A 111107-nucleotide genomic window follows, 5' to 3' on the forward strand; every position below is an offset into this window, starting at 1 on the left:
GGCCGCATCCTGCACCGACCCGACATTCGCGAACACCGAGACCGTCCGCCCGTCGAGCGTCACAGCCGGCCGCTCGGCCTCCACCAACGCCGTCTCCCGCTCAGCCGACCGCTCCCGTACGACGGCCCGCAACCGCTCACCACCGTCGGCCGGCTCGACGACGAACTCACCCGCCCGAACATCGAACCCCACGAGCACTCCGCCCGGCACCTCCACGTCGCCGATCCCCGTGATCACGGGAATCCCACGCGACCGCGCGACGATCACCCCATGCCCGGTCGTCCCAGCAGCCCGCACGGCAATCCCGACGACCCGCTCGGCATCAACCCCAGCCGCGGTCGCCGCATCAAGTTCCCGTACTACGAGCAGCCCACTAGCGGCCTGTGTCGTCTCACTCTGACCCGTGAGAACCCGCAGTACCCGATCGCGAACGCTCCGCACGTCCTGCGCACGCTCCCGCTGATACGCGTCGTCCAGCTCCTCGAAGCGCGCGGCAACGGCATCCATCGCCACCTTCCACGCCTCCGGCGCACTCTCACCGTCCGCGATCGCCGAGAACACCGCATCAAGCGTCGTCAGATCATCAAGCATCGCCAACTGGGCATCAAAAATCTCAGCCTCCGCCGCCCCCACAGCCTCAGCCGTCTTTCCCTGAAGCACGGTCAGCTGATCCCCAACACTCCTCAGCGCATCCTTCAACCGCCGCCGCTCAACCTCACCATCCCCAGCCCGATATCCCCCGAGCTCAACCTCACCCCCAGTAACAATCGCCACCCCAACAGCCACGTCAAGCCCAGACCCGCTGCCGCCCCCCAACGCCCGACCAGCCCCAACGACCACCGCCCCGCCCACAACCGCCGGCCCATCATCAAACCCACGCTCAGCCAGCGCCCTCACCGCAGCCAGCGCCTCGCCCGCCTCAGCCCCACTCGCACCAACCCTCAACCGATGCCCCCGCTGAGCATTCAGCGTCGCCACCAAACTCAAACTCCCCGCATCAACCGGCCCCTTCCCGGTCGTCACGTTCATCACCGTCACCCGAGCATCGAACCCCTGCACCAACCGCACCAGCCTCGCCGCCGGCCGCGCATGCAACCCATGCTCGTTGCCAACAGCAACCTCTACGAACTCGCCACCCTCAACAGCAACCGGCGCACTCTCACCCGCAGACCCATCACCCAGATGATCCTGCTTCCCCGCCAACCCCCGCGAAGCCTCCGCCACCACCACATCCAGCGAAGCACCAGTAGAAGCCGTCACCACAGCCGCCACAAGCCCTTCCACCAAAGGAGCACTGGACAACCGCACCCGCCCAGCAACCTCAGGATCCACAAACTCCAGCGCCAACTCGGCACTCAACACCGCACTACCAAGATCAAGCAAAACCAGAACCCCATCAGGACTGTCAGCAACCCCGATCGCCTCAGCAACCGCCGCCGCATCAGTCCCGACCGTCGTTTCATCCAGCCCGGCAGCAACAGCGATCACCGGCCGGTCGCCCTCGGCAACCATCTCCGACGCCAGCCCCACCACCGCATCAGCCAATGCCCGGCTGTGCGAGACCACCACGATCCCGATCAAAGGATCACGCCAACGTACGAGCGGCCGACTCCAGCAGCAACGTCGCACTGGTAGCCCCAGGATCCTGATGCCCAGCGCTCCGCTCACCGAGGTAACTGGCGCGCCCCTTCCGCGCAACCAACGGCGTCGTCGCGTCCCGCCCCTTCGCCGCAGCCTCAGCCGCCGCGGTCAACGCAGCACCCAACTCAGCTCCATCAGCAACAGCAGCGTCGTACGCATCCAAAGCCGGAGCCCAAGCGTCGTACATCGTCTTGTCGCCAAGCTCAGCCTTGCCGCGCTGCAAGACGCCGCCGACACCAGCCTTCAATGCCTCGCCAACAGTCGCAGGCGTGACCTCAACCCCGGCCAACGCAGTACCGAAGCGCAGGAAGAACGTCCCGTACAACGGCCCGCTCGCCCCACCGACCTTGCTGACCAGCGTCATCCCGGCCTTCTTCAGCAACTCGTCGACCGACCCGAAGCTGCTCTCGTCCAGGACAGCAACCACCGCCGCGAACCCACGATCCATGTTGCTGCCGTGGTCCGCGTCCCCGATCGCCGAGTCGAGCTCGGTCAGGTATACCGCGTTCTCGTGAAAGGTCTTCGCGGCGTCGCGCAACCAGTTGCCGAAGTCATCTACTCCCATGCTCACGCGCCCCAGCGTAGGCCGGGGGTGTTCACCGGTGCGTCCCAGAGGCGTACCAGTTCGTCGTCCACCTTCAGCAGGGTGACCGAGCAGCCGGCCATCTCCAGGGAGGTGATGTAGTTGCCGACCAGTGACCGGGCCACCGTGATGCCCGCGCGGTCCAGCAGTTGCTGCACCTCGTTGTACATCAGGTAGAGCTCGAGCAACGGCGTCCCGCCCATGCCGTTGACGAAGGCAATCACCGAATCGCCTTGCTGATAAGGCAGATCGCCGAGTACCGGATCGACGAGCAGGGCGGCGACTTCGCGCGCCGATGCCAGTGGCAACCGCTTCCGGCCGGGCTCGCCGTGGATGCCGATGCCGACCTCCATCTCGTTCTCGGCCAGTTCGAAGGTCGGCTTGCCGGCGGCCGGCACGGTGCACGAGGTCAGCGCCATCCCCATGCTGCGGCCGTTGTCGTTCACCCGCTTCGCCAGGTCGGCGACCTCCTGCAGCGGCCGGCCTTCCTCGGCGGCGGCGCCGACGATCTTCTCCAGCAACACGGTCACGCCGACCCCGCGGCGGCCGGCGGTGTAGAGGCTGTCCTGGACGGCGACGTCGTCGTCGGTGACGACGGAGAGTACTTCGACGCCCGCGTCGGCGGCGGCCAGTTCGGCGGCCATCTCGAAGTTCATCACGTCGCCGGTGTAGTTCTTCACGATGTGCAGCACCCCGGCGCCCGCGTCGACGGCCTTGGTCGCGGCCATCATCTGGTCGGGCACCGGCGAGGTGAACACCTCACCCGCGCAGGCGGCGTCCAGCATCCCGAGCCCGACGAACCCACCGTGCAGCGGCTCGTGCCCGGAGCCGCCGCCGGAGATCAGTCCGACCTTCCCGGATCTGGGCGCGTCCTTGCGGTAGACGATCCGGTTCTCCAGATCCACCCGGAGGCGATCGGGGTGCGCCGCGGCCATTCCTTGCAGCGCTTCACTCACAACATCGGCAGGGTCGTTGATGAGCTTCTTCATGGAACCCATCTGAGCACACCGGACGCCCGGTGGGGAGACCCTCAGACGGTTTGCTCCGCCGCGACGTCCGACAGCAACGGAATCGTCCGCACCGAACGACTGAGGGTGAGCATCAGCGCCACCAGCCCGAGCGCCCCGCCGAAGACGAGCAACGCCGTCCGCGCTCCCGCCGTGGCCAGCAGTACTCCGCCGAGCGCCGGCGCCAACGGTCCGACCGCCGTCGCCAGGAACATCAGCGCACTCTGCGCCCGCCCCTGCATGCCGTCCGGGGTGATCATCACCAGATAGCCGAACAACCCGGCGTTGACGGCCGGAACCAGCAGGAAGGCCGCGCCGAGCAACGCCACCAGTACTACGGTCCGCGTGCTGAACGCAGTCAATGAGAAGGCAATGGCGATCGCCCAGCTCGCAACGATCGCGATGGCGCCTGTCCTGAACCGGCGCAGCAGCCGCGGCGCCGCGAACGAGCCGAGCAACCCACCAACGCCGAGCCCGGTGTTCAGCAGGCCGATCGCCGACGCGTGCACGCCGAGTTGCTGGAGGTTCAGCACCAACACCAGGAGCGTGCCGCCGGCCGCGAAGTTGAGCAGCGTGGCGGACAGGGTGATCACCCGGAGCGCGGGCTGCCGGACCAGCCAGCTCAGCCCGGCCCGGATCGCCCGCAGGATCGGCTCGTGCTTGTCCCCGTCCGGCTTGGGCGCCGGCAGCGGTTGCCTGATCGTCGCGAGCAGGACGGTCATCACCAGATAGGAGATGGCGTCGACGGCGATCGGGAGGAGCCGGCTGATCGAGTAGAGGATTCCACCGAGCGGTGCGCCGAGCAGCCCGGCGGCGTGCTCGCGCCCTTCGTTGGCCGCCATCGCCGTCCCGAGTTGCTCCGGCGCCACGATCTGCCGCAGCGCGGCGGTCTGGGCGGGCTGGAAGAACGCGTACCCGACTCCGCCGGCGAAGCTGACCACGATCAGGTGCCCGATCGTCAGCCGGTCGAGCCAGCCCGCGACCGAGACCGAGCCGAGCAGGATCGTGCCGGCGGCTCCGCAGGCGATCAGTACCTTGCGACGGTTGAGCCGGTCGACCAGCGCGCCGGCCGGCAACGAGGCGAGGGTGCCGCCGAGTGCTCCCGCAGTACCGACGAGGCCGGCCTGGATCGGCGATCCGGTGATCGACATCGCGAGCAGGGTGAAGACGAACGAGCTCATCGCCGTACCGAGTGAGCTGATGCTCTGCCCGGTCATCAGGCGCAGGTAGTCGCCGTTCTTGAGCAGGGAATCAGACATGGCCCGAGATCGAGTTCACCCTCGGGCCATCGGCTTCAGTCCTTCGGGCGCAGCAGCGGGCGGACGACCTCGCGGGCGTCGTGGATGCGGGACTTGATGGTGCCCAGCGGCGCTCCGACCTCGGCGGCGATCTCCTCGTAGGAGAGCCCGTAGACGTCCCGGAGGACCAGCGGGGTCACCATCTGCGGGCGATCCCGTTCGAGCGTCTCCAGGGCCTCCAGCAGGTCCAGGCGGGTGCCGGCGATCACGCTGGTGGTGCGCGGGTCGGGGCGGTCCATCTGCTCGGGGTTGTGCGCCGCCTGCGCGGTGCGCTTCAGCTTGCGGTACGTCGAGCGGGCCGAGTTGGCCGCGACCGAGTGCACCCAGGTGGAGAAGCTGCTCCGGCCGGAGTACGTGTGGATCTTGGTGGCGATGTTGAGCAGCGCCTCCTGGGCCGCGTCCTCGGCGTCCGCGGAGTACGGCAGGACACTGCGGCAGATCCGCAGGACGCGCGGGTGGACCAGCCGGAGCAGGTCGTCCATCGCGTTTTTGTCACCACCGGCGGCGCGCTCGGCCAGGACCGCCAGGTCGTCGGTCGGACTGCTGCTTTCGCTCATCTGCGCCTTCGTTGTCATCGGCCCACGGGGCATGGGACTCCGCATGCTCCATAATGCCTCCTATGGGGGTCCCATCCAGACTTGGCAGGTACGTCGTGCGCCGCCGCCTGGGCTCAGGCGGTTTCGCTACGGTATGGCTCGCTCACGATGAGCAACTGGACGCCGAGGTGGCGGTCAAGGTGCTGGCCGACAACTGGGCGCACGACGACTCGGTCCGGCGGCGCTTCCTCGAGGAGGGCCGGTTCCTGCGCCGGGTCGAGTCCGAGCACGTCGTCCAGGTCCACGACGTGGGTGAACTGGAGGACGGCCGGCCGTTCCTGGTGCTCACCTACGCCGACCGCGGCACGCTCGCGGACCGGTTGAAGAAGGACCCGCTGGCGCTCGAGCCGGCCATCGGCGTGATCGTCCAGGTCGGGCGCGGCCTGCAGGCGCTGCACCGGCGCGGGCTGCTGCACCGCGACGTGAAGCCGGCCAACGTGCTCTTCCGCAGTACCGATGACGACGGCGAGCGGGCAGTGCTGTCCGACCTCGGCCTGGGCAAGTCCCTCGACGAGGTGTCGAGAATCACTATGCCCGGCGGTACTCCGTCGTACGTCGCGCCCGAGCAGGCGCTCGGCGAGCGGCTCGACCAGCGCGCCGACCAGTACTCGCTGGGCGCCGTCGCCTACGCGGCACTGACCGGACGCTCGCCGCATCAGGTGGATGGTCTGGGTGCTGCCGGCCGGGTCAAGGCGGCCCCGCCGCCGAGTTCGCTGGGCTTCGACGTACCGGAGCGGGTCGACGCGGCGATCGTCCGCGCGCTCGACCCGGATCGGACGAAGCGCTGGCCGGATATCGAGTCCTTCACCCGCGAACTGGTCGGCGGCCTCGACGAGACCACCCAGATCTTCGTCCCGGGCACCCCTGCCGGCGCCGCGATGGCCGCGCTGATGGCGACCCCGGCGACCGACAACGCCACCGCCGTGCTGCCTGCCCACGTTGTGGCCGACCGGATCGGGGCCGACGAGGTACCGGGCGACGAGACCGAGGACGGTGAGAAGACCGCGCTGAGCGAGTCGAACGCGCCGACCATCATCAAGACCGGCACCACCACAGTCCCCGCCGACGAAGCCGGTCGACCTCTTGATGAGATCGAGCCTGTCGGTTCTGTGGCGGTCACTGATGTGGCCACCGCATCTGTCGGCAAACAACCTCGCCGTCGCGGGCGCTGGGTCACCGCCGCGGTGCTCGCGCTGGTGCTCGGCGCGGGCGGCGGGTTCGGCGTCCAGCGCTACCTCGAGACCGTCCAGACGATCAAGGTGACCAGGAACCACTTCTCCGTCCAGTTGCCGCGTGACTGGGCGAGCGTGGTCACCGCCTCCGCGTGGCGTCCGCCGGGTGCCACGGCGGACCGGCCGGCCCTGCGGATCAGCAAGGACGACGACTGGAACCTGCCCGGCAACGACACCCCCGGCGTCTTCGTCGGGGCGATCAGCCATTCGGCCGATCCGAAGAAGGCTTTCCCGGACCCGAAGAGCTACGGCTGCAGCTCGATCGGCGTGATCAGCCCGGACCAGACCGACCCGGGGACAACCGTTCTGGACCAGATTTCGGATAATTGCTCCAACGGCACTACTCTGCTGCAGCGAGTAGTCGATACGGGGACCGACGACTCCATGCTGATCCAGGTCCAAGTGCCTGGATCCGAGCGTGCCAAAGCCGTCGAGGTGGCCGACACCGTCACCTTCTCCAGCTGAAGGATCCCCGTGAGAGTTGTCGCCGAGCGACTGCGTCCGTCCCCTGCTCTGGTCCAGTCGAGCCGCCGCCGGTTCTACCGGCTGCGCACGGTCATCTTCCGCACCATCTGGCCGATCGACACCGGCGTCTGAGCCGGCAACGACCCGGCGATCGGATCAGGCGGCGGGGGAGTCCAGCCGGGTCGCCGACTCCGAGGCCTCGTCGAGAATCGCGGCCAGCGCCGCCTTGTCCTGCGGGAACCCGGTGACGGCGATCTCGAGATGGCACAGACCTTCGTCGTTGGCCACCCACCGGATGATCGCGTACTTCAGGTAGCCCCGGTCGGCGTAGGTGTAGACCAGCGTCGCGTTGCCGGTCACCGTGTCGACCTCATGCGACTTGACCGTGATCACCTTGTCCGGCGCGAGCGCCGCGAGCTGATCCATCCTGGTCTCCAGTGAGGCAGCGGGCGGGCGGTTGATGGTGAAGCCGCCCTGGATCCGGACCGCGCGCCGTCGTTCCGGCTCGTTGAACCGCATGTCCTTCGGCGGGTCCTGGAGGACCATCTCCCACTTCGACGGCACCCGCAGGCTGACCTTGGACCGGACGACACTGGTCACGGTGAAGGTCCGCGGCTTGTACTCGATGTCGTCCGCCTGCAGCGGCTCGCTGTCGTCCAGCAGCAGCTTCGGCACGGTCGGCGAGGGCGTCGTCGTGGGGGTCGGCGTCGTGCTCGGCGCCGACGTGGCCGGCTCCAGCGGCATCGCCGCGGCGCTCCCGGCGTCCTGATTGGTGGTCAGCCAGCCCGTCGCGTAGCCCCCTGCTCCCCCCAGCAGGGTCACCGCGAGCAACCCGGAACCGAGCAGTGCGCGCCCGACAGCTCTACTGGTCACGCCAACTCCTCCTCTCGGTTCGCTCCCACACCGTCTTGGACACCGTAAACCGCCTAAAGGTTGGCGCTGAGTAACACCCGTCCGGAATCCCGCGCTCTCAGTCCCGGATCTGCACCGAGGAGGTGGCCTCGGCCAGGATCCGCTCCAGCACCTTCTTCTCCTTCGGCAGCCCGGTGACGCTCATCGAGATGGTGGCCAGACTGCCGTCGCCGGTCGCGACGAACCGGACGATCACGTACCGCGAGGTGGCGCCGGGGATGTAGGTGTAGACCAGGGTCGCCACCTGCCGCGGGTTGCCGTCGTCGTCCTTGACCGTGCCGGTGCCCTGGAACAGCGGCTGGACGAAGTTCTGGTACGGCTGGCTGGACTGGACGTTCGTCAGGACGTCCTGCAACGCCTGCTTGACCGACTTGTCCGGGGTCAGCGCGGACTCGATCCGGACCGCGCGCTCACCGCTGGAGTCGACGAACCGGACCTCGCTCGCCTTGTCCTTCGACGGCGTGAACTGCCAGCCGGCCGGGATTCTGAGCGACAGCTTGACCTCACCGGCCAGCTCGCTGCTGACGGTGAAATTGCGCAGGTCGAAGTCCATGTGCTCGCTCAGCGCCTCGAGCGGGTTCGGCTGCGGCGTCTTGCGGATCAACGGGACCGACGGGGTCTGCGACGGGGTGGCCGGCGGCGACGGAGTACTGGCGGTGCCGCCCGCGAGTGGCGAGGCAGCACCTGGTTCGTCGACGTGCTGGTCCAGCAGCGGTCCGGCCAGGTAGCCGCCACCGGCGCCGAGGAGCGCGAGCACGACGATGCCACTGACCAGGATGGGCGTCTTCATGCGTCGACCGAAGACCCGTGCACCAGGTCCCAGAAGGCGATCTCGAAGCGGAGTACCCGGTCGAAGGCCAGCGTCATCGCGGGCGTCAGCGGCTCGCGGTCGACCAAGGCGCCCAGTTGCTCGACGTACGCCGCGAACTCCGGCGACGACCAGTTCGCGATGAATCCGGCGTACTGCGTAGTCGGGCCGGTCGTGTCGCGCACCGACGCCCAGGCGTCGTAGTACGCCTTCTCGACCGCGTACAGCACCGTGATGCCGACCGGCCAGCCCTCCTCGACCGAGGTGAACAGGTACGACGAGTAGCCCAGGTTGAGCAGGGACGGCTCGCCGGTGAGGTCGACACCTCGCTCGGCGGCCGCCTCCTCGAACAAGGCGAGCTCAGGGATCAGCGCGGCCAGACCACCCGCCAGCACCTTCCGGGCCTCGTCGTCGGGGGCCACCGCGGACAACGCTTCGAGGTAGCGCTGGAAGGACCGGACGAAGAAATGGTCCTCGGCGATCCAGCGGTCGAAGGTAGCCTTGGGCAACGAACCGGCGGAGGTCCGGGCGACGAACGGGTGGTCCAGGATCCGCTGCCGGACGGCTGCCTGGGCGGTCAGCAGGGCACGGGTGGTCTCGGGCACCCGACCATCTTCTCAGGCAACGACCAGGCACCCTTACTGAAACCTTTCAGGAATAGGTCTCGATTCGGTCGAGACTGATCACCGAGCTGGTCGACGAGGGATTCTTGTCGCCGGTCACCCTGACTCTCAGGGTGTGCGGACCGGCCGCCAGCGTCGGGCTGACGTAGACGAGCTGCTCGCCGACCCGCAGCGAGCTGTAGTAGTCGACGCGCTGCTCCGGGCCGCCGTCGATCGAGATCCCGGCGATGCCGTTGCCGGTGTCCACCACGCTCAGCAGGGCGATCCTGGTCCCGGTGAACCGGATCGTGGCCGAGGCGTTGACCTGGCCGCTCCAGTGGTCGTTGCCCCAAAAGCACTGGTTCCCGCAGCCGGAGCCGGACGACCAGGCGCCGGCGTACTGGACCTGGTTCTGGCCGGTGCCGACGTCGGTGTCGTTGATCCACCCGGTGGCGGCGCCGGGATCGCCCGACGGCAGGTTCTGGGTGGCGCCGGCGGCCAGCGGACTGCCGAGGTTCGGGGTGCCGTCGGCGTTCCAGCTGATCTTCTGGACCCGCGCGGTCCGGAAGGCGTAGGTGTAGGCGCTGGTGTTCTTGCCGTGGTACGCGATCCAGTCCTCGGTGCCGTCGGGGGACTGGAAGAACGAGTGGTGACCCGGCCCCCAGACGCCGGTGCTGTCGTTGCGGGAGAAGATCGGGCCGGGGTGCTGGACCCAGTTCGCGGCCACCATCGGGTCGGCGCCGTTCGCGATGCTCTTCATCCACAGCTGGTAGTCCGGCTTGCCGGTGTCGCAGCTGGAGTACGTGAGGAACGTCCGCCCGTTGCGGTACAACGGCGTCGGACCCTCCCGTACTTCGCTGCAACCCCCGTCGGCGGGGATCGCGACCCGGGCGCCGGTCGCCGTCCAGGGATTGCTCATCCGGGTGATGTAGAGCTGCGCCGGTCCACCCTGGCCGCGGCCGGGGCCGGTCCAGACGAAGTACTGCTGGCCGTTGTGGGTGATCGGTTCGCCGTCGATCGCGTACTCGCCGAAGTCCGCGATCTTCGCCTTGAAGCTGTAGGGCCCGGTCGGGTCGTCGCCGGCCGACTCGAGCACGTACATCCGGTGGTTGGCGTCCACGCCGTCGGAGGCGGTGTAGTAGATGTACCAACGGCTGCCGACGTGCCGGAAGGCCGGCGCCCACATCTGGGTGTTCCGGCTCGTGTTGGTGTCGCGCCAGACCACTTTCTCGGGCGCGACCAGCAGGGTGGCGAGGCTGGGGGACGACCAGATGCCGATGTGATCGCCGGTCGTGGTCGCCACGTGGTACCGGCCGCCGTAGTAGAACAGCGACGGGTCGGCACCCGGGTTGACGGGGTTGCGGAAGGTTTGGGCGAGGGCCGCGTTGTCCACGGTTTTCTCCAGTACCGGCGCGGAGGTGGCCGGCAGTCCAGTCAGCAGTACGGCCGCGGCGAGGGCGGCCGTGAGCACAGCGGGGCGGATGAGGCTCATGTGCCGTTTTACAACGTTGGAAGCCTGTTGGTAAAGAGCTCGCGCCGTGCTCGAAAGCTTGCTCCCGGTTACCCGGCCTGCTGCAGGGCGGCCGGCCGCAAGGCGTGCAATCTGTTGCTCAGGGCAACCAGCGTCTCGGTCAGCAGGGCGATCCGCGGCGCGACCAGGTCGTGTTCGAGCAGTTGGGTGTCCCCGGTCAGCTCGTACTCGCGGGCGCTGTCGGCCACCAGGTTGAGCAACTCCGTGTTGCTTCGCAGCGTCAGTCGCTGCAATGCGATCCGGTGTGCGGCGACACCACTGAGCCGTCCCGGTCGCCGCTCGCTGACGACGATCTCGGTCCAGGCGTCCTTGAGCCGGCCGGACAGTCCTGCCAGCCAGGGTTGAACCGCGACGCCGACCCGTTCCCGGTACGCCGCGAGCCAGGGCGAGCACTCACCCACGCGGGGGCTGACGGTGAAGGTGGCCGGCGTGGTGCCATCGGCCACGATCGCGCGCAGCAGCGCCACGTTGTCCCGGACGGTCGCGAAGCGCGGCGCCGTGGCGAACAGATCCAGCTCGTACTCGACCAGGATCCCGGTCCGCCGCAAGGTCTGGACGGCGACCTCCACCTCGCGCAGACGCGCGTGATCGCCGGCCATCCCCGTCAGGTCCAGCTGGACGAGGTACAGCCCGCGCTTGCTCAATCCCTGGAAGTCCTGGGCCGCGATCTCCCCCGGCGTACAGGACATGCTCCACAGATCAGACTCCATGGTCCCCCCACGATGCCGATCGACTGAGTTCAAGGTCCGCCAGTGGGGCAGCGATGTCAAGGGCAGTGGCCGTCGGCAACCGTTGTTCCGCAGGGATTTGGTGGCCCTGTGTAACTAGTTGCTCACTGCCCGCAGGAGTAGCCAGAACGGGGGTCGAGCAAATAATCTTTACCAAGATTTAGGCGTGACGTTCGATCGAGCCGGTCGTTGACCTGTCAGACAGTTTCCCCTGGGGAAGGCCCGCCTGTGCATCGATTCAACTCACCACCCAGCTGGCCTGAGCCGCCGACCGCCACCTGGCGGCCGCCGCTCGGCTGGGAGCCCGACCCCGAGTGGCCTGACGCCCCGGCCGGCTGGGGTTTCTGGCTCAACCGGCACGGCCGTAAGACCAGTGGCCCGATCGGCGCGTACGGCGCGGTCGACGGTGGCCGCCTCGACCTGGCGACCGCGGATCGCGCGCTGCTGCTGATGCAGAACTGACCCATCGCGTCGCGGTACGACCGCTCGCATCTCGGTGTGCGGTTTTGTTCTTACATGATCGAGGAATGTGTGATTGCCTTGGTTCATGAGTATCAGCATCGGTGTGGTCGGAGCCGGCCAGTTCGCCCCCTCGTTCCTGCGACTGTGGTCCGCGCATCCCGACGTCGACGACGTCCGGCTGACCGACGTGCTGCCGGAGCGGGTCCAGGAGTTGGCCGAGAAGCAGGGTGTCTCGGTCACCTACCAGTCGTTCGAGGAGATGCTCGCGTCCGACGTCGACGCGGTCGCGATCTTCACCCAGCGCTGGCTGCACGGCGAGATGGCGATCCAGGCGCTGGAGGCCGGTAAACACGTCTACTCGACGGTGCCGATGGCGATCGAGGCTGACCAGATCGCGCGCATCATCGAGCTGGTCAAGCAGACCGGCCTGACCTACATGATGGGCGAGACGAGCTTCTACTACCCGTCCTCGGTCTACTGCCGGCAACGGCTGGCCGCCGGTGACTTCGGCCGCGTCTTCTACACCGAGGGCGACTACGTCCACGACATGGATCTCGGCTTCTACTCGGCGTACCAGTACAGCGGCGGCGAGGACTGGAAGAAGACCGCCTCCTTCCCGCCCATGCTCTACCCGACCCACGCGGTCGGCAACGTGCTGTCGGTGACCGGCCAGCACGCCACCCACGTCTCCTGTATCGGCGTCAAGGACGACCGCGGCGACGGCGTCTTCGACCAGGAGATCAGCCAGTTCGACAACGACTTCAGCAACGCGACCGCGCTGTTCAAGCTCGCCGACGGCGGCATCATGCGCACCAACGAGATGCGCCGGGTCGGCTACCCGTCGCACATCCGGGAGTCGCGGCTTCGCGTCTTCGGCACCGAGGGCAGCTTCGAGCAGTTGGCGACGACGACGCTGTGGCAGAACAAGGAGGGTGTGGAGGACATCAGCAATCTGATGGAGACCAGCCCGAGTGGATCGCTGGAGGACGAGGATCTGGCGAACGTCGACCCGGCGCTGCGCGACGCGTTCCGGTCCGGGCTGTCGCCGGTGCACGACCGCAGCCGGCTGCCGGCCGAGTTCGACGGGCTGCACAACGGGCATGAGGGTTCGCATCACTTCCTCGCCGACGACTTCGTTCGAGCGGTCGCCGACCAGACGGTGCCGCCGGTCAACGCCTGGGTCGCGGCCCGCTACACGCTGCCCGGCATCTACGCCCATCAGTCCGCGCTGCAGGGCGGCGTACAGCTGGAGATTCCGGATCACGGCGACGCCCCTGCCTAGATGTATGACCCTTGGTCATCACACGGGGAACTTCACTCCGGTGAGATCCTCGGAGACGGCCCACAGCCGCTGCTGGACGGCGACCTGGTAGGACTCCGGGCTCGAGGTGACCAGCCGCGGGTGGCCCTTGACCTCGTTGCGTCCGCCGGGACCGTAGTACTGGCCGCCCAGCGCGGCAGGGTCGGTGGCGGCCCGCAAGCTCGGTAGCGCGCCCATCGCCGGGGTCTGGGTGATCAGCGGCGCGAGCCAGGTGAGCGGGAGCCGGAAGGCCGCGGGGACGTTGCGGGCAAGCTCGGTGCTGGACACGCCTGGGTGTGCGGCGAGCGCGACGGTGGTGCCGTGCGAGGCGAGCCGGCGCTGCAGCTCGTACGTGAACATCAGGTTGGCCAGCTTGGACTGACCGTAGGCGGCGACCCGGCTGTACGAGCGCTGCCACTGGAGGTCGTCGAAGTGGATCGCGGCCCGGATCCGGTGGCCGACGCTGCTCACCGTCATCACGCGCGAGTCGGGCACCGGGAGCATCAGGTCCAGCAACAGCCCGGTGAGCGCGAAGTGGCCGAGATGGTTGGTGCCGAACTGCATCTCGAAGCCGTCCTGGGTGGTCTGCTTCGGGGTGTACATCACGCCGGCGTTGTTGATCAGCAGGTCGATCCGATCGTGCCGGGACCGCAGCTCCGCCGCCGCGGTCTGGACCGAGTCGAGCGAGGTCAGGTCCAGCGCCTGGACGGACACGTCGCCGGTGATCCGGGCCGCGGCCTGCTTGCCCTTCTCAACGTTGCGCACGGCAAGTACTACGGAGGCGCCGCGCTCGGCGAGCGCCTTGGCGGTCTCGAACCCCAGTCCCGTGTTGGCCCCGGTCACCACCGCCACCCGGCCGCGCTGGTCCGGAATGCTCCCTGTTGTCCACTGCTCGCTCATCTCAGTCTCCCGACCGTTAACGTACCGAAGGTATCTTGTGTCGATCAGCCTAAGATACTCCCGGTACGTTGTCAACGTACCGAAGGTACTTAAGCTAGGCTGGGCGTTGTGACTTTCCAGCGGGCACGCACCGAGGAGCAGCGGGAGATCCGCCGGCGGGCGATCCTCGCGATGGCGTCGGCGATGCTCGACGAGATGCCGGTGGCCGCGGTGACCCTGAACGAGCTCAGTCGCCGGGTGGGCCTGGCGAAGCCGAACGTGCTGCGGTACTTCGAGTCGCGCGAGGCGGTACTGCTCGAACTACTGGACCAGTTCCTGCAGGAGTGGCTGGCGGAGCTGGCCGACGAGTTGGCCGCCGGCGTCGATGTAGACCTGCCCATGGTCGAGCGCGCGACAGCGGTGGCCGAGATCATCGGGCGCTCGCTATCCGGCCGCGTGGTGCTGTGCGACCTCTTCGGCGCGCAGGGCAGCGTCCTGGAGCACAACGTTTCCGTCGAGGTCGTCACGCGCTACAAGCGCGCGTCCCTGGCTCGCCTGGCGACTGTGACCGAGCTGATCAAGAAGTACCTGCCGGAGCTGGGCGAGAACGCGACGCTGTTCAGCCTGCAAGCCATGGTGATGGCCGGCGCGCTGTCGGCGTACAGCACTCCGCCGCCCAGTCTGCGCGCGGCGTACGAGGCTGAGCCTGAGCTGGCCCGCTTCCATCTGGAGCTCAAGGACTCCTTGGAGCTGGCGTTGACGGCTGCTCTCCTGGGCGTGCTGCCGCGTCAGTGACTACTGTTCGTAGATCCTGCGCAGGCGCAGGGACATCGAGTTGTCGAGGTGCCTGGTCATCGCGGCCTCGGCGGCGACGGGGTCGCCGGAGGTGATCGCCTCGACGATCTGGCGGTGCTCGACCAGTACTTCGGGGCCGGTGTCGCGGTCGTAGTGCAGCCGGAAGATGTGCAGGTGGCAGTGGGTGCGCTGGAAGGCCAAGCGGACCTGCTCGCTGCCTGACAGGGCGGCGATGAGCGAGTGGAAGCGGTTGTCGTGGGCCGTGAGGGACTTGTAGCCGGCGTAGTCGACGGCGGTCGGCTCGACGGCGGTGGAGAGCTCGGCGTGGAGGAGCTCGCGGCCGGCGTCGTCGAGGAGTTCGGCGGCGCGTCTGGCTGCCCATGGCTCCAGGAGTAGGCGGAAGCGGTACAGGTCGTCGAACTCCGGCAAGGTCAGCAGTGGGGTGGCTCGGTAGCCCTTCAGCGGTTCCTTGTCGGCGAGGCCCTCGGACTCCAGGCGTGCCAGTGCTTCGCGGACGGGGGTGGAGGAGACCTGGAAGTCGCGGGCGAGGCCGTCGATCGAGATCCGGGCGCCGGGGCGGATGGCGTGGTCCATCAGCAGTGTCTTGATCGCCTCGTAGACGTCGTCGGCGAGCATCTGGCGGCGCAGCAGGCGGCGGTCCTGGGGCTCGGCCGCCGAGTTCGCCGGCGGAAGTGCAGCTGAGGTGCCTGCCGAGTTCCCTGGCGGGGGCGCTGCCGGGGTCCCCGTCGGGCTCGCTGCGGGGTTCGCTGTCGGGTTCATCGGGGCCCATTCTCCAGGGACTGGCCGTGCCCTTGACCCAGCCCGCGCAGTTCGGCAGGGTGGCACTGGTAATCATGCATCATGCACGATTCCACGCGTGTCAGCCACCCGGAGGCGGAAACGATGCTCAGCTTCGACGAGATCGGCGTACTGCCCGAGCCGGGGGACAACGTCGCCATCTCGTCCCGGCGGCTCGAGGCCGGGACGGTGATCGACCTCGCGGGTACTCCGGTGACGCTGCCGCACACCGTGCTCGAAGGCCACCGGTTCGTCGCCCGTCCGGTCGCGACCGGCGAGCCGCTGCTGTCGTGGAACACCCCGTTCGCCCGCGCCCTGCGTGATCTCGAGATCGGCGACTACGTCTGTACGCCGAGCAGCCTCGCCGCCGTGGCCGCGAGAGGCGTCGAGGGTCTCCCGGCCGAGCCGAGCGCCGAGAACGAGCCACTCGACCCGTACGAACTGGACGAGTCGGCCCTCAACCTCGGGCAGCAGGTCACGTCGGTCGAGCAGCCCGGGACGTTCCTCGGGTATCCGCGGGAGCAGGGGCCGGCCGGGACGCGCAATCACGTCGTACTTCTCGCGACGAGTTCACGCAGCAGCGGGTTTGTGACGGAGTTGGCCAAGCGTTTCGAGCGGCCGGACGGGCTCGTCGTACCGGTGGCGCACACCGAGGGTGGCGAGGACGGTACGCCGAACAACCTGCATTTCCTGCTCGCCACGTTGGCCGGCTTCGCGCTGAACCCGAATGTCGGAGCCGTGCTGATCGTCGACACCGAGGGTGAGTTGGTGTCCGGGCAGGCCATCCAGGACTTCATGGCCGAGCAGGGGTATCCGGCGATTCTGGTGCCGCACGCGTACTTCACCCGGAAAGCTGGCTTCGAGTCGGATCTGACCGCGGCTGGTCGGTTGGTCGAGCCGTGGTTGCCGGTGGTTTCTGCGGTGGAGCGGGTGGAGGTTCCGCTCGCGGATCTCTGGATCGGCTTGCAGTGTGGGGGATCGGACGCTTTTTCGGGGGTGAGTGCCAACCCGCTGTCCGGGGCGGTTGCGCGGGAGGTGATCAGGCACGGCGGGATCGCAGTACTGGCGGAGACCGATGAGCTGATCGGTGCCGAGGGCTACGTTCTCAAGAACGTCCGGGACCTGCCGACGGCGCGGCGCTTCCTCCGGACGATCCAGTCCTTCAAGGATCGCGTCGGCTGGCACGGGCACACGGCGGAGGGCAATCCGTCCGGCGGCAACGTGTACCGCGGGCTCTACAACATCGTGCTCAAGTCGGTCGGGGCGGCGCGCAAGCTGGATCGCGACGTCCGGCTGGACCACGTGATCGACTACGGCGAACGGATGCCCGGCCACGGTTTCGTCTTCATGGACAGCCCGGGCAACGACCTGGAATCGGTCGCCGGTCAGGTCGCGAGCGGCTGCAACCTGATCTTCTTCACCACCGGCAACGGGTCGATCACCAACTTCCCGTTCGTCCCGACGATCAAGTTCGTCACCACCTCGACCCGCTACGACCTGTTGCACGCCGAGATGGACGTCGACGCCGGCCGCTACCTCACCGGCACCCCGATGGACACGCTGACTGCCGAGACCTTCGACCTGACTGTCGACATCGCCTCCGGTACGCCGAGCGCCGGCGAACGCGCCGGCCACAGCCAGGTCTCCATCTGGCGCAACTGGCGCCAGAGCGGGCCGCGCGAAGGCATCTCGATCACGACGGACGGCCGCACCACCCGCAACCTGCTCGACCTCCCAGTCGAAGACCGAGACGCACCGTTAGCCGGTACGCCGCTGCAGCTCGCCGGCTTCGCCGGCTCGCTGGAAGGGGGAGTGGAGGGAGCCGCCGCCCCCGAAGCGCCAGCCTCCGGCGGCGCCCGCGGAGCGCCAGCCTTCGGCGGCGCCGCATTCGAGGCGCCGGCCTCCGGCGGCGCTGCCGCTGCCCGTCCGCCATTCGCTGCCGGAGGTCTTCGGCTCTTGCGGGTCGACGATCGCGTTGTGCCTGAGGCTGTTGGGCTGATCCTGCCGACCAGCTTGTGTTCTGGGCAGATTGCTCTGCGGCTTGCTGCCCAGGGCGAGCTGGAGCGCTGGGCCGGCGACGCCGTCACCCGAATGGTCGCCCTCCCGCACACCGAAGGGTGTGGATCGAGCGGCGGGGCGTCCGAGGAGACCTTCGCACGCACCATGCTCGGCTACCTCCTGCACCCGAACACCCGTCTGGCGCTGCTGCTCGAGCACGGCTGCGAGAAGACGCACAACGACTACTTCCGCTCGCGTCTGGTGGAAGCCGGCGCGGACCCCTCGCGTTTCGGCTGGGCGAGCATCCAGGCCGATGGCGGCCTCGACGCCGTCACCACCCGCGTCCGCGACTGGTTCGGCACCTTCGACCTGACAGCACCAGCCGAAGTCCAGAGCACCATCGGCGAGCTCACCATCGCCCTCGAAGCGCGCGGCCCGCTGACCAGCCAAACGGCCGAGGCGCTGGCGATCACCGGTCGCGAGATCGTCGCGGCCGGCGGTACGGTCGTCCTCTCCTCCCGTGGCGCCCTCATCGCCAACGACGACTTCCGGTACGCCGCCTTCGGCTCTCCCGCCGCGGTCGGGCCGACCATCGCCCACGGCCAGCGGTTCGCCGCGAGCGGCTGGCACGTGATGCGGATGCCCGGCACCGACTGGATGGAGACCGTCACCGGCTTCGGCGCCGGCGGTGTCCAGCAGGTTCTCGCGCATGTTGCCAGCGGCACCTTGTCAGCGCAGCGCTTCGTCCCGGTGGTCGAGTTCAGCAGCGACCCGGAGACGGTCGCGCAGTACGGCGACGACCTGGATGCAGTTGCCTCAGGCAACGCACACGAGCAGGCAACAGTCGCTCTGGAAGTGGTCGCCGGAGTAGCGAGCCGGCAACGAGTACCGAAGGCGGTTGCCTCCGGCAATGTCGGCTTCCAGATCACCCGCGGTCTGCTCGGCACCTCGATGTGACCTCGACCAACTCGAAAGGTGGATCCAATGCACTTGGTCCGGTACCTGCCCCCTGGACAACGACCCCAGGTCGGCGTCCGAACCGGTGACACGGTGGCGCCGGTGCAGGGGTTCGCCACGATGGCCGAGCTCCTGCGCCTGACCGCGGACGACCTCCGCGAAGCGACCAGCCGGCTCGGGGACGGCGTACCGGTGGCCGACGTGCAACTGCTCCCGCCGCTCGACGGCCGCGGCGAGGTCTGGTGCGCGGGCGTCACCTACGAGCGGTCCCGTGGCGCCCGGATGGAGGAGAGTACCGAGCAGTCCGTCTACGACCGCGTGTACTCCGCGCCGCGCCCCGAACTGTTCCCCAAGTCACCGGCCTGGCGCCTCGTCACCGACGGGGAACAGATCGGTATTCGCACCGACTCCGGCCACGACGTCCCGGAGCCCGAGCTGGCGATCGTCGCCAGCAGCCGCGGCGAGATCGTCGGCTTCACGATCTGCAACGACGTCAGCTCCCGGTCGATCGAGGGCGAGAACCCGCTCTACATCCCGCAGGCGAAGGTCTTCGCCGGCGGCTGCGCGCTGGCCACCGGGATCCGCCCGGCCTGGGAGGTCGCCGACCCCAAGAACCTGACCATCGACCTCGCGATCAGCCGCGACGGCGCCGAGGTGTTCACCGGTACGACGTCCACCAAGCAGCTCGTCCGGGAACTGCAGGACCTGATCGACACCCTGTTCGTGGCCAACGAGTTTCCGGACGGCGTGATTCTCGCGACCGGCACCGGAATCGTGCCCGAACTCGACTTCACGCTGCGCGCCGGTGACCAGGTGGCGATCTCGATCAGCGAGGTCGGCACGCTGACGAATACGGTGGCAGTCGGCCGGGAACCATTCGCCTTCCTGGCAGCGCAGACTCTGGAGGAGAACCGATGACGTCCGACACCACCACCGCCGAGCTCGAGCAGGTACTGAGCGACGCCGCGGCAGCTGCCAAGCCACTGGCGGCGTCGGCGCCCGCAGTACGGGCTGAGTGGATCCGTGCGGTGGCCGATGCGCTGGATGCCGCTGCCGACGAGCTGGTGCCGATCGCGATCCGCGAGTCGTCGCTGCCTGAGCCCCGGTTGCGGGGAGAGGTTGCCCGCAGCAGCGGTCAGTTGCGGATGTTCGCCGACGCGCTGGCCGAGGGGTCGTTGCTCGAGATCATCATCGACACGGCCGACCCGCAGGCCAAGCCTGTACCGCGCCCTGACCTGCGGCGGGTGCTGGTGCCGCTCGGGCCGGTGCTCGTGTTTGCTGCCAGCAACTTCCCGTTCGCGTTCAGTGTCTGCGGTGGCGACACCGCCTCGGCGCTCGCCGCGGGCTGCCCGGTCGTCGTCAAGGCGCATCCGGGTCACCCGGAGCTGTCGGTACGGACTGCCGCGGTCATGATCGACGCGTTGCTGGCCGCTGGTGCGCCGGCTGGAACACTCGGCCTGATCCAGGGGTACGACGTCGGCGTGACCGCGCTGAAGGACCCGCGGATCACGGCCGCTGGGTTCACCGGGTCGGTGCCTGCAGGCAAGGCGCTGCACGAGATCGCGGTGACCCGGCCGGAGCCGATCCCGTTCTACGGCGAGCTCGGCAGCCTCAACCCGGTCTTCGTCACCCAGGCGGCAATTGATGCCCGAGGCAACGAGATCGCGGCCGGGTATGTCGGGTCGTTCACCCTCGGTGTCGGCCAGTTCTGCACCAAGCCCGGGCTGCTGTTCCTGCCCGCCGGTCACGGGCTGGAAGACCAGCTGATCGAGGCCGCCGGCGGAGTCGCCGCGGCCCCGATGCTGAACGACCGGATAGCCTCGGGCTTCTCCTCCGGTCTCGACCGGCTGCGCAAGGTCGACGGCCTCCGGGTGCTCAGCGACGGCCCCGCAACCCTGCTCGGTACGACGGTCGCCGAGCTGCTCGAGCGTCGCGAGGAGATCCTGGAAGAGTGCTTCGGCCCGGTGTCGATCGTCGTCGAGTACTCCTCGATCGAGGAACTGACCGCCGCCGTCGAAGCCTTCGAGGGCAACCTCACGGCGACCTTGCACGCTGAGTCCGATGATGCCGACCTGGCCCGCGACCTGCTCCCACTGCTGACCGCCCGCGCCGGCCGCGTGCTGTGGAACGGCTGGCCGACCGGCGTCGCCGTCTCCTGGGCGCAACACCACGGCGGCCCGTTCCCGTCCACCGTCGGCTCCATCCACACCAGCGTCGGCGCCACCGCCGCCCGCCGCTTCCAGCGCCCGGTCGCCTACCAGGACATCCCCGACGCAGTACTCCCCGAGGTACTGCGCAACACCAACCCCGCCGGCATCCCTCGCCGCATCAACGGAGTCGTCACGACCGCGGAGGTCCCTCAATGAGCGACGAAACAGGCGAACCGACCCCCGAGAAGACCGGCCGCTTGGAGGACACCCCTTCCAGTACTTCTGGTCCTTCCACCGGCCGCCGGAGCTTCGACCACTGGTTCGGTGAGAAGGACCGCAACGGGTTCATCCACCGATCCTGGATGCGGGCGCAGGGCTTCTCCGACGAGGTGTTCGACGGCCGTCCAGTCATCGGCATCTGCAACACCTGGTCCGAGCTCACCCCTTGCAACGCCCACCTGCGACGCCTCGCCGAGTCGGTCAAGCGAGGCGTCTGGCAAGCCGGCGGCTTCCCGCTCGAATTCCCGGTGATGTCCCTCGGCGAGACCATGCTCCGCCCGACCGCCATGCTCTTCCGCAACCTGCTCAGCATGGACGTCGAGGAGTCGCTCCGCGGCAACCCGATCGACGGCGCGGTCCTGCTGACTGGCTGCGACAAGACCACCCCGGGCTCGATCATGGGCGCTGCGTCGGTCGATCTCCCGACCCTCGTCGTGACCGGCGGCCCGATGCTGAACGGCAAGTTCCGCGGCTGCGACATCGGCTCCGGTACTGCGGTCTGGCGGTTCACCCAGGACGTCAACGCCGGCCGGATGACGCAGGAGGACTACGCCGCCGCCGAGTCGGGCATGTCCCGCAGCAACGGCCACTGCATGACGATGGGCACGGCATCCACGATGGCCTGCATGGCCGAAGCGCTCGGTCTGCAGCTCACCGGCTCAGCCGCGATCCCCGCCGTCGACTCGCGCCGCTACGCGACCGCCCAACTGGCCGGCCAGCGAATCGTGAAGATGGTCGAGGAGGACCTCAAGCCGAGCGACATCCTGACCCGCGACGCGTTCGCGAACGCAGTACGGGCGAATGCTGCGATCGGCGGTTCGACCAACGCGGTGATCCACCTGCTCGCGATCGCCGGCCGGGTCGGCGTCGACCTGACGCTGGACGACATGGACGAGTGGGCCCGCGGCGTACCGTGGCTGGTCGACCTGCAGCCGTCCGGCAAGTACCTGATGGAGGACTTCTACTACGCCGGCGGGCTGCCCGCGGTGATGCGCGAGATCCTCCCGCTGTTGAAGGCGGACGCGATCACGGTCACCGGCAAGACGATCGGCGAGAACGTCGCGAACACCGAGCGCACCGTCGACACCGACGTGATCCGTGCCGTCGGCAACCCGCTCGGCAGCGGCGCCGGAACCGCTGTGCTGAAAGGGAATCTGGCCCCGGACGGTGCCGTCATCAAGCAATCCGCGGCGGCGGAGAGATTCATGCAGCATCGCGGCAAGGCGCTGGTGTTCAGCAGTATCGAGGAGTACGACCTGGCCGTCGACGACATGGAGCTCGACGTCGACGAGGACACCGTGCTGGTGCTCCAGAACGCCGGCCCGCGCGGCTATCCGGGGATGCCCGAGGTCGGCAACATGACGATCCCGCGCAAGCTCGCCGAACAAGGCGTGGACGACATGGTTCGGATCTCGGACGCGCGGATGAGCGGTACGGCGTACGGGACGGTGGTGCTGCACGTCGCGCCTGAGGCAGCCGTCGGCGGCCCGCTCGCGCTGGTCCGCACCGGCGACTGGATCGAACTGGACGTCCCAGCGCGCACGCTGCACCTGGACGTCTCCGACGAGGAACTCGCCAAGCGCCGCGCCGACTGGCAAGCCCCGGCCGCGCCGACCGACCGCGGCTGGGCTCGCCTGTACGTCGACCACGTCACCCAGGCCAACCTCGGCTGCGACCTCGACTTCCTGGTCGGCCGCACCGGCTCAGCCGTAGCCCGCCAGAGCCACTGATGTCCGGCGGTGTGTGGGGGCCGTTCGAGGCGATCCGTGGGCTGCGGCCAGCGGGCGTCCTCCCGCAGGTGACTCCGATCCGCCGGCTGCTCAACGACGTATCGACCGAGCCCGACCCGTACTCCGCCGCGCAAGCAGCGCTCGCACCACTGGCTGCCGCGATCCGACCTGGTGATCGGATCGCGGTGACCGCCGGCAGCCGGGGCATCCACGACCTCGTCCCCGTCGTCCGCGCCGCCATCGACTGGCTGCGAGCGGCAGGAGCGGACCCGTTCGTCGTACCAGCGATGGGATCCCACGGCGGCGCCACCGCCGACGGCCAGCGCGAAATGCTCGCCGGGCTCGGCGTCACCCCGGACTCCATCGGCTGCCCGATCGAGGCAACCATGGAAACAGTTGTCCTCGGCAACCTCTCGGACGGTACTCCGGTCCACCACGACGCCGTGGCCGCCAAGGCCGACGGCGTCCTGCTCGTCAACCGCGTCAAGCCCCACACGGATTTCCACGGCCCGGTCGAGAGCGGCCTCGGCAAGATCCTCGCGATCGGCCTCGGCAACCACCAAGGAGCCGCCGCGTTACATGCCGGCGGCATCCCTGCGCTCGGCGGCGCGATCGAAGCCGCCGCCAAGCTCGTGGTTGCATCCGGCAAGATCCTCGGCGGCCTCGCGATCCTCGAGAACGCCCACGAGCAGACCGCCGCCGTCGAGCTGGTGCTTGCCGACGGCATCGCCTCGACCGCCGAGAACGCCTTGTTGTTAAGGGCTGCCGGACTGATGGCGCGCCTGCCGTTCGACGACCTGGATGTGCTGGTGGTCGACGAGATGGGCAAGGACAAGTCCGGCACCGGGATGGACACGAACGTGCTCGGGCGCTGCTGGGTCCACGGCATCCCCGAGTTCGAGTCGCCGTCGATCGCGGCGGTGACCGTGCACCGGTTGTCGAACGCCTCGCACGGCAATGCATCCGGCCTCGGGCTGGCGGACGTGATCCCGGCAAGCCTGCTGGAGCAGATCGACCTGCAGGCCAGCTATGTGAACGCACTGACCTCCGGCGCCGGCGGTGCAAGACGCTCCCGGTTGCCGATGGTGCTGGAGGACGACGCCGCCGCGATCCTCGGCGCCGTCACGATGAGCGGGCGACGCGACTGGTCGGAGCTCAGGCTGGCCAGGATCCGTGACACGCTGTCGCCGAACGAGTTGCTGGTCTCGCCGGCGCTGCTGGACGAGGCCGCGGAGCGGTTCGATCTGGAGATCACCGGGAGCGCGCGCGAGCTGACCGACGCGACCGGGACGTTGACTGGCTGGGGAGACTGATGAACCTGCGGGAAGCGCACGGACTGCTGGCCGACCGGGGACTGATCAGCCCGGCGCCGGGCTTCGCCTCGACGCGGCGGTTCGCCGACGGAGCGCAGTACCGGGTGGAGATCCCGAGCTGCGAGGGGCCCGCCGTGATGCGGACCGTGCTCGACGAGGCGATGGCGCGTGGGGTGACCGTGCATCGGGTCTCGCAGGGCAGCGGCGTGATGATGCTGACCGACGGCGAGATCGACGAGATGCTCACGCTCGGCGCGAGCCATGACGTCGAGGTGTGTCTGTTCCTCGGACCGCGCGGCGCCTGGGACACCGGTGGTCAGGCGAAGGTCTCGGCCGTCGTCGGAGGAGTTGCTCGTGGCAACGACATGGTTGCCGCGTCGCTGTGTGACGCCTACCGCGCGGTCGAGTTGGGGGTCCGTAGCCTGCTGGTCGGAGATCTCGGCGTACTGGAACTGCTCGGCCTGCTGAAGAAGGAAGGCGAGTTGCCGGCCGACCTGGTGCTGAAGACCTCGGTGTTGATGCCGCTCGCCAATGCGTCGACCGCGGCGCTGTACGAGCGGTTGGGCGCCACGAGTCTGAACGTGTCGACGGATCTGCCGATCAACGTGCTGGCCGAGATCCGCGCGGCGACGACCGTTGCCATCGACATGTACATCGAGGTGCCGGACGACCAGGGCGGGCACGTGCGCTTCTACGACGTACCGGATGTGGTGCGAGTGGCGGCGCCGGTCTACCTGAAGATGGGACTGCGGAACGCGCCGAACATCTACCCGGCCGGCGCCCACCTGGCCGCCACGGCCGAGGCGCTCGGGCGGGAACGGGTCAGGCGGGCCGACCTGATCTTGCGACTACTGGCCGAACAGGACGAGGAATGAGCTCTGACTTGCTGATCGCGCGACTGCGAGCCTCGCTGGGGGAGAAGGCGGTCGTCACCGACCCCGACGTACTGGACAGCCATCGCAACGATCACGCGACCTTCTGCAAGGCCGGGGTGCCGCTCGTGCTGGTGCGGCCGGGGTCCACCGCCGAGGTGCAGGAGGTGCTGCGGGCGGCAGGGGAGTACGGCGTACCGGTGGTGACGCAGGGCGCGCGGACCGGGTTGTCAGGCGCTGCGAATGCGCTCGACGGGTCTCTGCTGCTGTCGACTTCACGGCTCAATCAGATCCTTGAAGTATCGGTGGAAGACCAGGTGGCCGTCGTGCAGCCGGGGGTCGTCAACTCGGAGCTCTCCCGTGCGGTCTTGGCTCAAGGCTTGTTCTACCCTCCGGACCCGTCGTCCTGGGAGATGTCCACGATCGGCGGGAACATCGCGACGAACGCCGGCGGGTTGTGCTGTGTGAAGTACGGCGTGACCGCTGACTTCGTGCGCGGCCTGGAGGTGGTGCTCGCCTCCGGCGAGGTGGTGCGCACCGGCCGGCGTACGGCGAAAGGCGTCGCGGGCTACGACCTCACGCGCCTGATGGTCGGCTCCGAGGGAACGCTAGGCGTCGTCACCGAGGCAACGCTGGCGCTACGCCCGGAACCCGAAGCAGCGTTGACCGCGGCTGCGACCTTTCTGTCGATCGAGGCCGGCATCGCCGCGGCCGCCGCCATCATGACGTCAGGCCTGCGGCCTTCGCTGCTTGAGTTTCTGGATGGGCCAACGGCGCGAGCGATCCAGGACTATCGCGACATGGGCCTGCCGGCGGACGTCGGCTCACTGCTGATCGCCCAGTCGGACCGCGGCCCCCGGGCAGCCGAAGACGTGGCTGAGATCGCCCGGATCTGCACCTCGTTCGGCGCCGTCGAGGTGGCCGAGGCCTCCGACGCGGAAGAATCCAAGATGCTCCTGGAGGCCCGCCGCCTGGTGAACCCAGCCCTGGAGCCACTCGGCGTGACGCTGGTGGACGACGTGGCAGTACCCCGCAGCAAGCTGGTCGCGTTGCTGCAGGGAATCGCGGAGATCAGTACGAAGTACGACGTACTGATTTGTTGCCCTGGGCACGTAGGCGACGGCAACATGCACCCGACCGTGGTCTTCCCCCGCGACGACCCAGCCGCCGAGGCCCGAGCCCTGGAAGCCTTCGGCGCGGTAATGGAGCTGGGCCTCGCGCTGGGCGGCACGATCACCGGCGAACACGGCATCGGCATGCTCAAGGCCCGCTGGCTGGAGCAGGAGCTTGGTCCGGTCAGCCTCGACCTCCACCGCCGCATCAAACAGGTCTTCGACCCCCAAAACCTGCTCAACCCAGGCAAAGTCCTGCTGTGAAGCTCCCGGGTACGCCGGCGGACCGGCGTACCCGGGGCTGCTACTCGTCGACCGAGACGACGCGGACCCAGTCGGAGCAATCACCTTCACACCACACGTGATCTCCCGGGTGCGCGATCCGATCGCGCTGGATGTGCCCACAGGCAAGACTCACCCGTCGCAGGGCGTGCCCCTGCTGAACCGGAGCACCGGTCCTACCGCCGGGAATCTTCCTCCGCTTGTTCCTGAGGTCGGCCATGGCCGGTCCTCCTTTCTGACTGATTGATTGGTTGACGCGGTGAGAGTGAGATTCGAACTCACGGACCAGCCGAAACCGGCCGACGGTTTAGCAAACCGCTGCCCCTGCCAACAGGCGGACCTCACCTCGGCAGTTCGCCGATCACGCTGATGTTCTTGCTCGACTTCGGGCACTGCCAGCGCGGCCCCGACGAGGTCAGTACTGCACTGAGCGGATGAGACGCCGGGTGCTCCGGACACTCCGGCCAGGTCGCCGGCAGCCCCAGCCGTCCGAGCTCCTCAAGCACGAAGTCCTGCACCTGATCGGCAACCTGCACCAGCCGCTCGTCGGCTGACATAGCTGTCGGTGCCAGCACCCCCGTCGTCGAGCGCCGACCGGACAAGAGCAGTACAGACTCATAGCCGGGATCCGAAGTCGCCGGCTCCTCTGAGATCCGTAGCTTGATCCCGCCCGTACTTCGAAGATCCCGCCGGACCGCCTCCAATGCGTTTTCAAGACTCATCCTTCAGCTCCTCTCCCCAGCCGCCGGGTTCCGGCCGCCGTGTCCCCTGATCACGGCGGCCGGTCCCGACCATCAGCCCTTGACGCAGATGACCTGCTTGAGGTGGGCAACGACCTCGACCAGGTCCGACTGGGCAGCAATCACCGAATCGATGTCCTTGTACGCCGCCGGCAGCTCGTCCAGCACCCCGGCGTCCTTGCGGGACTCCACCCCGGCGGTCTGGGCGATCAGGTCGTCGACCGTGTAGCGGCGCTTCGCCTCGTTGCGGCTCATCCGCCGGCCTGCCCCGTGCGAGGCCGAGTTGAACGACTGCTCGGAGCCGAGCCCGCGGACGACGTACGAACCGGTCCCCATCGACCCCGGGATCAGCCCCAGGTCGCCGAGACCCGCCCGGATCGCGCCCTTGCGGGTGACCAGCAGCTCGAGGTCGTCGATCGTCTCCTCCGCCACGTAGTTGTGGTGGCACGAGATCGGCTTCTGGAAGACGATCTCCTGCTCGAACGAGTCCCGTACCGCCTGCATCACCAGGGCGAGCATCACCGCGCGGTTCCGCGACGCGTACTCCTGCGCCCAGGTGAGGTCCTGGCGATACGCGTCCATCTCCGGCGTACCGGCCAGGAAGACCGCCAGATCGCGATCCGGCAGATCGGCGTTGTGCGGCATCGCCTTCGCGATCCGCATGTGCCGCTCGGCCAGCTCCTTGCCGATGTTCCGCGACCCCGAGTGCAGCATCAGCCAGACCCGGTCGTCGTCATCGAGGCAGACCTCGATGAAGTGGTTGCCACCACCCAGCGATCCCATCTGCTGGTGCGCCTTCTTCTCCCGGTCCTGCACCCCGTCGTGCAAGCTCGAGAACGAACCCCAGAAGCGATCCCAGCCACGATCCAGCCCAAGCTTCCGCACACTCACCGGATGCTGGTGCCTTCCGAACCCAACCGGTACAGCGGCCTCGATCCGCGACCGAATCCCCGCCAGATCGTCAGGCAGGTCCGAAGCAGTCAGCGAAGTGAGCACGCCCTCCATGCCACACCCGATGTCGACCCCGACCGCAGCCGGCGACACCGCCTGGTACATCGCGATGACCGACCCCACGGTCGCCCCCTTGCCCAGGTGCACATCCGGCATCACCCGTACGCCGTGCACCCACGGCAGCGCCGCGATGTTCCGCAACTGCTGCAGCGCAGCAGCCCCCACCTCATGCTCCTGAGCCCACATCAGAGTGGAGCTCTTGGCCCCACTCAGGGCGACCGGATACTGAACGTTCATCTCCCCACTCCTCTGGTTGATTGCGGTGAACCTGGGATTCGAACCCAGACATCCTGTGAAGGATCGGCCGTTTTCGAGACGGCTGCCGGTAGGCCTACGCTCGGCTTAGCTCACCTGGCGTGGAGATCCCGGGTGTCGAACCCGGTGAAGTGACCTTGCAAAGGTCGCTCGCGTGCCGACGCGATCCCCGCGGACGGCGTACGGGCCGGGTCGGCTCGTACGGCGTCAGCAGCTGCCAGGGCAGGGCTCGAACCTGCGGGGCCTCGGGTCAGAACCGAGGGTGGGATTCCGGCACCCACCTGGCATCGCTCTGACGCGGCACCGGTGGGTACTACGTCAGAGTGCTAACTCGGCCCGCGAAGGGATCCACGGCTGCCACAGCAGTGGCATGCCGGCTTCGTCGGGCGTGCGGCAGCCCTTCTTCTCGTTGCAGCGTGCGTGGGCGGCGACGGCGTTCAGCCACTCGCCGCGGCCACCACGCGAGCGCGGTACGACGTGATCCATCGTGGTGGCGCCCGTTTGGCCGCAGTACGCACAGCGGTGCTTGTCGCGCTTCAGTACGCCGACGCGCGTGTACTGCAGCCGGCCGGAGGCGTAGCGCCACTTGGTGACGACATAGCGGACCAGGCGCAGGACGCGGGGAAAGGGGAACGGCCCGATACTGGCGCCGTCGTGCGCTTCCTCGACGACCGCGACCTCCCGGACGAGCATCCGGATGGCGTGCTGAAGTGACACGACGTGAAGCTGCTCATATGAGGCGTTGAGCACTATGACACCGCTCATGGTGGTTCCTCCTCTCTCCAGTGTGCCCGACAGATAGTTGCCGGGTCAGCTTTCTCGGTGCGGCTCCAGGGACTCGAACCCCGAACCTCCTGGTCCTAAGCCAGGCGCCTCTGCCAATTGGGCTAGAGCCGCGTGAACGGGTAGTGACATCGTGACGAACTGTGACCTGCAGCACGCCCGGCAGGACTCGAACCTGCAACCACCTGCTTCGTAGACAGGCACTCTCTCCAGTTGAGCTACGGGCGTTCACCGCCCCTGCGCCGGACTTTGGTATGTCCGGCGCAGGGCGCGGGCGTGGCCGGCGTCGGCAGGGCCGGACCCTCGCCCGACCGCTGACGCAGACCTTGGTTTGGCGCTCGCTCGGCCGGTAGCTGAGCTTGCTGCGGGCGCCTGGTCGAGCTGGGGAGACTCGAACTCCCGATCCCCTCATCCCAAATGAGGTGGCCTGGCCGCTGGCCTACAGCTCGTGTATTGCAAATGGCATATCCAGTTGTCAATTGTTCGAATTGCCGCCCGTGGGCAGCACAAAGGTATTTGTGGCGTAAAAACAAAGAAGCCGCCCGATCCGGACATCCCGGTTCTGGCGGCTCCTGACGATCTGGATGATCAGTCAGGCGGACCGCCGTACCTCGGGCTCAGACTCCCTGCGAGCAGGTGGATACCGGCGTACTGGCGCACGGATCGCAGGCAAGCAGGCATCGCGTCGCGCTTCTCGCGCCACGCCGCCTCGAACTCTCGCTTGCCGGTCACTGTGCTTCTCCTGGTCTCGTTCGGTCCTTGCGGGGATTAGTTTCACCCAGGTCGTCAACTGAAGTCAATGCATTTCTTACAACTTCTATTCCCACCATTTCACACCCCCCTTTGACGGCATCGCGCCCGCACCGGTTCCGCCGCAACCCACCCCCGGGTACTCCGCCTCGCGCGCACCCGCCCCACCGCCGCCCAACCACCGTCCCCGGTATCCGATTCGGAATCAGCCCGCCACCCCGCTACACTCTTGCACGGCCCTCCGGGGCCACGCCGCCTTAGCTCAGTCGGCAGAGCGTCTCACTCGTAATGAGAAGGTCATCGGTTCGATTCCGATAGGCGGCTCCACCAGAACCCCCAGGTCAGAGGCCAGTTTCCTCGCCCGGGGGTTTCTTGTTTCCAGCCTCAAGCTCCCGCCGTGCCCCCGTGGTGCCCCCGATCTTCCGGGCGGCATCCCAGAGGTTCTGGTCGATCAGGTGCCCGTAGAGGTCCATCGTCATGGCCGCCGAGGCGTGCCCCAGGATCCGCTGAACGACCTTGGGGTCAGCACCCGACCCCAGCCAGACTGATGCAGCGGTGTGGCGCAGGTCATGGACCCGCAGGTTCGGAACGCCAATGGCCTTGATCGCAGCCGACCAACGGACAGACCGCTTCCAGTTGCCCTCGCTAAGTGGCCCACCTTGGGGAGCGTGGAACAGCCATGCGCCGTTCACCTTCTGACCTGCCCAGCGGTCGACCAGCGGGATCAGCTCATCGACCAGGGGGACGGTCCGTGCGCGCTTGTTCTTCAAGGTGTCCACGAACAGCTCGCCGGTTCCTCCGCTAGCCAGCACAGCTCGTTGAAGCCGGAGACCACGACCCGGCACCCACACACGGTCACCCGCCTGCAGACCAGCCATCTCACCCCAGCGGAGACCACCCAGACCGAGGACGAGCACGAGTTCGGCGTACCGGCCGTGGCATGCGTCGGCGAGTTCGTAGAGCTGCTCCTCCGTCAGGTGCACACCTTCACGCCTCGACTGCCCTCCACTCGGGGCCTTGGCAAATGCTGCGACGTTGACCGTCATCCGTCCGTCAGCGATGGCGTAGCTCAGGATCGAGCGAAGCGTGGCCAGGTACCGAGTGACGCTGGACGGACGGCGACCGGCAGCGATCTGCGCACCGACCCAGCTCGACACCTCAGCCGCCGTGATCGACACCAGCGGGAAGTTGCCGAAACGAGGCGCGATGTGGAGACGCCAGTCAGATTCGTCGGCCTCACGGGTGCGGCGCTTGGCCGAACTACGGGACTCCAGCCAGTCCTCGGCAACTGCCGAAAGAGGTACGCGACCGCGCTTGGGATCCGTCCACTCGCCCAGGCGGAGCTTGCGAGTCTGGTCCTGCTCCCAGGCAACGGCGTCGGTCTTGCGGTCGAAGACGCGAGTAGCGACCTCTCGACCATGCGACTTGATCCGCGCTCGATATCTGACCTGCCCACCCTTGGTGTACCGCTGGACGCTCATCAGGCGGCCTGGGCTTCGCGCTGGGAGTCGAGCCAGGCGGTGATGTCGCGCGCATCCCACACGAGCCGTCGGCCGACCTTGATCGCCGGAGCAAACCGACCTTCTTGCCGGAGCCAACGCACAGTCAGTACGGGTACCCGGAGGTACTGGACAACCTCATCGATGTTCCACAGCGTTGTGTCGTTCACAGTGCATCCCCTCGTGTTCAAGCCGCCGTGGAGGCGGGGTCGTGGTTGGTTGCCGAGCTGGTGTCGCCGGGGGTGGGCCCAGCCCGTTTGGCTTGCTCGTAGTCGGTTCGCCAGCGGATGCGTTCGTTGATGCCTCGTGTCATGAGGCCGTGCCAGGTGGGTAGGTCGGTGTCGTTTCGGCGGTCGATGGGTTCCCAGATGAAGCGGGGTTGGCCGGTGCCGTCGTCGGTGGTGGCTGAGTAGCGGTCGGTGTCGGGCATCTCGACCCCGGCCGAGGCGAGGGTTTGGCGGACGACTTCGGCGCGGTCGGCGCGGTGCTCTGTGAGGGTTTTGCCGGTCCACTGACGCGACACCAGGACCCGGCGGCCACCAAGCCCCAGGTGATGCCTGTCGTGGGCTTTGGAGCCGCACCAGCCGGGACGGATGCCAGCTTCAGCGCCTTGGGGTTGGACGCCGTACCGGAGCCAGTTCGAGCAGCTCGGTGAGCAGGGTAGCCAGCGGACCTCGCGGTGCAGCCGGTCGAGGTGGATCGCTTGTGGGGCAGTGATCTCGTCGTCGTCGCCGTAGGTGTCAGCGATGGACTTGGCGAGGTACTTGGTCAGGTACCCGATCGCTTTGCCCACCTTGTCCTCTGCCGTGCCGAGGATGCCTTGGTAGTCGACCTGGCTACCGAGCTTGACCACGTGAGCCGGGGTCGCGGCCGGGTCCTCGCCGATCGCGTCCAGAGCCTGATCCCACGTTGGTAGCGGGGCACCGTCGAAGGGGTCTACAAATCGGCCGGCCAAATGGTCCCAGCGGGGCAGGTCGTCGCCGACGTAGACGGGCTTGTCGCAGCGGGGCCACCACAGTTGGGCGTAGGTGGCTGCGGCAACGTCCTTGACGGTCTGGCGGGGGATGACGCCCCGGACAGCGGCATGCAGGTGCGGGGCGAGGCGGCGTTGGGCCTCGACGGTCGCGAAGTACTGGACCTTGTACCCGGCACACCTGCGGAGGTTCTGCCAGAACCGGTCCACGACCTTGGCGAAGTGCAGGGCATCCATCGCGGCCCGGTGGTAGTCGTACGACTCGGGGTCGGCGGGTGTGCCGTCGGGGCGGACCTTGCCGTAGGACGGGAGGGTGAGGGTGAGGAACATCGACGGCCGGAACGTCTTGCCGTCCGGGGTGGTGAAGGCGGTGCCGATGGTGCGGTTGTCCATCGGTACTCGAGGCAGATCCGGAGCGTCCTGGCGGCGACGGGTCGAGCGGACACGGCGGGCGGATTCGTCCTCGTCCGCCTGGTCCAACTCGTCGGATTCGGCGTCGTCGGATGAAGCCGCGGTGACCTCCTCGGCCTGGTCGTCAGCGTCGTCGGCGGTGGGGATCTCGTCGGTACGGTGCCAGCCCTCGCGGCACTGCTGCATGCGGAGTTTGCGGGCGCGGTTGGCGCACGGAGGGCACTGGCGGTGCTGGGTGGAGCCGCAGGGGATCGGTACGACGGACTGCTCACCGGTCGCGGTGTCGGTCATCCGCGAGAGCACCGGGCGGACGCAGACGCCGTTGCGGACGGCAAGCTCGTGCAGCACGTCGGGTGCGACTTGGCCGAGGGAGGAGATCATCGGGGACCATCTCCCCGGCGTGGTCGATCGGGGTCACCGGCCCACGGGATCCGCGCCGTGAGGTAGACGCGGACTCCGGGGCGGCCGAAGTTTGGGAAGACCTGTCCGGTGCCGGTGAAGTCGAACACCACGCCAAGGACCTTGATCATGATGTCGATCTCTTCGGGGTCGCCGGAAACCCGGAGCTCCACGGTCATGACGCCTGCCTCCACAACAGCTCAGGCAGCAACGTCGACCCGTCCAGGGCATCAGCGATCGGGACACCAGCGGCGATGTCCTCGCGGATCACGTCACGCTGTACCTCGGTGGTCCCACCCCAGACGCCGAACTCCTCATCGTTGGCCAGCGCCGAGGCGAGGCAGGACCGGCGGACCGGGCAAAACGAGCAGCGATCGAGCGCGGCAGCGGTGGCCTGTCCGGGGTCGGGGAAACAGGAGTCGTCAGCGACCGAGCGGCATTCGCCCATCGAGGCCCAGCCAGGGACGGCGTAGGCGGCGACCTCGGCGCGCTGGTCGGCGGTGAGTGCGGGGACCTCGAAGACGAGTTCGAGCTGTCCGGGGATTGCGTGGAACTTCATGCTGCCTCTCCTGTCTCGGGGGTCGGGTCGGTGTGGTTGCTGGGGGCATCGATCGAGTGCAGGACACGGCGCGGCCGGTAGTCGTGGGCCATGGCGCGGATCTCGTCATCGGTGACGTAGGAGGCTCGGACGCGTTGGGCGTGGGCTTGGCCTTCCATCCGGACGTAGCCGATGCCAGGCAGTGAGCGGGGGATGGAGTCGCAGAGAGCGCCGTTGTCCCAGGCGTCGTCACCGAGGACCATGTCGACCTCGGAGGCCTTGCCGAGCCGAAGCGCGATCTTGTCCGGGAACAGGTCGCGCCACTCACAGACCCGCTTGGTGACGTCTTGGACAGCGGCCATCACGTGGAAGCCGGGAGCGCGGCCCTTGGTCAGCAGGAGACCGAGTGCGTTCTCTGCCCTGGCCTGCAACTTGCGGTCCGGCTGCAGTGCGGTCAGCGTGGCCAGCTCGTCCACTAGGACCATCACGAGCGGGGTCAGCGGAGTCGGGTTGAACGTCCGGGTCGTGCCCCGCAGATGCTTGCACCGGATGTCCATGTCGTCGGCGGCGTCTTCGAGCAGCTCGACCATCGCGTCGTAGTCGTCGCGCTCGTACCGGCTGAACATCGCGGCACCGAACTCCAGCTCCATGCCGCCCTTGGGATCGACGGCCCAGATCTGCACCAGACCGGCCCGGATGAACGGAGCCAGTGCCCGCAGCGTCGACCAGATGATGGAGCCCTTGCCGGAGCCGGTAGCGCCAGCGATGAAGACGTGGGAGCCACGGACCCGCAGCCGCCAAGGGGTGCCGTCGTCGGCAAACCCGATCACCAGGCCGTCCAGGCGTGCCGGGTCGAGGGACTCGTCTATCGGGATCGCGGGAACCGTTGCCTGCAAGGGATTGCGCATCTCAAGGTCGAGCCAGACCCGGCCAGGCTTGTCCTTGCGGATCCGGGCATCGATCGCCCGCATGGCCTCGGCCAGGTGGGTCCGCTTGCCGTCCAGTTCCTTGCTCGTGAGCCCGATCGGGAGTTGGACCAGGAGCCGGTCGACGCTCGGGGTGTAGCGGAGCTTGATGACGCGGGGACGCATCACCCGGCCGGTGGTCTCGTCGGTGATGCCGAGGGCGCAGCGGCCCATCCAGAACCGCCACATGAGCCCGTAGCGGATCCATCGGCGGTACCACTGCACGGCCGGGATCCAGACCAGCCGGTTGAACGACGATCGGTGCTTGAGCCACCAGACGAATCCGCCGGCCAAAACCACCACCAGGACCAGGACCCGGGCGACCCAGCCCCACCGGGCCACCTGCACAGCCACCACTACGGCGACCAGCAGAGGACCGACGAGACCAGGACGCCGCAGCAGCGAGAACGCCACGAAGGCGAAGAATCTAACCAGCCGCCATGCCACTTGAGCCAGAACGGTAAGCATCCGGCCATCACCCCTGACCCCGGCTGTGACGCTTGAATTCCTTGCAGACCCGCTCGATCGACTCGGCCAGCCAGTCGAACGCGATTACCGCCCGCGTCGCGCTGGTGGAGGCGTCATCATCGGGTGCTGAGTGAGTAGCGCGGACCAAGGCAACGCAGTCGTTGCGTGCATGGACGGTCATCGCGAGGGTCTTGGTCAGCAGGCGCAAAGCGTCGGTGTCGTTGGTGGCACCGAGGGCGGTTGCCCACTGGTCAAGGTTCTGTCCACGATTCCTAGCCATCAGTGCATCCCTCTCTCGTGCCGCTCGAATCCCGGCGTCGCGAGGGACAAGGCGTCGATCAGGTCATCGGTGTGGCGAACCGCGTTCTTCGCGCGGTCGGCGTCCGGGAGGTCGGCCAGCATCCGGCTGAGCAACCGGGCCGCGTCGTTGGCGAACTTCGCGCGCTTGGTCAAGTGCGCGAGCAGGGCCTGTGCGTCGTCGTCGTTGTCAACGTCGAGTGCGTCGGCCCAGTCATCCAGGTCCCGCGACGAGGCACCCATTAGGCGGCAGGCTTGTTCGAGGCGGCGTTGCGCGGGGCACGGACCTCAGTCGCTCGGAACGACCAGGCCAGCCGAGCCCGACCGTTGCCGTTCTCCGACACGTACGGCGTCGCGGTCATCCCCTCGAACACCACCTGAGTGAACGGGCTGCCGGGAGTCGCGGACGGAAGTACTGGCTGCACCTTCGCGAGGATCTTGATCGACAGCGTCTTGTCCGCCTTGCGGGCCTCGCGGTCGCCGTCCACAACATCGACCGACCAGATCAGGAGGCCGGTCTCTTCGTCAGTCGCATAGACCGGGTGGTCCTTGCTCGACTTGTCAAAGTCCCTCACCTGCGTCACCTCCGACACGGCGTAAGCGCCGTACGGGAACGCGTCATCGAAGGTCACCTTGATCTTGCGGGGCATCGCCATGTGTCTGTCCTCCGGTTGGATCGGCCTAGCCTGACTAGCCAGGTCGCGATATGGCTAAGTTACCTAACCTGGCTAGTCAGGTCGAGGATTTGGACAGAGTGATTCCTAGGCTGGCTAGCCAGGTACTACTCTGGGAGGCATGGAGCTAGACCCGAACGACCCGCGACCGCCCTACAAGCAGGTGGCCAACTCCCTGCGCGCCGGGATCCTCACGCAGAAGTTCACGGCGGGGGAGAAGCTGCCCTCTCAGCAGGAGCTTGCGACGCAGTACGGCGTAGCGCGGATGACCGTGCAGCAGGCGTTGAAGTTGCTCCGCGATGAGGGCCTGATCGTGTCCCGGGTCGGCAGCGGTGTCTACGTGCGCGACCGTGCGGACCAGGCGGTCGGCCTCCGACCCCACATCGAGCAGGCCTTCGAGAAGACCCGAGTAACCATCGACTTCGCAGGCCTGACCGGTGAGACCTTGCTCTGTGCCCTTGAGGAGCCGATCGAGCGAATCCGGCGCGGGCGACTCACCCCGGAGTCAGTCACCATCCGGCTGTTGCTGCCCGACATGTCCCAGCCGATCGCCGTACCGTCCCGGGCGGGCTCCAAACCCGGTGACGACCCGGCGGTACGCGGCCGGATCGCTGACATCGCCCGCCGGTCGGCCGGGGAGATCATGGAAGCGGTGCGCGAGCTCGGAGAGCTTGGACTCGTGCAGAAGGTCGCCGTCGAAGCGCGCGTAATCCCGCTCCCGATGATGTTCAAGATGTACCTCCTGAACGAGGAGGAAGTGTTCTTCGGCTTCTATCCCGTCGTGGAGCGTGAGGTCGAGATCAAGGGCAAGCCGGTCGAGATCTTCGATGCCGTCGGCAAGGACACCGTCCTGTTCCATCACTCGGTCAGCGATGACGACCGCGCCACCGGCTCGCAGTACGTCGACCAGGCCCGCCGCTGGTTCGACAGCCTCTGGGGAACACTCGCCCGGACCTACGAGCCGTGACCGCCGAAGCGCTGGCCGCCATCCTGCGCCGAAGCCCGGTCATCCTCCTCGACTTCGACGGCCCCGTCTGCTCCGTGTTCGCCGGGTACCCGGCCCCACAGATCGCCGAGGAACTGCGTTCGCTGGTCATCGACCTGGTCGACGAGCTGCCCGCCGGTCTGGGAGGAGTGTCGAGTCCGCATGAGTTCCTTGCCGCCTCCGCCGAGATCTCTCCCGAGCTGGCCCGCCATGTCGAGGACGCTCTCCAGACCGCCGAGATCAAGGCGGTCGAGAGTGCCACACCGACGCCGGGAGTCGAAGAGTTCCTAGCAGCCTGCAAGGACGCCGGACGGCAACTCGCGATCGTCAGCAACAACACCGGCGCATCGATCAGCGCCTACCTCGCCCGGACTGGGCTGACTAGGTACGTGCAACACATCGAGGCGCGCGACCCATCAGATCCCGGCCTCATGAAGCCGCACCCGTACCTGATCGAGCAGGCTGCCCAGGCGCTGCGCACCACCCCGGTTCGCTGCGCTCTGATTGGCGATCAGACAACGGACGTCCGAGCGGCTAAGGCCATTGGAGCGAGCAGCGTCGGATACGCCAACAAGCCCGGCAAAGCCGACGGCCTCAGCGAAGCCGGAGCAGATGCGGTCATCACCCACATCTCCGAACTCACTGAGGTAGTCCGCGCCAGCTAGTTGGCCCTCTGCCGAATTTGGCTCTTATGGATCAAGGCGCGCCTTCGGCGCGCGGCGCGGACGTGCGCATGCGGCCTCCGGCCGTTCACCGCCCGCGCCCGCCCTCGGGTGTCTTCACGAGAGCCAACGACATTGCCTCCGGCGGGGGCCTCACGACTCTGGGATGACGGGTCCGAATCGGCCGGCCTACTGGGTGGCTGGTCGGGGTGCGTCTTCCCGCCTGCCGCTCAGCCCAGTCAGGACCTATCAGGAGACGCCAGAGGGGCCAAGATCGTTCGTCCAGTGGGGCGCTCCATCTTGGCCCCTCTGGCGTCTCCTGATCGCGCTACGCGTGGGCTGAACGGCAGACGGGAAGACGCGAGTAGGTCGAGGTATCGGGGGCCAAAGGCCGCGCCGATTTTCACTTGTAACCTTCGTGGGCAATTTCACGATAGGCAGGTAGGAGCGAGTTGTTGCTGGTGTTTGACCCAGGCAACTACTACGGTCCGGACAAGCGGAGGCCCGCACAGTTCAGGGTGTCGTTACCACTCTGAAAGGTGCGGGCTCCGTCTTGCGTTGACCTACATGCCGCTTAGCTCAGACTGCGGCAGTGCTGGCAGAGCGGCTTGTTGCCGGTGCCGTCCCGCTTATTGCGGGTCTCGATGTTGTTGCCCTCGGTGCAGCGGTTGTTGTTGTGGTGCACGCTGGCGAGGATCGAGTGAAAGGCCCGAACGATCATGTTCACCTCCTTAGCTCGGGGCACGCACCTCCTCGTCGTACCCATCAGAAGAGCCCGCCGGTTGGTGGGCCAACGTAGAGACTGCCACAACTCGTGGCACGTTCGTGACACGACACGCCCGGGCCTTGTGCGTGACAAGCGTTTGTGTTTGTGAAACTATTCTCGATTTGTTTCAGTTTCGCCCTGTGTAGTCAGAGCAACACATCCGGTATTAATGGGGGCCTGGTCGCCCCAGATTTACAGGCCTAAGCCGTGCCCCCGAGGTGCCCCCGAAGGGCCTTGAACAGCCGTCAACGACCCTCGGGTGCTGAGCACGATCACTGCTCAAGGTCGGGGGTCGGCGGGTGGCTCGGGCTCAGGTGAACGGACTCGTAATGAGAAGGTCGTCGGTTCGATTCCGACAGGCGGCTCCACCCGGACCCCAGGTCAGAGGATAGTTCCTCTGCCCGGGGGTTTTGTTTTTGTGGCCCGCGTGGTGAGGGTTCAGCGGGGGCGTCGAGGGTTCAGCCGGTGGCTGGCGCTGATGGTCGCGATGGCGCTCAGTGCGACGACGCCGATGATGGCCAGGGTGACGGGGAGCACGGGGATGTCGACGACGGCGAAGTTGGCGCTGGCGACGACAACGCCGAGAACGCCGGCTGTGAGGCCGACCAGCACCCCGACGAGCACGAGTGTCGCGGACTGCCGCAGGAGCAGCGATCTGATCCATCGGGGCGTCACTCCGAGGGCGACGAGTCGAGTGCTGTAGCTGCGCAGGCGGTCGGCTTGATGTCGGACCACGGTCAGTTGCAGGACCACCACGGCGGTGATCAGACAGGCCAGGAACACGTATCCCGAGGTGGGCAGGTCTGGTGGCGGTGGCGTCACGGCGTACAGGACGAACTCGCTGTCGTAGCCGCCGGCGACGACGGCATCGACCGCCGCGGAGATCGATCCGCTGGACACGTCGGCGTACAGGTACTTCGTGGGTCCGCTCGTGATGGGCAGGTCGAGTCGCTCGGCGGTGGATCGCAGGATCACGCCGCCGAAGGAGGTCGTGTACTGGCGGTTGACGGGAACCTTCATGGTGGTGATGGTCGGCGTCAGTCGTTGAGAGCCGTCGGCGCCGACGACGACGAATTGCTGGGCACCGCCCGCGCCGGTGAAGTCGAGTACACCTCCGCCGTCGAGGACTGCCTCGGCCTCGTCGGGCAGCTGGCCCGGCAGGAGCCGGTCGAGATCGCCGGGGGACTGGATCACCATGATCGTGCCGTTGGTGAACTCGCCCTGGTCGGGCTCGTTGGTGAAGAACGCGTTGCTCGACCGGTCGGCCGGACCTGATCGCAGCTCCCACATCGGCATCGGCGCCGGGACTCCGGGCGCGCGCGAGACGATGGCCGCCACAGCGGCGACGTCGCCAGGTCCGCCGTTGTTCTCCACCCACATCTGCCCTGGCGGGACGTAGCCGTAGGTGAACGAGGCGTCGCTGGCGATCTTGCTGGACAGCTGGGTGCCGATGCAGATCGGGATGGCCACGCAGGCTGCGGTCATCACGGCCGAGACGGCGAGGCGGGGGAGGTCGGACCGCATCAGACGGGCCGTGACGAATGCCAGTGGTGACCGTTGGCCCCAGATCCGGATGGCCAGGCGCAGGACGTCGGGTGCGATCAGGACCGCTGCCGCACCGACAAGGTAGGCGGTCTGGACCTTCTTCTGGTCGGCGACGAGCAGTGCCCACACCACCACGGCGACGATCACTGCTCTACGTGGCCAGGCGCGCGCCGGCCGATTGCGGGGGTGCTGCGATCCCGGGGTGGCTCGGGACAGGGCGAGGGCCGTTGTGCCGGCGAGGACCAGCAACTCGCACAGCACGAACAGCCCGGCGATGGTTCCCCACGGCACCGACAGCGGCGACAGTTGCTGGTCCGCCACCTCCGGAAGGACGGTCGAGCGTAGTCCGATCGCGCCGACCAGACCGACGCCGACTCCGATTGCCGCGGAGACGGCGGCAACCGTTGCGGCGGCCACCGCCTGTGTCCTGATCACCAGCCGCCGGCGTACTCCGATGCGAGTCAAAGTGTTCGCGACGGCGCGCTGCTGCCAGCGTGGCAGCGCCACGGACACGGCCGACGCCAAAACGATCACCATCACCAGCGGCAGGTAGGACGCGACGAGGTCACCGGTGCCGAACGGCCCGCGGCGACCGTCGGGGGTTACCTCGGCACGGGTGGTCGTGTTGTCCCGCAGGTAGTCCAGGCGGTTGCCGAGCGAGCGCGGGAGCGGCGGCATCACGGCGTTCACGGCGTTCACGACCTCGGCGTCGCTCGGGTCGGTCCACCAGACCTGCACCGATGCGCTGACCGGCTCGTACACGCGCCGCGGATCGGGCGCCTGGATCGACTCCCAGGTCCCGGGAGCGGCCACGATCAGGTCCCCGCGCTTGTCGTAGGCGTCCTCGACGACGCCGACGACCCGGAACGTCGCACGACCCGACATCACCGTGAATCGGCTCGGATCAGGCAACTTGTCCCGCAGCTGAGCCGAGACGACCACGTCGAACGGGCGCGAAGGCCACCGGCCGCCACCGCCATCGATCGAGTACCGATCCGGAAACGCCTTGCTCAGTTCGCCGTCCTGCACGAACCGGACCGGAGCGATCGGGCCCTGGATGAACGACTTCTCGAACGAGTCGGGCCGAAGGAGCGTGGACTGGATCGCCAGGTGGACCTCTCCGCCCACCCGCTCGGAGACCTGGCGCTGCACCTGGGTCAAGAACCCCGGGTCCACGTCCCCGACCTGTACTTCGGAGAACGTCGTCCGGGTGAAGGCTCCGAACTCCATCTCGCGCTGCTGATCCGGCGTCACCGCGAGCGAGGCCACCGCGACCATCGTGAGGGTGGCCGCAGCAAACGCTGCGGCGAGCAGCACCGCGGACCGCCGCAGGACGGCAGTACGCATCCACCGCCGCGTCAGGAACACTGCCGAGGAATCACCGACCCGCTTCACTGTTGATCCACGGCACCGTCGACCATGTGGTGCACGACCGTGGCGAACTCACGCGCCAGAGGATCATGGGTCGCGACCACGACCGCCGTCCCCTCGTCGTCGCACAGTTGCCGCAGCCGAACGAACAGTTCGCGTGAGTTACTCGAGTCCAAGGCGCCGGTGGGTTCGTCAGCGATCAGCAGTCGATGCCCGGCCGCCAACGCGCGGGCGATCCCGACCCGCTGATGCTGCCCACCCGACAGCTCGCCGGGCAGCCGGTCGCCCAGCGCGCCCAACTCCATCGCCTTCAGAGCACGGGCGGACGCCTGGTCGGCATCCGACCGCGACCATCCCCTGACCAGCAGGGGGAGGGCGACGTTCTCGTGCGCGGTGAACTCGTCGAGCAGATTGTTCGTCTGGAACACCACGGCGATGCCGTTGAGTCTGGCGTCGGCCCGCCCCTGCTCGGACAGCTCCGACAAGGTCAGATCGCCGAACAGCACCGAGCCGGAATCGGGCACGTCGATCCCCGACATCAGGTTCAGCAACGTCGTCTTGCCCGACCCACTCGCTCCGTACACGCACACGAACTCGCCGGCCGCGACCGAGAGCGAGACGTCGTCGACCGCGACGATCCGCTCCTGACCAACCATGAAGTTCCTGGACGCCCCGACCAGCGACACGACCGTACCCGGCGGTGCGACATCGCCGGCCGTCACGTTGTCGGCGAAGGGGGCCCGAGTCCCCGATCGCCGACTCTCACGTCCTAGCAGGAGCGGGTGTACGCGTGGGACTCGGCCTGGTTGTCGTCAGGGTTCGACGCCGAGGCGCTTGCCTGCGCGAACGCCCGCATCGACACGCACGTGCCCGAACCGTTGAGCGAGTAGTAGAAACGCGCGCCCGTGTTGGAGCGGTTCTTCCACGACGACAGCCGGTTGCGGTTGCCGGCACTGATGTTCGCCAGGCCGACGCCGGGCGCCCGATAGCCGAGCTCCGTGTTGTAGGCGCCGCCGTCGTGACCCGTTCCACCCGCGTAGATGCAGATCTTGTTGGCGTAGCAGGCCTCCTCGGCCTGAGCCGGCGTGCTCGCCGCCACCACCGCACCAGCGCTGATGGTCGCCGTCGCCACTGCGATGAGGCCGATGCGATTACGAAGAGTGCTCATAACTCCCCCGATCTGTAGTTGGTGCGCTCAGCATGGTGAGCGACCTGGTCGACGTCAAGACGTCCGCTGGTGGAACATTTTTCTGCTTACCGACTGCCTCGAATCAGCGGCAGACCTTGCGTTCCGTGAATCCGCCGGACCGGTCGGCCGGTGCCAGCACGCTGCCCTCCAGGAAGGCGCAGGTCGGGTTCGCGTCGCTGCGGAACCGGTAGACCGGGCCCGCGGAGGCGCCGCCGCCGGAAGCCCTGATGTACGGGCCACCCGGCACCCGGAGCCCGACCTTGGGCGACGTGCTGGTGCCCACGGTCTGGGTGACAGCGCACCAGTAGCCGTTGCCGGAGTTGTACTGGACGTTGACCTGGCCGACTTTGTAGCGGCCGGTCCCGTTGTCCCTGATGTCGATCGAGGTCACCGTCGAGTAGTTGGCCCCGCACAACCCGACGGAAACCGATCGAATCCGGTCACCCGAAGGAGGCAGGCGATGGCCGGAGTACGGCGGTACTCGCGTGCTGGGCAGCGTGCTGTGGGTCAGGTCAGCCAGGAGGCGTAGAAGATGCCGAGGCCGGTGGCGACGCAGATGCCGGCGATGATCCAGAACCGGATCACCACGGTGACCTCGTCCCAGCCGGCGTGTTCGAAGTGGTGGTGGACGGGGGCGATCCGGAAGATCCGGCGGCCGGTGCCGGTGAGGCGCTTGGTCAGCTTGAAGCTGATCATCTGCAGGAGTACGGACAGCGTCTCGAGGACGAACAGGCCGGCGATGACCGCCATCAGGAGTTCGGTCCGGGACATGATGGCCAGGCCGGCCAAGGCGCCGCCGATGGCGAGGGAGCCGACGTCGCCCATGATGATCCGGGCGGGCTTGGCGTTCCACCAGAGGAAGCCGACGCAGGCCGCGGTGATGGCGGCCGCGAAGACCGCGAGGTCGAGCGGGTCGCGGACCTGGTAGCACTGGGACTCCACCACGGTAGGGCGCGAGGAGTCGCAGAGTTGGTTGTTCTGCCAGATGTTCACGATCGTGTACGCGCCGAAGATCAGCGCGGAAGAGCCGGCCAGCAGCCCGTCGGCGCCGTCGGTGAGGTTGGCGCCGTTGGAGGTCGCGGTGACGATGAACCAGATCAGCAGCAGCACCACGACCAGCGGCAGCTTGATTCCCCAGTCGTGAGTGCCGGAGAGGTACTGCGACGCAGGCCGGACGCCGTGATCGTTCGCGAAGTACTGCGTGGCGAGGACCCCGAAGAGCAGCGCGACCAGGGTCTGGCCCGCCATCTTCTTCCGGCTGCTCAGGCCGCGGTTGTCCTGCGTGTAGACCTTGATGAAATCGTCGAGGAACCCCACCACCCCGCAGCCGAGGAACAGGATCATCAGCAGCCAGGCGCTGGCACTCGGCCGGTTGCCGGTCAGGATCGTCGCCGCCAGATAGGCCGCGACGGCGCTCACCAGGATGACGAGGCCGCCCATGGTCGGCGTACCGCGCTTGACGTGGTGGGTGGTCGGCCCGTCCTGCCTGATCGGCTGGCCGAAGCCGTGCCGGGCGAACCACCCGATCGCGAGCCGGGTCCCCAGCAGCGAGCCGATCACCCCTAGCGCGCCGCTCAGGAGTATTGCCCTCACACCATCTCCCCCTCCCAGCCACGTCGACCCAGCGTCGAGGCAAGAGCGGCAAACATAGCGAAGCCGCGGGTCGCGGCCGGTCGTGAGCCAGCCGGACGAGAGCGCGATCGCCCGCCCCTAGCCTTGGGGTTGTGGAGATTGAGGAGCGGAAGCTCGGTGATGTGGAGTTGGACGGGCTGCTGGAGGCTGCCTTCCAGGAGTTGGTGCGGCGGTACGGCGGGGAGGGGCGCTCTGTGGTGCAGGAGGGGGCCAGGTATCTGGTGGCCAGCATCGATGGTCAGGGTGTTGGATGCGGGGCTTTGCAGCCGTCCAAAGATCCGGCGATCGGCGAGTTGAAGCGGATGTTCGTCGCGCCCGAGTTCCGGGGGCGGGGGATCGCGTCGGCCGTGCTGACCGCCCTGGAGGAGCTGGCGGCAGCAGCGGGTTACAGCACGATTCGGCTTGCGACCGGGGTGCGGCAGCCGGAGGCGATCGGGTTGTACGAACGCCACGGCTACCGCTTGACCCAGCCGTTCGGCAAGTACGTCGGCGACGAGCTTGCGCGGTGCTACCAGAACGCCCTCTAGTCGCCGATGTAGGCGGCGAGGTGTTTGCCGGTCAGGGTCGACTGGTTGGCGACCAAGTCGGCGGGGGTGCCTTCGAAGACGATCTGGCCGCCGTCGTGGCCGGCGCCGGGGCCCAGGTCGATGATCCAGTCGGCGTGGGCCATCACCGCCTGGTGGTGTTCGATCACGATGACCGACTTGCCGGAGGCGACCAGGCGGTCGAGGAGGCCGAGGAGTTGCTCGACGTCGGCCAGGTGCAGGCCTGTGGTCGGCTCGTCGAGGACGTAGATGCCGCCCTTCTCGCTCATGTGGGTGGCCAGCTTGAGGCGTTGGCGTTCGCCGCCGGACAGGGTGGTGAGCGGCTGGCCGAGGCTGAGGTAGCCGAGGCCGACGTCCACGAGGTGCGACAGGATCTTGTGCGCGGCCGGCGTCTTGGCGTCGCCGTCGGCGAAGAACTGCTCGGCGTCCGTCACCGACATCGCCAGTACTTCGCTGATGTCACGCCCGCCGAACTTGTACTCCAGCACCTCTTCCTTGAACCGCTTGCCCTCGCACACCTCACAGGTGGTCGCGACCCCGGCCATCATCGCCAGGTCGGTGTAGATCACGCCCGCGCCGTTGCAGTTCGGGCAGGCGCCCTCGGAGTTCGCGCTGAACAGGGCCGGCTTCACCCCGTTGGCCTTCGCGAACGCCTTCCGGATCGGCTCCAGCAGTCCCGTGTACGTCGCCGGATTGCTGCGCCGCGAGCCCCGGATCGCGCCCTGGTCGATCGACACCACGTCGGACGACGCAGGCAGCGAGCTGTGGATCAGCGAACTCTTGCCCGAACCGGCGACTCCCGTGATGACGGTCAGCAGACCGAGCGGGATGTCCACGTCGACGTTCTGCAGGTTGTGCGTCGAGGCGCCGCGGATCTCCAGCTGGCCGGTCGGGGTCCGCAGTTCGGGCTTCAGCTTCGCCCGGTCGTCCAGGTGCCGGCCGGTCAGGGTGTCGCTGGCACGCAGCTCCTCGATGGTGCCCTCGAAGCAGATCGTGCCGCCCGCGGTACCGGCGCCGGGGCCGAGGTCGACGACGTGGTCGGCGATCGCGATCGCCTCCGGCTTGTGCTCGACCACGAGCACCGTGTTGCCCTTGTCGCGCAGCCGCAGCAGCAGGTCGTTCATCCGCTGGATGTCGTGCGGGTGCAGCCCGATGGTCGGCTCGTCGAAGACATAGGTGACGTCGGTGAGCGACGACCCGAGGTGCCGGATCATCTTCACCCGCTGCGCCTCACCACCCGACAGCGTGCCGGCCGGCCGGTCGAGCGACAGGTAGCCCAGCCCGATCTCCACGAACGAGTCGAGGGTGTGCTCCAGCTTCTCCAGCAGCGGCGCGACCGACTTGTCCTTCACTCCGCGGACCCACTCGACCAGGTCGCTGATCTGCATCTTGCAGCAGTCGGCGATGTTGGTGCCGTCGATCTTCGACGACCGGGCGCCCTCGTTCAGCCGGGTGCCTTCGCACTCGGGACAGGCGGTGAAGGTGATCGCGCGCTCCACGAAGGCCCGGATGTGCGGCTGCATCGCCTCCACGTCCTTGGCCAGGAAGGACTTCTGGATCTGCGGGATCAGGCCCTGGTAGGTCAGGTTGATGCCCTCGACCTTGATCTTGGTCGGCTCCTTGTAGAGCAGGGCTTGCATTTCACGCTTGGTGAACTTGTTGATCGGCTTGTCCGGGTCGAAGAACCCGCAGCCGCGGAAGATCCGGCCCTGCCAGCCGTCCATGCTGTACCCGGGGATGGTCAGCGCGCCGTCGTTGAGCGACTTGCTCGCGTCGTACAGGGCGGTCAGGTCGAAGTCGGTGACCGAGCCGCGGCCCTCGCAGCGCGGGCACATGCCGCCGGTGATGCTGAAGCTGCGCCGCTCCTTGGTCTCCTGGCCGCCCTTGGTCAGGGTGACCGCGCCGGCGCCGGAGATCGAGGCGACGTTGAAGGAGAACGCCTGGGCCGAGCCGATGTGCGGCTGCCCGAGCCGGCTGAACAGGATCCGCAGCATCGCGTTCGCGTCGGTCGCGGTGCCGACGGTGGAGTGCGGGTTGGAACCCATCCGCTCCTGGTCGACGATGATCGCGGTGGTCAGACCCTCGAGTACGTCGACGTCCGGCCGGGCCAGCGACGGCATGAAGCCCTGGACGAAGGTGCTGTAGGTCTCGTTGATCATCCGCTGCGAGTCGGCCGCGATGGTGCCGAACACCAGCGAGCTCTTGCCGGAGCCGGAGACCCCGGTGAACACCGTCAGCCGGCGTTTCGGGATCACCACACTGACGTCCTTCAGGTTGTTCACCCGGGCGCCCTGGACCCGGATCAGATCGTGGCTGTCGGCAACATGTTGGTCGGCCGGCGTACCCGTGGTGGTGCGCTTGCTCATCTGTTCTCCACTGTTGAAAGGGCTATGAAGCGATCTGCTGGAGCCGGACCATGTTCCCGGCCGGGTCGCGGAAGGCGCAGTCGCGGACGCCGTACGGCTGGTCGAGCGGTTCCTGGACGATCTCGACGTCGGTGGCCTGCAGCTTCGCGAAGGCGGCGTCGACGTCGGGGGTGGCCAGCAGGATGCCGCCGTAGGTGCCCTTGGCCATCATCTCGGTGATGACCTTGCGCTCGTCCTCGGTGATCCCGGGGTCGACGGCCGGCGGGTGCAGCACGATGCTGGTGTTCGGCTGGTCGGGCGGGCCGACCGTCAGCCAGCGCATACCGTTGTAGCCGACGTCGTTGCGCAGTTCGAAGCCGAGCGCGTCGCGGTAGAAGGCGAGCGCGGCGTCCGGGTCGTTGTGCGGGAGGAAGCTTGCGCTGATCGAGATGTCCATGGCCGTCACGCTAGCTGTGGCTCGGTGGCGGGCGCTTCTCGATTCCTGATCGGTCTGCTCACCTGTTTGGAGAAGAACGACGGCATCCCGGCCAGCGACTCCGTCTCGCCCGCCTCGCGCCGGTAGACACTCGGCGGTACGCCGACCAGCTCGGTGAACCGGGTGCTGAACGTCCCCAGCGACGAGCAGCCGACCTCTAAGCAGACCTCGGTGACACTCAGGTCGCCCCGGCGCAGCAGCGACATCGCCCGCTCGATCCGGCGCGTCATCAGGTACGAGTACGGCGACTCTCCGTACGCGAGCCGGAACTGCCGGCTCAGGTGCCCGCCGGACATGTTCACGCCGCGGGCCAGCGCCTCGACGTCGAGCGGCTGGGGGTACTCCCGGTCGATCCGGTCCCGGACGCGGCGCAGCAGCGCGAGATCGCGCAGTCGCTGCTCCTCGTCCGTCTTGCCGCTCACCTGAAAGATCGTGCCATATCCACCGCCGCCGCGGCACTCTCCACGGCTGATTGAATGCTTGACCAGGCATATAAGGGGCCGGACGCAACTTTCCGGTGGGTTTGCTCATCGTGCTTTCTGTCCGGGGGAGAGCACGAGTGGGTGGGGGAGTAGTGACTGGTCGACGGTGGGTGAGCGCGACGGTGGGGTTCGCGCTCGCGGTGAGTGGGTTCGCGGTGGCGCCGCAGGTCGCGCAGGCGGCGCCGCCGAAGCCGGGGATCGCGGTGCTTCCCGATCTGCCGGAGCCGGGGGTCGCGCAGTTCGATCCGGCCAGGAGCAACGTCGTACCGGCGGTGGCTGCTGCGGCGAGTGACGTGAAGAAGTCGTCCAGGAAGGCGGCGGTCGCGGGGACCGGGAGCTACACCTGTCCCGGGTTCAGCACGGTGGACGACGCGACCTCCGTCGCGATGCTGCAGGCCGACACCTACGCGTGGGGGCCGTACGCGGCGTACAAGGTCGGTAACGGCAGTGGCAACGTCAACTGGAAGCTCAACCCGTACAAGAACCCCAGCTGGTACATGTGGTTCCACTCACTTCGTTGGCTAGGGCAAGGAATTATGGCCGGCAGCCAGGGCGACACCGCCGCGCTCGCCAAGGTCACCGCGATCACCAAGGACTGGGTCACCGACAACCCGTACTCGTGGAAGGCCGACATCGGCGCCTACGAGGCCACGATGCACCGCACCAACGTGCTGGTCTGTGTCCGTCAGGCGGTCCTCGCCGGACTCGGCGTCACCGCGCTGCCGGCAGCGTACAGCTGGCTCGACGTCGCGCTGGTCAACCACGCCAAGTTCCTGACCGCCAACTGGAGCGGCGCCTGGAACCACGGCACGGACGAGAGCATCGCGCTCTTCGGCGTCGGCTGCACGCTCGAGCGCGCCGACTACCTGACCACCGCGCAGAACCGGCTTGCGGCCGGGATCACCACTGCCATCGACGCGCAGGGCTCGACCAACGAGCAATCGACCGCGTACGCGCAGTTCAACTACTCGCTCTGGGGTCGCGCCGCGGCCGCGCTTGAGCAGTGCGGCGCCGACCCCGGTACGACGATCACCACCCGCCGCGCCTTGCTGGCCGACTGGCTCGCGCTCGCCACCAACTCGCTCGGCAAGCTGCACCAGCTCGGCGACTCCGAGGTGGTCTCCACCAGCCCGATCGCCGGTACGCCGCTGAGCTATGCGGGCACCAAGGGCATCGAGGGGGTCGCTCCCGAGCGGCGGATCGGCACCTTCAACGCCGGCTATGTGTTCGGCCGCACCGGTTGGGGTCAGACGCGGCCGTTCGCGCAGGAGTCGACGTACAGCATCCGGTACGGGCCGTCGCGCGCGCTCCACGGTCACAGCGACCACACGGGGATCACCTACACGTCTCGCGGCCGCGACATCCTGATCGACGGCGGGCATGCCGGGTACCAGAACGACATGTGGCGCACCTGGGCCAAGAGTCAGTCCGCTGCCAGTGCGATGACGACGCCATTGGCGGCGGAGACCTACCCGGCCACCAAGCTGACCCGCAAGGCCTTCACCCCGACGTCGGAGTTCTACGAGTTCGCCGATGCGCCGGGAGCGGGGATCAGCCGCAACCGCGCAGTATTGGTGTTGAAGGATCCTGACCTGATCGTGAGTCTCGATCGGGCCAGTGCCACGAAGGCGCAGCAGTTCCAGACGTTGTGGCACCTGCCGTCGGACCAGCATGCGACGGTCTACTCGCGGACCACGGCGATCGGGATGAAGCCGGGTGACGACACCCGGACGATCCTGTTCCAGATCCCGTACCGGCAGGTGCTGCCGGCCGGCGCGATCCTGATCAAGCAGGGCCAGACCAAGCCGATCCAGGGCTGGCACTACCCGGACATCTTCACCCGTAAGCCGGCCCCGACGCTGATGTTCGCCCGGTCCGGCACCAGCGCGTCGATCCTGTCCGTGATCGCGCCGGTGTCGGCCACCGGATCCGTGCAGTACAAGGGCCGCTGGTCCGGTACGACGTACATCGTCGACCTGGTCGCCGGGGGCGAGAAAGCCTCGTTCGGCATCACCCCCGGTGGTTCCCTCTACCGGGTCAGCTGACCAACCGGAACAGGTACTTCGGCCTGCGGGGCGGGTGCGACGAACGCATTCGCCCCGTGCAGGTCGATGGCCGGAAGCAGCCGGTCGAGCCAGCCGGGCAGCCACCAGTTGGCCTTGCCGAGCAGCTTCATGGTGGCGGGCACGAGCACCAGCCGCACGATCGTCGCGTCCACCAGCACCGCCACGGCCAGGCCGAGGCCGAACATCTTCGCGGTCGGGTTGCTGCCCAGGATGAAGCCGGAGAAGACCGCGATCATGATCAGCGCGGCCGAGGTGATCACCCGACCGGTGACGGCGATACCGCGCATCACCGAGGCCTGGTTGTCACCGGACTCGAGGTACTCCTCCCGGACCCGGGAGAGCAGGAACACCTCGTAGTCCATCGACAGCCCGAACAGGATCGCGAACATGAACAGCGGGATGAACGGCAGGATCGGCAGCGGCGCCTCGACCCCGATCAGCTCGGCGCCCCAGCCCCACTGGAACACCATCACCATCACGCCGAAGGACGCGCCGATCCCGAGCAGGTTCATCAGCGCCGCCTTGAGCGGCACCAGGATCGACCGGAAGACCACGGTCAGCAGCAGGAACGACAGCAGCACGACCGCGCCGATGAACAGCGGCAACCGGTCGGCAACCCGCTCGCCGACATCGGCAGCCCCAGCCGTCGCACCACCGATATGCGCCTTGGCCCGACTCTCCCCGAGTACTGTGGGGAACACGTCTGCCCGGAGCCGCCGGATCGTTTCCAGCGTGGTGTCGTCCTGCGGCCCAGTGGTCGGGTAGGCGATCAGTGTCGCGACCCCGGCGGTCACTGCGGGCTCGGCGACGGCCGCGATCCCCGGATCCGCAGCGATGGCGGCCCGCAGCGGCTGTACGACGTTGGGGTCGGCTGAGGTGTCGACAGCGATCACCAGCGGCCCGTTGGCGCCGGGACCGAAGCCCTGCGCCACCAGGTCGTAGGCCTGCCGCTCGGTGCGCTGCTGCGGCAGGGTCCCTTCGTCCGGAGTACCGACTCGGAGATCCAGCGCGGGCGCGGCCAGTGCGATCAGTACTACGGCAGTGCCTGCGGCGTAGGCCTTTGCATGCCGGGAGACGTGCTGGCCCCAGCGCTGCCAGCCGCCGGAGGTCTGGGTGGTGCGGCGGTTGCCGAAGCCGATCCGGTTGATCCAGTGCCCGGCCAGCCCGAGGAACGCGGGCAGCAAGGTCAGCGAGGCGATCACCATGATCAGCACGATGATCGAGACGGAGATCCCGCCGGCGGTCAGGAACGGCACACCGGCCACGGCGAGGCCGAGGATGGCGACGACAACCGTGCCGCCCGCGATCATGACGGACTGGCCCGCGGTGGCGACTGCCCGTCCGACCGACTCCTCGACCGGCAGCCCCTGCGCCAGGTATTCGCGGTGCCGCGTGACGAGCAGCAGCGCGTAGTCGATGCCGACCCCGAGCCCGACCATGCTGCCTACCACCGGCGCCCAGGTCGGCACGTCGATCAGGTAGGTGAGCAGGGCCAGCGAGCTGGTGCCGAGGCCGATGCCGAACAGTGCCAGACCGATCGGGAGGCCCATCGCGATCACCGATCCGAACGCGACCAGCAGCACCAGTGCGGCCACGACCAGGCCGATCACCTCGCCGACCCCGGTCTCGCCCTCGTCGAAGGCCACGGCCAGGTCGCCGCCCGTCTCGATCCGCAGCGGCGAGCCCTCGGCCGCCTGCTTGACGAAGGTCTGCAGGTTGTCCCGATCCGCACCGGACAACTCCTCGATCACCGGGTACTGCAGCCGGATGATCGCGACCTTGCCGTCCGGCGAGATGGTCGCGGGCGCGGCGGCCAGGACCTTGGGCAGTTTCGCTGCCTCGGCCTGCACCCCGGCCAGCGCTGTCCGCGCTTCGCCGGAGGTGGTGAAGGTCGTGCCCTGGTCGCGCGGGGTCAGCACCACCTGGGCGGTCAGCCCGCCCTGGTTCGCGCCGGCCGATGTCAGCAGGTCGGTCGCCCGCTGCGAGTCCAACCCCGGTACTGCGGTGCTGTTGTCCAGCTTCTGGCCGAACAGACCGGCGGCCGCCAGCACGATCCCGGCCAGGACGAGCCAGGTCCCGATCACAGTCAGCGGTCGGCGGGCGGCGTACCGGCCCAGTCGGTAGAGAGCGTGCGGCATCATTCGTGTTCCCCTTTTGGTGGTCCCGGTGAATCCCCGTCCCAGCGTGGCGATCCGCGGCGGCCGGTACCTCGGGCGAACGGCCGCACCTTGCTCGGCTGTCCGGCCGACCGGCGAGCCGTACTTTCGGTGGGTACGCCGGGCGCTCCCGCTGTCTACGCTGAGGCCATGGCGACTGACGCGGTCCGGACTCTCTGGCGTGAGCCGCGTGCGCCGCAGCCACCGAGACGGGTCTGGCGGGACTGGCTGCTGGTCGGGCTGCTGCTGCCGACCGCGATCCTCGAAGGCGTACTGCGGGCCGACGTCGCCTGGCGACCGGTCGCGGTGGCGATGGCGGTGGTGGTCATCGTGGCGCTGCTGTGGCGGCGTACTCATCCGTTGGGCATGGTCGCGATCGCGTTCGGGATCGCGATCACCTCGGCGGTCGTCAACCTGCTGAGCGACCTGCCGTCGGTGGGCCTGAACACGATGGTTGCCGTGGTGCTGTTCCCGTACGCACTCGCGCGCTGGGGGTCGGGCCGGGAGATCGGGACGGGGCTGGCGATCTGCTTGGTGGCCCTGGTGACGGGGACAGCCGCGGAGTACACGGGAATCACCGAGGCGGTGCTCGGCGGGGTCTTCCTGCTGTCGCCGGCGGCGATCGGTGCCGCGGTCCGGTACTGGTCGGCCAATCGGTCTCGCGAGCTCGACCGGATGAGGCTGCAGGAACGGGCCCAGTTGGCTCGCGAACTGCATGACACAGTCGCGCATCACGTCTCGGCCATCGCGGTTCGCGCGCAGGCCGGCCGGGTGGTTGCCGCGTCGCACCCTGAGGCGGCGGTGGAGGCTCTGGTCGTGATCGAGGCGGAGGCATCGCGGACGCTCGGGGAGATGCGGTTGATGGTCGGCGCGCTCCGGGCGGAGGAGGTGGCCGCGCTCGCTCCGCAACAGGGGGTGGCCGATCTCGAGTCGCTGGCCGGCAGTGTCGGCAACGGGCCTCGGGTGCAGGTGGAGTTGGCTGGAGACCTGACTGATTTGGGGTCGCCGGTCGGCGCGGCGATCTATCGCATCGCGCAGGAGTCGATCACCAACGCGGCGCGGCATGCTCGGCACGCGACTCGCATCGATGTCCGGGTGGTCGGCGACGAGGAGTGGATCCGGGTGACTGTGGACGACGACGGGGATGCTGCCTCGGCTGGGCGCAACCCCACGGGGTACGGGCTGATCGGGATGACCGAACGGGCCACACTGCTGGGCGGCACTTTCGTCGCGGGGCCTGGCGTCGAGCGGGGCTGGACTGTTGAAGCGGTGCTGCCGCGGACCGGGGTGGCCGGATGAGCATTCGGGTGCTGGTCGCTGACGACCAGGAGATCATCCGTACCGGGTTGGCGATGATTCTCGGCGTACAGCCTGGGATCGAGGTCGTCGGCGAGGCGGCGGACGGTCATCAAGCGGTCGAGATGGCTCGCCGGCTGCGGCCGGATGTCTGCCTCTTCGACATCCGGATGCCTGGTTTGGACGGGATCGGCGCCACCCGCGCGCTCGCCGGGCCTGGGGTCAGCGATCCGCTCGCGGTGGTGGTGATCACGACCTTCGATCTCGACGAGTATGTGCACGGCGCGCTGAAGGCCGGCGCGCGGGGGTTTTTGCTCAAGGACGCTGGGCCGGAGCTGCTGGTCCAGGCGATTCGGGCTGCTGCCGAAGGGGATGCGTTGATCGCGCCGAAGATCACCGCTCGGCTGCTTGCTGCATTCTCTGACACGCGGTTGGGCCGGCCGCCGGTGCAGCCGAGCGAGCCGCTCACCGGCCGGGAGGAAGAGGTGCTGATCACCGTGGCCCGTGGCCGGACGAACTCCGAGATCGCCGCCGAGCTCCACATCAGCCTCAGCACGGTCAAGACCCATCTGGCCGCCGTGATGACCAAGCTCGGCGCCCGCAACCGGGTCGAGATCGTCATGTGGGCCTACGAAACCGGCCGGATCAGCCGCTGAGGCGGGCTCCGTCGCGAGGGCTCGAAAAATGTCCGGGGCCGGGTCTAAGGTGCGAAGCATCAGTGGATTTCGGGCAAAGGGGCAACTGATGACATCTCGACTCAATCCGTACATCAGCTACAACGGCGACGCTCGGGCGGCGTTCGAGTTCTACCAGTCGGTGTTCGGCGGTGAGCTGGTGGTGAACACGTTCGGGGAGTTCGGAGCCTCGGACTCAGGCGATGCGGACAAGGTCATGCACGCGATGCTGGAGACGCCGCAGGGCTACACGTTGATGGGGTCGGACACGCCGGGCTACCTGGAGTTCACTCCGGGGAACACGATGTCGGTCAGCCTGAGCGGTGACGACAGCGCCGAGCTGCACGGGTTCTTCGACCGGCTGGCCGAGGCCGGCTCGGTGACGACGCCGCTGGAGAAGCAGGCGTGGGGTGACGAGTTCGGGATGGTCACCGACCAGTTCGGGATCGCCTGGATGGTCAACATCAGTCAACCGCAAGGCTGAGTTGTCGCCCGAGGTGCTGCGACTGCCGGACGGCCGGCGGGCGCAGTACTGGAGCGGTGGCGACCCGGCTGGGCCGGTCGTGTTCTTCCTGCACGGCTGCCCGGACACCCGGCACGCGGCGTACTGCGGAGATGCGGCGGCGCGGCGTACTGGCGTGCGCCTGATCGCGGTCAATCGGCCGGGGTACGGGGTGTCGGACGAGGCTGCGTCGGATCACTTGTCGGTGGCGGATGATGTCGCGGCGGTGGCTGAGGTGCTGGGCGTTGCGCAGTACGGCGTACTGGGGATGTCGATCGGTGGACCGTACGCGTTGGCGTGCGCGGTCAGGCATCCATCGCGGGTGACTGCTGTTGGGGTGGTGGCGAGTCCGGCGGAGGTGCCGGCGCTTGATCCGCCGTACCACCGGGATGATCTCGGGGCGGAGCAACAGGAGTTCTTCCGGCTGCTGGCGCGGACGCCGGTCGAGGAGGCGGTCGAGTTGATGCGACCGGACTTCGAGGCGTACGTGGGGAAGGTCGCGCCTGAGGATCCTTCTGATGAAGGGGTAGCCGGGCGATTCATTGCCGGGTTGGGCGAGCTCGACGCGGAGGTGGTTGGTCGGCAGTCGGCCGGTGAGATTGCCGCGTCGACGCGCGAGGCGCTGGTGAACACCGCCGGGTATCTGCGCGATGCCGCGATCTCCTTCAGACGTTGGGGTTTCGACCCTTCGGCGATCAGTTGCCCGGCCACCCTCTGGTACGGCGAATTCGACGCGAACGCCTCGATCCGCAACGGCGAATGGCTTGCCGCGCGGATCCCCGGGGCCGAGTTGATTCAGCGGCCCGGCGAAGGACATCTCGGTAGTCTGCACAACCACTGGGAAGAGGTGCTCGACAGATTGGTGAGACCGTGAACGAGGTGCTGTTCGATGCGATCCGGCACAACAACTGGGCGACCAGCGAGTTGCTCACGTTCTGCCGCGACCAACAACTCACCCCGGAACAACTCCAGGTGACCGGCGTCGGCACCTTCGGCGGCATCCTCGCCACGCTGCAGCACATCATCACCTGCGACGCCAGCTACCTCCGCCGCCTGGCCGACAGCGACCAACTGCCCTGGGCCGACGACGACAACCCGTCCACCGACTTCGCCACCCTCGCCGAGTGGGCCGAGCAAACCCGCCTGCTCTGGGAAGACCTCCTCACCCGGCCCATCGACGTCGAACGCGTCATCATCGTCGACAACGGCACCCGCGCCTGCCACGCCGGCATCTTCCTCGCCCAGGCCCTCAACCACGCCAACCACCACCGCGAACAGGTCTGCGCCATCCTCACCGGCCTCACCATCGATCCCCCCGACATCCAAGCCTGGGAATACGCCTGGCACACCAGTCGAATCTGGGACCTCCCCTGAAGCTCTTATTTACAAGGGCTTGACGAGGCGGAGGGACTCCTGGACAGGGGTCAGCGGTACTCCGTGGGTGTGCCAGTTGGTCAGGTTGTCGACTACTAGCTGGCCCATGGCGTTGCGGGTGGGGATGGTGGCGGAGCCGACGTGGGGGAGGAGGACCGCGTTGTCGAGGTCGAGCAGGCCTGGGTGGACCTCGGGTTCGTGTTCGAAGACGTCTAGGCCGGCGCTGAGGATGGTGTTGGTGCGGAGGGCTTCTACCAGGGCTTCCTCGTCAACCACCGTGCCGCGGGCGATGTTGATCAGGATGCCGTCGGGGCCTAGTGCCTGCAGGACGGAGGCGTCGACCAGGTGGCGGGTTTCGTCGCCGCCGGGGATCACGATCATCAGGATGTCGACGGCGGTGGCGAGTTCGAGCAGGGTCGGGTAGTAGCTGTAGGCAACGTCTTTGGGGTGGCGGTTGTGGTAGGCGATCGAGATACCGAACGCCTCGGCGCGGTGGGCGATTGCCTCGCCGATCCGGCCGAGGCCGAGGATGCCCATCGTGCGGCCGTTCAAAGTCGCCTTGGTCAACGGGTAGGAGCTGTCGGTCCAGGAGCCGGCCCGGAGGTAGCGCTCGGAGCGGGACAGCTCGCGGGCCGTCATCAGCAGCAGGCCGAGGGCGGTGTCGGCGACCTCGTCGTCCAGTACGCCGGGAGTGTTCGTGACGATCACGCCACGCTCCGCGGCCGCGGTCGCGTCGATCTTGTCGTAGCCGACGCCGAAGCTGGCGACCAGCTTTACGGCGGGCAGCCGGTCGAGGTACGGACCGTCGATCGGGGTGCCGCCGGTGGCGATCGCGGTGATGTCCTTCGCGCGCTCGGCCAGTACGGCGTCCGGATCGTCGGCTTCCCAGAGGCGGAGGACCTCGAAGTGCTCCGCGAGGCCCGTCTGCACGACCTCGTTCATCGGACCGGGCATCAGAACAGTCGGACGTGACATCGCTACTCCCGTGCGGTCGAGGACTCGGTCAACCCTATGCGCCGCCTCTGCCGTCCGGCGGATGGGTCCGCAAGCGCGGCGATCGCCATCGGTACTGCGAGATCAGCAAGCAGCGCGGCCTGCTGGTAACGACTGAGCCAGCTGCGCGATCTATCGGGTATGGGATTCGACGAACCGATGGTGAGGGACCCGCTGTTCTGGGTCGGGATCGTGACTGGAGCGATCTTCGGGGTCATCGGGGTGTTCACCCGGGATCTAAGTGGTGGGGTAGCGGTCTGGTCGGTGCTCTGCACGACCGGCGCGACCACGTGGCTGCTGGCCGGCGGGGTGGGAGTACTGATCCGCGGCTATTTCCGGCGCCGGCGCGACAAGAAGGCGGACATCGACCTGCTGATGAAAGAGGGGGTCCAGCTGAAAGAGGTCGAGTAGAGGCCAGGAGCCGACCGCTACCGTCGGCAGGCTGGGTCTCATGACGGACAACAGAGCAGCCAGCCTGCACGCGTACTTCGGCTACCGGGACGCGGTGACCGCGTTGCGGTGGCTCGGGGACGCCTTCGGGTTCGAGACGACGATGCAGTACCCCGACGACAAGGGCGGCATCATGCACGCCGAACTGCGACGCGGCGACGCGTCGTTCACCCTCTTCACCGATGAGGAAGGGTACGAGAAGCTGCCGCGCAAGGGCGACAGTGTCGGCCACGGGCTCTACATCGCGCTCGGGTCCGAGGCCGAGGTCGACGAGGTCTATGCGACCGCGACCAAGCACGGAGCCGAATCGGTGTGGACGCCGGACACCACAGAGTGGGGCAACTACCGCTGCCGGGTCGCGGATCCCGAGGGCTACGAGTGGACCTTCGGCACCCACGTCCCCGGTCAGCCGGCCGACGACTGGTCGCAGCAGCAGGACGCTTAACCTGCTGGAATGCCGAGCTTGATCATCGTCCGGGGGAACTCCGGGTCCGGGAAGAGTTCTGTGGCCGAAGGGCTCAGGGCGGCGTACGGGCCCGGGGTCGCGTGGATCGAGCAGGACCATGTTCGGCGGATGATCTTCGCCGAGCTGGACCAGCCCGACGGCGCCAACATCGCCGCGATCGAGCAGCTCGCCGTGCTGGCGATGAGCCGCGGTTTCAGCACCGTCGTCGAAGGCATCATGCCGACCGCCCGGTACGGCGAGATGCTGACCCGGCTGACCAGTGCGTACGCCGGTTCCGCGCATGTCTTCTACCTGGACGTGCCGTTCGAGGAGGCCTCGCGCCGGCACCTGACCCGGGCGAAGGCGAGCGCGTTCTCGGTCGAGGAGATGCGCACCTGGTACCACGAACGCGACCTGCTCGGCCAGCCGGGCGAGCGTGTCATCGACCAGACGAGTTCACTGCGGCAGACGATCGAGACGATCGCCGGGATCGCTGGTCTGCAACGGGTTTGCTGACGACTTCACTGACTTCGCAAAGGTGGGTTCAAGGACTGAGCGACGGGCTGTGCGTTACGCGCTGAGACGAGTAAGTTACTCCGCATGCCCGCCACCAGTCCGCTGTATGCGTTGTACGTCCGTCGTCTCCGGTCCCAGTTGGCCGGCCGGGAGCTGCCGGCGCACATCGGTGTGGTGACGGACGGGAACAGACGCTGGGCACGCGGCAAAGGGCACAGCAACCCGAGTGTCGGGCACCGGCGCGGGGCCGAGCACATCGAGAACCTGCTCGGCTGGTGCGAGACCGCCGGGGTGCCGCACGTGACGGTGTTCCTGTGCTCGACCGAAAACCTGGCCAAGCGCGACGACGCCGAGGTCGCCTACCTGATGGAGGTCGTCGAGGAGATCGTGGCCGGCCGGCTCGCACAGCCGGGTGGCCGCTGGCAGGTGCACATCGCCGGTCTGCTCGACCTGCTGCCGGACAGCACCGCGCACGCGTTGAAGAACGCGGTCGACGCGACGAAGGACGTCGCCACCGGGAACCACATCACCTTGGCGATCGGCTACGGCGGCCGTCAGGAAGTGGTCGAGGCGGTCCGTTCACTGCTCGAGTCGGAGGCGGACTCCGGCAACGATCTCAACGGCCTGGCCGAGACGCTGAACGCCGACGACATCACCAAGCACCTCTACAACGTCGGCCAGCCCGACCCCGACCTGATCATCCGCACCAGCGGCGAGCAGCGGATGTCGAACTTCCTGCTCTGGCAGAGCGCGTACTCCGAGCTCTACTTCTGCGAGGCGTACTGGCCGGCCTTCCGCGAGGTCGACTTCCTCCGGGCGCTCCGCTCGTACGCCGACCGGCACCGCCGCCGCGGCGCGTAGTACCGCCTAGTCGCAGTTCTTCGGCGTGAACTGCTCGAGCGTGACGACCTCGGTGGTGTTCACCTTCGGCATCACCTTCAGCTTGAGGATCTGGCCGGGCTTCAGGGTTTTCAGCAGCGCCGACGTGAACTCGAGATGGGCGGCGTTCGAGGAGGCGTCCTTGCTCCGGCCCCTCAGGACGTAGCTCTTGGCCGGATCGAGGTCGGGCACCCGCTGCTCCGACTTCCACTTCCCGGCGCCCTCGACCAACGGGAACTGGACGATTCCCTTCGGTGACTTCGGGTTGTACCACTCGGCCAGCAGGACGTCGTCCGACTCCGTCTCGGGGCGCGGTCCCTGGTCCCACAGCTTCAGCTGATCGATGTCGCCGTCGCAGTCCTGCAGCACCACGATCGTCCGGCCCGCGTCGTCCACGGACAGCCCGACCACCCCGGACTCGGTCGGACTGCACGCGGTCAGCATCCCCGCAGTACAGGCGATCGCTCCGGCGCAGACCAGCTTTCCCCAGCTCATGCGCCAGGGTAGACCGCGGTCAGGGGCAGAAGTCCGGGGTGAAGTCGTCCAGCGAGGTGATCCGGTACTGCGGGGTGCCGGGCGAGGCGCCGTACGACGGGGGAGTTCCCGCGGGTCGCCAGTCGTGCCGGACCTGGCCGGGTTTGAGGGCCTTCAGGTCGGCGAGAGTGAATTCGGTCCGGCGGCCGAAGTACCTGTGGCCTTCGCTCCAGGCCCGGATCGTGACCTTGTCGGTGGGGTTCAGCTTCGGCGTCGGCTGATTCGGACGCCAGTCGGCCGTGCCGGTGAGGGGGATCTCGTCGACCGCCGGGGGCGGCTTCTCGTTGTCGAAGACGACTTGGGTCGACGATGCCGTCAGTTCGAGTTGGACGACTGAGGCCGAGCAGTTCTGCAGGACGATCACTGGATGACCGGCCGCATCGACGGTCATGCCGAGAGCGGCGGACTCGGCCGGGCCCGTGATCGGCGGGCCGCAGGAGGTCAGGACCGTCGTCGCGCAGGCGACCACAGCGATCAAGGAAGTGCAGTTCCCCCACCCCATGTTTCAGGGTAGGCGCTAGAGGGTGCCGAGGTCCTCGAAGATCAGCGCGGTGCGGGTCGCGAGCACTTCGGGGATCGCTTGCAGCTTCTCCAGGACCACCCGACGCAGGCCCTCGTTGTCGGCGGCCCGGACCAGCAGGATGGCGTCGAAGTCACCGCCGACCAGCGCCATGTGCTTGACCTCGGGGATCGCCTGGAGCTGTTCGCGCAGTACTCGCCAAGAGCTCTGGCGGAGACTCAGGGTGACGTATGCCGAGGTCGCCAGGCCGAGTTTGAGCGGGTCGACGGTGGCGGTGAAACCGGTGATCACGCCGGTCGTGGTGAGGCGTTCGACCCGGGCGTAGGCGTTCGCGCGGGAGATGTGCACCTGGTCGGCCAAGGCGCGGATCGAGAGCCGGCCGTCGCGGCTCAGCGCGGCCACGATCTGCCGATCGATCTCGTCGAGCGCCGGGGCCACGACCATCTGTCCAGGCTGAGCCGTGCCGACTGTCTCGTCACCAGACATTGTGCTCCCTTGAGTGGCTCAGAGGTGCCATTCGTCCTGGGATTCTCCCAGCTATGGATCCGAATGGCTACAAGTATGACGATGAACCATCCGTCCGTCTCCCTGCGCAGGAGGGTCCATGACCACCGTCGAGGAGCATCTGCTCCCCTCCGCCGAGCCAGTACAACTGGTCGATCAGCACGGCACCCGGCACGACAACCCGCAGTACCAGTTGCCCGCGCCGGAGGCTCTGGTCGACGGTTACACGCAGTTGGTGAAGGGCCGCCGGATCAACGACCAGGCCAGCGCGCTGGTTCGTCAGGGCCGGCTCGCGGTCTACCCGTCGTCGCACGGCCAGGAGGCCTGCCAGGTCGCCGCCACGATGGTGCTCGGCGAGCAGGACTGGCTGTTCCCGACGTACCGGGACACGGTCTCGATCATCAGCCGCGGGGTCGACCCGATCGAGACGCTGACGCTGCTGCGCGGCGACTGGCACTCCGGCTACGACCCGTACGAGCGCAACGTCGCGCCGCAGGCGACGCCGCTCGCGACCCAGCTGCTGCACGCGGTCGGGGTCGCGCACGCCGCGCGACTCAAGGGCGAGGACACCGTGGTGATGGCGCTCTGCGGCGACGGCGCGACCAGCGAGGGTGACTTCCACGAGGCGCTGAACTTCGCGGCCGTGTTCAAGGCGCCGGTGGTGTTCTTAATCCAGAACAACGAGTACGCGATCTCGGTGCCGTTGGCCCGGCAGACCGTCGCACCGTCCCTTGCGCACAAGGGGATCGGGTACGGCGTACCGGGGGAGCGGGTGGACGGCAATGACCTGGCCGCGCTGCTCGCGGTACTGGGGTCGGCGGTTGCGAAGGCGCGGGCCGGCGAAGGTCCGCAGCTGATCGAGGCGCACACGTACCGGGTGCAGGCGCACACGAACGCCGACGACGCGACCCGGTACCGCCCCGACGACGAGGTGACGCCGTGGCTGGAGCGGGATCCGCTGAAGCGGCTGGACGCCTATCTGTCGGGTGAGGGACTGCTGGACGACGACAAGCGTGGCGAGGCGGCGGCCCAGGCCGACACGATCGCCGAGGCGTTGCGGGTCGGGTTGATGCAGGAGGTCTCGCCGGATCCGGCGGAGCTGTTCGCGCATCTGTACGCGACGCCGACGCCGCAGTTGAAGGAGCAGGCCGCGTTCCTGCAGGACGAGTTGTCGCGAGAGGAGGCCTGACCATGGCGCACGAGAAGCTCTCCATGGCCCAGGCGCTGAACCAGGCGCTGCGGGACGCGATGAAGGCCGACGACACGGTGCTGATGTTCGGCGAGGACGTCGGCGCGCTCGGCGGGGTTTTCCGGATCACCGACGGGCTGACCGCGGAGTTCGGCGAGGACCGTTGCTTCGACACCCCGTTGGCCGAGGCCGGCATCGTCGGGATGGCGGTCGGGCTGGCGATGAACGGCATGCGGCCGGTGGTCGAGATGCAGTTCGACGCGTTCGGCTACCCGGCGTTCGAGCAGGTGGTCAGCCACGTCGCCAAGATGCGCAACCGGACCCGCGGCAAGGTCACGCTGCCGATCGTGATCCGGATGCCGTACGCCGGTGGCATCGGCGGGGTCGAGCACCACTGCGACTCGTCGGAGTCGTACTACGCGCACACGCCCGGGCTGACGGTCGTTGCCCCGGCTACTGTCGCGGACGCCTACACATTGTTGCGTAGGGCAATTGAATTGCCGGACCCGGTGATCTTCATGGAGCCCAAGAAGCTGTACTGGGCCAAGGAAGAGGTCGATCTGACTGTCGCCGAGCCGGGGATCGGGACTGCTGTGGTGCGGCGTCCGGGGACCGACGCGACGTTGATCGCCTACGGGCCGTCGGTGCCGATCGCGTTGGAGGCGGCCGAGGCGGCTGCTGCCGAGGGGCGGTCGTTGCAGGTGGTGGATTTGCGGTCGATCGTGCCGTTCGATGACGAGACGGTGTGCGCTGCTGTTCGCAGTACCGGGCGGGCTGTGGTTGTCGCTGAGGCGAGCGGCTTTGCCAGTGTCTCGTCGGAGATTGTTGCCCGGGTCACCGAACGCTGCTTCCACTCGCTGGCGGCGCCGATCCGGCGGGTCACCGGGTTCGACATTCCTTATCCGCCGCCGAAGCTGGAGCGGCACCAGTTGCCTGGTGTCGACCGGATTCTCGACGCGGTCGACTCGTTGCAGTGGGAAGACTCATGAGCAGCACGCAGACGTTCCTGCTGCCGGACCTCGGCGAAGGGCTGACCGAGGCGGAGATCGTCCGCTGGCTGGTCGAGGTCGGCGATGTGGTCGCTGTCGACGCGCCCATTGCTGAGGTCGAGACGGCGAAGTCGATCGTCGAGGTGCCATCGCCGTACGCCGGTGTTGTTGCTGAGCTGCACGGTCCGGCTGGCTCGACGATCGATGTCGGTAAGCCGCTGATCACCATCGGGGTGCTCGCGGCAGCTGCCGAGACCTACCGCGAGGAGGAGAAGGCCGGCTCCGGCAATGTGCTGATCGGCTACGGCACCCCGGAGTCAGCAGGCAGCGGACGCCGCAGGCGCCCCAGCAGTACTGCGGCAGCTCACGCCGGCGCCGCCGTCGCCGCACCCAGCGCCGCAGTGCCCACCCCCACCTCCGCGCCGAAGGCGCGCGCTGTTCCCTTGGTGATCTCGCCGTTGGTGCGCCGCCTGGCGCGGGATGCTGAAATTGATCTGCACGTGCTGGCCGGCTCCGGCGCCGGTGGGTTGATCGTCCGCCGAGACGTCGAGGCAGCAATCTCCCAAAAGACCGAAAAGCCTGTAGGTGTGGAAGAAACTCGCACCGGCCTGACCGAGCTGCGACGGATTCCGGTGAGCGGCTTCCGGAAGGCCGTGGCCACCACCCTCAGCCGAAGCCGACGGGAGATCCCGGAAGCGACCACCTGGGTCGACGTGGACGCGACCGCGCTGCTCGAAGTACGAGAATCGATGCGTACGGCAACAGATGCCGGACCGGGCCTGCTCGCGTTGATGGCGCGGTTCGTGGTCGCCGGGTTGAAGAAGTATCCGGAGCTCAACGGGTTCGTGGACACCGAGCGCGACGAGCTGGTGCAGTACGACGGGGTCAACCTCGGGCTGGCGGCTCAGACCGAGCGCGGGCTGGTCGTACCGGCGGTGGTCGACGCGCATCTGCTGACCGCGCGCGGGCTCGACCAGGAGATCCGGCGACTGACGACATCGGCGCGGGACGGGAAGCTGACCAGCCACGAGCTGACCTGCGGGTCGTTCACGCTCAACAACTACGGCAGCTTCGGGGTCGACGGCAGCGCGGCGATCATCAACCACCCGCAGGTCGCGATTCTCGGGGTCGGCCGGATCATCGACCGGCCGTGGGTGGTCGACGGGCAGCTCGCGGTGCGCAAGCTGACCCAGCTGTCACTCGTCTTCGACCACCGGGTCTGCGACGGCGGCACGGCAGCCGGGTTCCTCCGGTTCGTCGCCTATGCCTTCGAGTCACCGACCTCGGTGCTCGCGGACCTCTAGATCAGCTGACGCGGGCGCAGCCCGATCAAGATGGCTCTCAGGCCGGTCTGGAAGCGTGCTTCCGGGCCGGCTGAGTCGTCTCGGTTGAGGTACGCGGCCAGCGTGCCGGCGCCGATCCCCAGCTGATCGCCCGCCGCGGACGCCCACTCGGATTCTGTGAGACGGCTTCTGCGGACGGTCGCGCTCCAAGCCGCGTCGGTGACGGCGGCTCCGATGACGTAGTGGAAGACAGCAGAAACAGCCGCGTCCAGGTAGATGCCCTTGAACCCGGCCGCCTTCAGGATCGCCAGCATCCGCTCGGCGTACGCCTGATAGTTCGGCCCGAGCCCGGCATGGCTGGCCATCAGTTGCGCCGCCCACGGATGCTCAGCCAGTACGTCGTACGCCGCGTGCGCGAGCACTGTCAGCTGCTCGCGCCAGTCCCCGTCCTCGGCCGGTACGAGCGCGTCGGCCAGCACGGTGTCGACCGCGAGCTCCAGCAGGTCGTCCTTGTTCGCCACTCGCCAGTAGAGCGCCGAGGTGGCGGCGGTCCCCAGCTCGGCGGCCAGCCGGCGCATCGACAGCTTCTCCAGCCCGTCGCGGCCGAGCATCTCGATCGCCGTCCGGACGATGTCGTCCCGGCTCAGTGGCGCCCGGGTCTCGTCGGGATCGGCCCGCAGCCAGACCGAGCCGAGCACCGTCTTCGCATCTGCCTCGCGTGCCATCTCCGGAGCTTAGCTGATACGGCGTCCCAAATATCAATACGACGTTTTAGCGAGGGCAGAACAAAGGGCCGGTCCCCGTGGGACCGGCCCTTCGCGGTGGGTAGAGCTAGTTGTTGATCTGGGTCTGCAGCGCGGAGGCGTAGGTCGCGACCTGCGCGTAAACGCCCGGGTTGTTGGCGTCGGCGCAGCCGATACCCCAGGAGACGACACCGAACAGCCGGCCGTTCAGGACCAGCGGCCCACCGGAGTCACCCTGGCAGGAGTCCTTGCCGCCGGCCTTGTATCCGGCGCAGATCTCGCCGTTCCCGACGTAGCCGTAGCTGGCGTAGACGGAGTTGCAGTACGCGTCACCGAGGACCGGGACGGTGACCTTCTGCAGGCGGTTCGCCGGGCCGGTGCCCTCGGTGTTGCCGTAGCCGTAGACGATCGGCTGGGCGCCGACGGCGTCCGCGGCGACGCTGGTCTCCAGCGGCAGGGTGGCGACGCCGGTGAACGGGGTGGTCAGGGTCAGCACGGCGACGTCGTGACCGTCGGCCTGGCCGTACAGCGGGTCCTTCCAGATCTTGGAGATCTTCGAGGTCTTGCCGCCGGTGCTCGAGTTCAGGTTGTCGCGGCCCTGGATCGCCGTGTAGGTGCTGATCGGCTGCGTGACGCAGTGCGCCGCGGTGACGATCTTGTTCGCCTTGACCAGGGTGGCGCCGCAGTACTGGCCCACCGGGGACGACGAACGGCTGTTGTTCAGCGCGATCATCCACGGAACCTGCGCGGTGCTGGCGGTGGTGCCGCCGACGATGTTGGTCCCGGGCGGGGGCGTCCGGGCCTCGGCGGTGGACAACGCGCCGGCCGACGCGAGGGCGACCACGGCCGCGGCGAGTACTGCGCGGAACTTGAGCTTTCCTGTCATGCGACACACTCCAGGGTTCTCTCGGGCCGCGAATGGGCGGAAGCGGCCGTGTGCAGAGAAGAGTTAAACGTTCACAGTGGGTAGCGCAAGCGAAAGCCCGGGGCACATCGGTGACGCCGCAGTCCCGTGCCACCGACTTAAGTCAGCCGGCCGAAGACCTCGGATGGCCGATTGCCGCGGCAGGACGGCGAAAACTTCAAGCCATGAGAGAAGAACCCCGGCAAACAGGTCAGATCAGCCGCGCGCAGTTTCTGGGACGAGCCATCGCCCTCGGACTGCTGGCTGCCGGAACCGCGCCTGCCGCCGCCAGCGCGGCGGCAGGCGCGGGAGGAGGGAGCGCAGCGGGCGCGGGAGGTGGAGCGGGTGTTGGTGGTCGCGGGGCTGGACGAGGTGGGCGGGGGCTCGCCTTCAAAGGGGTGGCGTACGACGTCGGCACCGGGTTTCTCGGGGACGACAGCCGGGTGTTGTGGAGCAGGCAACTCATGCGCGGTGAGATTCGCGCGATCGGGGAGCGGCTGCATGCCAACTGGGTGAGTGTGTACGGGACTGATCTCGGCAGGCTGACCGAGACCGCCGAGGAGGTGCTCAGGCGGGGGATGAGGGTTTCGTTGCAGCCTCGGGCATTTGATCAGCCGCAGGCGGATGCGTTGGAGCACCTGCGGCAGGCGGCCAGGGCGGCTGAGCGGCTGCGGGCGAAGTACCGGCCGGAGGTGGTGCTGGTGATCGGGTGTGAGTTCATGTTGTTCACACCGGGGATCGTGCCGGGCGCGGACTTCTTCGAGCGGGTCGAGTACCTCACCAAGGGGGAGTTCGACATGGCCGAGCTGCAGCGCAGGCTCAGGGTCTACGTGGCGAAGGCGGTGAAGGTTGCCAGGAGCAACTTCAAGGGCCGGATCACGTACGGCGCGGCGTCGGATCTGGAGCAGATCGACTGGAGCCTGTTCGACATCGTCGGGCTGGACTATTACTCGTACCACGCAGACAAGGCCGGGCACACCGAGGAGCTGAAGCGGTTCCGGCGGTGGAACAAGCCGATCATGATCCTCGAGTTCGGCTGCTGCACCTTCACCGGGGCGCCCGAGCTGGGCGGGATGGGCTGGGACATCGTCGACTACGAGGCCGACCCAGTCCGGATCAAGCCCGGCTATGTCCGCGACGAGCGGGAGCAGGCCGACCATCTGCGCACGATGCTGGAGGTGTTCACCGCGGAGGGCCTCCTGGGCGCCGCGATGTACACGTTCATCTCACCCGACGCGCCGCATCGCGCGGATCGCGACCACGACGAGGACATCGCGGCGTTCAGCCTCTGCAAGGTGATCCGGCAGAACTCCTCGGACCCAGCGTCGAAGTACCGCTGGGAGCCGAAGAAGTCCTTCCATGCCGTCAGCAACTTCTATCGAATCTGCTGATCAGGCGACGTTGAAGGTGTCCGGGTCCGGCCCGGTGCGCTCGCCGCGCTCGAGGCCGGCCAGCGACTCCAGGTCGGCGGTGGTGAGCTCGAAGTCGAAGACCGCGAAGTTCTCCCGGACCCGGGCCGGGGTGACCGACTTCGGGATCACGACGTTGCCGAGCTGCAGGTGCCAGCGCAGCACGATCTGGGCCGGCGACCGGTCGTACTTCGTCGCCAGCGTTGTGACCGCCGACTCGGACAGCAGCGAACCGCCCTTGGCCAGCGGGCTCCACGCCTCGGTGGCGATCCCGTGCTCGTTGCCATAGGCCCGTACTGCGTGCTGCTGCAGGTACGGGTGCAGCTCGACCTGGTTCACCGCCGGTACGACGGACGAACCCGTCGCGAGCTGCTCCAGGTGGGCCGGCTGGAAGTTGGAGACCCCGATCGCGCGGACCACGCCATCGGCGTACAGCTTCTCCAGCGCGCGCCAGCTGTCGGCGTACTTGCCGAGCTCGGGGGCGGGCCAGTGGATCAGGTACAGGTCCAGGTAGTCCAGGCCGAGCAGACCGCGGCTGTGCTCGAAGGCGGCCAGCGCCTCCTCATAGCCCTGGTCGGCGTTCCACAGCTTCGTGGTGATGAACAGCTCTTCGCGGGCGAGGCCGGAGGCTGCGAGTGCCTTGCCGACGCCGGCCTCGTTGCCGTACACAGCGGCCGTGTCGATGCTGCGGTAGCCGGCCTCCAGCGCGGTCGTGACCGCCGCGGTGGTCTCCGCGTCGGGGACCTGGAAGACGCCGAAGCCGAGCTGCGGCATCTCGACGCCGTTGTTGAGTTTCAGGGTGGGGATCATCAGTGTCATTCCTTCAGACAGTCGTGAGGGTGGGAACAGGAGTGGAGGAGGTCCGCCGGCGATCCAGCAGACCCGAGGTGAGCGCGACGGCGAGACCGGCCGTGGCGAGTGCGGCGCCGACCCAGTTGGGAGCCGTGTACCCGAGGCCATGCTCGATGGTGAGCCCGCCGAGGTAGGCGCCGACCGCGTTGCCGAGGTTGAAGGCGGCGATGTTGGCCGCGGAGGCGAGCGCCGGAGCGCCGGCCGCCTTGTCCATCACCCGCTTCTGCAGTGGCGCCACGGTCGCGAAGCCGGCCGCGCCGAACAGCGCGATCGTCACCGCCGCGGGCACCTGTCCATGAGCGGTGAAGACGAAGGCCACCAGTACGACGGCCAGCAGCGCCAGGATCACGTACAGACTCGGCATCAGCGAGCGGTCGGCCGCCTTGCCGCCGAGCAGGTTGCCGACCACCAGCCCGCCGCCGAACAGCACCAGCAGCCAGGTGACGGCGCCGGACGAGAAGCCGGCCACCTCGGTCATCATCGGCGCGATGTAGGTGAAGGACGCGAACACCCCGGCGAAGCCGAGCGCGGTCATCGCCAGCGCGAGCCAGACCTGCAGGTTGCGGAACACGGCCAGCTCGCTACGCAGCCCGGGACCCTCGCTGACGCCCTGTCGCGGCACCAGGAAGACGATGCCGAGCAGCCCGATCACGCCGAGCACGGTGACCGCCCAGAAGGTCGAGCGCCAGCCGAAGGCCTGCCCGAGCGCGGTGCCACCCGGTACGCCGAAGACGTTCGCCACCGTCAGTCCGGTGAACATCAGCGCGATCGCGCTGGCCTGCTTGGCCTTCGGCACCAGCGACGCGGCGACCACCGAGCCGACGCCGAAGAACGCGCCGTGCGACAGCGCCGCCACGATCCGTCCGGTCATCAGCACGCCGTACGACGGGGCGAGCGCGGAGATCAGGTTGCCGGCGACGAAGACGCCCATCAACGCGATCAGCACGGTCTTGCGGGAGATCCTGGAGCCGAGCGCGGTCAGCAGCGGCGCGCCGACCACGACGCCGAGGGCGTAGCCGGAGATCAGCAGCCCGGCCGACGGGATGCTGACGCCGAAGTCGGTGGCGACCTCGGGCAGCAGCCCCATGATCACGAACTCGGTGGTGCCGATCCCGAAGGCGCCGATGGCCAGTGCCCAAAGCGCGGCAGGCATGGTGTGGTTTCTCCTCGAAGGTAGTCTTGTGACTGTTACCGGCGTCCGCGATAGTTGCACACGCGGACTATTGCATGAGCCCTATGTTGCCTCATGCATGGGTATAGTTCAAGTGAGGCCTGAGGAGGACGCTGTGGGACTACCCGATGACGCGGCCGAGGCGCGCGCCCAAGGCTGGCGGACGCTGGCGGCGCTGCACGCCCGGATCGAGGACGAGTTGGAGCGCGCGCTGCAGAAGCAGCATGGGCTCTCGGTCAGCGAGTACTCCGTACTCGACGTGCTGGGCCGGCAGGAGGAGCACCACCTGCGGATGAACCAGCTATCGAACGCGGTCGTGCTCAGCCAGTCGGCGACCACCCGGCTGGTGAACCGGCTCGAGGACCGCAAGCTGCTGGAGCGCTACCTGTGCCCGACCGACCGGCGGGGGATCTACACCGAGGTCACCGAGGCGGGCCGCGCGCTGCTGGCCGAGGCCGAGCCGACACACGACGAGGTACTGACCGGCGCCTTGCGGAAGGCCGCCGAGTTCCCCGAGCTGGCACCGCTCGTGGATGCGCTGGCGCAGCTCCCACTGCCTGCGAAGGTCTGACACTTCGAGGCTGTGGGTTGGCTGAAGAAGCCGGCTCGTTCCTGGTCTGACGGGTAGTCCGCTGGCCAGGATCGAGGCATGGGTGAGATCAGTGAGCAAGCCGCCGTACGGCGGTTGCAGGAACGCTTCGGGTTCGGGGGCAAGGCGGCCGCGCCCGCAGCGGATTTCGAGCAGACCAAGACGCGGTTGTTCAGTGCCGCAGCTGATCCCGGGGTGTCGCCGCCGCCTGCGTTGACGACGCCGGCGATGGCGGAGAAGGGCGACAAGGAAGCGCGGAAGGCAGCCAACAAGGCGCGGGCGCGGCAGGAGTTGCAGCTCTCGGCGTGGTGGCTCGACCGGATGGTCGCCGGGGAGCGGGCGACCGAGCGGCTGACGTGGTTCTGGCACGGGCACTTCGCGACCAGTAACCAGAAGGTTCGCAGCGCGCCGCTGATGCTGGCGCAGAACCAGGTCTTCCGGCGTACGGCACAAGGGAGTTTCACCGACCTGGCCCGGGCGATGATCGTGGACGCGGCGCTGATCCGCTGGCTGGACGGCAACGACAACCGCAAGGGATCGCCCAACGAGAACCTGGCCCGGGAGTTCCTGGAGCTGTTCACGCTCGGCATCGGGCACTACGCCGAGGTCGACGTCTTCGAAGGCGCTCGGGCGCTGACCGGCTGGACCGTACGCCGTACTTCGACCCGCCCGGTGTTCCTGCCGAAACGTCATGACTCGGAGCCGAAGACCGTCTTCGGCAGGACCGGCGACTTCGACGCGCAAGGCTTTGCCGATCTGGCGTTGGCCAAGCCCGAGTCCGCGGCCTTCGTGGTCGGGCGGCTCTGGTTTCGGCTGGTCTCGCCGACTCCGCCGTCCGCCGCGACCCTCGCGCGGCTGGTCGCCGCCTACGGGAGCGGGCGCGACATCCAGGCGGTGCTGAAGGCGATCGCAGCTGAGCCGGCCTTCCGGGACAGCGCGTCGGCGATGGTGAAGCAACCGGTGGAGTGGGCCGTCGGGTTGATGCGTGCGCTCGGTGTGCGGCCTTCGACGTTCGACGACAAGACGAAGCTGAAGCTGCTGGCCGGGTTGCGCGGGATGGGGCAAGTGCCGTTCCGGCCGCCGAGTGTCGGTGGGTGGCCGTCGGGCGCGAGCTGGCTGACCACTTCGGCTGGAGTAGCGCGGCTGCAGTTGGCCCAGGAGCTGGCGAAGCTGGTCGAGCTCGGGCAGTTGCAGAAGTCGAGCGCGCGCGTCGACGGAGTACGGGCGTTGCTGGGTGTCGAGGCGTGGACCGGTCGCACCAGAGATGCCCTGGCCGGGTTGACGGATCCTGCGCAGCTGGTCGCGGTCGCGGCCTGTGCGCCCGAGTACGTAGTGAGCGGTTGAGGAGAATCATGGACAACCTGACCCGACGCCGGTTCCTGACGATGAGCGGAGTCACGGCCGCCGGCGCGCTGGCCGTGGGCGCGACCCAGGTGAACTGGTCCGACCTGATGAGCGCGGCGGTCGAGAATCCCTTGCAGAGCGGCGATTCCGTCCTCGTGGTGGTCACCCTGTACGGCGGCAACGACGGGCTCAACACCGTGGTGCCGGCCGGCGATCCGGAGTACCAGAAGGCGCGGCCGGAGTTGGCTTACGAGCCCGAGAAGGTGCTGGATCTCGGCGAGGGGCTGGGGCTCAGCCCCGGTCTCAAGGGACTGAAGGGGCTGTGGGACGAGAAGGCGCTCGCGATCGTGCGCGGGGTCGGCTATCCGCAGCCGGACCGGAGCCACTTCCGGTCGATGGCGATCTGGCAGACCGGCTCGCCGAAGACCTCCGTTCCGACCGGGTGGCTGGGGCGCTGGCTCGATGCGGCCGGTGGCGATCCTCTGCACGCGGTGTCGGTGGAGCCGACGCTGCCACCGTTGTTGGCAGGGGCAACGACCGCGGCAGCGTCGCTACCTGTTCGAGGGCTGAAGCTCCCCGCAGGCAAGGTCGGTACTGCGTTCGCCGCGCTGGGCAAGCCGAGTCCTGGTGAGGAGCACTGGCAGGCCGCCGCGGCGAAGTCGCTGGGCGATCTGCAGAACGCGGTGAAGGTGCTCGGCGGGGCGGTGCACGATCAGGCCGAGCGCGAAGACGATGAGGACGAGCAGAAGACCAAGGGCGGCTCGGCCGGCGGCAACTCGCAGCTCGGAGCTCAACTGGATCTCGTGGCCGGTCTCGTGGAGGCGGGCGTGCCGACCCGGGCGTACTCCGTGTCGCTGGGCGGATTCGACACCCATGCGGACGAGCGCGGGACCCAGGAGCGGTTGCTCGCCGAACTGGATGGAGCGTTGACGCCTTTCGTGCAACGGATGCGGAAGAGCGATCGCGGTCGGCAGGTCGTCGTCCTGGTGTACTCCGAGTTCGGGCGGCGGGTGCATGCGAACGGGAGCGACGGCACCGATCACGGGACGGCCGGACCGCTGTTCGTGCTCGGCGATCAGGTGCGCGGCGGGTTCTACGGCGAGCAACCGAGCCTGACGGACTTGTCGAACGGCGACCTGGTCGCGACGACCGACTTCCGCGATGTCTACGCGACGATGCTGCGCGGCGTACTGGGGGCTGATGGTGAGCGGATCCTTGGCGGTCACAGTGGGAACGTCGATGGACTGCTCAAGGTGTGAGGGTCAGCAGGAACGCGGCGCCGGGCTTGCCGTCCGGGCGGTCGGTGGCGATCAGGTCGCCACCGTGAGCCCGGGCGAAGCCGCGTGCGATCGGCAGGCCGAGGCCCGAGCCGCGGCTACGTTCGCCGTGCACAAGTCGCTGGAAGATCCGCTCGCGGTCCTCGGGTGGCACGCCAGGACCGTTGTCCTGGACAACTACCTGGACCTGATCGGGAGTCTGGCGGAGCAGGACCTCGATCCGGCCAGTGTCGCCGGTGGCGTGGCGGGCGTTGTCGAGCAGGTTGGCGAGGATCTGGGTGAGGCGGTCGGGGTCGGCCTGGAGTTGCAGGTCCGGGCCGATCACTTCGACGGTGTGGTCGGGGGCCATCAGCTGCAGACGGTTCGCCTGGGTCTGGGCGAGGTGCTTGAGCAGGACGGGTTGGCGGCGCAGTACGAGGCCGGCGTCGATCCGGGCCAGTTCCAGCAGGTCGGCGACCAGGGTGCCGGCTCGGCGGGACTCTCGGACCAGCAGGAGTTCGAGCTCCCCGCGGCGTTCGGCGGGGGTGTCCGGACCGAGTTGGAGCAGGGTTTCGGCGGCGGTCTGCAGGCCGGTGACCGGAGTACGGAGCTCGTGGGCGGCGTCGGCGACGAACTGGCGCATGTGCTGCTCCGCACCGCGGGCCGTCCGCTCGGCGCCTTCGAGCGAGTCGAGCATTTCGTCGAAGGCGAGTGCCGTCCGGCCGAGTTCGGTGTCGCTGCGGGTTGGTTGCAGGCGGCCCCCACGACGGCCCGCGGCGATCGAGCGGGCCAGCGAGGTCATCGCGTCGAGCGGAGCCAGGGCGACGCGCATGCCGAGGATCAGGGCCAGGGCGGTGATCAGGACAGCGGCGGCGCCGGCGACGACCAGGACACGTTGCAGGGTCCGGCTTGCGCCTTCCAGTTGCGAGGTGTCGGCGGAGAGCAGCAGGGTGGCGCCGCGAGTGCGTTGACCGGCGGTCAGGGTGCTCTTCACCTGCCGGGCGTCGCTGCTGGGATCTAGGGCGGGGGAGCCGAACTCCTGACCGGTGCGCAGGATCAGCGTGACCCGGATGCCGTCGGCATCGATTCGCCGGACGAGGTTGGCGGGGGCAACGTTCTGCCGGGCGAGCTGCTGGGCCAGCTGGGCCCGGCCGGCCAGCAGCGTGGTGAGGTTGCGTTCGGCTTGGGCGTCGAAGATCGCCTTGACCGCGAGGCCGGTGATCGGGAGGACGACCAGCAGGACGAGGAGCGCGGTGATCGTCACTCGGCGCCGCAGCGAGACGGTGTTCATTCGGTGGGTTCCCGCAGCAGGTAGCCGGCGCCGCGGATCGTGTGCAGCAGCGCGGGGCTGCCGAGCTTGCGGCGCAGCGCGCTGACGTGGACCTCGACCAGGTTGGCGGCATAGTCGTCGTACCCCCACACGGCAGCCAGGAGCTGAGCCTTGCCGACCACCTTGTCCCGGCGTCCGGCCAGGAACGTCAACAGCTTCAGCTCGGTCGCGGTCAGCTCCAGCGGCCGGCCCGCGCGACTGACCGAGCTGGCCTCCACGTCGATGGCCAGGTCGCCGATCTCCAGGACGGTCCGCAGCCGGCCCATCCGGCGCAGTACGGCCTCGACGCGGGCGATCAGCTCGGCGAGCACGAACGGCTTGACCACGTAGTCGTCGGCGCCGGTCCGCAGGCCGTGCAGCCGGTCCTCGACGGCGTCCCGAGCGGTGAGCAGGACGATCCCGGCGTTCGAGAGTTCACGGACCAGCTCCAGTAGCACGAACCCGTCCCGGCCGGGCAGCATCACGTCGAGCAGGACCAGATCGGGCCGGAACGCCGCCAGGTCGCGTTCGAGCAGCTCGCCGTCGGCGCGGGTCAGCACCTCGCAGCCGGCCTCCTCCAGGGCGATCCCGACCGCCGTCCGGATCGCCTCCGCGTCCTCGACCACGAGGACTCTCGCCACCATCCGCCCATCGTGCCACCGGCCGGCTCTTCGTCAGTACTCCGCCCGCGCCGCCTTCAGCACACCTTCAGGTGCGGTGGGACACTGGAGGCCTGATGGCGAAGGCGGACAAACACAAGGTCTACTTCTGGCTGATGGGCACCTGCATCGGCCTGATCGTGCTCGCCTGGTTCGTGGTGCGGCTGTTCTCGATCCCGGCCGCGATCGGGATGAGCGCGGTCGCCGCCGTCATCCCGCCGATCGCCGCGATCGTGGGCAACCGTCCACAGCGCTAGGACCAGGTTGTGGACAGTACGTCGATGAATGCCGCCGCGAGTGGGTCGGGCGCGCCGCGGGTGTAGGCCGTGAGGGTGCGGCGGGTGGGCGGATCGGTTCGTAGTACGCGGCCGTCGAAGGCCGTCGGCAGGATGTTGGACGGGACCAGGGCCGGACCGAGGCCTGCCGCTGCGAGCGTCGGCGCCGCGGCGGTCTGCTCGGTGTGGACCGCCACGCGGGGCTCGAAGCCGGCCTTCGCGCAGGCCTGATTCAGTACGTCGGCCAGGCCGTGGCCAGGCGTGTAGTGCACCCAGGCGCGGTCGGCCAGGTCCTTCAACCGGACCGTCTTGCGGCCACGAGCGGCTGCTGGGTCGTCCGCGGCGACGACCACCACGAGCTCTTCTTCGCCCAGGGTGTGGATGGTGCCCGGCCAGTCCGGCGGCGAAGGGCCGACGGCGAGATCGGCCTGGCCGGCGCTCATCGCCTTGGTCAGCTCGTCGGTGTGCCGGTGCTCGAAGAGCCGGATACCGACGCCGGGATGGGTCCGGCGCCAGGCCTTGAGCGCGGTCGGCAGGATACCGAGGCTGATCGAGTAGAGCGTCGCGATCTGCAGCTCGCCGACCTCCAGCCCCGCCGCCTGCCGGGCAGCGCAGTGGGCGCGTTCGGCGTCGGCCAGCGCGGCGCGGGCGTGCGGGAGCATCGCGCGGCCGGTCGGGGTCAGCCGGACCGCCCGCGGCAGGCGCTCGAGCAGCGTGCTGCCGGTGGACCGCTCGAGCGCACGGATCTGGTGCGAGAGCGCGGGCTGGGTGACGTGCAGCAGCTCGGCGGCCTTGGTGAAGGAGCCCAGGTCGACGACCGTCACCAGATATTCGAGCTGCCGGAGCGTCGCCATGAACAGAGCTTATGGGATCGGTGATCACTATGCCTTGGACTTATCCACAGGGTTAGCCACAGGCTGGGGATATGGACCTGAGGAAAGTCGCGCTGGTGGTCGGCGCCCGCGGAGTGATCGGCACGAAGCTCGTCGAGCAACTGGACTCGCTGCCGGACTGGGAGGTGGTCGGACTGTCCCGGCGCGGCGGTGTCGACTCGCCGGGCGTGCGGCACGTGGCTGTGGATCTGCTCGATCCCGACGACACCCGCGCCAAGCTGTCCGCGCTGACGGAGGTGACCCACGTCTTCTACGTCGCTTATCAGGACCGCCCGACCTGGGCCGAGCTGGTGCCGCCGAACCTCGCGATGCTGGTCAACGTCGTCGATGCCATCGAGCCGGTCGCGCGCGGACTGCGGCACGTCAGCCTGATGCAGGGCTACAAGGTGTACGGCGCGCATCTCGGGCCGTTCAAGACGCCGGCCCGGGAGGACGATCCGCCGCATCTGCCGCCGGAGTTCAACGTCGACCAGCAGCGGTTCCTGGAGTCGCGGTCCGCTCAGGCTGACTGGGACTGGTCGGCGTTGCGGCCGTCGGTCGTCGGTGGAGTTGCCCTCGGCAACCCGATGAACCTGGCGGTCGGGATCGCCGTCTACGCGTCGATCTCGAAGGAGCTGGGGGTGCCGCTGCGGTTCCCAGGGAAGCCTGGCGCCTACGACAGTCTGCTGGAGATGACCGACGCGGGGTTGTTGGCCAAGGCAACCGTCTGGGCGGCGACCTCGCCGGCGGCGGCGAACCAGGCGTTCAACATCACGAACGGCGATCTGTTCCGGTGGAGTGAGTTGTGGCCGAAGCTCGCCCGCTGGTTCGACCTGGAGGTCGCGCCGCCGTTGCAGATGTCGCTGGCGACGGTGATGGCTGACAAGGAGCCGCTGTGGAAGGAGCTCCAGGCGGCGCACAGCCTGGCCGGTACGGCGTACGCCAAGGTCTCGTCCTGGCCGTTCGCGGACTTCGTCTTCGGCTGGGACTACGACTTCTTCGCCGACGGCTCGAAGGCCCGGCGGGCCGGTTTCCACGAGTACGTCGACACCGAGGCGATGTTCTACGGCATCTTCGAGACGCTTCGGCGCGAGCGCATCATCCCGTAGGCCGGGTGTGGCATGCTCCCGGCTGTGGCGGGACAAGGATCGGGTCAGGGCGCCGGACGGGTGCTGGGAGTCAACCTGCGGGCCCGGCGGGACGAGCAGGGCATCTCGCTGTCGGAGCTGGCGCGGCGGTCGGGGATCGCCAAGGGCACGCTGTCCCAGCTGGAGTCCGGCGCGGGCAACCCGACGATCGAGACGGTGTTCAGTCTGTCGAACGCTCTCGGGGTGCCGGTCTCGTCGCTGCTGAACGAGCCGCCGGCCGCGGACCTGGTGCACGTCCGGTCGGCCGACGTCGAGGTGCTGACCGGTGACGCGGTCGATCTGCGGATGCTGCGGCGGCTGGAGCACCCGGGGTCGCTGCTGGAGGTCTACGACCAGCAGATCCGGGCGGGCGCGGTGCAGCGCTCGGCCGGGCATCCGGGGACCGAGCATCACGTCGTACTGGCTGGGCGGTTGCGGATCGGGGCGCAGGGGCGGCAGTACGAGCTCGGTCCGGGGGACTACCTGGCGTTCCGGGCGCACGCGGCGCACGAGTACGAGGCACTGGACGGGCTGGTGCGGTCGGTGTTGCTGCTGGAGTATCCGCCGGACGTTCAGCCGGCGTCGCTGGACGGGCTGCACCTGAGCTGAAGTTTTCGCCCGTTGACCTGGGCGGCGGACGGACGTACGCTCGAATCGTTCATTTTACTGAACGGTCTGGCGAGAGGTTCGGATGGCTGAGGTCGATGTGGTGGTGGTCGGGGCGGGCGTCGTGGGTGCCGCCTGCGCCGAAGCCTTGTCGGCCGCCGGCGTGCGGGTGCTGGTGCTGGATCGTGGCTCGCCGGCCGGTGGGACGACCGCTGCTGGTGAGGGCAACATCCTGGTGTCCGACAAGGCGCCGGGGCCGGAGCTCGAGTTGGCGATCGCGTCGCGGGCCGAGTGGCTCGCAGTACTGGATCGGTTGCCGGAGCGGGTCGCGGATGTCGAGTGGGAGCCCAAGGGTGGGCTGGTCGTCGCGACGGGTGAGCCTGGGCCGTTGGAGGACTTCGCGGCCGCGCAGCGTGGGGCTGGGGTCGATGCGCGGGTGATCAAGCCTGCGGAGGTCTTCGAGTTGGAGCCGTTGCTGACTCCTGCGGTGACGGTCGGCGTGTATTACCCGGAGGACGCGCAGCTTCAGCCGGTGCTCGCGGCGACGGCGTTGCTGGCCGCAGTACGGGCTCGTGGGGGTGAGGTCCGGGGTGGCGTCGCCGCTTTGTCCGTACGCCAGTCCGGTGGGCGGGTGACTGGGGTTGTGACTGACTCGGGGGTTGTTGCCTGTGGCGCGGTGGTCAACGCGTGTGGGCCGTGGGCTGGCGCATTCAGTGCGCTCGCGGGTGGGCCGATCGAGATCCTGCCGCGGCGGGGGATGATTCTGGTGACCGCGCCGTTGCCGGAATGCGTGCGGCACAAGGTTTATGACGCCGACTACGTGGGCGCGGTCGGGAGCGGCGACGCGGAGCTGCAGACGTCGACGGTGGTGGAGTCGACGCGGGGTGGCACGGTGCTGATCGGGTCGAGCCGGGAGCGGATCGGGTTCGACGACGCAGTGCGGGTGAAGGTGCTGCGGGAGTTGGCGCGGAAGGCGGTGGGGTTGTTTCCGTTCCTGGGCGAGGTGCCGGTGATGCGGGCGTACGGCGGGTTTCGGCCCTATGCGCCGGATCATCTGCCGGTGATCGGGGCTGATTCGCGGGTTGCGGGGTTGTGGCATGCGACCGGGCATGAGGGGGCTGGGATCGGGTTGGCTGCTTCGACTGGGCGGTTGATTACCGAGTTGTTCTTGGGGTTGGCGCCGCATGTGGATGCTGCGGCGTTCCGGGTTGATCGGCCGGGGGTTGTCTTGTGAGCCCTTACCTGCGTTCTGTTGAAGGGGATCCGGCTGAGCCGCGGCCGGGTGAGGCTTTTGCGATCACTGTCGATGGCGAGACGGTGGAGGCGCTGCCGGGGCAGAGTGTTGCTGCTGCGTTGATGGCTGGTGGGCGGGATTCCTGGCGGCGTACGCGGGGTGGTGAGCGGGCGCGGGGCGTGTTTTGCGGGATCGGTGCTTGCTTCGATTGTTTGGTGGTGGTGAACGGGCTGCCTGATGTGCGCGCTTGCCAGCGGGTGGTGGCGGCGGGGGATGAGGTCAGGACGCAGCATGGGGTGGAGTTGCCTGGTGCTGGGGTTGCTGGCGCGCGGATGGGTGCGGGTGCTGTCGCGGCTGGCCGCGCTGACGGCGTACGGGTGGTGCCGGTGGTTGTGGTGGGGGCTGGGCCCGCTGGGATGAGCGCGGCGGTGGCTGCGGCTGACGCTGGTCGGTCGGTGGTGCTGGTTGATGCCGGGACGAGTGTGGGTGGGCAGTTCAATCGGCAGTTGCCTGCGGAGTTTCGGGCTCGGCGGCCGGAGAAGTTGCAGCATGGGTGGGCTGCGTTCGCGCGGTTGCGGGATCGGATTGCTGGTGATCCGGCGATCACGCATTTGACCGAGACGAGTGTGTGGGCCGTCGAGCGGAGCGAGCGGAGTACGAGGTTGTGGTTGCAGCGCGGCGAGGCTGACGCTGCTGGACGACAGGTGTGGGCTGTCGAAACACCTGCGCTGGTGCTCGCGACGGGTGCCTATGACCGGGTGCTGCCCTTCCCTGGGTGGGAGTTGCCGGGGGTTTACACCGCCGGTGCCGCGCAGGCGTTGGCGAAGGGACAACGGATCGCCGTCGGTCGTCGAGTGGTTGTCGCCGGGACGGGACCCTTCCTGCTTCCCGTCGCCGAGTCGCTGGTCGGTGTCGGTGCCGAGGTGGTTGCTCTGCTCGAAGCCAACCACCCGAAGACCGTCGCCCGAGGCTGGCTCTCGGACCCGCTGGCCGCCCTCACCAAACTCGGCGAAGGCGCCGCCTACGCAGCTCTGCTCGCCCGCCACCGAGTCCCTGTGAAACATGGCCGCACAGTGATCGCCGCCCACGGCACCGACCGGGTAGAAGCAGTTACCACCGCCCGCCTGGACCGCAACTGGACCCCGATCCCGGGGACCGAAGAACGCCTCGAGGTCGACGCCGTCTGCCTCGGCTTCGGCTTCACTCCCAATCTGGAGCTCGCCGTCTCCACCCGCTGCCAACTGACCGAAGGCCCGGACGGCGGCCCCGCAGTACTGGTCGACGGCAACCAGCAAACCACCACCCCTGGAGTCTGGGCAGCAGGCGAACTAACCGGCATAGGTGGAGCCGCCCTGGCTGCAGCCGAAGGCCACGTGGCCGGCACCGCCGCAGCAGGTTCTGTAACTGATGAGAAGACCATCAGAGAAGTTGCTAAAGGCAAGCGGTTTGCCAAGGCGTTGGCTGTGGCGTACCCCGTGCGGGATGGGTGGCTGGCGTGGAGCGGGGCGGATACCAACGTCTGTCGGTGTGAGGAGGTTTCGCGGGGTGATGTGGAGGAGGCGGTGAAAGCTCGCGAGGTTGGGGGTGCGCGGAGTTTGAAGCTTTCGAGTAGGGCTGGGTTGGGGTTGTGTCAGGGGCGGGTGTGTGGGCGGAACGTGGCTGCGATCAGCGGAGTACGGAACGAGTACGGGCGGCCGGTTGGGCAGCCTGTGCGGATGAGTGATTTGGCCGGCGCGGAGATTCTGGAGGACTTGTGAGCGAGAAGCTTGATGGTGTGATCGTGGCGACGGCGTTGCCGTACGTCGAGGACGCGGCGGCGCCGGCTGGGTTGCGGCCGGACTACGAGAAGTATGCGGAGCACTGTCGGTGGCTGGTGGAGAACGGCTGTCGGGGTGTTGGGCCCAACGGGTCGTTGGGGGAGTACTCGTCGTTGACCGATGACGAGCGCCGGAAGGTGGCGCAGACGGCGATCGAGGCCGTGGGCAACGATGGGATCGTTGTGGTCGGCGTGCACGGGGCGGGGGCGCACCAGGCTCGGGCGTGGGCGGAGAAGGCGGCGGAGGACGGGGCGGACGGCGTACTGTGCCTGCCGCCGACCATGTACCGCGCGAATCGCGGCGAGGTGCTTCACCACTACACCGAGGTCGCCAAGGCGGGGCTGCCGGTGATGGTTTACAACAACCCGCACGACACCAAGGTGGATCTGACGCCTGACCTGCTGGCGGAGATCGCGCAGATCGACAACATCGTGGCGGTGAAGGAGTTCACCGGGGACGTTCGGCGGATTCTGGAGATTCGTGAGGTGGCGCCGAGTCTCAATGTCGTGGCGGGTGCCGACGATCTGACGCTGGAAGCGTTGCTGATGGGCGCGACCGGCTGGTTCGCGGGCTTCCCCAACGTCTTTCCGGCCGAGTCCGTCAAGCTCTACAACCTTGCGCTGGAAGGGAAGCTGGCCAAGGCGCGGGCGCTGTACGAGCCGTTGGTGGCCGCGTTCCGGTGGGACTCGCGGGTCGAGTTCGTGCAGGCGATCAAGTACGGAATGGACTACGTCGGCCGGTACGGCGGTCCCTGCCGGCCGCCGCGCGGACCGCTCGTGCCCGAGCACCTGGCGCAGTTGGAGCTGGACATGAAGAAGGCCGTGGAGTCGTTGGCATGAGGTCGATCCGGACCTTGAGCGCGATCGACTCGCACACCGAGGGGATGCCGACCCGGGTGATCACCGGCGGGGTCGGCGTCATCCCGGGCGCGACGATGGCCGAGCGGCGGCTGCACTTCCTCGAGCACGACGACGATCTGCGGCTGTTCCTGATGAACGAGCCGCGCGGGCACTCGGCGATGAGCGGCGCGATCCTGCAGCCGCCGACCCGGCCGGACGCCGACTGGGGTGTGCTCTACATCGAGGTCTCCGGCTGCCTGCCGATGTGCGGGCACGGCACGATCGGGGTCGCGACCGTGCTGGTCGAGTCGGGGATGGTCAAGGTGACCGAGCCGCTCACCCAGGTCCGGCTGGACACCCCGGCGGGGCTCGTCGTCGCGGATGTTGCCGTCAGCAACGGCAGGGCGGAGCACGTGACGATCCAGAACGTACCGGCGTACTCGCACGCGCTGGATGCGACGGTCAAGGTCGACGGGCTGGGCGAGGTCACCTACGACCTGGCCTACGGCGGCAACTTCTACGCGATCCTGCCGTTGGAGCAGCTCGGCATCCCGTTCGACCGGTCGGAGAAGGACCGGATCCTGCAGGCCGGGCTGGACATCATGGACGCGATCAACGCCACCGATCGGCCGGTGCATCCGCTGGACCCGTCGATCAACGAGTGCAAGCACGTCCAGTTCACCGCACCCGGTCGCGATGGCGCGCACTCGCGCAACGCGATGGCGATCCACCCGGGCTGGTTCGACCGCTCCCCGTGTGGCACCGGCACGTGCGCGCGGATGGCGCAGTTGCATGCGCGCGGCGAACTCGACCTAGGGCAGGACTTCGTCAACGAGTCCTTCATCGGCACCCGCTTCACCGGGCGGCTGCTGGAGGAGACGACGGTCGGCGAGCGCGCGGGCGTAGTACCGACGGTCACCGGGCGGGCGTGGATCACGGGGATGGGTCAGTACCTGCTCGACCCGACTGATCCGTTCCCGACAGGATTTGTGCTCTAGCTGGTGAAGTGCAGGGTTTGGCCGGGGCGGAGTTGGGCGCAGGCAGCCAGGTCCGCCCCGGCCACGTAGGCGATGACGGGGTAGCCGCCGGTGACCGGGTGGTCGGCCAGGAAGAGAACCGGCAGGCCGGACGGCGGGATCTGGAGCGCACCGAGGGCCATGCCTTCGGTGGGGAGCTCGCCTTGGTGGATCCGCTCCAGCGGCGTGCCCTCCAGGCGTACTCCGATGCGATTGCTGTTACTGCTGACCGTATAGGTCTGCCCGAGCAACGCGCCGGGCGCGAACCAGTCCTCCCGCGGCCCAGCCGTCACCCGTACGGCGATCTCGCCCGCCGCCGGATCGGCCACCGCCGCGAAGTCCACGCCCGGCATCGGCCCGTGCTCCCCGCCGACAGGCAACGAATCGCCGACCTTCAACGGCGCAGGCCCGAGGCCGGACAGCAAATCGGTGGACCGCGAGCCGAGCACCGGAGTCACTGCAAACCCACCCCGTACTGCGACGTACGTCCGCAGCCCGCTCGTCGGTGGCCCAAGACGCAGCACGTCGCCCGCTCGCAGCGTGGCCGGAGCGTTGAGCGGGGTGCCGGGACAGGGCGCGCCAGTCACCGCCACCACCACATCGGACTCGGCCCGGAGCACCAGTCCGCCGAAGGTCACCTCGAGCGCCGCAGCTCCAGAAGCGTTACCCACAAGCCGATTCGCCAGCTCGTACGAGCGCAGGTCGCAAGCACCGGACCGCGGTACGCCGAGCGCCGCCTGCCCGGCCCGGCCACGATCCTGGATGGTTGCCAACGGCCCGGTTTCGAGCACGGTCAGCATCAGTCCTCCACCCTCACGAAACGGACCCGGCGGCCCGGACTCAGCAGCGCGGCGGGCTCCCGCGTCTGATCGAAGACCTTGAGATCCGTATGCCCGAGGAGTTGCCAGCCGCCCGGGGACTCGCGCGGGTAGACGCCGCTGAACTCACCGGCCAGCGCAACCGCGCCGGCGGGGACCTTGGTGCGCGGCGAGGAGCGGCGCGGGATGTCCCAGGAGGTGGTGCCGGTGAGATAGCCGAAGCCGGGAGCGAAGCCGCAGAAGGCGACCGTCCAGTCCTCAGCGGTGTGGCGCTTGATGACGTCGTCGATCGAGCACTCCAGGAGCTCGGCCAGGTCGGGGAGATCCTCCCCGTCGTACACGACCGGGATCTCCAGCAGCTCGCCGCCGGTCCGACTGCCCGACACCGGCTGCACCGCACGCAGCAACCGGGTCAGCTCCACCAGGTCGGTGCCGTCGGTGGTGACCATGACGGTGCGTGCCGCCGGGATGATGTCGATGACGCCGGCCGGTGGCGACGCGGCCAGCGCCGCGTAGTACCCGAGGACCTCGGTGAGATCCTCGAGCTCCACCAGTACGGCGCGTTCGCCGGCAGGCAAGATGCGCATCACTGACTGAACGGGCTCAACGTGACGCCCGCTCCCTCCAACGCCTTGCGGACCTGCAGAGCGATCTCGACCGCGCCGGGCGTATCGCCGTGCACGCAGATCGACGCCGGCGCCAACTGCAGCTCGCCGCCCGCGCTGTCGGCGATGACCCCTCCGGTCGACATCGCCGTACAGCGGGCCGCGATCTCCGCTCCGTCGTGCAGCACCGAGCCGGCCTCACGCCTGGACACCAAGGTGCCGGCCGGTGTGTAGGCGCGGTCGGCGAAGGCTTCGTGGACGACGGTCAGCCCGGCTTCGGCGGCGAGCCGGAGCCAGGCCGAGCCGGGCAGACCGAGCACCGGCAGGGCGGCGTCGTAGTCGACGATCGCGCCGACCACGGCCGCCGCCTGCTCCTGGTGGCTGCCGATCGTGTTGTAGAGCGCGCCGTGCGGTTTCACGTACCGGACGCGATCACCCGCGATCCGGGCGAACGCGTCCAGCGCGCCAAGCTGATAGATCACCTCGTCGCGCAGCACGGCGGGCTCGACGTCGAGGAAGCGGCGGCCGAAGCCGGGCTTGTCGTCGTACCCGACGTGCGCGCCGATCGCGACGCCCCGCTCGACCGCTTGGCCGGTCACCCGGCGCATGATCGACGGGTCTCCGGCGTGGAAGCCGCAGGCCACGTTGGCGCTGGTGACGACGTCGAGCAGGGCCGCGTCGTCGCCCATCGTCCACGAGCCGAAGCCCTCACCGAGATCGGCGTTGAGATCCATCAGACCGCTCCTTTAACCGAACAGCTCGAAGACGGGCTTCACCGAGCGGACCGCCAGGTAGATGGTCAGCAGCCAGGCCGCGCCGCCGATCAGCAGTAGCCACCTGGGGTACTTGTACCCACGGAGCAGATCGGTGCGCTGCCATGCCACCCAGAGAAGCACACCGATGCCGACCGGCAGCAGCAACCCGTTGAAGGCGCCGGCGAAGATCAGCAGCTGGGTGGGCGCGGTGCCGATCGACAGGAAGATCACCGTGCTGACCGCGATGAAGCCGACCACGAGGATCGTCCGGGTCCTGTCGGTCGTCCTCGTCCGGGACGTCACGAAGGTGACCGTCGTGTACGACGCGCCGATCACGCTGGTGATCGCCGCCGCCCAGAGCACCACCCCGAAGGCGCGCAGCCCGAACTCGCCGGCCGCGTGCTGGAAGGCCGACGCGGCCGGGTTCTTCGGGTCCAGCGCCTGGCCGCCCGCGACCACGCCGAGGATCGCCAGGAACAGCACGATCCGCATCACGCCGGTGATCAGGATGCCGGTGACCGAGCCGCGGGTGATGTCCTTGACGTGCTGCGGGCCGGAGACGCCGGAGTCGAGCAGCCGGTGCGCGCCGGCGTACACGATGTAGCCGCCGATGGTGCCGCCGATCAGGGTGGTGATCGCCAGGAAGTCGACCTGCTCGGGCAGTACGACGTTCTTCAGCGCGGTGCCGACCGGTGGGCCGGAGGTGATCGCGATGTAGGTGGTGAGCAGGATCATCACCGCGCCGAGCACCAGCACCACCCGGTCCATCGCCAGCCCCGCGCGCTTGGACAAGAAGATGCCGATGGCAATCAATGCGGAGAGCGCGCCGCCCAGCTTGGGGTTGAGGCCGAGCATCGCGTCCAGGCCCAGCCCGGTGCCGGAGACGTTGCCGATGTTGAACACCAGGCCGCCGACGAACAGCAGCGCGGCCATCACGTAGCCGAGCCCCGGCGCGACCAGGTTGCCGAGCTCCTGGGCCCGCCGGCCGGAGACGCCGATCACCCGCCAGACGTTCAGCTGCAGCGCGATGTCGACCAGGATCGAGGCGGCGATCGCGAACGCGAAGGCGGCGCCGAGGGACACGGTGAAGGTGGTCGTCTGGGTGATGAACCCGGGCCCGATGGCCGAGGTGGCCATCAGGAACATCGCGCCGATCAGCGTCGACTTGGTGCTCGCCTTCATCGCGGTCTCGGGCGTCTTCCTGCCCGCCGCGGGTGGCAACTGCCGGCCGGCGCCCTGACCGGTACTACGGGTCGCCGGGCGCCGGACAGGCTTCGAAGTGGGTTTGGTCGGTGGCTTCGACATGGCGGTGCTCCTGGGTCCTCAGAAAGCTTTCGGTCGGTCTCCTGCAGACGGTCGGTAGGTGAGTGAACGCCTTGAGTGATTTCGAGAGTAGAGATTGTTCAACAATCCTGCAAGACTCTTGTTCATCGAAATTTCCCACCGCGCCGGGAGTGAGCGATGATGCAGAGATGTCCATCAGTCAGCGCAGCGACGACGACGAGGGCCGGCAGGCCTGGCTCCGCGGCGTCGCCGCGGACGTCGCCCGGCAGGACCGCAGCAGCTCCGCCGAGCGCGCGGCCGACATCCTCCGCCGCAGCATCACGGAGGGTGCCCTCCGCCCTGGCGCCCAGCTCTCGGAGATCGAGCTCACCGAGGTCCTCGACGTCAGCCGGAACACGCTGCGGGAGGCCTTCCGGCTGCTCACCCACGAAGGACTGCTGGTCTACAAGCTGCACCGCGGCGTCTTCGTGCCCGAGCTGGACGAGCACGACGTGGTCGACCTCTACCGGCTGCGCCGGGTCCTGGAGGTCGACGTACTCCGCGGCCTCACGCACCGCACTCCCGAGCTTCCCGGCGAGCGGCTCAAGCCGCTGGAAGACGACCTCCTGGACGCCGAGGCCGCCGCGCTGGACGGCCGCTGGGCAGCCGTCGGTACGGCGAACATGCGCTTCCACCGCCACCTCATCGGCCTGGCCGACAGCAGCCGGCTCGACGACATCACCGGCCGGCTGCTCGCCGAGCTGCGGCTGCTCTTCCACGTCATCGCGACCCCGCAAGAGCTGCACGAGCCCTACATCGCGCGCAACCGCTCCATCTACCAACTGCTCTGCGACCGTCAGTACGAGCAGGCGGCCGATGTTCTCCAGGACTACCTGCTGGACTCCGAGCAAGGACTGCTGGACGCGTTCAGAGCGAGGTGACGCATGCTGACCCCGGGCGACGCGCGAGCGCAGTACCGGGGTGGGCTGGTGGTTCCGACTTCGGGTCACGCGCCGGGCTTCACCCAGGCCAACTTGGTGGTCCTGCCGCGTGACTGGGCCTACGACATGCTCCTGTTCGGCCAGCGCAACCCGCAGCCGGTGCCGCTGCTCGACGTCACCGACGCAGGCTCGACCAGTACTGCGCTGGCGCCGGGCGCCGACCTGCGCACCGACCTTCCGCAGTACCGGGTGTGGCGGGATGGTGAGCTGGTCGACGAGCCGGCTGAGGTGGTGGACCTGTGGCGCGACGACCTGGTCAGCTTCCTGATCGGCTGCAGTTTCAGCTTCGAGAGCGCGCTGATAGAGGCCGGTGTGCCGGTCCGCAACATCGAGCAAGGACGGAACGTGTCGATGTACCGGACCAATCGCGAGTGCCGTCCGGCCGGGCGGTTGAGCGGGCCGCTGGTGGTCTCGATGCGGCCGATTCCGGCGGCGTTGGTGGCGACCGCGGTACAGGTCACTGCGCGGATGCCGCGGGTCCACGGCGCGCCCGTGCACGTGGGTTCGCCCGAGGCGCTCGGTATCGCGGACCCAGCGCGGCCGGACTTCGGTGATGCGGTGGAGGCGGCGCCTGGAGATGTTCCGGTTTATTGGGCTTGCGGAGTGACGCCCCAAGCTGCGTTGATGGATTCCAGGCCTCCGTTCGCGATCACCCACGCTCCTGGGCACATGTTCGTGACCGATGTGCCGGATGCCGTGTATCGCCAGCCCTGACAGCCCCGAGGGGGAGCAGATGAGTGAAGACCGGACCGAGGAACAACGGAAGTCCTACCGGCCGATCGACGCGGCGGGATTCCGTGCGTCGATCGCGCGGGACTGGGGTGCGGTCGACCGGTCGGTGACGTTGCCGGACGGGCTGGCCGACGCCGCCGCCGAGCATCGGCGCAAGCTGGTCGCGGCGCTGCCCGGCCGCCGGATCGCCGTCGCCGCGGGCCGCGCGCCGGTCCGGTCGAACGACACCGACTTCTCCTTCCGCGCGGACAGCGACTTCGTCTGGCTGACCGGCTGCCAGGCCGAAGGCGCGGTGCTGGTCATCTCCGGCGACGGCGACGCGACGCTCTACCTGCGCGAGCCGGCCGGCCCGTCCGAGGCCGACTTCTTCGCGAGCGCGCGGGACGGTGAGCTGTGGATCGGGCCGGTGCCCGGGCTGAAGGACTGGTCGGACGCACTGCAGCTGCCGTGCCGGCCGATCGAGGAGCTGCCGTCGGCGGTGCGCGGCGCGGTACCGGCGATGTTGACGACGTACGGCGTGGAGCCGCTGCTGGACGCGCTGGTCGGCGGCAACCCGGCGAACTCGCAGGAGCTGCGGCAGTCGCTGGCCGAACTGCGCCGGATCAAGGACGACTGGGAGCTCGACCAGCTCCGCGAGGCCGTGGCCGCCAGTGTGCTGGCCTTCGCCGACGTGGCGCGCGAGCTGCCCGAGGCCGTCCGCGGTGGTGGCGAGCGCTGGCTGGAAGGCACCTTCGACCGCCGCGCCCGTACTGCGGGCAACGGGCCGGGCTACGCGTCAATCGTTGCTGCTGGCAACCACGCGCCGGTGCTGCACTGGGTCCGCAACGACGGTGCCGTCCGCGAGGGCGACGTGATCCTGTTCGACGCCGGAGTGGAGACGCGCACCCTGTACACGGCCGACGTGACCCGGACCTTCCCGGTGACGGGTGAGTACACGCCGGCCCAGCGGCAGGTGCACGACCTGGTCCACCAGGCACACGTCGCGGCGCTGGACGCGGTCCGGCCGGGTTCGCCGTACCGGGCCTTCCAGTACGAGGCGATGCGGGTGCTGGTCGAAGGCCTGCGGGACTGGGGTGTTCTGGACGTCTCGCTGGACGAGGCGCTCGGGCCGGACGGGCAACAGCACCGCCGGTACGTCGTCTGCGGGCTCGGCCATTACATCGGCCTCGACGTCCACGACTGCGACTCGGCCCGCCCGGAAACCTACTTCGCGGCCGACCTCGAGGTCGGGATGGCGCTCGCGGTCGAGCCAGGCCTCTACTTCCATCCGCACGACGAGACGATCCCGCCGGAACTGCGCGGCATCGGCATCCGGATCGAGGACAACGTGGTGGTGCACTCCGACCGGCTGGAAATCCTCACCGAGGCGCTGCCGATCACCACCGACGGCCTGGAGGCCTGGACCCGGAGCCACCTCCCGACGTAACCCTGGGTGGTCAATCGATCGCTGAAAAAAATCTGGTCACATGCAGTAACACTCGGCCCGCCAGCACGATGTAACGAGCGGGGGAGGGTCAATCCCGGCCCGGTGCGCTGCAGTGGGGGGCCGCGGCGGCGCACCGGCCGGACTGGCCCCGACTGGGAACCCGGGGGGGATCCCAGGGATTGACAGCACGGGGGGATCTGTCCGATGAACCTGCGAGTGCGGGTGGTGCACTGCTCGTGCGCCGGAGAGAGTCACTGGTACGCAGATATCGACGACTCGGACGACCTGCAGCCCGACGATCCGTACTGGTTCGTCGATCGCTGCAGGTCACAGTCCGAAGCTCTCGAGCTCGCCTGTGCCCAGCTGTTGCAGCTGTCCGGCGAGGCCGTCCGAGGGGACTCCCTGGCCCGCGTCCAGGAAGCCCACCTCGTTTCCGTCTGACAACTCAGCCGGTCGGCGGTACTGCGGCGCAACGAGCTCCGCGCGGCGGGACCTTCAGCGCGACCAGGTAGTCGTCGACGGTCTGCCGGGTGCACGCTCCGGAGTTGTAGACACCGTGCCCCCAGCCTTCGTAAGTGACCAGGACGCCGTACCGGCCGAGTTGCCGGGCCACACTGGTCGCTCCCGCGTAGCTGGTCGCGGGATCGTGCAGTGAGTTCAACAGCAGCGCCGGCGTCCTGAGTCCGTGCACCTCGATGTCCCGCTGCGGGTTGGGCGCCTTCGGGAGGCCTATGCAGTTCGTCACGGCCATCAGGGTCGGCGGCACCTTCAGATCGGCCGTGGTGCGGGCGATCCGGCGGAGGTGAGCGGCATATTCGCCGTACGTGCGGACCGGCAGGCTCAGGTCGCGGCAGAACGCCGCCAGCGGGTTCGGTGCCAACCCGGTCGGTGCCGGCGGCTGACCGGTCGGCGGAACGCTCTCGTCGAGCCGCTTGAGCAGGTCGGCGAGCGCACCCCACCGCGGTTCGTACAGCTGCCGGAAGGCACCGAAGGTCAGCGTGTACGGCGTTGCCTTCAGCGCTGATTGCCGGGGATCGGGGAGCTCGCCGCGGCCCGCCCTGGCGACCAGGTCTGCCCACAATGCGGAGATGTCGCGGCCGTACAAGGAGCAGGTTGTGGTCTTCCCGCACCAGTTCACGAACTCGGTGAACGAGTCCTGGACCGTCGCGGCCTGGTCGTCGAGCCAACGGCCGGTGGTGGTGTCACCGTGGTCGAAGACGCTCTCCAGGACCAGCGCGCGCAGCCGGTGCGGGTACCTCTCGGCGTACTGCTGGCCGAGCAGGGTGCCGTACGAGCTGCCGTGGAAGGTGAGCTTCGGTTCGCCCAGCGCCACCCGGATCGCCTCGACGTCCCGCACGGACTGCAGAGTGTCGACGTGGTCGTAGAGCGGACCGGTGTTGGCGCGGCAGTCCTTCGCCAGCGCGCGGTTGTAGCGGATCGTCTCGGTGAAGGCCTTCGGGCCGGCGATCAGCGGTGAGGGCTGCTGGGCGAGCAGGGCGGCCGAGCAGACGATCGGGTTGCTGCGCGCGATGCCGCGGGGATCGAAGCTGACGATGTCGAAGTTGTCCTGCAGGGTCTTGGTGAAGCGGCTCATTCCGGTGCGGATCCGGTCGACGCCGGAGTCGCCGGGGCCGCCGGGAGCGAAGAAGAGCGTGCCGACGGGGACTTTCGCCGTACGGCGGGCGAGGGCGAGGCCGAATTTCGGGCCGTTCGGGTGGTTCCAGTCGACGGGGACCTGCAAGGTGGCGCACTGCGAACCGCGCACCACCTCCGGGTCTTCGGTGGGCTTGACCTCGCAGTCGGTCCACTGCAAGGGATCCGGGGTGGCAACGGCAGCGGCCGGCAAGGCGACCAGGCCGGCCAGAACCAGGCCGGTGATCGCACCCCAGGTGGTGCTTCTGAGCATCATCCCCCGATCCTCGGCAACCGCCTTCCAGCGCGCATCCGGGGTCACCCCGGCCCGAACCCCCGGCCGGCTTGGGGGACTTGTTAGGGTCACTGATCTGATGACTGAGACGACTGCTGCCACCGAGGCCCCGGCCGGATCGAAGCATGCGACGGTGTTCCGCGCGGTGGCGATCGCCGAGGCGATCTCCTGGACCGGACTGCTGATCGGGATGCTGTTCAAGTACGTGCTGTCCGACAACGAGATCGGCGTCAGGATCTTCGGCCCGATCCACGGCACGATCTTCGTCGGCTACGTGCTGACCGTGCTCGCGGTCCGCAAACAGCTGCGCTGGAGCGTCCCGGTCACGCTGGCGGCACTCGCGGCCAGCGTCCCGCCGCTGTTCACCTGGTTCTTCGAGCTGTGGGCGCAGCGCACCGGCCGGCTGGCCTGAAGTTCACCCGCTGCTGGATTGACGCGCGCCGCCGGTGCGCCGTACCGTCGCGGCGAGTGACAAAATCAGCAGCCGCATGAACCCGTGCGGGAGAGACCCGGGCCTGACCCGGGCGCCGTAGGAGCAACTCTCCCCAAGAATCTCTCAGGCACCTTCACCGTACGGGCGAGGCACCTCTGGAAGGCACACTGCCTGACAGAGCGGGGAGGCATACCAATCGGTCAATGACGACCAGGAGGCCTCCAGCATGGCGATCAGTGTGTTCGATCTGTTCAGTATCGGGATCGGTCCGTCGAGTTCCCACACGGTGGGACCGATGCGAGCCGCCCGGACCTTCGCGCTCGGTCTGGTCGAGGACGGTCTGCTCGACCGCACCGCGGCCGTCGAGTCGCAACTCTTCGGTTCCCTCGGGGCGACCGGCCACGGGCACGGCAGCAACAAGGCGGTGATGCTCGGGCTGGAGGGTGAGGATCCGGAGACGGTCGACACCCGCACGGTCGAGAGCCGGGTCGCCGCGATCCGCGAGGCCGGCCGGCTGCGGTTGGCCGGGCAGCGCGAGATCGTCTTCGACGAGAACAACCAGCTCATCATGCACCGCCGCAAGGCACTGCCCTACCACCCGAACGGGATGACGTTCCTGGCCCGCTCGGCCGACGGCGAGGTACTGCGGGAGCGCACCTACTACTCGGTCGGCGGCGGCTTCGTGGTCGACGAGAACGCCGCGGCCGGCGACCGGATCGTCGCGGACCGGACGCCACTGAAGTACCCGTTCCTGTCCGGCGACGCGCTGCTCGACCGGTGCCGCGAGTCGGGACTGTCGATCAGCGAGGTGATGCTGGTCAACGAGCAGGCCTGGCGGACCGAGCCGGAGATCCGCGAGGGGCTGCTGCACATCTGGCAAGTGATGCAGGACTGCGTCGAGGAGGGCTGCGAGACCGAGGGCACGCTGCCGGGCGGGCTGAAGGTGCCGCGCCGCGCGCACGCGCTGCACCACAAGCTGAGTAACGACAAGTGGTCGGTCGACCCGCTCAAGGTGATGGACTGGGTCAACCTGTTCGCCCTCGCGGTGAACGAGCAGAACGCGTCCGGCGGCCGGATCGTCACCGCCCCGACGAACGGCGCCGCGGGCATCATTCCGGCGGTGCTGCACTACTACCGCCGGTTCGTGCCGGGGGCAACCGAGGACGGCGTGGTCCGGTTCCTGCTGGCCGCTGCCGCGATCGGCGTTCTCTACAAGGAGAACGCGTCGATCTCCGGCGCCGAGGTGGGCTGCCAGGGCGAGGTCGGCTCGGCCTGCTCGATGGCCGCCGCCGGGCTGTGCGAAGTACTGGGTGGGACGCCCGAGCAGGTCGAGAACGCGGCCGAGATCGCGATGGAGCACAACCTCGGGCTGACCTGCGACCCGGTCGGCGGACTCGTTCAGATCCCTTGTATCGAACGCAACGCGATGGCCTCGATGAAGGCGATCAACGCCGCCCGGATGGCGATGCACGGCGACGGCGTGCACGTGGTCTCGCTGGACAAGGTGATCAAGACGATGCGCGAGACCGGCGCGGACATGAAGGTCAAGTACAAGGAGACGTCACGAGGCGGCCTGGCCGTGAACGTGATCGAGTGCTGACGGATCCTCGACCTGCGCGTTGTGCCCGAGCCCGGGCAACGTGACGACCTGATCGTGCAGGGCAGCCAGTTCGGCGTCGGTGCTCATCGGATCGAGTTCACCCCGCGCCAGTACGACGTCCGCCTGGCTGCCCGCGATCAGTTCCGCCATCCGCGGCGCGCCGACCCCGAACGTGCCCGGATCCATCGCGAGCCGCCACCGCCCGTCGACCTCGCGCAGCCCGTGCCCGACGACCGGTCCGGCCGGATCGACCAGCCCTTGCAGCCCTGACACCTTGAGGAACCGCGCCGCGGCTTCGTCCCTGCTGTCGAACCAGGCCACGGGTTTCTGAGCCAACGCGCCCGCCCGGCCGAGGTCGTCGTCCGACCAGCTGACCTTGACGCCCAACGCGACCACCCGATCAACCTGTACGCCGTACCGCCCGCTGGCCAGCTCGAGCGCGATCACCCCGCCCAGTGAGTGCCCGACGATCACCAGCTCACGCCGTACCGGCAAGGTGCCGGCGACCGCGGCCGCCATCGCCTCGAACGTGTACCGCGGCAGACTCTCCGCCGACCCGTGCCCTGGCAGATCAGGCGCGAGCCGCGGCTGCGGCCACCCGTCCCACACCCGCCCGTTGGCACCCAACCCATGCAGCAGAACCAAGGAAGACATGGGGAAATCGTAACTGTCTGCGGTGCGGTTGCTGCGGGTCGTGAATATTGTTCCAAGGGCTGTTTGAAAGCTTCGGCGGCCGCTACTGTGCGGGTCTTGTGAAGGCTGATGAGCTGTGGCGTCGGGGTGCCGTGGTTGTTGGCGCGTCGTTGAGTGCGTACCTGGTGCTCGTGGTGGTGAGCCTGCTGGGCGGGCCGCGGATCGGGGCGCCGGTGATTCCGTTGCCTGGTGGCGGTCCTGGGGTGCAGGCCGCGGCGCCGGTGGCGGGTGAGTTGGTGGCTGGTGACGACGGCGAGAGTCTGCCGCCGATCCCGCAGCCCACGGAGGAGCCGGCTGTGCCGCCGTCATCCGTCGGCCCGGTAGAAGGAGCGGGGGAGCCGAAGCCGCCGTTCTGGGTGCCCAGCGTGCCTCCGGTCGCGCGTCCGTCGGCTGTTGCCTCGCGTCCGGCCGAGCTGAAGCTGGGCGTGCCGACGCGTGAGCCGGCCGGGCAGCCGCCGCGCTCGATGCCTCAGGCAACTAAGAGGCCGGTGGCGTCGCAGCCGACCGTGACGGAGCAGACACCGCAGACGCCGGAGACCCCGCCGCAGCCGCAGGACGACCCGCCGACCAGTACTCCGGACCCGCCGCCGACGGTTACGCCCAGCGACCCACCGGAGCCGCCGGAGCCCCCGGAGCCCCCGGAGCCGCCGACGATCGTGGACTCGCTGCTCGACCTGGTCGGCGACCTGATCCCCTGAGCGGCACCGCTGGATCGAGGAGCGGGCTCACCACCCAGCTCGAGCGGGATCACCAGGGGACGACGCCGGCGCTGCGCTGGTACGTCGCCGTCGGGCCGGTCCGGTCGATGGTGGCCAGCCGGACGATGATCTCGGCGCCCTCCGGGATCGTCTGGTGGCCGCTGTGGTGGTTGAAGTCGGTGGCGGTGTAGCCGGGGTCGACCGCGTTGATCCGGAGCGCCGGGTACAGATGGGCGTACTGCGCGGTGAGCATGTTCAGCGCGGCCTTGGACGAGCTGTAGATCGGGGCCGGGATCCAGGCCGGCTCGCGGACCGTCGGGTCGGTGGCCATCGCGATCGAGCCCAGACCGCTGCTCACGTTGACGACCACCGGCGCGTCGCTTGCCTCCAGCAACGGCAGGAAGGCGTCCAGGACCCGGAAGGCGCCGAACACGTTGACGTCGTAGACGTCCTGGTAGTCCTGCACGGTCAGTTCGTTCGCGGGCTTGAACGGCCCGGGAATCCCGGCGTTGTTGATCAGGACATCGAGTTGGCCGACCTCCTTGGCGGCGGCCCGGACCGACTCGTCGTCGGTGACGTCGAGCTGGACGAAGCGGGCGCCGAGCTCGTCGGCGGCCTTGCGGCCGCGCTCGGGGTCGCGGGCGGCGACGTACACGGTGTGGCCGAGGGCAACCAGTTGGCGAGCGGTCTCGTAGCCGAGGCTCTTGTTGGCCCCGGTGATCAGTGTTGTGGTCATGGCTCCACTCTCGTCCCGGCGCGGCCGGGCAGGTAGTGCACGCCCTGTCCTGGGGACTGGCAGTACCCAGGCTGTTCCGGGCGTTGCCCGACATACTGGTCAGGTGGCTGAACTCGGCAAGACTCTGCACGCCTGGCGGGATCGGATGACTCCGGCCGAGGCCGGACTCCCCGCGGGGGGAAACCGGCGGGCGCCAGGGCTGCGACGCGAAGAGCTCGCCGCGTTGGCCGGTCTGTCGGTCGACTACGTACTCCGGCTCGAGCAAGGCCGGTCCTCTGCTCCCTCGGCGCAGGTGCTGGAGGCGCTGGCCCGGGCGCTCAGGCTGAACGACGCGGAGCGCGGCCACCTGTTCGTGCTCGCCGGCCAGACACCACCGTCGCCCGGCCAGATCTCGACCCGTATCCCGCCCGGCGTCCAGCGGATGATCGATCAGCTCCAGGGCACGCCGCTCAGCGTCTGCGACGCCGCCTGGAACATGATCAGCTGGAACCCGCTCTGGGCGGCGCTGATCGGCGACCCGTCCGCGTTCCGGGGCCGTGAGCAGAACATCATCTGGCGGCACTTCACGGCCGGCAACGGAGGTACTGCGGGAGCCGCGCGGGTGGTCCAGACGCCGGAGCAGGCCGCGGGGTTCACCCGGGCGATGGTCACCGATCTGCGCGCCGCGACCGCGCGGTACCCGAAGGACGCCGACCTGCGGGCCCTGATCCAGGACCTCCGGGCGGTGAGCGACCGCTTCGCCCAGCTCTGGGACGACCACGTGGTCGGCTTCCACGAGTCCAACACCAAGACGGTCAACCACCCGGAGCTGGGCGCGATCCTGCTCGACTGCGACGTTCTCACCGCGCCCGGCAGCGACCTGCGCCTGATCGTCTACACCGCCCCGCCTGGCTCCGAGGCCGCGGAGAAGCTCAAACTGCTGTCGGTCGTCGGCCTGCAGTCACTCAGCTGAGCCGTTGAGGATGGTCCTGGCGACCAGCTCGGGATCGTCGTTCATCGGGACGTGCCCGCAGGCGTAGAGCGGGATCATCCGCGCCTTCGGCAACTGCAGGTGCGCCCGTGCCGCCTGGCGGGGGAGCAGGATCCGGTCGTGGGTTCCCCAGGCGATGGTGACCGGAACATCCGGTACGTCGCCGTCGAAGGTGACCCCTGCCTTGCCCAGCCGGGCCACCCGGTCGAAGGCGGTCGAGGCGCGCATCGCGACAGTCTCGGCGACGACTGCCTCGGGGCTGCGCAGCGCTGGGCGGTTGTAGATCATGCCGGTCATCACGCGCCGGCCGGACGGAGTACGGGCCATTCTGCGGAGGGTCGAGTCCGGCGTACGGAGGGCGACGCGGCGCATGCCGGTGAGGACGTTGAGCGCCCAGGCACGTTCGCGGGAAGTCCAGAAGCCTGCCGGGGACAGCGCGGTGACAGATCGTACCGAGCCGAGCTGGCCGAGCCGGAGGGCGACCATGCCGCCCATCGAGTTGCCGGCGACGTCCGGTGTGCCCAGGTCGAGCGCGGCGCAGAACGCCTCGACGCCGTGCACGAGGCTGTCCAGCTCGTCCGGGACACCAGCCGGTACGTCGGGAGACTCGCCGAAGCCGGGGAAGTCGAGCGAGATCACGTCCCGCGAGGCGGCCAGCTGGTCGATCACCGGGTCCCAGGCCTGCCGGTGGTGGCCGATGCCGTGCAGGAGCAGCAGCGGCGGCCCGGCACCCTTGCGGTCGTACGCGATCTCCACCCCGGAGACACCGGCCACGGTCACGCTCGCAGTAGCGCTCATGACCTCATGGTGACCCCGGGACGGTTCGCTGTCATCGTGACATGGCCGATGTCACATAGCTGCAAACTCAGTACGGATCGACCTTGCTGGACTTGGCGTTGCCCAGCACCGACGGCTGCAGCTGGACCTCCCAGCCCTGGTTCTTGGCGAACGGCTGGTCGAACTTCTTGAACGAGCAGTCCGAGCTGAACTGGCGCCGCTTCGGGTTCCAGTCCTTGCCGCTCTTGATGTAGAGGCTGTAGCCGCCACCGATCCGGTAGACGGTCGCGGTCTTCTTGGCCTGCACGTACATCATGATGTGCGGCTTGCCGGGCGCCTTGCCAGGACTGACGATCGAGACCGCGACGTCCACGGTCGAGCCGTTCTTGACCCGCAGCGCGCCGGAGCCGCCGGCCCCGGAGCGGATGATGATGTCGCCGTTCGACGGACGCGTGTCGGCCGGCTCGGCGCCGAGGTCCGGCAGGGTGCGGCCGAAGACCAGGCCGAGGGTGCGCAGCTGGGTGACCGCCACGGACAGTGTGTTGACCAGCTGACGCTGCACTGCCTGGGAGACGAAGGCCAGTCCGCCACAGCCGACATTGCTGGTGTCGCCACTGGCCAGTACGGTGCCGGCGGCCTTCAGCCGCAGCTGCAGCACGCGGTTGGCGGCGACTGCTCGCGCCGGGGGCTTGAGGGCTCCGACGGCAGTCGACTCGGTGCTCAGGGTCTGGGCCAGGTTCTCCATCGCCGCGGTCAGGCTGTCCTCGGTCTTCACCGTGCCGAGCGCGTTGATGTCGCCCGCGATCCGCTGGTCCAGCCGGATCAGGGCGGTCTGGTACTGCGCCTGGGTCAGCGGCCCGGCCGGCGGCGCGGGGGTCGACGGCTCCGCGGTGGGCGTCGGTGTCGGCTCGGAGGTCGGCTCGGTGGGCGCGCTGGTCGACGTCTCGCTCGGTGTCGGGTCGACGTTCGCCAGCTTCTTGTCGTCGGAGCCACCGCAGCCGGCCACCAGGGCCAGGACGGCGACGCCGACCGAAATGGACAGAGTTCTACGCATCTGAAAGCCCCCAGGCCTCGAAATTCCCCTTGTCGGCAAACCCTATGCGGCAAAGGGGTTTCCAGCGACCCCAATGACCGCAACGTGTCAGACGGGAAGGCGTGCGAAACGGTTCCTTTTCAGCTGCGTGGGGCCGGCCGGACGAACGGGAAGGCGAGCGTGGCCCGGATGTTCTGGCCGGTGAGCATCATCATCACCCGGTCGACGCCGATGCCGAGACCGCCGGTCGGTGGCATCGCGTACTCCAGGGCGCTGAGGAAGTCCTCGTCCAGCGACATTGCCTCCGGGTCGCCGGACGCCGCCTTGAGCGACTGCTCGGTGAGCCGTCGCCGCTGCTCGACCGGGTCGACCAGTTCCGAGTACGCCGTACCGATCTCCGCGCCGAAGGCGACCAGGTCCCAGCGCTCGGCCAGTCGCGGGTCGGTCCGGTGGGTGCGGGTCAGCGGTGACGTCTCCAGCGGGAAGTCGGTGTAGAAGGTCGGCAGGGTGGTGTTCGGCTCGACCAGTTCGTCGTACAGCTCGAGCACCAGCTCGCCCGCGGTCAGGCCGAAACCAGCATGGACGCCGTGCTCGCCGCACAGCTCGCGCAACCGGTCGACCGGCGTACCGGAGTCGACCTGTACGCCGGTCGCGCGGCTGACCGCGTCGTGCACGGTGATCACCGGCCAGTCGCCGGAGATGTCCAGCTCGCCGTCCGGTCGCTGCACCACCGGCTTGCCGAACACCGCGGTCGCGGCCTCGATCAGCAGCTCGCGGGTGAGCTCGCGCATCACGTTGTAGTCGGCGTACGGCTGGTAGGCCTCGACCGAGGTGAACTCCGGGTTGTGGGTCGAGTCCGCGCCTTCGTTGCGGAAGTTGCGGTTCAGCTCGAAGACCTTGCCCAGGCCGCCGACGCTGAGCCGCTTGAGGAACAGCTCCGGCGCGATCCGCAGGAACAGGTCGGTGTCGTAGGCGTTGATGTGGGTGACGAACGGCCGCGCGTTGGCGCCGCCGTGCACCGCCTGCAGCATCGGCGTCTCGACCTCGATGAAGCCGCGCGTCTCGAACCCGTTCCGGATCGCCCGTACCGCGGTACTGCGGTGCTGCATCATCTGCAGCGAGTCGGGGTTCATCACCAGGTCGAGGTGTCGCTGACGGACCCGGGCCTCGGGGTCGGTGAAGCCTTTTCGCTTGTCCGGCAGGGGATGCAGGCACTTGGCGGCCATCAGCCATCCGGTCGCGGCGATCGACAACTCGCCCTTCCGGCTGGTGACGATCTCACCGGTGACGCTGACGTGGTCGCCGATGTCGACCAGGCGGCGCCAGTTCTCCACCGCTTCGGCGCCGCAGGTGTCGGCGGCCAGCATCACCTGCAGGCCGGACAGACCGTCCTGCAGGAAGCCGAAGGAGAGGGCGCCGTGGTTGCGCATCCGTAGTACCCGGCCGGTGACGGAGACCTCGTGGCCGGTGTGGTGATCGGCCGGGAGGTTCTGGTGCAGGGCGCGGATCCGTTCCAGGGTCTCGGTGCGCGGGACCGTGACCGGATAAGGGTCGATGCCCTTGGCAACCAGTTCGGTGAGCTTGGCGCGGCGGATCTGCTCCTGCTCGGTGAGCTTGCGGTCCGGCAGCACCGGGCGCAGCAACTCCTGCTCCTGCTCGCGAACGGCGACCGCGAAGTCGCCGCCGTCGGCCTCCAGGATCGCGTGCCGCTCGGCGGTGACCGCGCTGTCGACTCGCGTCCAGGGGCGCGGTGCGGGGAGGAAGCCTTCCGCAGTACCGGCTGCGAGGAGGACCTGGGCGAGCGAGGCGCCGCGGGAGTAGCAGATCAGGCGTGGGGACCAGCGGGGCAGGTACTTCTCGTTGGACTGGTAGAGACTCTCCAGCTGCCAGAACCTCGAAGCAGCGGTCAGCAGCGCGTTGGTGAGGCGGAGTACGGGACCGGCGCCGACCCGCTCGGCGTCGCTGAAGATCTCGCGGAACATGGCGAAGTTCAGCGAGATGTGGTGCACGCCGAGATCGCCGCAGGCCTCGACCAGCGCGTTGACCATGAACTCCATCAGGCCGTTCACGGACTCGGGATCGCGGCGCATCAGGTCGAGCGAGACGCCGCGCAGACCCCAGGGGGCGAACGAGAGCAGGCCGCGGACGGTGCCTTCGGAGTCGCGCGCGATGACCATCACGCACCGGGCGTCGGCGGCGTCGCCGAGCCGGCCGAGTGCCATCGAGAAGCCGCGCTCGGTCTGCGCGCCACGCCACTTCTCCGCCAGCCGCACGTACTCCGCGAGGGCCTCGGGGGACAGGTCGCCGTGCCGGACCACCTCGGCGTGGTACCCGGCTCGCTGGGCCCTTGTGACGGCCTGGCGGACCGGACGCATCGTGCGGCCTTCGAGGGTGAAGTCGGGGACGTCGATGATCGCCTCGTCGCCCATCGCGAGCGCGCGCAGGCCGGCGTCGACGTACGCGTGCGCGGCCTCCTCGCTGGCGGACAGCACGGCGGGGGACCAGCCGTAGGTGCGGGCCTCGACCAGCCAGCGCTGGATCGCGCCGGGCCAGGAGGCCGGATCGCCGATCGGGTCGCCGCTGGCCAGGCTCACACCGTTGACCACCCGGTACGCGATGGCGGCCTCGTTGTCGGGGGAGAACACCACTGCCTTGTCGCGGCGGGTGGCGAAGTAGCCGAGCGAATCGCGTTCGCCGTACTCGAGCAGCAGGCGGCGGACGTGCAGCTCCTCGGCCTGGCTGAGGTAGCGGACCCGGCGGACCGAGCGGAGGAAGATCGCGAAGGCGATCACCAGCGCGGCCGCGGAGATCGCGCCGACGGTCAGGCCGACCCAGCCGTGGCCCTCGTGCCCGCCCATCTTGCTGCGGCTCTGGCCGAGCGCGGCGATCACGGACCAGCCGATCTTCTCCTTCTGACCGCTCAGCGTCTTGGGGAAGACCTGGGTCAGGGTGATGCTGACCGCGATCGAGATCATCAGGCCGACGGCCAGCGCCAGCACCGACAGCCGCCGGGTGCCGGGCGCGAGCCGGGCCGGGAAGGCGGCCCGGATCTTCCACAGCAGCAGCACCAGCGCGGCCACCACGATGACCTGGGCGATGGCGAGCTCGAGGTCCTGCGGCTTGGCCTCGCCGAACTCCTTGATCAGCTCCGGATCGCTCGGGTTGGCCAGCCGGATGCTGGCGAAACCGACCGCGGCCACCGCGGTGAGCAGCCAGAGCACCTCGAAGACCCAGAGCACCCACAGCAGCGCGGCGCGCTTGCCGCGCAGCAGCGCGCTGCCGACGACGGCGAGGTAGACGGCGGAGAAGAAGGTGTGGCCGGCCGGGATGCCGAAGAAGTCGAAGGCGAGGTCGACCCGTTTCACATAGGCCGGCGCGAACAGGTGCAGAGGGATCGCCAGGAACGACCAGACCGAGGCGATGACGACGATCCGCCCGACCCAGACGGCCGCACGCTGCTTCCATTTCGGGATGACCTGTTCGGATGACACCTGGCGATCATCCCATCCCGAGGTGTTGACTTTGGTCTCATATGCAACTCTGTCGGTCATGACGGCCGTCCCCGCCCGGTTTCCGTATCGGTTGATGCGGGGTGTTCTCGTGGCCTCCGGAGTGCTCTACTGCAGCCTCCTGCTCGAGCTGATCGCCGGTTATCCGCTGAACATCCACTACTCGTTCCTCAGCGAGCTGGGCGCGCTCGACCAGCCGACCAGCTCGTACGCGCGGGCGATGGACCTCGGTGCGGGCGTGTTGCTGCTGCTCGCCGCGGTGCTCGGCCGGCCGGCGGCGCGGATGCACCGCGACGTTGCCGGGTTGCTGATCAGCGCTGCCGTGTTCGGCGCGGGGACGATGTTCGACGCGCTGTCGCCGATGAGCTGTGCGCCGTCGGTGAGCGCCGCCTGCCGGGAGTCGGAGAACGGCGGCCAGGCCGGTACCGCGCTGATCCTGCACGAGATCACGTCGACGGTCGCCGGGATCGGAAGTGTTGCCGTAGGCATCTTCGCGGTCCTGGTACTGCGTCGCTCGGGCTGGGGTGGCCTGTGGGGCCGGGTGGTGGCGGCGCTGGCCGCTGCGGTCGCCGCGACCCAGGCCTGGCTCGGGATCGAGACCGGGCTGGAGGTGCTGACCGGCAACGATCTGCACCCGCCGGGCATCCTGCAACGAGTATCCGTCGGCCTCGTTTGTCTAATGCTCGCGACATTGTTGCCCGGTCTGAGGCAAGCTTTCACCCGATGAGTGACAGCTGGGTGGTGCTACCGGGCTTGGCCGAGGCTCCTGAGGAGTTCGGCGAGGTCGTCGCGTTGCTGCCCGGCAGCGAGCTGCGGGTGATCGATCCGTGGGTCACGCCCGTGACGGCGCCGGTCTCCGAGCTGCGTGCCGGCGTGACGCTGCCGGTGGGATTGCTCGGGCACTCGATCGGTGGGCTGGCCGCGCTGCGCTGGACGCTCACCCATCCTGACGAGGTCTCGCGGCTCGTGCTGATCGACTCCAGCCTGACCTCGGAGACCGGCTGGCGGTTCTTCTACCCAGGCACGGCCGGCGATCGCGCGGTTCGATCGGTGCTGCGGGTGGTCGGTCGGGTCGGCCTGACGCGGCTGGTGGGCCCGGGTGTGCGGCGACTGCTCATCCGGGTCGGCAGCATGCGGAACAACGACCTGCTGCCTTCTGCTACGGCCCGGGCCCGGTACGGCGCTGCTGACTCGCTGCTGCTGTTCTGGCAGGAGCTGAGCGGTAGCTGGGCGCTGGCTGCGGAGGTCACGCGGCTACTGGAGTCTCCGCCGGCTTCGCTGCCGCCGACGGTCGTGCTGGTGGCGACAGGGGGCAGCTCGCGCTTCACGGCCAGCAGCTGGCTGGCTGGTCAGCGGGCGCTGGCAGCTCAGCTCAATGCGAGTGTCGAAGTACTGGGGGACTCTGCGCACCTCGTACACCTGGACCGCCCTGACGCCATCGCGAAGGCGGTTACCAGCCTTTTGAGCTAGGCGGGGGTGGTGAGGGCAGGCGTGGGGAGCTTGCGCTGCCAGACCTCGTCGAGCGCCATCCGCATGGCACCGGTGACCACGGCGTCCTCGGCCAGAGCCGAGAGCTCCAGCTTGGGGTGGTTGAGGGTGAGCAGCCGGAGCTGGTCGGAGATCGCGTCGAGCAGGACGGCACCGGCGCGGGCGACACCACCACCGATGACGACGGCAGTCGGGTCCAGCACCAGTACTGCGGGCGCCAGCGCGCGGGCGAAGTCACGGGCGACCTGCTGCACGACGGCCTGGGCGACCGGGTCGCGCTCAGCTGCCGCGGCGAAGACGTCGGCGGTGTCGAGCTGGTCGCGACCGAGCTCGGCGAGCCGGGAGTCGGGGTTGGCCAGCGCAGCCTGACGGCCGAGCTCGGCAATCGCCTCGGAACCGACCGCACGCTCCAGCGGGCCGCGGCTGTCCTCGGGGTTGATCACGTCATCAGGAGCAGTGGCGATGAAGCCGATCTCACCGGCCGCGCCCGTACCGCGGTGCAGGCGACCGTCGATCACGATGCCGGCACCGAGCCGCTCACCCCACTGGACGGCCAGCAACGTGCCGGTGCCGCCGCGGGCAGCAGCGATGGCCAGGGCGGCCAGGTTGGCGTCGTTGTCCAGCATCACCGGGCAGTCGAGCAGGCTGCGTACGTGCTTGGTCAGGTCGACCGCAGACCAGCCCGGAACGCTCGGCACCAGCTGAACGCGACCAGTGTGCTCGTCCACGATGCCGGGGCTGGCGGCAACAGCTGCCGCGATGTCCTCAGCCGGCACCTCCGCCTCGGCCAGCGCCTCGGTGATCACCTCGGAGATGACCCCGAGCAGCTCCTGCGCGGTCCAGCCCGGGCCGGACCGGCGTACCAGGGAAAGCTTGCGGCCGGCCAGATCGGAGACGCCCACAGTGACCCGGTGCGGCCCGACATCCAGCCCGAGCACCGGCGCCGCGCGCCCCCGCAACGAGACCCGGATAGCAGGCCGGCCGAGCGAACGATCCGCGGAATCGGGCCCGTGCTGCTGCAGCCACCCGGCATCCAGCAACTCGTCCACAGCCTGGGCCACGGTCGGCCTGGCCAGTCCGGTGCGCTCCACCAGCTCAGCGACGCGCAACGGCGCCGGTGCCGAGCGGCGAACCGCATCCAGCACAGCAGCGACGTTGATCCGCCGCAGCATCGTCGTACCGCCGCCGCCGACCGTTCCCTTGCTCATGTCCGACCCCTTGCCTGCCACTCGCCCATCTTATATATAAAGCGAGCGTTCATAAATTACCGCGCACAGACCGCGCGCGCCGTCGGGCTCCGGGAGGCGGGCGGACGCCCCGAAAATTCCGTGAGTCGACAACTATCACTGACCACCGTCCCTCCTGGCCAGCACACGCACGGCAGCAGGGATCAGTCCTGCAACACCGTCCGCGCAAAGCTGCTCAGCGCCTCCCGGTCCGGCTGCTGGGTCTTGGTCATCAGGCTGGCCACGTGCTTCTCGACTGTGCGGGGGGAGATGTGGAGGCGCGATGCGATGGACTTGTTGCCGATCTTGTCGACGAGCAGCTGGACGACCTCGTACTCCCGGGTGGTGATCCCGAGCTGGCGCAGGTGGGCAGGGACTTGGTCGGACCCGGTACGCCGCTGGGACACGGTAGCGCCTTGCTGTCGCAACAAGCTCCTGCACGCACTGGCGACCGCCGGTACTTCGGCTTTGTGGAAGTAATCCTCGGCCTGCCGAAGCCAGGCCACAGGCTCACCCCACCCGTCGACTGCCGCAGGTTCAGCCACCAAACGCAGCCCAAGATGGCGAGTCATCGGGTAGATTGCGGCGCTCGTCTGTGCCTCCTCCATGACGACGCGAGCGCCTTCGGCCTCACCGTCTCGGCCGAGCAGTACAGCGTGGGCGAACTGGACGAACTGCCTGTTCCATCGCATCCGGCTGGCTGCGGTAGCGGTCACGGCCTCGAAATGGGCCCACCCGTTACGCCCGGCCAGTACCCCAAGCAACAAAGCAGCGCCGTTCTTGCCCGCCAGGTGAAATCTGGTCGGATTCTGCGCGTCGTACGCCAATGCCTGGGCCATCTCCGACTCGGCCAGCTCGCGATTCTCCTCGAGCAGGGCGCAGAAGGTGCGAGCCAGCCCGAAGGACAGCGGCAGTTCGTGAGAGGCCCGCTCCCCGTACTCCGCCAGTTCGGCGATCGTTTGCTCCATTGCCACCCGCTTGCCCTGGTGGCCTGCCAGCATGGCCCTGGTCACCAGCATGTACGGCGCACCGCGGCTCAGCTTGAGTCGCCGCGTAACCTCCAGGCACTCCTCGATCTTGGCCGCCGCCAAGTCGTACTCTCCACGCAGTACGGCCTGCTGAGCCAGTACCCGGTCAACGTCATAGGCACTCGGGATCGCACCGATCTTCAGTGCCTGCCGCTTCGCTGTCTCCAGCTCGGTGATGTCACCTTCGGCCAGGCACATCGTGCCGGCCTGGAAGATGTGCGCGACCACTCGCTGTAAACCCATGTTGTTGTCGGTGGCGACCTGCCGAGCGCGCTGGAAGTAGCTGATCGACTGATCGAGGTCGTGCTCGCGGGCCAGGATGCCCAATAGCTGCCAAGCATCGGCTTCGACCGAGGGGAGTTTGGCGCGTTGGGCGGCTTCAGCCGCCTCAATGCCCAGCCGGGCAGCAGACTTGAGCCGGCCAGGACTGGACCTGGTCATCTCCAGCACCGCTGCGATAGCGCTCAGTGGAGCCAGGTCCGTGTCGCCAGGGTCCGGACCGAGTAAGGCACGAGCTGTGTTTACGTGCGAGATCGCGGAGGACCAGCGACTGGCGGAGTGGTCGAACTCGGCGAGCCGGACGTGGAGGGTGGCTACCCTCCGACTGTCCAGACCGCGGTTGGCCAGCTCGTCGACGAGTTCCTGCCGGGCGGCAGGGTGCTCGAACTGACCGGTCTCGCCGAGGGCCAGCAGCAGTGAACCGAGTACCTCGGCGCGGTAGCCAACGTCGGCATCGTCGGTCAGTAAGGTATAGGAACGCTCGAGCAGGTGAGCGGCGCTGTGCAACGAGCCTTCGTCAAAGGAACGCATCCCCACCTCGGCGAACAGTCGCGCCGCGCGGGCCGAATCACCGCTCGTCTGCGCCAGTTCGGCGACCATCAGAGACCATTCACCCGGCAGGCCTGGGTGGAGGAACTCGATCGCATCGGCGCAGCGTCTGGCCAAGGTGGCCCGCTCGGTCGGGTTGAGGCCAGCCAGAAGTGCCTCAGCGGTCAGCGGATGCCGAAATGCGTACCAGTCCGGCACTGGCTCGTCCGGGCCGACCAACTGGGAGGCCAATCCTGCCCTGAGCGTTGCCAGTAGCTGTCGTTCGTCGATGGCGCTGGCGCGCCGGACCACGCTGAGCGGAAAGCGATGCCCGATCACCGCCGCCAGGGCTAGTAACTCTCGGGACTGGGGACCAAGCTGGTCGGTCCGGCTGTTGATGCTGTGCACCACCGCAGCCGGTACGGTCATTTTCAGGTTGTCGACTACCTGGACTGCACCGTCGACTCCGGACAGCAACTGACCCGACCTACTTGCTTCTTGCAGAAGTTCCTCGGCAACAAACGGAATGCCCGCGCTGTCGGTCCACAATCGATCCGCGAGTTGCTCCGGAACGGCTTCGGCTTCGACCTCAAGTCGGCCCGCCGCGAGCTGTCTGACTTGATCGCGGGTGAGGGCGCCGAGTTCGATGGCGGTCGCTGTGCCCCGCTGACCCGCCAGTTGGGCAAGTTCAGCAGCGGGGCAGGGCGCGGACCGCACGGTGCAGATCAGAGCTACGGGCTGGTCCTCTAGGTTGTCCAGCAGGTACTCGATCACTGCCAGTGTCTCGGGATCAGCGCCATGCAGATCCTCGAGAACGAGGAGACAACCCCGGTCGCGACCGGCGATCCCAAGCAGCCTCAAGATCGCCTCGCCGAGCACTACTGCTGAGATGGCCGTCTCGCCGCTGTGATCGTCCCAATCAGGAATCAGCCGACCCAAGACTTGCCGATAGGGTCCCAAGGCCTGCGGGTCCGGCATTTCACCACGACGAATCAATGACAGAAGTGCCTCGGTGAATGGCCGGAAGGCCGTTGAGGTACCGACTGCCCCCACTCTGCCACGCAGGGTTACCATGCCGCTTTCGAGTGCGAGCGTGGTGCCCACTGCAGCGAGCCTGCTCTTACCGATACCTGGCTCTCCGGTCAGGAAAACGGCGTCACCGCGGCCGGAACGGGCAGCAGCCAGCAGGTCGCTGAGCCGACCTATCTCCCCGTCTCTGCCGACCACTCTGGGCGCATGGGTCCGCATGTCTGCACTCTAATCGCCGACTGTCTAGAACGCAGTCGGAACGGCTGGTCGGCCGGAGTAGATCATTCGATTGATTGAAGCGTCGATGAGCCTCCGGCCGCCGACCTCTCCGGGTTAGCCCGGGTTACTGATGCTCGTGTCGGTCGAGCAGCCGTCGACGATGACGTGGACGGCGAGCGCCGCAACGCTGGCAGCGCCGACCAGTGCCAGTGCGCGACTTCCGATCCTGCTGCGCATGGGCGGCCTGATCGGACCGAGCGGATCAGTCTCGCCGGCCTCGGCCGGGAGTGGCTCGCGGTTCACGTCGTTGCGGTGGGCGGTCATGATGTTCCCCTGTCGAATGATGGCTGCCGGTCTGACGCTGTGATGGGCGTTGCTTGCCGGGCCGGTTCCTGCAGCAGAACGGACGGGATCTGCCCGTGAAAACCGAGGCGAAGTAAGCCATAGCCAATTCCGGCCAGACCTGTTAACAGGCCCGGCGACGGGACGGAGCGTGGCGTACCGCACAGCGGTCCGTACTGCTGTACTGCCGCGAGCACCAGCCCGGCCCGGCGACGCCGGACCGCCTCAATGGCTGGGTGATCGCGTTCGTCGAGCCACAGCAGTGGTTCGACTGCTCCGAGCTCGCCGTGACACAGACTCATGTCGGCGAGCACCGGACGTTCGGTGGAATGACGCAGATAGGTCTCGATGTCTGCCGGGCCATTGGACTGCAGGCGAGCAAGTGTTGCGCCGGCGTAGCCGGCGCACCACCCAGTGTTTGTTGTGTCGCGATTCGGATCGAGATCGGCTGCGGCCCGACTCGCCTCCTTGTATCGCGATCCCGGCGGGGCATGGTTACCCAGAGCCCAGGTCAGACCCGCATAGCCGCGCGCGAATCCAGTCGGGGGTTTGGTGACCTCACGGCGGATGCCGAGATCTACTGCCGCCACCAATTCATCGGCGTACCGCGCAGCCAACCGCGCAGCCTCCGGATAACCGGCGATCCCGTGAACGGCAGTCAGCCCGCCTGCCGCACCCTCGGCGTAGCTCGGGAATTCGTCGATGGCGGAGGGGGTGCTCTCCATCAGTTGGAGTGCTGACCGGAGCCACCCCGTCACGGCCGAGTCGTCCAGTAGATCTGCCAGTCGACTCAAGCCGTAGCTGATACCGCCCAAGCCATGCAGGCCGGCGCCTACGGTCTGAGCTACCTCTGGGTTCGTGGTCAGGACTTCGAGGATCTGAGGAATCGGACGGATGGCATCACGGGCGAGTTCGCTGTATTTGCCCGCGCCGGTCAATGCTCCGATCTCGGCCAGGAACAGTGACGTACCGAGGAAGCCGTTGGTCAGCCCTGCGCCCATCGGCAGAACGGTCCAATGGTGGTCGTCGAGGAGTTCGAGGCCGAGCCAGTTCGCTCGCTCGCCGGGATCGCCGAGAACCTGGGCCATGATCTCGTCGCCGATGTCGGTGGCCGCCGCGAGCAACTGCTCTGGATCGGCCTCGGTGGCTCCGAGTCCAGCCCTTATCGCGGTGCTCGAGTGCAGCACCGGCTCGGGGCGGGTGGCGAGGCTGGCGGAGATCACCCATCGTTGGCGGTGCTGGTCGACTTCGCCCATTGCCGCGATCTTGGCCTGCACAGCTGCCAGACCCGTGGTCTCCAGCAGGCGCGGAATTCGCGCACCATCTGTGGCCCACACGTCACGGCTGTCCGGCCTGGCGCTGAAAATGGGAATGTTGCCCGACCAAAGATCGGCGAGCTCGGCCGGCACGACCCGTCGCAGTCGCTCATCCGCGTCCCACAACAAGTCGAGGAGTTGACTATGGCCGCTCGCGTTGCGGACTGCGTCCGGATGCGTCGACTCATCCAGCAAGGACGCGTAGATCCGCGAGGGCCGTGCAATGTAACGGATCTCGTCCGCCGCGCAACGAGCCAGTAGCCCGTCCGGGCCCAGCAACTCGGCCCGATGCCAAGCGATAGCTTCGTACGCAGCCCGGAAGCCCGCCAACAGGGAGACCTCATGGTCTCTGGGCTCCGGCACGGAATCGTTGACAGTAGGCCGGTTGTCGCGACGCGGGGTGGATCCGGCTCGACGAACCAGGTGCATGGAATCCAGTCCTGCATCCGCCCAGTCGACCACCGAGTGGGGGGCAACGCCGTCGTCGCCACCGATACCCGACAGGTCGGCGGCGCCCTGCTCCCCAACAATCATCAGAGGGAGCAACGCAGTCCGGGAGACTGAGCTGAGATAGGCGGCATGAGCCGGATCCTCAGCGGGCGGACCGATGCTGACGAGGGCAGGGTGGAAGAGGGTCTCGATGTCGACAAGGACTGGCTGATCGCCGCTGGCGACCAGATTTTCATAGTGCATATCGGTGCCGTCGAGCGCGTACAGCAAAGCGAGCAGAGCACCTTGCCGCTCATAGAATCGGCGTACGCCGGCCAGGTCGTTGCAGGGCCGGTAGTTGATGTACTCAAGCCAGCCGTAGCCGGGACGGCGAATCGTCAGGACCGTTCGAAGGTCGATGCCGGTCTTGCTGTTCAGCCAGTGGACAATCTCGTTGAAGTGGCTGTGCAGGTCGAGCGGCCGGGGCTTGTAGATGACTCGGTGACCGTTGGCGAAGGTCAGAGTGGCGGTGGAGCGGCCGCCTCGGTGTGGGTCGCCACCGGGACTGATCGAGAGCAGCGGGCCGGTGTCGACCCCCGACAGCAGCTCGGTGACTATCTGCTCGCGGTCCTCGGCGAGGCGGGCCAGCAGTTCGAGGTGTCCCTCGACAGCCTGTCGGCACGCCTCGCCCAGGACCCGGGCCAGCACCGGGTATGCGGCCAGGAACTCCGCCAGCTCGCTCCCTCCTTCGAGCCGGTGGGTGAAGTCGAGAAAACGCGCGGCCGGGGTTTCGCCGGCCAGTTCGCCGCGGTCGCGGGCTCGGGCCAGTTCCAGGACCAGGGTGCGCGAGGCCAGCCGGACCAGGCGCAGGCCGAGGCGTTGCAGGAACTGGTCGGTCAGGGTGCCGAGCTGGCCGGCTGCTGCCAGGTCTTGGCGGGCGGTGGCCAGCAGGGGTTCGAGGCACCGGACCAGTGCTTGCTCCCAGTCGCCTGTCACCGGTGCCGGGGTGACAACAGCGGCGGTACTGCGTTCGACGTACTCCGCCCAGGCAGGCATCGGCAGGCCCTGCTCGTGCGGGCCCATCCCGGCGGACCACCAAGCGCTTGAGTGGTCTAGTCGGGAAGTCCCGGTGGTTGCGGAGTTGAGCACGCGCTCAGAGTGCCAGTCGGGAATGGGTGCTGCCATGGGTACGGAGCCCCCATATTCCTTCCACGATCGTTTGATTGCCTACGTACAGGTACTGGAGCCGTGCTGTACCGCGGGATGACGACTGGGGGTAGACCACCCCGCGGTCCAGCATCGCCCGTGCCGGACGACCTCTGGTGGAAGGTTGTTCGGCACAGGAATCCAGCTGCCGGCAGCTCCGGAACTCCCGACGCCGAGAACGATGCAGGAAAGCCTGACGTGGCAGCAAGGGCTCTCCCTACCCAATTTCCGCCCGGCCGGCGGCACCGCGAGCCTGGGTGGGGGCCGAGCAGAACATGGGTGCAAGGCCCCCATGTGCAAATCAGTCGCGGCTGGGACGGTGGGCGGGTGTACAGCCAAGCCGCTCCCGGACTCCCGGTCTCAGCTCACTCGGTGCTCGACATCGTGCCGCAGCTGCCGGGACAGTCCGCCGCGGCCGCCCTCCGGGAGACCGTCGAGGTGGCTCAGGCCGCCGACGATCTGGGCTACCGGCGTTTCTGGGTCGCTGAGCAGCATGGCGTCCGGGGCGCTGGGGGCGCAAGCCCTGCCGTATTGGCCG

At 68.3% G+C, this 111107-nt stretch carries 110 protein-coding genes, 5 tRNA genes, 1 pseudogene and 1 riboswitch (2 of these 117 running past the window's edge); of the genes and pseudogenes, 51 read left to right on the top strand and 65 right to left on the bottom strand.

What is annotated here, in order from left to right; all coding sequences use genetic code 11:
- The 6 genes and pseudogenes from ptsP to AB0P21_RS14535 all read right to left on the bottom strand — a co-directional run.
- Positions 1-1227, bottom strand: the 5' portion of a protein-coding gene (ptsP, locus tag AB0P21_RS14510) for a phosphoenolpyruvate--protein phosphotransferase (RefSeq protein ID WP_363698419.1). Its footprint begins 813 nt before the window's first position; 1227 of the gene's 2040 nt are visible here — the first part of the coding sequence; its start codon is at positions 1225-1227; the stop codon falls past the left edge of the window.
- Positions 1201-1581 (bottom strand): annotated as a pseudogene (gene dhaM / locus AB0P21_RS14515) (dihydroxyacetone kinase phosphoryl donor subunit DhaM); the annotation flags it as partial. The gene ptsP and the pseudogene dhaM, both read right to left, overlap by 27 nt.
- Positions 1582-1585: 4 nt before the next feature.
- On the bottom strand, positions 1586-2206 hold the full coding sequence (gene dhaL / locus AB0P21_RS14520; RefSeq protein ID WP_363698421.1) for a dihydroxyacetone kinase subunit DhaL: 621 nt from the start codon (positions 2204-2206) through the stop codon (positions 1586-1588).
- A gap of 2 nt (positions 2207-2208) precedes the next feature.
- A complete protein-coding gene (gene dhaK, locus AB0P21_RS14525) occupies positions 2209-3213 on the bottom strand; it encodes a dihydroxyacetone kinase subunit DhaK (RefSeq protein ID WP_363696795.1) in 1005 nt (334 codons plus the stop codon).
- 41 nt (positions 3214-3254) lie between these two features.
- Entirely contained in the window at positions 3255-4490 is a 1236-nt protein-coding gene (locus AB0P21_RS14530) for an MFS transporter (protein WP_363696797.1), read from the bottom strand.
- Between the two features lie 35 nt (positions 4491-4525).
- Positions 4526-5086: a sigma-70 family RNA polymerase sigma factor gene (locus tag AB0P21_RS14535; protein ID WP_040456388.1), complete on the bottom strand. Its 561-nt coding sequence runs from the start codon at positions 5084-5086 to the stop codon at positions 4526-4528.
- A 95-nt stretch (positions 5087-5181) separates the two neighbouring features.
- Here AB0P21_RS14535 and AB0P21_RS14540 point away from each other — a divergent pair, with 95 nt between their 5' ends.
- Together AB0P21_RS14540 and AB0P21_RS14545 are read left to right on the top strand one after the other, a co-directional pair.
- Complete coding sequence (locus AB0P21_RS14540; RefSeq protein ID WP_363696798.1) at positions 5182-6822, top strand: serine/threonine-protein kinase; 1641 nt, start codon at positions 5182-5184, stop codon at positions 6820-6822.
- Between the two features lie 9 nt (positions 6823-6831).
- Positions 6832-6954 carry a hypothetical protein gene (locus AB0P21_RS14545; RefSeq protein WP_363696800.1) on the top strand — a complete coding sequence of 41 codons (123 nt, stop codon included), beginning with the start codon at positions 6832-6834 and terminating at the stop codon, positions 6952-6954.
- Between the two features lie 24 nt (positions 6955-6978).
- On the opposite strand, the gene AB0P21_RS14550 is transcribed toward AB0P21_RS14545, so the two are convergent.
- The 5 genes from AB0P21_RS14550 to AB0P21_RS14570 form a co-directional block, all read right to left on the bottom strand.
- Entirely contained in the window at positions 6979-7695 is a 717-nt protein-coding gene (locus AB0P21_RS14550) for a hypothetical protein (protein WP_363696802.1), read from the bottom strand.
- A 97-nt stretch (positions 7696-7792) separates the two neighbouring features.
- On the bottom strand, positions 7793-8524 hold the full coding sequence (locus AB0P21_RS14555; protein WP_363696804.1) for a hypothetical protein: 732 nt from the start codon (positions 8522-8524) through the stop codon (positions 7793-7795).
- Positions 8521-9147 carry a transcriptional regulator gene (locus AB0P21_RS14560; protein WP_363696805.1) on the bottom strand — a complete coding sequence of 209 codons (627 nt, stop codon included), beginning with the start codon at positions 9145-9147 and terminating at the stop codon, positions 8521-8523. The genes AB0P21_RS14555 and AB0P21_RS14560 overlap by 4 nt, the downstream gene beginning before the upstream one ends.
- 46 nt (positions 9148-9193) lie before the next feature.
- Positions 9194-10636 carry a family 43 glycosylhydrolase gene (locus tag AB0P21_RS14565; protein WP_363696807.1) on the bottom strand — a complete coding sequence of 481 codons (1443 nt, stop codon included), beginning with the start codon at positions 10634-10636 and terminating at the stop codon, positions 9194-9196.
- Positions 10637-10704: 68 nt separating this feature from the next.
- Positions 10705-11385 (bottom strand): hypothetical protein, encoded by a 681-nt coding sequence (locus AB0P21_RS14570; RefSeq protein ID WP_363696809.1) that lies wholly within the window; start codon positions 11383-11385, stop codon positions 10705-10707.
- Between the two features lie 246 nt (positions 11386-11631).
- Here AB0P21_RS14570 and AB0P21_RS14575 point away from each other — a divergent pair, with 246 nt between their 5' ends.
- Together AB0P21_RS14575 and AB0P21_RS14580 are read left to right on the top strand one after the other, a co-directional pair.
- Positions 11632-11865, top strand: coding sequence for a hypothetical protein (locus AB0P21_RS14575; RefSeq protein WP_363696810.1), 234 nt, complete (start codon positions 11632-11634; stop codon positions 11863-11865).
- 85 nt (positions 11866-11950) lie between these two features.
- The gene (locus tag AB0P21_RS14580; RefSeq protein WP_363696812.1) at positions 11951-13147 is read left to right on the top strand and encodes a Gfo/Idh/MocA family oxidoreductase; all 1197 of its coding nucleotides are present in this window, start codon (positions 11951-11953) and stop codon (positions 13145-13147) included.
- An 18-nt stretch (positions 13148-13165) separates the two neighbouring features.
- Here the strand turns inward: AB0P21_RS14580 and AB0P21_RS14585 are convergent, their stop codons facing one another.
- Complete coding sequence (locus AB0P21_RS14585; protein WP_363696814.1) at positions 13166-14065, bottom strand: SDR family NAD(P)-dependent oxidoreductase; 900 nt, start codon at positions 14063-14065, stop codon at positions 13166-13168.
- A gap of 108 nt (positions 14066-14173) precedes the next feature.
- Between AB0P21_RS14585 and AB0P21_RS14590 the strand changes: the two genes are divergently transcribed.
- A complete protein-coding gene (locus AB0P21_RS14590; protein WP_363696816.1) occupies positions 14174-14839 on the top strand; it encodes a TetR/AcrR family transcriptional regulator in 666 nt (221 codons plus the stop codon).
- On the opposite strand, the gene AB0P21_RS14595 is transcribed toward AB0P21_RS14590, so the two are convergent.
- On the bottom strand, positions 14840-15619 hold the full coding sequence (locus AB0P21_RS14595; RefSeq protein WP_363696818.1) for a GntR family transcriptional regulator: 780 nt from the start codon (positions 15617-15619) through the stop codon (positions 14840-14842).
- Between the two features lie 81 nt (positions 15620-15700).
- Between AB0P21_RS14595 and AB0P21_RS14600 the strand changes: the two genes are divergently transcribed.
- Genes AB0P21_RS14600 through AB0P21_RS14630 form a run of 7 tightly spaced genes read left to right on the top strand, consistent with a single transcriptional unit; the run spans position 15701 to position 26312 of the window.
- Complete coding sequence (locus AB0P21_RS14600) at positions 15701-18592, top strand: UxaA family hydrolase (protein WP_363696820.1); 2892 nt, start codon at positions 15701-15703, stop codon at positions 18590-18592.
- A 27-nt stretch (positions 18593-18619) separates the two neighbouring features.
- Positions 18620-19510: a fumarylacetoacetate hydrolase family protein gene (locus AB0P21_RS14605; RefSeq protein ID WP_363696822.1), complete on the top strand. Its 891-nt coding sequence runs from the start codon at positions 18620-18622 to the stop codon at positions 19508-19510.
- Positions 19507-20958: an aldehyde dehydrogenase (NADP(+)) gene (locus AB0P21_RS14610; RefSeq protein WP_363696823.1), complete on the top strand. Its 1452-nt coding sequence runs from the start codon at positions 19507-19509 to the stop codon at positions 20956-20958. The genes AB0P21_RS14605 and AB0P21_RS14610 overlap by 4 nt, the downstream gene beginning before the upstream one ends.
- Entirely contained in the window at positions 20955-22751 is a 1797-nt protein-coding gene (locus tag AB0P21_RS14615) for an IlvD/Edd family dehydratase (protein ID WP_363696824.1), read from the top strand. The genes AB0P21_RS14610 and AB0P21_RS14615 overlap by 4 nt, the downstream gene beginning before the upstream one ends.
- Positions 22751-24064, top strand: a complete 1314-nt coding sequence (locus AB0P21_RS14620) for a DUF2088 domain-containing protein (RefSeq protein WP_363696826.1) — start codon at positions 22751-22753, stop codon at positions 24062-24064. The genes AB0P21_RS14615 and AB0P21_RS14620 overlap by 1 nt, the downstream gene beginning before the upstream one ends.
- A complete protein-coding gene (locus AB0P21_RS14625; protein ID WP_363696828.1) occupies positions 24064-24939 on the top strand; it encodes a U32 family peptidase in 876 nt (291 codons plus the stop codon). Before AB0P21_RS14620 ends, AB0P21_RS14625 begins: the two co-directional genes overlap by 1 nt.
- Positions 24936-26312, top strand: coding sequence for an FAD-linked oxidase C-terminal domain-containing protein (locus AB0P21_RS14630; protein WP_363696830.1), 1377 nt, complete (start codon positions 24936-24938; stop codon positions 26310-26312). Before AB0P21_RS14625 ends, AB0P21_RS14630 begins: the two co-directional genes overlap by 4 nt.
- Before the next feature lie 275 nt (positions 26313-26587).
- On the opposite strand, the gene AB0P21_RS14635 is transcribed toward AB0P21_RS14630, so the two are convergent.
- The 8 genes from AB0P21_RS14635 to AB0P21_RS14670 all read right to left on the bottom strand — a co-directional run bounded on the left by AB0P21_RS14635 (position 26588) and on the right by AB0P21_RS14670 (position 29851).
- A tRNA-Ser gene (locus AB0P21_RS14635) sits at positions 26588-26676 on the bottom strand.
- Complete coding sequence (locus tag AB0P21_RS14640; protein ID WP_363696831.1) at positions 26672-27052, bottom strand: hypothetical protein; 381 nt, start codon at positions 27050-27052, stop codon at positions 26672-26674. Before AB0P21_RS14640 ends, AB0P21_RS14635 begins: the two co-directional genes overlap by 5 nt.
- A gap of 72 nt (positions 27053-27124) precedes the next feature.
- Positions 27125-28267 carry an RtcB family protein gene (locus AB0P21_RS14645; RefSeq protein WP_363698423.1) on the bottom strand — a complete coding sequence of 381 codons (1143 nt, stop codon included), beginning with the start codon at positions 28265-28267 and terminating at the stop codon, positions 27125-27127.
- A gap of 387 nt (positions 28268-28654) precedes the next feature.
- Complete coding sequence (locus AB0P21_RS14650) at positions 28655-29101, bottom strand: HNH endonuclease (protein ID WP_363696833.1); 447 nt, start codon at positions 29099-29101, stop codon at positions 28655-28657.
- Positions 29102-29159: 58 nt separating this feature from the next.
- Positions 29160-29233 (bottom strand) — tRNA-Leu (locus AB0P21_RS14655).
- A 40-nt stretch (positions 29234-29273) separates the two neighbouring features.
- A tRNA-Arg gene (locus tag AB0P21_RS14660) sits at positions 29274-29347 on the bottom strand.
- 145 nt (positions 29348-29492) lie between these two features.
- Positions 29493-29568 (bottom strand) — tRNA-Pro (locus AB0P21_RS14665).
- Between the two features lie 139 nt (positions 29569-29707).
- Complete coding sequence (locus AB0P21_RS14670; protein WP_363696834.1) at positions 29708-29851, bottom strand: hypothetical protein; 144 nt, start codon at positions 29849-29851, stop codon at positions 29708-29710.
- A gap of 269 nt (positions 29852-30120) precedes the next feature.
- On the opposite strand from AB0P21_RS14670, the gene AB0P21_RS14675 reads away from it, so the two are divergent.
- A tRNA-Thr gene (locus tag AB0P21_RS14675) sits at positions 30121-30196 on the top strand.
- Positions 30197-30210: 14 nt separating this feature from the next.
- On the opposite strand, the gene AB0P21_RS14680 is transcribed toward AB0P21_RS14675, so the two are convergent.
- Genes AB0P21_RS14680 through AB0P21_RS14720 form a run of 9 tightly spaced genes read right to left on the bottom strand, consistent with a single transcriptional unit; the run spans position 30211 to position 36075 of the window.
- Entirely contained in the window at positions 30211-31350 is a 1140-nt protein-coding gene (locus AB0P21_RS14680) for a site-specific integrase (RefSeq protein ID WP_363696836.1), read from the bottom strand.
- The gene (locus AB0P21_RS14685) at positions 31350-31538 is read right to left on the bottom strand and encodes a helix-turn-helix domain-containing protein (RefSeq protein WP_363696838.1); all 189 of its coding nucleotides are present in this window, start codon (positions 31536-31538) and stop codon (positions 31350-31352) included. Before AB0P21_RS14685 ends, AB0P21_RS14680 begins: the two co-directional genes overlap by 1 nt.
- Positions 31539-31555: 17 nt before the next feature.
- Positions 31556-33133, bottom strand: coding sequence for a replication initiator (locus tag AB0P21_RS14690; protein WP_363696840.1), 1578 nt, complete (start codon positions 33131-33133; stop codon positions 31556-31558).
- Positions 33130-33330 carry a hypothetical protein gene (locus tag AB0P21_RS14695; RefSeq protein ID WP_363696841.1) on the bottom strand — a complete coding sequence of 67 codons (201 nt, stop codon included), beginning with the start codon at positions 33328-33330 and terminating at the stop codon, positions 33130-33132. The genes AB0P21_RS14690 and AB0P21_RS14695 overlap by 4 nt, the downstream gene beginning before the upstream one ends.
- Entirely contained in the window at positions 33327-33710 is a 384-nt protein-coding gene (locus tag AB0P21_RS14700; RefSeq protein WP_363696843.1) for a WhiB family transcriptional regulator, read from the bottom strand. Before AB0P21_RS14700 ends, AB0P21_RS14695 begins: the two co-directional genes overlap by 4 nt.
- The gene (locus AB0P21_RS14705; protein WP_363696845.1) at positions 33707-35122 is read right to left on the bottom strand and encodes a hypothetical protein; all 1416 of its coding nucleotides are present in this window, start codon (positions 35120-35122) and stop codon (positions 33707-33709) included. The genes AB0P21_RS14700 and AB0P21_RS14705 overlap by 4 nt, the downstream gene beginning before the upstream one ends.
- Positions 35123-35129: 7 nt before the next feature.
- A complete protein-coding gene (locus AB0P21_RS14710) occupies positions 35130-35402 on the bottom strand; it encodes a hypothetical protein (RefSeq protein ID WP_363696846.1) in 273 nt (90 codons plus the stop codon).
- Positions 35402-35662, bottom strand: a complete 261-nt coding sequence (locus AB0P21_RS14715) for a hypothetical protein (RefSeq protein WP_363696848.1) — start codon at positions 35660-35662, stop codon at positions 35402-35404. The genes AB0P21_RS14710 and AB0P21_RS14715 overlap by 1 nt, the downstream gene beginning before the upstream one ends.
- Positions 35662-36075, bottom strand: coding sequence for a hypothetical protein (locus tag AB0P21_RS14720; RefSeq protein ID WP_363696850.1), 414 nt, complete (start codon positions 36073-36075; stop codon positions 35662-35664). The genes AB0P21_RS14715 and AB0P21_RS14720 overlap by 1 nt, the downstream gene beginning before the upstream one ends.
- Before the next feature lie 139 nt (positions 36076-36214).
- Here AB0P21_RS14720 and AB0P21_RS14725 point away from each other — a divergent pair, with 139 nt between their 5' ends.
- Together AB0P21_RS14725 and AB0P21_RS14730 are read left to right on the top strand one after the other, a co-directional pair.
- Positions 36215-37060 (top strand): winged helix-turn-helix domain-containing protein, encoded by an 846-nt coding sequence (locus tag AB0P21_RS14725; protein ID WP_363696852.1) that lies wholly within the window; start codon positions 36215-36217, stop codon positions 37058-37060.
- Positions 37057-37743: an HAD family phosphatase gene (locus AB0P21_RS14730; protein WP_363696854.1), complete on the top strand. Its 687-nt coding sequence runs from the start codon at positions 37057-37059 to the stop codon at positions 37741-37743. Before AB0P21_RS14725 ends, AB0P21_RS14730 begins: the two co-directional genes overlap by 4 nt.
- A 571-nt stretch (positions 37744-38314) precedes the next feature.
- On the opposite strand, the gene AB0P21_RS14735 is transcribed toward AB0P21_RS14730, so the two are convergent.
- The 6 genes from AB0P21_RS14735 to mraY all read right to left on the bottom strand — a co-directional run bounded on the left by AB0P21_RS14735 (position 38315) and on the right by mraY (position 44204).
- Complete coding sequence (locus tag AB0P21_RS14735; protein WP_363696856.1) at positions 38315-38461, bottom strand: hypothetical protein; 147 nt, start codon at positions 38459-38461, stop codon at positions 38315-38317.
- Positions 38462-38944: 483 nt separating this feature from the next.
- Positions 38945-41446 (bottom strand): FtsX-like permease family protein, encoded by a 2502-nt coding sequence (locus AB0P21_RS14740; protein ID WP_363696858.1) that lies wholly within the window; start codon positions 41444-41446, stop codon positions 38945-38947.
- Complete coding sequence (locus AB0P21_RS14745) at positions 41443-42078, bottom strand: ABC transporter ATP-binding protein (RefSeq protein ID WP_363696860.1); 636 nt, start codon at positions 42076-42078, stop codon at positions 41443-41445. Before AB0P21_RS14745 ends, AB0P21_RS14740 begins: the two co-directional genes overlap by 4 nt.
- A gap of 113 nt (positions 42079-42191) precedes the next feature.
- Positions 42192-42590, bottom strand: a complete 399-nt coding sequence (locus AB0P21_RS14750) for a peptidase inhibitor family I36 protein (RefSeq protein ID WP_363696862.1) — start codon at positions 42588-42590, stop codon at positions 42192-42194.
- 103 nt (positions 42591-42693) lie between these two features.
- On the bottom strand, positions 42694-43002 hold the full coding sequence (locus tag AB0P21_RS14755) for a hypothetical protein (RefSeq protein WP_363696863.1): 309 nt from the start codon (positions 43000-43002) through the stop codon (positions 42694-42696).
- Between the two features lie 116 nt (positions 43003-43118).
- Positions 43119-44204: a phospho-N-acetylmuramoyl-pentapeptide-transferase gene (gene mraY / locus AB0P21_RS14760; RefSeq protein WP_363696865.1), complete on the bottom strand. Its 1086-nt coding sequence runs from the start codon at positions 44202-44204 to the stop codon at positions 43119-43121.
- A 131-nt stretch (positions 44205-44335) separates the two neighbouring features.
- Between mraY and AB0P21_RS14765 the strand changes: the two genes are divergently transcribed.
- On the top strand, positions 44336-44770 hold the full coding sequence (locus tag AB0P21_RS14765) for a GNAT family N-acetyltransferase (protein WP_363696867.1): 435 nt from the start codon (positions 44336-44338) through the stop codon (positions 44768-44770).
- Here AB0P21_RS14765 and AB0P21_RS14770 read toward each other — a convergent pair.
- The 3 genes from AB0P21_RS14770 to AB0P21_RS14780 are packed head-to-tail and all read right to left on the bottom strand — an operon-like array spanning position 44767 to position 48051.
- Positions 44767-47154 carry an excinuclease ABC subunit UvrA gene (locus AB0P21_RS14770; protein ID WP_363696869.1) on the bottom strand — a complete coding sequence of 796 codons (2388 nt, stop codon included), beginning with the start codon at positions 47152-47154 and terminating at the stop codon, positions 44767-44769. The genes AB0P21_RS14765 and AB0P21_RS14770 overlap by 4 nt on opposite strands.
- A 22-nt stretch (positions 47155-47176) precedes the next feature.
- The gene (locus tag AB0P21_RS14775; protein ID WP_363696871.1) at positions 47177-47590 is read right to left on the bottom strand and encodes a VOC family protein; all 414 of its coding nucleotides are present in this window, start codon (positions 47588-47590) and stop codon (positions 47177-47179) included.
- 5 nt (positions 47591-47595) lie between these two features.
- Positions 47596-48051: a helix-turn-helix transcriptional regulator gene (locus tag AB0P21_RS14780; RefSeq protein ID WP_363696873.1), complete on the bottom strand. Its 456-nt coding sequence runs from the start codon at positions 48049-48051 to the stop codon at positions 47596-47598.
- Between the two features lie 170 nt (positions 48052-48221).
- On the opposite strand from AB0P21_RS14780, the gene AB0P21_RS14785 reads away from it, so the two are divergent.
- Positions 48222-50156, top strand: a complete 1935-nt coding sequence (locus AB0P21_RS14785) for a heparinase II/III family protein (RefSeq protein ID WP_363696875.1) — start codon at positions 48222-48224, stop codon at positions 50154-50156.
- On the opposite strand, the gene AB0P21_RS14790 is transcribed toward AB0P21_RS14785, so the two are convergent.
- Positions 50141-52318 (bottom strand): MMPL family transporter, encoded by a 2178-nt coding sequence (locus AB0P21_RS14790; protein ID WP_363696877.1) that lies wholly within the window; start codon positions 52316-52318, stop codon positions 50141-50143. The two genes, AB0P21_RS14785 and AB0P21_RS14790, sit on opposite strands and share 16 nt — an antisense overlap.
- A 165-nt stretch (positions 52319-52483) precedes the next feature.
- Here AB0P21_RS14790 and AB0P21_RS14795 point away from each other — a divergent pair, with 165 nt between their 5' ends.
- The 5 genes from AB0P21_RS14795 (at position 52484) to AB0P21_RS14815 (ending at position 56179) form a co-directional block, all read left to right on the top strand.
- Positions 52484-53632: a histidine kinase gene (locus AB0P21_RS14795; RefSeq protein ID WP_363696879.1), complete on the top strand. Its 1149-nt coding sequence runs from the start codon at positions 52484-52486 to the stop codon at positions 53630-53632.
- Entirely contained in the window at positions 53629-54285 is a 657-nt protein-coding gene (locus tag AB0P21_RS14800) for a response regulator transcription factor (RefSeq protein WP_363696881.1), read from the top strand. Before AB0P21_RS14795 ends, AB0P21_RS14800 begins: the two co-directional genes overlap by 4 nt.
- 88 nt (positions 54286-54373) lie before the next feature.
- Positions 54374-54787 carry a VOC family protein gene (locus AB0P21_RS14805; protein ID WP_363696883.1) on the top strand — a complete coding sequence of 138 codons (414 nt, stop codon included), beginning with the start codon at positions 54374-54376 and terminating at the stop codon, positions 54785-54787.
- Positions 54788-54800: 13 nt separating this feature from the next.
- Complete coding sequence (locus AB0P21_RS14810) at positions 54801-55679, top strand: alpha/beta hydrolase (protein ID WP_363696885.1); 879 nt, start codon at positions 54801-54803, stop codon at positions 55677-55679.
- Positions 55676-56179 (top strand): DinB family protein, encoded by a 504-nt coding sequence (locus AB0P21_RS14815; protein ID WP_363696887.1) that lies wholly within the window; start codon positions 55676-55678, stop codon positions 56177-56179. The genes AB0P21_RS14810 and AB0P21_RS14815 overlap by 4 nt, the downstream gene beginning before the upstream one ends.
- Before the next feature lie 9 nt (positions 56180-56188).
- Here the strand turns inward: AB0P21_RS14815 and AB0P21_RS14820 are convergent, their stop codons facing one another.
- A complete protein-coding gene (locus tag AB0P21_RS14820) occupies positions 56189-57154 on the bottom strand; it encodes a 2-hydroxyacid dehydrogenase (RefSeq protein WP_363696889.1) in 966 nt (321 codons plus the stop codon).
- Between the two features lie 159 nt (positions 57155-57313).
- Between AB0P21_RS14820 and AB0P21_RS14825 the strand changes: the two genes are divergently transcribed.
- From AB0P21_RS14825 to uppS, 4 genes are all read left to right on the top strand, one after another.
- The gene (locus AB0P21_RS14825) at positions 57314-57583 is read left to right on the top strand and encodes a hypothetical protein (RefSeq protein ID WP_363696891.1); all 270 of its coding nucleotides are present in this window, start codon (positions 57314-57316) and stop codon (positions 57581-57583) included.
- Between the two features lie 40 nt (positions 57584-57623).
- Positions 57624-58067, top strand: a complete 444-nt coding sequence (locus tag AB0P21_RS14830) for a VOC family protein (protein WP_363696893.1) — start codon at positions 57624-57626, stop codon at positions 58065-58067.
- 9 nt (positions 58068-58076) lie between these two features.
- On the top strand, positions 58077-58583 hold the full coding sequence (locus AB0P21_RS14835; protein WP_363696895.1) for an AAA family ATPase: 507 nt from the start codon (positions 58077-58079) through the stop codon (positions 58581-58583).
- An 84-nt stretch (positions 58584-58667) separates the two neighbouring features.
- Positions 58668-59444, top strand: a complete 777-nt coding sequence (gene uppS, locus AB0P21_RS14840) for a polyprenyl diphosphate synthase (RefSeq protein ID WP_270135805.1) — start codon at positions 58668-58670, stop codon at positions 59442-59444.
- A gap of 6 nt (positions 59445-59450) precedes the next feature.
- Here uppS and AB0P21_RS14845 read toward each other — a convergent pair whose 3' ends face one another.
- The 3 genes from AB0P21_RS14845 to AB0P21_RS14855 are packed head-to-tail and all read right to left on the bottom strand — an operon-like array spanning position 59451 to position 60960.
- Positions 59451-59957 carry a hypothetical protein gene (locus AB0P21_RS14845; RefSeq protein WP_363696897.1) on the bottom strand — a complete coding sequence of 169 codons (507 nt, stop codon included), beginning with the start codon at positions 59955-59957 and terminating at the stop codon, positions 59451-59453.
- A 19-nt stretch (positions 59958-59976) separates the two neighbouring features.
- Positions 59977-60474 (bottom strand): hypothetical protein, encoded by a 498-nt coding sequence (locus AB0P21_RS14850; RefSeq protein WP_363696899.1) that lies wholly within the window; start codon positions 60472-60474, stop codon positions 59977-59979.
- A 39-nt stretch (positions 60475-60513) separates the two neighbouring features.
- Positions 60514-60960, bottom strand: coding sequence for an Lrp/AsnC family transcriptional regulator (locus tag AB0P21_RS14855; protein ID WP_363696901.1), 447 nt, complete (start codon positions 60958-60960; stop codon positions 60514-60516).
- A 160-nt stretch (positions 60961-61120) separates the two neighbouring features.
- Between AB0P21_RS14855 and AB0P21_RS14860 the strand changes: the two genes are divergently transcribed.
- Genes AB0P21_RS14860 through AB0P21_RS14870 form a run of 3 tightly spaced genes read left to right on the top strand, consistent with a single transcriptional unit; the run spans position 61121 to position 64502 of the window.
- The gene (locus AB0P21_RS14860) at positions 61121-62209 is read left to right on the top strand and encodes a thiamine pyrophosphate-dependent dehydrogenase E1 component subunit alpha (protein ID WP_363696903.1); all 1089 of its coding nucleotides are present in this window, start codon (positions 61121-61123) and stop codon (positions 62207-62209) included.
- A gap of 2 nt (positions 62210-62211) precedes the next feature.
- Entirely contained in the window at positions 62212-63198 is a 987-nt protein-coding gene (locus AB0P21_RS14865; RefSeq protein WP_363696905.1) for an alpha-ketoacid dehydrogenase subunit beta, read from the top strand.
- Positions 63195-64502 (top strand): dihydrolipoamide acetyltransferase family protein, encoded by a 1308-nt coding sequence (locus AB0P21_RS14870; protein ID WP_363696907.1) that lies wholly within the window; start codon positions 63195-63197, stop codon positions 64500-64502. The genes AB0P21_RS14865 and AB0P21_RS14870 overlap by 4 nt, the downstream gene beginning before the upstream one ends.
- Here AB0P21_RS14870 and AB0P21_RS14875 read toward each other — a convergent pair.
- Together AB0P21_RS14875 and AB0P21_RS14880 are read right to left on the bottom strand one after the other, a co-directional pair.
- Positions 64499-65206 (bottom strand): TetR/AcrR family transcriptional regulator, encoded by a 708-nt coding sequence (locus AB0P21_RS14875; RefSeq protein WP_363696909.1) that lies wholly within the window; start codon positions 65204-65206, stop codon positions 64499-64501. The two genes, AB0P21_RS14870 and AB0P21_RS14875, sit on opposite strands and share 4 nt — an antisense overlap.
- A 106-nt stretch (positions 65207-65312) precedes the next feature.
- Entirely contained in the window at positions 65313-66110 is a 798-nt protein-coding gene (locus AB0P21_RS14880) for a serine protease (RefSeq protein ID WP_363696910.1), read from the bottom strand.
- 203 nt (positions 66111-66313) lie between these two features.
- Here AB0P21_RS14880 and AB0P21_RS14885 point away from each other — a divergent pair, with 203 nt between their 5' ends.
- Positions 66314-67519, top strand: coding sequence for a hypothetical protein (locus AB0P21_RS14885; protein WP_363696912.1), 1206 nt, complete (start codon positions 66314-66316; stop codon positions 67517-67519).
- Here AB0P21_RS14885 and AB0P21_RS14890 read toward each other — a convergent pair whose 3' ends face one another.
- Positions 67520-68347 (bottom strand): aldo/keto reductase, encoded by an 828-nt coding sequence (locus tag AB0P21_RS14890; RefSeq protein WP_363696913.1) that lies wholly within the window; start codon positions 68345-68347, stop codon positions 67520-67522. It abuts the gene before it with no gap.
- A 13-nt stretch (positions 68348-68360) separates the two neighbouring features.
- Positions 68361-69542 carry an MFS transporter gene (locus AB0P21_RS14895; RefSeq protein WP_363696914.1) on the bottom strand — a complete coding sequence of 394 codons (1182 nt, stop codon included), beginning with the start codon at positions 69540-69542 and terminating at the stop codon, positions 68361-68363.
- 133 nt (positions 69543-69675) lie between these two features.
- Here AB0P21_RS14895 and AB0P21_RS14900 point away from each other — a divergent pair, with 133 nt between their 5' ends.
- From AB0P21_RS14900 to AB0P21_RS14910, 3 genes are all read left to right on the top strand, one after another.
- Positions 69676-70131: a MarR family transcriptional regulator gene (locus AB0P21_RS14900; protein WP_363696915.1), complete on the top strand. Its 456-nt coding sequence runs from the start codon at positions 69676-69678 to the stop codon at positions 70129-70131.
- A gap of 78 nt (positions 70132-70209) precedes the next feature.
- Positions 70210-71493 (top strand): DUF1800 domain-containing protein, encoded by a 1284-nt coding sequence (locus AB0P21_RS14905; RefSeq protein ID WP_363696917.1) that lies wholly within the window; start codon positions 70210-70212, stop codon positions 71491-71493.
- An 8-nt stretch (positions 71494-71501) separates the two neighbouring features.
- Positions 71502-72752 carry a DUF1501 domain-containing protein gene (locus AB0P21_RS14910; protein WP_363696919.1) on the top strand — a complete coding sequence of 417 codons (1251 nt, stop codon included), beginning with the start codon at positions 71502-71504 and terminating at the stop codon, positions 72750-72752.
- Here AB0P21_RS14910 and AB0P21_RS14915 read toward each other — a convergent pair.
- Both AB0P21_RS14915 and AB0P21_RS14920 read right to left on the bottom strand, forming a co-directional pair.
- Positions 72742-74040: a HAMP domain-containing sensor histidine kinase gene (locus AB0P21_RS14915; protein ID WP_363696920.1), complete on the bottom strand. Its 1299-nt coding sequence runs from the start codon at positions 74038-74040 to the stop codon at positions 72742-72744. The two genes, AB0P21_RS14910 and AB0P21_RS14915, sit on opposite strands and share 11 nt — an antisense overlap.
- Complete coding sequence (locus tag AB0P21_RS14920) at positions 74037-74702, bottom strand: response regulator transcription factor (RefSeq protein WP_363696922.1); 666 nt, start codon at positions 74700-74702, stop codon at positions 74037-74039. The genes AB0P21_RS14915 and AB0P21_RS14920 overlap by 4 nt, the downstream gene beginning before the upstream one ends.
- 92 nt (positions 74703-74794) lie before the next feature.
- On the opposite strand from AB0P21_RS14920, the gene AB0P21_RS14925 reads away from it, so the two are divergent.
- Positions 74795-74974, top strand: coding sequence for a hypothetical protein (locus tag AB0P21_RS14925; protein WP_363696924.1), 180 nt, complete (start codon positions 74795-74797; stop codon positions 74972-74974).
- Here the strand turns inward: AB0P21_RS14925 and AB0P21_RS14930 are convergent.
- Complete coding sequence (locus AB0P21_RS14930) at positions 74971-75846, bottom strand: LysR family transcriptional regulator (RefSeq protein WP_363696925.1); 876 nt, start codon at positions 75844-75846, stop codon at positions 74971-74973. The two genes, AB0P21_RS14925 and AB0P21_RS14930, sit on opposite strands and share 4 nt — an antisense overlap.
- Positions 75847-75917: 71 nt before the next feature.
- On the opposite strand from AB0P21_RS14930, the gene AB0P21_RS14935 reads away from it, so the two are divergent.
- From AB0P21_RS14935 to AB0P21_RS14960, 6 genes are all read left to right on the top strand, one after another.
- Positions 75918-76973: an SDR family oxidoreductase gene (locus AB0P21_RS14935; RefSeq protein ID WP_363696927.1), complete on the top strand. Its 1056-nt coding sequence runs from the start codon at positions 75918-75920 to the stop codon at positions 76971-76973.
- Positions 76974-76997: 24 nt separating this feature from the next.
- Positions 76998-77600, top strand: coding sequence for an XRE family transcriptional regulator (locus tag AB0P21_RS14940; protein WP_363696929.1), 603 nt, complete (start codon positions 76998-77000; stop codon positions 77598-77600).
- 82 nt (positions 77601-77682) lie between these two features.
- Positions 77683-78831: an FAD-dependent oxidoreductase gene (locus AB0P21_RS14945; protein ID WP_363696931.1), complete on the top strand. Its 1149-nt coding sequence runs from the start codon at positions 77683-77685 to the stop codon at positions 78829-78831.
- A complete protein-coding gene (locus AB0P21_RS14950) occupies positions 78828-80588 on the top strand; it encodes an FAD-dependent oxidoreductase (protein WP_363696932.1) in 1761 nt (586 codons plus the stop codon). Before AB0P21_RS14945 ends, AB0P21_RS14950 begins: the two co-directional genes overlap by 4 nt.
- Positions 80585-81487 carry a dihydrodipicolinate synthase family protein gene (locus AB0P21_RS14955; protein ID WP_363696934.1) on the top strand — a complete coding sequence of 301 codons (903 nt, stop codon included), beginning with the start codon at positions 80585-80587 and terminating at the stop codon, positions 81485-81487. Before AB0P21_RS14950 ends, AB0P21_RS14955 begins: the two co-directional genes overlap by 4 nt.
- On the top strand, positions 81484-82485 hold the full coding sequence (locus AB0P21_RS14960; protein WP_363696935.1) for a proline racemase family protein: 1002 nt from the start codon (positions 81484-81486) through the stop codon (positions 82483-82485). Before AB0P21_RS14955 ends, AB0P21_RS14960 begins: the two co-directional genes overlap by 4 nt.
- On the opposite strand, the gene AB0P21_RS14965 is transcribed toward AB0P21_RS14960, so the two are convergent.
- The 4 genes from AB0P21_RS14965 to AB0P21_RS14980 are packed head-to-tail and all read right to left on the bottom strand — an operon-like array spanning position 82482 to position 85986.
- The gene (locus AB0P21_RS14965) at positions 82482-83303 is read right to left on the bottom strand and encodes a biotin-dependent carboxyltransferase family protein (protein WP_363696936.1); all 822 of its coding nucleotides are present in this window, start codon (positions 83301-83303) and stop codon (positions 82482-82484) included. The genes AB0P21_RS14960 and AB0P21_RS14965 overlap by 4 nt on opposite strands.
- Positions 83303-83908, bottom strand: coding sequence for an allophanate hydrolase subunit 1 (locus tag AB0P21_RS14970; RefSeq protein WP_363696938.1), 606 nt, complete (start codon positions 83906-83908; stop codon positions 83303-83305). Before AB0P21_RS14970 ends, AB0P21_RS14965 begins: the two co-directional genes overlap by 1 nt.
- Entirely contained in the window at positions 83908-84660 is a 753-nt protein-coding gene (locus AB0P21_RS14975) for a 5-oxoprolinase subunit PxpA (RefSeq protein ID WP_363696939.1), read from the bottom strand. Before AB0P21_RS14975 ends, AB0P21_RS14970 begins: the two co-directional genes overlap by 1 nt.
- A 12-nt stretch (positions 84661-84672) precedes the next feature.
- A complete protein-coding gene (locus AB0P21_RS14980; RefSeq protein ID WP_363696940.1) occupies positions 84673-85986 on the bottom strand; it encodes an NRAMP family divalent metal transporter in 1314 nt (437 codons plus the stop codon).
- Between the two features lie 167 nt (positions 85987-86153).
- Here AB0P21_RS14980 and AB0P21_RS14985 point away from each other — a divergent pair, with 167 nt between their 5' ends.
- The 4 genes from AB0P21_RS14985 (at position 86154) to AB0P21_RS15000 (ending at position 89544) form a co-directional block, all read left to right on the top strand.
- Positions 86154-86885: a GntR family transcriptional regulator gene (locus AB0P21_RS14985; protein WP_363696942.1), complete on the top strand. Its 732-nt coding sequence runs from the start codon at positions 86154-86156 to the stop codon at positions 86883-86885.
- 3 nt (positions 86886-86888) lie between these two features.
- Positions 86889-87659: a putative hydro-lyase gene (locus AB0P21_RS14990; protein WP_363696944.1), complete on the top strand. Its 771-nt coding sequence runs from the start codon at positions 86889-86891 to the stop codon at positions 87657-87659.
- A 19-nt stretch (positions 87660-87678) separates the two neighbouring features.
- Positions 87679-89103, top strand: a complete 1425-nt coding sequence (locus tag AB0P21_RS14995; protein WP_363696946.1) for an aminopeptidase P family protein — start codon at positions 87679-87681, stop codon at positions 89101-89103.
- Between the two features lie 204 nt (positions 89104-89307).
- A complete protein-coding gene (locus AB0P21_RS15000) occupies positions 89308-89544 on the top strand; it encodes a hypothetical protein (protein ID WP_363696948.1) in 237 nt (78 codons plus the stop codon).
- Positions 89545-89548: 4 nt separating this feature from the next.
- On the opposite strand, the gene AB0P21_RS15005 is transcribed toward AB0P21_RS15000, so the two are convergent.
- A complete protein-coding gene (locus AB0P21_RS15005; protein ID WP_363696950.1) occupies positions 89549-91012 on the bottom strand; it encodes an alpha/beta hydrolase in 1464 nt (487 codons plus the stop codon).
- Between the two features lie 97 nt (positions 91013-91109).
- Here AB0P21_RS15005 and AB0P21_RS15010 point away from each other — a divergent pair, with 97 nt between their 5' ends.
- The gene (locus AB0P21_RS15010; protein WP_363696952.1) at positions 91110-91442 is read left to right on the top strand and encodes a DUF3817 domain-containing protein; all 333 of its coding nucleotides are present in this window, start codon (positions 91110-91112) and stop codon (positions 91440-91442) included.
- A 77-nt stretch (positions 91443-91519) separates the two neighbouring features.
- Positions 91520-91612: riboswitch (glycine riboswitch) on the top strand.
- A gap of 77 nt (positions 91613-91689) precedes the next feature.
- Complete coding sequence (locus AB0P21_RS15015) at positions 91690-93063, top strand: L-serine ammonia-lyase (RefSeq protein WP_363696954.1); 1374 nt, start codon at positions 91690-91692, stop codon at positions 93061-93063.
- On the opposite strand, the gene AB0P21_RS15020 is transcribed toward AB0P21_RS15015, so the two are convergent.
- Positions 93025-93717, bottom strand: a complete 693-nt coding sequence (locus tag AB0P21_RS15020) for an alpha/beta hydrolase (protein WP_363696955.1) — start codon at positions 93715-93717, stop codon at positions 93025-93027. The genes AB0P21_RS15015 and AB0P21_RS15020 overlap by 39 nt on opposite strands.
- 98 nt (positions 93718-93815) lie before the next feature.
- On the opposite strand from AB0P21_RS15020, the gene AB0P21_RS15025 reads away from it, so the two are divergent.
- Positions 93816-94454 (top strand): hypothetical protein, encoded by a 639-nt coding sequence (locus tag AB0P21_RS15025; RefSeq protein WP_363696957.1) that lies wholly within the window; start codon positions 93816-93818, stop codon positions 94452-94454.
- Between the two features lie 49 nt (positions 94455-94503).
- On the opposite strand, the gene AB0P21_RS15030 is transcribed toward AB0P21_RS15025, so the two are convergent.
- A complete protein-coding gene (locus AB0P21_RS15030) occupies positions 94504-95190 on the bottom strand; it encodes an SDR family NAD(P)-dependent oxidoreductase (RefSeq protein ID WP_363696959.1) in 687 nt (228 codons plus the stop codon).
- 103 nt (positions 95191-95293) lie between these two features.
- Here AB0P21_RS15030 and AB0P21_RS15035 point away from each other — a divergent pair, with 103 nt between their 5' ends.
- Positions 95294-96142: a helix-turn-helix transcriptional regulator gene (locus AB0P21_RS15035; RefSeq protein WP_363696960.1), complete on the top strand. Its 849-nt coding sequence runs from the start codon at positions 95294-95296 to the stop codon at positions 96140-96142.
- Here AB0P21_RS15035 and AB0P21_RS15040 read toward each other — a convergent pair.
- From AB0P21_RS15040 to lysX, 3 genes are all read right to left on the bottom strand, one after another.
- Positions 96131-96958 (bottom strand): alpha/beta hydrolase, encoded by an 828-nt coding sequence (locus tag AB0P21_RS15040; protein ID WP_363696962.1) that lies wholly within the window; start codon positions 96956-96958, stop codon positions 96131-96133. The genes AB0P21_RS15035 and AB0P21_RS15040 overlap by 12 nt on opposite strands.
- 67 nt (positions 96959-97025) lie before the next feature.
- Entirely contained in the window at positions 97026-97991 is a 966-nt protein-coding gene (locus tag AB0P21_RS15045) for a hypothetical protein (protein WP_363696963.1), read from the bottom strand.
- Positions 97992-98110: 119 nt separating this feature from the next.
- Positions 98111-101461 (bottom strand): bifunctional lysylphosphatidylglycerol synthetase/lysine--tRNA ligase LysX, encoded by a 3351-nt coding sequence (gene lysX / locus AB0P21_RS15050; protein WP_363696964.1) that lies wholly within the window; start codon positions 101459-101461, stop codon positions 98111-98113.
- 58 nt (positions 101462-101519) lie between these two features.
- Here lysX and AB0P21_RS15055 point away from each other — a divergent pair, with 58 nt between their 5' ends.
- Positions 101520-102206 carry a DUF998 domain-containing protein gene (locus tag AB0P21_RS15055; RefSeq protein WP_363696966.1) on the top strand — a complete coding sequence of 229 codons (687 nt, stop codon included), beginning with the start codon at positions 101520-101522 and terminating at the stop codon, positions 102204-102206.
- Positions 102203-102949 (top strand): alpha/beta hydrolase, encoded by a 747-nt coding sequence (locus AB0P21_RS15060; protein WP_363696968.1) that lies wholly within the window; start codon positions 102203-102205, stop codon positions 102947-102949. Before AB0P21_RS15055 ends, AB0P21_RS15060 begins: the two co-directional genes overlap by 4 nt.
- Here AB0P21_RS15060 and AB0P21_RS15065 read toward each other — a convergent pair.
- From AB0P21_RS15065 to AB0P21_RS15080, 4 genes are all read right to left on the bottom strand, one after another.
- Positions 102946-104175 carry an ROK family transcriptional regulator gene (locus AB0P21_RS15065; RefSeq protein ID WP_363696969.1) on the bottom strand — a complete coding sequence of 410 codons (1230 nt, stop codon included), beginning with the start codon at positions 104173-104175 and terminating at the stop codon, positions 102946-102948. The genes AB0P21_RS15060 and AB0P21_RS15065 overlap by 4 nt on opposite strands.
- A gap of 182 nt (positions 104176-104357) precedes the next feature.
- Entirely contained in the window at positions 104358-107276 is a 2919-nt protein-coding gene (locus AB0P21_RS15070; RefSeq protein ID WP_363696970.1) for an AAA family ATPase, read from the bottom strand.
- A 114-nt stretch (positions 107277-107390) separates the two neighbouring features.
- Positions 107391-107600 carry a hypothetical protein gene (locus AB0P21_RS15075; RefSeq protein ID WP_363696972.1) on the bottom strand — a complete coding sequence of 70 codons (210 nt, stop codon included), beginning with the start codon at positions 107598-107600 and terminating at the stop codon, positions 107391-107393.
- A complete protein-coding gene (locus tag AB0P21_RS15080) occupies positions 107597-110548 on the bottom strand; it encodes a type 2 lanthipeptide synthetase LanM family protein (protein WP_363696973.1) in 2952 nt (983 codons plus the stop codon). The genes AB0P21_RS15075 and AB0P21_RS15080 overlap by 4 nt, the downstream gene beginning before the upstream one ends.
- Before the next feature lie 348 nt (positions 110549-110896).
- On the opposite strand from AB0P21_RS15080, the gene AB0P21_RS15085 reads away from it, so the two are divergent.
- Positions 110897-111107, top strand: the 5' end (the start) of a protein-coding gene (locus tag AB0P21_RS15085; protein ID WP_363696975.1) for an MsnO8 family LLM class oxidoreductase. It continues 869 nt past the right edge of the window; only the first 211 of its 1080 coding nucleotides appear in the window; it begins with the start codon at positions 110897-110899; its stop codon lies off the right edge, out of view.

The sequence above is a fragment of the Kribbella sp. NPDC056861 genome (genome assembly GCF_040687575.1).
GTDB lineage: Bacteria > Actinomycetota > Actinomycetes > Propionibacteriales > Kribbellaceae > Kribbella.

Coding starts and splice junctions, on each gene's coding strand:
- AB0P21_RS14805 (WP_363696883.1), top strand. CDS start 54,374: ATGACATCTCGACTCAATCCGTACATCAGCTACAACGGCGACGCTCGG.
- AB0P21_RS14970 (WP_363696938.1), bottom strand. CDS start 83,908: ATGCGCATCTTGCCTGCCGGCGAACGCGCCGTACTGGTGGAGCTCGAG.
- AB0P21_RS14690 (WP_363696840.1), bottom strand. CDS start 33,133: ATGATCTCCTCCCTCGGCCAAGTCGCACCCGACGTGCTGCACGAGCTT.
- AB0P21_RS14570 (WP_363696809.1), bottom strand. CDS start 11,385: ATGGAGTCTGATCTGTGGAGCATGTCCTGTACGCCGGGGGAGATCGCG.
- AB0P21_RS14855 (WP_363696901.1), bottom strand. CDS start 60,960: ATGGTCGTGGCCCCGGCGCTCGACGAGATCGATCGGCAGATCGTGGCC.
- AB0P21_RS14615 (WP_363696824.1), top strand. CDS start 20,955: ATGAGCGACGAAACAGGCGAACCGACCCCCGAGAAGACCGGCCGCTTG.
- AB0P21_RS14960 (WP_363696935.1), top strand. CDS start 81,484: ATGAGGTCGATCCGGACCTTGAGCGCGATCGACTCGCACACCGAGGGG.
- AB0P21_RS14710 (WP_363696846.1), bottom strand. CDS start 35,402: ATGGCTAGGAATCGTGGACAGAACCTTGACCAGTGGGCAACCGCCCTC.
- AB0P21_RS14610 (WP_363696823.1), top strand. CDS start 19,507: ATGACGTCCGACACCACCACCGCCGAGCTCGAGCAGGTACTGAGCGAC.
- dhaL (WP_363698421.1), bottom strand. CDS start 2,206: ATGGGAGTAGATGACTTCGGCAACTGGTTGCGCGACGCCGCGAAGACC.
- AB0P21_RS15060 (WP_363696968.1), top strand. CDS start 102,203: ATGAGTGACAGCTGGGTGGTGCTACCGGGCTTGGCCGAGGCTCCTGAG.
- uppS (WP_270135805.1), top strand. CDS start 58,668: ATGCCCGCCACCAGTCCGCTGTATGCGTTGTACGTCCGTCGTCTCCGG.
- AB0P21_RS14895 (WP_363696914.1), bottom strand. CDS start 69,542: ATGCCTGCCGCGCTTTGGGCACTGGCCATCGGCGCCTTCGGGATCGGC.
- AB0P21_RS14995 (WP_363696946.1), top strand. CDS start 87,679: ATGAGTGAAGACCGGACCGAGGAACAACGGAAGTCCTACCGGCCGATC.
- AB0P21_RS14890 (WP_363696913.1), bottom strand. CDS start 68,347: ATGATCCCCACCCTGAAACTCAACAACGGCGTCGAGATGCCGCAGCTC.
- AB0P21_RS14980 (WP_363696940.1), bottom strand. CDS start 85,986: ATGTCGAAGCCACCGACCAAACCCACTTCGAAGCCTGTCCGGCGCCCG.
- AB0P21_RS14775 (WP_363696871.1), bottom strand. CDS start 47,590: ATGGACATCTCGATCAGCGCAAGCTTCCTCCCGCACAACGACCCGGAC.
- AB0P21_RS14825 (WP_363696891.1), top strand. CDS start 57,314: ATGGGATTCGACGAACCGATGGTGAGGGACCCGCTGTTCTGGGTCGGG.
- AB0P21_RS14645 (WP_363698423.1), bottom strand. CDS start 28,267: ATGTGGGCTCAGGAGCATGAGGTGGGGGCTGCTGCGCTGCAGCAGTTG.
- AB0P21_RS15030 (WP_363696959.1), bottom strand. CDS start 95,190: ATGACCACAACACTGATCACCGGGGCCAACAAGAGCCTCGGCTACGAG.
- AB0P21_RS14880 (WP_363696910.1), bottom strand. CDS start 66,110: ATGACAGGAAAGCTCAAGTTCCGCGCAGTACTCGCCGCGGCCGTGGTC.
- AB0P21_RS14735 (WP_363696856.1), bottom strand. CDS start 38,461: ATGATCGTTCGGGCCTTTCACTCGATCCTCGCCAGCGTGCACCACAAC.
- AB0P21_RS14860 (WP_363696903.1), top strand. CDS start 61,121: ATGACCACCGTCGAGGAGCATCTGCTCCCCTCCGCCGAGCCAGTACAA.
- AB0P21_RS14845 (WP_363696897.1), bottom strand. CDS start 59,957: ATGAGCTGGGGAAAGCTGGTCTGCGCCGGAGCGATCGCCTGTACTGCG.
- AB0P21_RS15020 (WP_363696955.1), bottom strand. CDS start 93,717: ATGTCTTCCTTGGTTCTGCTGCATGGGTTGGGTGCCAACGGGCGGGTG.
- AB0P21_RS14640 (WP_363696831.1), bottom strand. CDS start 27,052: ATGAGTCTTGAAAACGCATTGGAGGCGGTCCGGCGGGATCTTCGAAGT.
- AB0P21_RS14870 (WP_363696907.1), top strand. CDS start 63,195: ATGAGCAGCACGCAGACGTTCCTGCTGCCGGACCTCGGCGAAGGGCTG.
- AB0P21_RS14790 (WP_363696877.1), bottom strand. CDS start 52,318: ATGATGCCGCACGCTCTCTACCGACTGGGCCGGTACGCCGCCCGCCGA.
- AB0P21_RS14535 (WP_040456388.1), bottom strand. CDS start 5,086: ATGAGCGAAAGCAGCAGTCCGACCGACGACCTGGCGGTCCTGGCCGAG.
- AB0P21_RS15045 (WP_363696963.1), bottom strand. CDS start 97,991: ATGCGTAGAACTCTGTCCATTTCGGTCGGCGTCGCCGTCCTGGCCCTG.
- AB0P21_RS14990 (WP_363696944.1), top strand. CDS start 86,889: ATGCTGACCCCGGGCGACGCGCGAGCGCAGTACCGGGGTGGGCTGGTG.
- AB0P21_RS14695 (WP_363696841.1), bottom strand. CDS start 33,330: ATGACCGTGGAGCTCCGGGTTTCCGGCGACCCCGAAGAGATCGACATC.
- AB0P21_RS14680 (WP_363696836.1), bottom strand. CDS start 31,350: ATGAGCGTCCAGCGGTACACCAAGGGTGGGCAGGTCAGATATCGAGCG.
- AB0P21_RS14600 (WP_363696820.1), top strand. CDS start 15,701: ATGCACGATTCCACGCGTGTCAGCCACCCGGAGGCGGAAACGATGCTC.
- AB0P21_RS14920 (WP_363696922.1), bottom strand. CDS start 74,702: ATGGTGGCGAGAGTCCTCGTGGTCGAGGACGCGGAGGCGATCCGGACG.
- AB0P21_RS14945 (WP_363696931.1), top strand. CDS start 77,683: ATGGCTGAGGTCGATGTGGTGGTGGTCGGGGCGGGCGTCGTGGGTGCC.
- AB0P21_RS14930 (WP_363696925.1), bottom strand. CDS start 75,846: ATGGCGACGCTCCGGCAGCTCGAATATCTGGTGACGGTCGTCGACCTG.
- AB0P21_RS14625 (WP_363696828.1), top strand. CDS start 24,064: ATGAACCTGCGGGAAGCGCACGGACTGCTGGCCGACCGGGGACTGATC.
- AB0P21_RS14905 (WP_363696917.1), top strand. CDS start 70,210: ATGGGTGAGATCAGTGAGCAAGCCGCCGTACGGCGGTTGCAGGAACGC.
- AB0P21_RS15010 (WP_363696952.1), top strand. CDS start 91,110: ATGACTGAGACGACTGCTGCCACCGAGGCCCCGGCCGGATCGAAGCAT.
- AB0P21_RS14800 (WP_363696881.1), top strand. CDS start 53,629: ATGAGCATTCGGGTGCTGGTCGCTGACGACCAGGAGATCATCCGTACC.
- AB0P21_RS14820 (WP_363696889.1), bottom strand. CDS start 57,154: ATGTCACGTCCGACTGTTCTGATGCCCGGTCCGATGAACGAGGTCGTG.
- AB0P21_RS15005 (WP_363696950.1), bottom strand. CDS start 91,012: ATGATGCTCAGAAGCACCACCTGGGGTGCGATCACCGGCCTGGTTCTG.
- AB0P21_RS15080 (WP_363696973.1), bottom strand. CDS start 110,548: ATGGCAGCACCCATTCCCGACTGGCACTCTGAGCGCGTGCTCAACTCC.
- AB0P21_RS15055 (WP_363696966.1), top strand. CDS start 101,520: ATGACGGCCGTCCCCGCCCGGTTTCCGTATCGGTTGATGCGGGGTGTT.
- dhaK (WP_363696795.1), bottom strand. CDS start 3,213: ATGAAGAAGCTCATCAACGACCCTGCCGATGTTGTGAGTGAAGCGCTG.
- AB0P21_RS14915 (WP_363696920.1), bottom strand. CDS start 74,040: ATGAACACCGTCTCGCTGCGGCGCCGAGTGACGATCACCGCGCTCCTC.
- AB0P21_RS14925 (WP_363696924.1), top strand. CDS start 74,795: ATGGCGAAGGCGGACAAACACAAGGTCTACTTCTGGCTGATGGGCACC.
- AB0P21_RS14935 (WP_363696927.1), top strand. CDS start 75,918: ATGGACCTGAGGAAAGTCGCGCTGGTGGTCGGCGCCCGCGGAGTGATC.
- AB0P21_RS14580 (WP_363696812.1), top strand. CDS start 11,951: ATGAGTATCAGCATCGGTGTGGTCGGAGCCGGCCAGTTCGCCCCCTCG.
- AB0P21_RS14975 (WP_363696939.1), bottom strand. CDS start 84,660: ATGGATCTCAACGCCGATCTCGGTGAGGGCTTCGGCTCGTGGACGATG.
- AB0P21_RS15075 (WP_363696972.1), bottom strand. CDS start 107,600: ATGACCGCCCACCGCAACGACGTGAACCGCGAGCCACTCCCGGCCGAG.
- AB0P21_RS14830 (WP_363696893.1), top strand. CDS start 57,624: ATGACGGACAACAGAGCAGCCAGCCTGCACGCGTACTTCGGCTACCGG.
- AB0P21_RS14630 (WP_363696830.1), top strand. CDS start 24,936: ATGAGCTCTGACTTGCTGATCGCGCGACTGCGAGCCTCGCTGGGGGAG.
- AB0P21_RS14725 (WP_363696852.1), top strand. CDS start 36,215: ATGGAGCTAGACCCGAACGACCCGCGACCGCCCTACAAGCAGGTGGCC.
- AB0P21_RS14605 (WP_363696822.1), top strand. CDS start 18,620: ATGCACTTGGTCCGGTACCTGCCCCCTGGACAACGACCCCAGGTCGGC.
- AB0P21_RS14770 (WP_363696869.1), bottom strand. CDS start 47,154: ATGAGCAAGCGCACCACCACGGGTACGCCGGCCGACCAACATGTTGCC.
- AB0P21_RS15000 (WP_363696948.1), top strand. CDS start 89,308: ATGAACCTGCGAGTGCGGGTGGTGCACTGCTCGTGCGCCGGAGAGAGT.
- AB0P21_RS14650 (WP_363696833.1), bottom strand. CDS start 29,101: ATGAGCGGTGTCATAGTGCTCAACGCCTCATATGAGCAGCTTCACGTC.
- AB0P21_RS14595 (WP_363696818.1), bottom strand. CDS start 15,619: ATGAACCCGACAGCGAACCCCGCAGCGAGCCCGACGGGGACCCCGGCA.
- AB0P21_RS14835 (WP_363696895.1), top strand. CDS start 58,077: ATGCCGAGCTTGATCATCGTCCGGGGGAACTCCGGGTCCGGGAAGAGT.
- AB0P21_RS14865 (WP_363696905.1), top strand. CDS start 62,212: ATGGCGCACGAGAAGCTCTCCATGGCCCAGGCGCTGAACCAGGCGCTG.
- AB0P21_RS14750 (WP_363696862.1), bottom strand. CDS start 42,590: ATGAGCACTCTTCGTAATCGCATCGGCCTCATCGCAGTGGCGACGGCG.
- AB0P21_RS14745 (WP_363696860.1), bottom strand. CDS start 42,078: ATGGTTGGTCAGGAGCGGATCGTCGCGGTCGACGACGTCTCGCTCTCG.
- AB0P21_RS14875 (WP_363696909.1), bottom strand. CDS start 65,206: ATGGCACGCGAGGCAGATGCGAAGACGGTGCTCGGCTCGGTCTGGCTG.
- AB0P21_RS14555 (WP_363696804.1), bottom strand. CDS start 8,524: ATGAAGACGCCCATCCTGGTCAGTGGCATCGTCGTGCTCGCGCTCCTC.
- AB0P21_RS14985 (WP_363696942.1), top strand. CDS start 86,154: ATGTCCATCAGTCAGCGCAGCGACGACGACGAGGGCCGGCAGGCCTGG.
- AB0P21_RS14700 (WP_363696843.1), bottom strand. CDS start 33,710: ATGAAGTTCCACGCAATCCCCGGACAGCTCGAACTCGTCTTCGAGGTC.
- AB0P21_RS15015 (WP_363696954.1), top strand. CDS start 91,690: ATGGCGATCAGTGTGTTCGATCTGTTCAGTATCGGGATCGGTCCGTCG.
- AB0P21_RS15040 (WP_363696962.1), bottom strand. CDS start 96,958: ATGAGCGCTACTGCGAGCGTGACCGTGGCCGGTGTCTCCGGGGTGGAG.
- AB0P21_RS14705 (WP_363696845.1), bottom strand. CDS start 35,122: ATGCTTACCGTTCTGGCTCAAGTGGCATGGCGGCTGGTTAGATTCTTC.
- AB0P21_RS14965 (WP_363696936.1), bottom strand. CDS start 83,303: ATGCTGACCGTGCTCGAAACCGGGCCGTTGGCAACCATCCAGGATCGT.
- AB0P21_RS14715 (WP_363696848.1), bottom strand. CDS start 35,662: ATGGGTGCCTCGTCGCGGGACCTGGATGACTGGGCCGACGCACTCGAC.
- AB0P21_RS14885 (WP_363696912.1), top strand. CDS start 66,314: ATGAGAGAAGAACCCCGGCAAACAGGTCAGATCAGCCGCGCGCAGTTT.
- AB0P21_RS15070 (WP_363696970.1), bottom strand. CDS start 107,276: ATGCGGACCCATGCGCCCAGAGTGGTCGGCAGAGACGGGGAGATAGGT.
- AB0P21_RS14910 (WP_363696919.1), top strand. CDS start 71,502: ATGGACAACCTGACCCGACGCCGGTTCCTGACGATGAGCGGAGTCACG.
- AB0P21_RS14530 (WP_363696797.1), bottom strand. CDS start 4,490: ATGTCTGATTCCCTGCTCAAGAACGGCGACTACCTGCGCCTGATGACC.
- AB0P21_RS14720 (WP_363696850.1), bottom strand. CDS start 36,075: ATGGCGATGCCCCGCAAGATCAAGGTGACCTTCGATGACGCGTTCCCG.
- AB0P21_RS14620 (WP_363696826.1), top strand. CDS start 22,751: ATGTCCGGCGGTGTGTGGGGGCCGTTCGAGGCGATCCGTGGGCTGCGG.
- AB0P21_RS15065 (WP_363696969.1), bottom strand. CDS start 104,175: ATGAGCAAGGGAACGGTCGGCGGCGGCGGTACGACGATGCTGCGGCGG.
- AB0P21_RS14795 (WP_363696879.1), top strand. CDS start 52,484: ATGGCGACTGACGCGGTCCGGACTCTCTGGCGTGAGCCGCGTGCGCCG.
- AB0P21_RS14565 (WP_363696807.1), bottom strand. CDS start 10,636: ATGAGCCTCATCCGCCCCGCTGTGCTCACGGCCGCCCTCGCCGCGGCC.
- AB0P21_RS14585 (WP_363696814.1), bottom strand. CDS start 14,065: ATGAGCGAGCAGTGGACAACAGGGAGCATTCCGGACCAGCGCGGCCGG.